The following is a 115,343-nucleotide window of genomic DNA, read 5'->3' as shown; positions in this document are numbered from 1 at the left end:
AGTGACGGATTTTCATACAGGTCGCTTCCTAATAAAATAATTATGGGTTATAATTGTAAGGGAATTGAAGCCACAAGTAAGGACTTTGTTATGGTATTTTATTATACAAATGAGGCCAAGGTGAGTTTTTCGGATATGTTTAGATCTCAGCAAAGACAGAAAACTCCGGATGTATTGAAACATTATTTTAAAACGGGAGACCGACCTTTGATGATGACAATGAGTATGAAAGACTTGAAAGATAAAGGTAAAATCACCACGATGAAGTGTGTTGTTTTAGAGAAAAATTCTCGTGAATTTCTAAAATCAGACTATAAATTCATGTAACTTATTTTTTATTTTCTTCTATTTTGTTTTCGAATTTTATGATTTGCTGAGGTGCTTTTTTGAATTTCTTTGAATACCTTTGCAAAATGTTTCAACTAGGAAAAACCATCGTCTCAGAAGACTTACTCGAAAAAGATTTTGTTTGCAATTTGACTGCTTGTAAAGGCGCTTGCTGTGTAGACGGCGACGCTGGAGCGCCATTAAGTTTGGAGGAAACTAAAATCCTCGAATCTATTTATCCAAAGGTCAAACCCTTTTTGCGTAAGCAAGGAATTGCTGCTATTGAAGCGCAAGGAACTTGGGTCAAAGGAACCGATGGCGATCTTGAAACACCATTAATCGATGATAAAGATTGCGCTTACGTAATTTTTGATGGTAAAACGGCTTTGTGCGGTATCGAACAAGCGTACAACCAAGGAATAATCGACTGGAAAAAACCGGTTTCTTGTCATCTTTATCCAGTGCGTGTAAAAGATTTTACGGAATTTGCCGCTGTTAATTATGACAAATGGGATATTTGTGATCCGGCCTGTTCTTTAGGTCAAGAGTTAGAAGTTCCGGTTTATAAATTTGTCAAAGAAGCCTTGGTTAGAAGGTTTGGTGAGGATTGGTATGCCGAGCTTGAGACAGTTGCCGAAGAGCATAAAAATAATTCAAAATAGAATAATAATTCCTTGTTCTCTATTTTTTAAAATCCTATATTTTACGGCACTTTACGCTATTTTTTAAATTTTAATAAACTGATTTGCAGTTTTTTATAGTTTGAATAAAAAATCTATTTATTTTTTCCTTTTGTTAAAAACTATGGCTTATTGTGGATAAGTTTGGCTTTTAATTTCATCAATATTTCGCAATCTTTGTAACTCTCAAAACGGAATTTATTTCGTTAAAATCTCAAAAAAACAAACTACTATAAATGGCACAACTTGAACCAATTTTACAAGAGAATAAAAATCGTTTCGTGATTTTTCCAATCAAACACCATGATATTTGGGAATTTTATAAAAGTATGGAAGCCAGTTTCTGGACTGCTGAAGAAATTGATTTGTCACAAGATTTAAATGACTGGAATAACAAACTTTCAGACGATGAGCGTTATTTTGTTAAACACATTTTGGCATTTTTTGCTGCTTCAGATGGAATTGTAAATGAAAATCTAGCTGAAAATTTTGTGAACGAAGTGCAATATGCAGAAGCAAAATTCTTTTACGGATTCCAAATCATGATGGAAAACATTCACAGCGAAACGTATTCGTTATTGATTGACACTTATGTAAAAGACGAAGCAGAGAAAGATGAATTGTTCAATGCTTTAGAAGTTTTTCCTGCAATTAAGAAAAAAGCGGATTGGGCTTTGAAGTGGATAGAATCGGATTCGTTTGCTGAAAGATTAATTGCTTTTGCAGCGGTGGAAGGAATTTTCTTTTCGGGAGCATTTTGTTCTATTTACTGGTTGAAAAAACGTGGATTAATGCCAGGATTGACATTTTCTAACGAATTGATTTCGCGTGACGAAGGGGTTCACTGTGATTTTGCGGTGCATTTACACAACCACCACTTGGTGAATAAAGTGCCAAAAGAAAGAATCAGAAGTATCATTGTAGATGCTTTGAATATTGAAAGAGAATTTATCACCGAATCACTTCCAGTGAGTTTGATAGGGATGAATGCGGTATTGATGACGCAATATTTAGAATTTGTTGCTGATAGATTATTGGTCGAATTAGGTTGCGAAAGAGAATACAATACTACAAATCCGTTTGATTTTATGGATATGATTTCACTTCAAGGAAAAACAAACTTCTTTGAAAAGAAAGTAGCCGAATATCAAAAAGCCGGTGTTATGAATACCGATGAAGATGCTCAGAAAATATCTTTTGACGCTGATTTTTAGAAAATAGTTATTGTAGTATCGGGTGTTTTAGCCCCGATGGAAGGGAATATCCTTTCTAGTCCTGAACTTGTTTCAGGATCCTGAAACAAGTTCAGGACTAGAAAGATTGGAATGACAGCGGGATTAGCTTCCCAAAAAAAAATTAACAAATACCCAAAAAAATAGGAAAGGGATTTTCTGTTTTTTAAAAACAATTGAGCTTATGTATGTAATTAAGAGAGATGGCCACAAAGAGCCGGTAATGTTCGACAAAATCACGGATAGAATTAAAAAACTATGCTATGGTTTGAATGATTTGGTTGATGCCGTGAAAGTGGCAATGCGAGTAATTGAAGGGCTTTATGATGGTGTGTCGACATCGGAATTGGATAATCTTGCTGCCGAAACTGCTGCGTCAATGACTATTGCGCATCCGGATTATGCACAGTTAGCCGCTCGTATTGCAATCTCAAATTTACATTCGAATACTAAGAAATCATTTTCGGAAACGATGAATGATATGTTCAATTATGTAAACCCAAGAAATGGTCAATACGCACCGTTACTTTCTGAGGAAGTGCATAAAGTGATAATGGATAACGCGGAATTTTTAGATTCCCATATTATATACAACAGAGATTTTAACTACGATTATTTTGGTTTTAAAACCTTGGAAAGATCGTATTTGCTTAAAATAAACGGTAAAATCGTGGAGCGTCCACAACACATGTTGATGCGTGTTTCCGTTGGAATTCACTTAGACGATTTGAAATCGGTGATTGAAACGTACGACTTAATGTCGAAAAAGTTCTTTACGCATGCAACTCCTACATTGTTCAACGCCGGAACTCCAAAACCTCAAATGTCTAGCTGTTTCCTTTTGGCAATGCAAGATGATAGTATTGACGGCATTTATGATACGTTGAAACAAACGGCTAAAATCTCGCAATCAGCTGGTGGAATTGGGCTTTCTATTCACAATGTAAGAGCTACTGGTTCTTATATTCGTGGAACAAACGGAACGTCAAACGGAATTGTTCCTATGTTAAGAGTTTTCAATGATACTGCAAGATATGTAGATCAAGGTGGAGGAAAACGTAAAGGAAGTTTTGCTATTTATATCGAAACTTGGCATGCGGATATCTTTGAATTTCTAGACTTGAAAAAGAATACAGGAAAAGAAGAAATGCGTGCCAGAGATTTGTTCTTCGCGATGTGGACGTCGGATTTATTCATGAAACGTGTGCAAGAAGACAGTTATTGGACACTGATGTGTCCTAATGAATGTCCGGGATTGTATGATGTGTATGGCGAAGAATTTGAAGCAATGTACATTGATTACGAGAAACGTGGAAAAGGTAGAAAAACCATCAAAGCGCATGAATTGTGGGAGAAAATCCTAGAATCGCAAATTGAAACTGGAACACCTTACATGTTGTACAAAGATGCAGCCAACAGAAAATCAAACCAAAAAAATCTGGGTACCATTCGTTCTTCGAATTTGTGTACGGAGATTATGGAATTCACTTCTAAAGATGAAATTGCGGTTTGTAACTTGGCTTCACTTTCGTTACCAATGTTTGTGGAAAACAAAAAATTCAATCATGAATTGTTGTATACCGTTACCAAACGAGTAACCAGAAACTTAAATAAAGTAATTGACAGGAATTATTATCCGGTAATTGAAGGAGAAAATTCCAATAAACGCCACAGACCAATTGGCCTTGGAGTGCAAGGATTAGCTGATGCTTTCATCATGTTGCGTTTGCCGTTTACGAGCGACGAAGCGAAAAAACTGAATCAGGAAATTTTTGAAACCTTATATTTTGCAGCCGTAACCGCCTCGATGGAAATGGCCAAAGAAGAAGGTCCATATTCTAGTTTTGAAGGTTCGCCAATTTCACAAGGGGAATTTCAATATAACCTTTGGGGATTGAAAGACGAGGAATTATCAGGACGTTGGGACTGGACTTCATTGAGAAAAGAAGTAATGGAACACGGAGTAAGAAACTCATTATTAGTGGCGCCAATGCCAACGGCTTCGACTTCACAAATTTTGGGTAACAACGAAGCATTCGAACCATACACTTCTAATATTTACACGAGAAGAGTACTTTCAGGTGAATTTATTGTGGTAAACAAACACTTGTTACACGATTTAGTGGAGCGTGGTTTGTGGAACGAAACCTTGAAACAAGAATTAATGCGTAATAACGGTTCAGTTCAAGCACTTAATATTCCGCAAGACTTGAAAGAATTGTACAAAACCGTTTGGGAAATGTCAATGAAAGACATTATCGATATGTCACGTCAACGTGGTTATTTTGTGGATCAATCGCAATCATTGAACTTGTTCATGCAAAATGCCAATTATTCTAAATTGACATCAATGCATTTCTACGCTTGGCAATCCGGATTGAAAACGGGAATGTATTATCTAAGAACCAAAGCTGCGGTGGATGCAATTAAATTTACATTGAACAATGATAAAAAAGCAGAGCCAATCGAAATCAAAGAGCAATCAATCGCTATTCCTGCAGTTGCAGAAGCAGTAGAAATGACAGCCGATGAATACAGAGCGATGCTTGAATTGTCTAAAAATGCTGGTCCAGACGAATGTGAAATGTGTGGGAGTTAAATAAAATAAAAAAGGCTTCAATTCGAGTTGAAGCCTTTTTTTAATAAATTATAGATAATAGAATTGAAGTTCTATTCTATAGCCAAATATGTATTTGATTTAACACTCCAAATATAAAATATTTTGGTAAAAAAAAGGACTTCTTTATTGTTAAATTTTAATATTTTCAATTATGATTCCAAAAACGGATGAAGGTTATGATTACATTTTCAGAAAATGTATCACAACAAGAAATGGTAGAAGAATTTGTAAAACTGACGGAAGTTGTTTTAAAATTCGAATTAAAAAAAGCATTTAAATTTGAAAAGCAGCTATTGTAACGATAGCTGCTTTTTTTTGGAGCTATTTCCCGCTTTTCGTTACAATCTTTTATTCGCCGAAAAGGCGAACAAAAAGGATTTTCACTGCAATCAGGGCTAAAATACCAATAGCTAACAGTTTAAATTTGTAAATAATTCACTATATTTGAGATAATTCACACTTTAAACAATCCTTTTATACTAAATGCCATGGAAAATAAAAAATTTACTATTACAGATGATTTATTAGCTTCCAAAGGCCAACGTCTCCTGAATTTCATTATTGATTTATTTATAATTTATGTTATCGAAATAAGTATTGGTACGACCATTATTCTAATTGGAGATTTAACGAAAAGTGATACAGCATCAAATTGGGTTTCCTCATTAAGCGTAGTTGAAAGTTTCTTTTTTGGACTTGTCATCTTGTTTTTTTATTATTTAATAACTGAAATGTATTTTTCCAGAACCTTCGGGAAGTATTTCACGAAAACAATGGTTGTAAAGCATGATGGTTCAAGACCCAATATGAAAAGTATAATGATTAGAACACTTTCTAGATTAATTCCTTTTGAGCCTTTTTCTTTTTTAACTGCTGAGCGAGGATGGCATGATACATTATCAGTTACGTATGTGGTGAAAAAGCATGATTTTTTAGACAAAAAGAAATTGTTTTCTGAAGAATAAATAAATAGCAAAGATAAAAATTGCAGTCATTTTAGGCTGCTTTTTTGTTTTTAAACACATCCTTTTCTTTATATTCGCTCCTTCTAAATACCAAAAATAAAATGATGAACTGGGAACAACTTTTATCACTAAAACGACAAGGCGACAAAGGCAAAAGATTACGTGTAGAACAAGATGATACCCGTTTGGGTTTTGAGGTTGATTACGACCGTATCATTTTCTCAGCCGCTTTTAGAAGTTTGCAGGATAAAACACAAGTTATTCCTTTATCAAAAACTGATTTTGTACACACCCGATTGACGCACAGTTTAGAAGTTTCGGTTGTGGGTCGTTCATTGGGGCGATTGGTGGGTAAGAAAATTATCGAGAAATATCCGCATTTGAAAGAAGTTCATGGCTATCACATGAATGATTTTGGAGCTATTGTTGCTGCGGCTTCGTTGGCGCATGATATTGGAAATCCACCTTTTGGACATTCCGGTGAAAAAGCGATTGGAGAGTATTTTTCCATTGGAAAAGGACAGCAATACAAAGACCAGCTTAGCGCAAAAGAATGGCAGGATTTAATTGATTTTGAAGGGAATGCGAACGGTTTTTCGGTATTGACGGCCAGTCGTCCTGGAATTGAAGGCGGACTTCGAATCTCGTATGCAACTTTGGGGGCTTTCATGAAGTACCCTAAAGAAAGTTTACCAAAAAAACCAACCAAAGACATTGCCGACAAAAAATATGGTTTCTTTCAAACCGATAAAGCTTTTTTTAAAGATGTAGCTTTAGATATGGGTTTGATTCCAAATAAATCAGGCGAAAACATAGGTTTCGAGAGACATCCTTTGGCATATTTAGTAGAAGCGGCGGATGATATTTGTTATACCATTATTGATTTTGAAGACGGAATCAATTTAGGATTAGTTTCTGAGGATTTTGCGTTGGAATATTTGATAAAATTGGTAAAAGACAGTATTGATACTTCAAAATACAAGACTTTGGAAACCAAAGAAGACCGTATTAGTTACTTACGCGCTTTGGCAATTGGGAGCTTAATCAATGATGCCGTAAAAGTATTTGTCGAAAATGAAGCCCTGATTCTGAACGGAAAATTTCCTTTTGCCATAATGGACAAAAGCAAATACAAAGCCCAAATGGACGATATTATCAAGATTAGTGTAGATAATATTTACCAAAGCCGTGAAGTCATTGAGAAAGAAATCGTCGGTTATCAGATTATTCAAACGTTGTTGGATAAATTCATAACGGCTTTTAATAACAAATACAACGGGAATGCGTCTAATTACGACTGTTTAATTTTGAAAATGTTGCCGGAAAAGCATCATTTAGAAAAGGAAAATCTGTACGGACGATTGCTGCACATTTGTCATTATGTATCCATGCTCACAGACGGAAATGCACTGGAATTATTTGAAACTATTAATGGGAGAAAAAAGAATTAACGTTTAAAAAATATATTCAATTCCCACACCAATTGCCTGTCTGACTTGAGTTTTTGGACCTTCGGTTACTTGTATTCCTGCAATTTCTCTTTTAGATTTGATGTCATCATCATAGATAACATGTGCTCCAATATTGGCTTTTACATATTGATTTACCACAAGTTCTACTTGCAAATCACAATCAATATCGATATTTCCAAAACGATTTACATAATCAGAATATAAGCTCAGCCGATTTTCTAAACTGATATTTTTGAAAATTTCTTTTTTGTATTTGTTGGTAATCAGAAAACCAAGTTCCATTTTTGACCTTTCACCTTCTGTGAGTTGATTTCCGTCGAGATCGTAAGTAGCTTTTGGAACACCAAAAGCACCCTGATCGGCTAGTCTTTGGTCTAAAACTAAGGTCGTTTTGAAGGTAAATGGAGAGATATAAAAAGTTCTCTTTTTTTCTTTATCGATATTTTCGGCACCTATTCCCATAAAAATATAAGCCGGAGCAAACGGTTTTGAAATTGCTTTTTCAGTATTTGGATACGCGTAACCATTGGTAAATTGCGTGTTGAAATTAAATTTAGCCGAATGAAACCAGTTTGAAAGCGTGTCTTTTCTGTAACCAAAAGTAGAGTTTAACTGGATGGCATCATCTGTTTTTCTAATATCGATTCCGTCTTGTTTGTTTAATCCGTATCTAATTATTAATTCATTAGACCAATTATAGTTACTTCGGTTATATACTCGGTGAAATTTACCTTTAAATAAACCGGAAATTGAACTTGTTCCCCCGGCAGACCAGTTGACGAATGCTACTTCGGAAATGTCAAAACCTAAACTGTTTTTTTTGCTCCAATACGATAAAGGTAAATAATGCGTTTTTGTTTGTATTTTTAGCGGAACATGCAATGATTTATCTACAGTTGTTAGTGTGGTAATAGGTTTAAGTCCGTCGGAAAGAGTGGTGGTTGTCGCTTCTTGGGAAAAGCTATTAATAGGAAATGTGAATGCAAGGAGTAATAATGTGTAGGTTAAAAATTTCATTTTGGAGTAATTGTGTTTGGGGTTGCAAAATAATTATTTTAATAACTTGAAAAAAGTATTTCAAGACTTTTAACGTCAATTTTGCAGTATTGTTGTAATTCGGCTACAGTTCCATGTTCAATGAACTCATCTGGAATACCCAAAACAGTAATTTTTGACGCATAATTGTTCTCTGAGGCAAACTCAAGAATTGCACTTCCAAATCCGCCTTTTACAGTACCGTCTTCTATTGTAATGATGGTTTTAAAGGTATTGAAAATGCTTTTTAATGCCTTTTCGTCTAATGGTTTAACAAACGAAAAATCGTAATGCGCAATAGTTTCTGGATGTTTCATTTTGGCTATAGCCAAAGAGACATTATTGCCAATAGTTCCATTGGATAGAACGGCTGCTTTCGAACCTTGTTTGATGCAAACACTTTTTCCAATATCTATTTTTTCATACTTCCCAAGATGTTGTGTTTGCCAATCTTGAATGACTCCGCGACCTCTCGGATAGCGAATGGCTATAGGGTGATCTAATCCTAATTGAGCAGTATATAAAATATTTTGCAACGCTATTTCATTTATTGGGGCATAAACAATCATGTTAGGAATGCAACGCAAATAGGCCAAATCGAAAACACCGTGATGTGTTGCGCCGTCTTCTCCGACTAAACCGGCTCTATCCAAACAAAAAATCACTTGAAGATTTTGCAAAGCCACATCGTGGATTATTTGGTCGTATGCTCTTTGTAAAAAAGTGGAATAAATGTTACAATAAACGATCATTCCTTGTGTTGCCATTCCGGCGGCTAAAGTCACGGCATGCTGTTCTGCAATTCCTACGTCAAAAGCACGTTTTGGAAAGGCATCCATCATGAATTTCAGTGAGCTTCCGGACGGCATCGCTGGTGTGATTCCTATTATTTTTTCATTTTTTTTAGCTAAATCCAATACGGTCAAGCCAAAAACATCCTGATATTTTGGAGGTAGATTTTCTTCTGATTTAATGTGAATTTCTCCTGTTAAAGCGTCAAATTTTCCGGGAGCATGGTATTTCACCTGATCGTCCTCAGCTTGTTGAAGACCTTTCCCTTTTGTGGTAATGATATGAAGAAATTTTGGTCCTTTTGTTTTTTGCAAACGTTTCAGTTCTTTGATAACGGCAAAAATATCATGGCCGTCAATAGGCCCCGAATAATCAAAATTCAAGGATTTAATCATGTTATTTTGCCTCGGATTTTTCCCTTCTTTCACTGCAGTGAGGTATTGTTTCAAAGCACCCACGCTTGGATCAATCCCGATGGCGTTATCATTAAGAATTACTAATAAATTAGCATCAGTAACTCCGGCGTGATTTAGTCCTTCAAAAGCCATTCCTGAAGCGATCGATGCGTCGCCGATTACTGCAATGTGCTGTTTGTTGAAATCACCTTTCAAATTAGAAGCAATTGCCATTCCTAGCGCTGCTGAAATAGAAGTAGAGGAGTGGCCTACGCCAAAAGCATCGTAAATACTCTCACTTCTTTTTGGGAAACCAGAAATACCACCGAGTTGACGATTGGTATGAAAATTTTCTCTTCGGCCGGTGAGTATTTTATGTCCGTAGGCTTGATGACCTACGTCCCAAATTAATAAATCATTTGGGGTATCAAAAACATAATGCAAGGCAATTGTCAATTCGATGACTCCTAAGCTTGCGCCAAGATGACCTTCTTTTACAGCCACAATATCGATAATGAAATCGCGTAATTCTTGGGCAACTTGAGGAAGTTGGGCTTCGTCAAGCAAGCGTAAATCGGTTGGGTTATTGATGTTTGAAAGTAAATTATCTGACATAAAGCAAAGGTACGATTTGAAATTGTATTTTTACAGTCGATAAAAAAAGTTGTTTCACAAAGAATTTAAATTTGCGAATTTGCGGTCCTATATTATGATAAATCCTTTCACCGACGAATATTTTATGAAAAAGGCTTTGCAGGAAGCCGAAATGGCTTTTGAAAAAGGCGAAATTCCTGTTGGCGCCCTAATTGTAATTGATAATAAGGTCATTGCCAGAAGTCATAATTTGACTGAATTACTTCATGATGTTACGGCTCACGCCGAAATGCAATCCATCACTGCAGCAGCGAATTATCTTGGCGGGAAATATTTAATAGGCTGTACACTATATGTCACACTGGAACCTTGCCAGATGTGTGCAGGCGCTTTGTACTGGAGTCAAATTTCGAAAATTGTATATGGAGCCAGCGATGAGAATCGCGGTTTTGTAAAAATGGGAACTCAATTGCATCCTAAAACTACGGTTGTGAAAGGTGTTTTGGCAAATGAAGCTTCGGAGTTGATGAAGCGATTTTTTGTCGAGAGGAGGAAGTGATACTATAAACGAATGCCTTAGCCCAGATAGTAGCGGCATCCTTTTTCTGACTTCTTTAGCCAGGAAAAGATATAGCGGATAGCTGGATTAGCTCCTAAAAACAAATAAATTATAAATTACAGATTGCCTCGAAAAATCTCACAATGACGCACAAAAAAACTCCCCAATTTCTTGAGGAGTTTGTAATTTATTCTATGACAGCATTTTCTTTTTTGTCGTAGAAATGATATTCTAAATACGTGTAAGCATCACGAGGTATAATTTTCACCCATTTTTTATGTTCAAGAAACCATTTTGAACGTAATGATGGAAAACCTTTGGTAAGGTATGCGGCCACAAAAGGGTGTACATTAAGCACAACATCTTTGTGGTTTTTTAACACTCTTTCCAGATCGAAAGCGATTTTATCAATGATTTGAATTGGCGCTTCAATTTCGCCGCTTTCATTGTTTGGATCTTCTTCTCTGGTTTTAATATTTACTTCAGGTCTTACTCTTTGTCTTGTAATTTGAACTAATCCAAATTTGCTCGGAGGTAAGATCTTGTGTTTTGCTTTATCATCGCTCATTTCTTCTTTCAAGAAATCGAACAACACTTTACGATTTTCAGGATTTGACATATCGATAAAATCGACTACGATGATTCCGCCCATATCACGAAGACGTAATTGTCTTGCGATTTCGGCAGCTGCAATCATATTGACTTCCATGGCTGTATCTTCCTGGTTGGTGGCTTTATTAGAACGGTTTCCGCTGTTTACGTCTATAACGTGTAGAGCTTCAGTGTGTTCGATAATAAGATACGCCCCTTTACTCATGGATACTGTTTTTCCAAAAGAAGTTTTGATTTGTCTCTCTATGTTGTATTTCTCAAAAATAGGTGTGTCTTTTGATTGATAAAACTTAACAATTGATTGTTTGGATGGTGCAATTTCTTGCAAATAATCCTTTGTTTGGTTGTACAACTCTTCGTCATCTATCTGAATACCGCTAAAGGTATCGTTGAATACATCTCTTAATATCGAAGAGGCTCTGTTGAGTTCTCCTAATACTTTTGACGGATGATGAGCAGTTGGTAATTTTTTACACATTGCAGTCCATCTGCTGAGCAGGTTCTGCAAATCTTTTTCTAATTCGGCTGTATTTTTGCCTTCGGCTACTGTGCGAACAATAACACCAAATCCTTTTGGTTTGATGGATTGTACTAATCGTTTCAAGCGTTCTTTTTCTTTTTTGTCTTCTATTTTTTGTGAAATAGAAACGCGGTCAGAAAACGGAACCAAAACTATAAATCTCCCGGCAAGAGAAAGCTCAGCGCTAATTCTTGGTCCTTTTGTAGATATAGGTTCTTTGACGACTTGTACTAAAACAGATTGATTGGAACTCAAAACATCAGTGATGGTACCATCTTTGTCTATTTCTTTTTCAAACTGAAAGTTTTTTAGGGAGAAATCTTTTAATTTACCTGCGCTTACAAGTTTTATGAATTTCAGTTGGGAAGCTAAATTAGGTCCTAAATCATGATAATGTAAAAAGGCATCTTTTTCGAAGCCTACATTTACAAAAGCAGCGTTAAGTCCGGCAACTGGTTTCCTGATTTTGGCAATAAAAATATCACCAACCTGGAAGTTGCTTTTTTCTTCTTCTTTGTGTAATTCAATTAGTTTTCCATCTTTTAATAAGGCAAAATCTACGGCTTCAGAACTAGATCGGATGATTAATTCTTTATTCACGCTGTACATTTTTATCTATTCGCCAAGGCGAACAAATGGATTAAACAATATTTTTACAGGTATTGAACCCGGGGAAAAGAAGATTTATAGAGAATAGATTAAAGAGTCTAGACTTTTGGAGTCTGTTATCTATTTTCTTTGCTCTTTCATCTTTTTTCAATTTCAATGAACTTTTAAAAAGAAAAAAGTAGTTTAAAACTACTTTTTCTTTTTGTGTCGGTTAGCTCTCGCTCTTTTTTTACGTTTGTGCGTTGCTACCTTATGTCTCTTTCTTTTTTTACCACTTGGCATGTCTTGTCGATTTTATGATTAATATTATTATTTTGCTTCGTTATTTGTTTTCACTCCTTCTACAAAAACTTTTGCAGGTTTGAATGCAGGAATGTTGTGTGCAGGAATTTTTATTGTGGTATTCTTAGAAATATTTCTTCCTGTTTTCTCAGCTCTAGTCTTCACTATAAAACTTCCAAAACCTCTTAAATAAACATTGTCTCCAGTTTCTAATGAATTTTTTACTTCATTCATAAAGGTCTCTACAGTTGCTTGTACATCTCCTTTTTCAAGACCTAATTTTTCTGAAATTTTTGCTACGATATCTGCTTTCGTCATTTTCTTTCCTATTTATAATGTTGTACTATTTTTTTGAGTTTGCAAATATAGGAATTTAAAAAACAATTATTCAAGCTAATTCATTAAATTTTAATCACATAAACTTTTACTTTTGCTAACAAATAATTAAAACATGATTTTTTCTAACTTGTTAATACAATGGTATTTACAAAATAAACGCGATTTACCTTGGAGAAATACCACTGATCCGTACCCTATTTGGCTCTCTGAAATCATGTTGCAACAAACGCGTGTGGCACAAGGAATGCCTTATTTTTTGTCTTTTACAACCGCTTTTCCCACTGTTTTTGATTTGGCGAAAGCCAATGAAGAACAGGTTTTGAAACTCTGGCAGGGATTAGGATATTATTCCAGAGCCCGAAACTTGCATAAAACTGCGCAGCATATAGCACAGGAATTATCGGGAATTTTCCCAGGTAATTATAATGACTTGTTGAAATTGAAAGGAGTAGGAGAATACACTGCGGCCGCTATTGCTTCTTTCTCTTATAAAGAACCTGTTCCGGTTGTTGATGGGAACGTGTTTCGGGTTTTGTCCCGTTATTTTGATGTGGATACGGATATTGCTCAGGCTTCCGCCAAAAAAGAATTTGCTGCTTTGGCTTTCGAACTGATGCCAAAGGATAATCCGGCAACCTTCAATCAAGCCATTATGGAGTTTGGTGCGTTGCAATGCGTTCCTAAAAGCCCGAATTGCGGTATTTGTGTTTTCAACGAAAGTTGCGCCGCTTTGCAAAAAAATAAAGTCAATCAGTTGCCTGTAAAGTCCAAAAAGCTAAAAGTTAGAAACCGATACTTTAATTATATGGTCGTTGCAGATGAAAATGATAACACTATAATTCAAAAACGAACGGACAAAGGAATTTGGCATAACTTATATGAATTCCCTTTGATCGAAACCGAAAAAGAAGAAGATTTTGATTGTGTTAGCGAAGCCGTTCAAGCGGAGTATTTTAAAGATAACACGGTCGTAAGTATGTTAGAATACAACGAAAAAAGTATCATTCATAAATTGTCACACCAGCATTTACACATCAAGTTTTGGAAAGTAAAAGTAAAAGGAACAATTGAAAACGGAATTGATGGGGAAACTTTGAGAACGTTTCCGTTCCCAATTGTGATTCATAATTTTATTGAAAAGGATTTATAGAGTTTCTAAAAAAATGTACCTTTGATGAAATACCATATTCTAAAATGAACGGAACATTAAATAAGGTTATGTTAATTGGTTTTCTTGGCGACGACATCAAAATGCATTATTTTGATGGTGGCAATTGTATCGGAAGATTTCAATTGGCCACAAACGAAGTGTACATCAACAAAACTACCAACGAAAAAATCACTTCTACGGAGTGGCATAATTTGGTAGTACGCAATAAAGCCGCGGAACTTTGTGAAAAATACCTTTCTAAAGGAGATAAAATTTACGTTGAAGGCCGCATTAAGTCTCGTCAATGGCAGTCAGAGGATGGAAGTACAAAACACACCACTGAGATTCAAGTGACTGAATTTACTTTTCTTTCCACAAAAAAAGACAGTGAAAACAACAAACAAATTCCTGCAGCTGATGTTCCGAAAAACACTAATTTTGACCCAGAAAATAATGTCTTGCCTATTAATGACTTGCCATTCTGATTGTTTAATTAATCTCAACTAATTTGGACCCAGAGCCCAGTTTATTTTTTTCTTACGCTATAGATGCTAATGTAGTTTTTGGTTTTGTAGGAATTGCCATTTTGCTGTTTTGTTCCGCATTAATTTCAGGAGCTGAAGTAGCCTTGTTTTCGTTGTTACAAAAAGACATCGACGAAATAGTACAGAAAAATAACTCTAAAGGGAAAATTATTTCAGGACTTTTAGCAAAACCCAAAAAATTGGTTGCAACGCTTCTGGTTGCGAATAATTTCATTAATATCTCCATAATACTTTTGTTTTCGGTAGTTGGAAAAACGATTTTTTCAGCAGTAACAATACCACTTTTAAAATTTATTCTAGAAGTACTAATCGCTGCTTTTTTAATTTTGTTATTCGGTCAGGTTTTGCCAAAAGTATACGCCAGCAGAAACAATATAAAATTTGCTAAATTGATTGTGTATCCAATTGCTTTTTTGGACAAATTGCTTTCGCCAATAAGTTTGCCTATGCGAGCAGCAACGATTTATTTCCACAATAAATTAGCGAAGCAAAAAACAAATTTCTCTGTTGACCAATTATCACAAGCCTTAGAATTAACAGCTTCGGACGAAACTTCTACTGAAGAGCAAAAAATTTTAGAAGGAATTGTAAGCTTTGGAAATACAGATACCAGACAAGTTATGAGTCCCAGAATCGATATTTTTGCTTTAGAAATAGACGAAACTTTTTCCGTTATTTGTCCTAAAATTATAGAAAAAGGGTATTCCAGAATTCCGGTATATCGGGACAATATAGATCAGATAGAAGGCGTTTTGTATGTTAAAGATTTGTTGCCACATATTAATACAAATGAATTTGACTGGAAATCGTTGTTGCGAGAGCCTTTCTTTGTTCCTGAAAATAAAAAATTAGATAATCTTTTAAAAGATTTTCAAAGCATGAAAAGTCATTTGGCTATCGTTGTTGATGAATATGGCGGAACATCAGGATTAGTTTCACTTGAAGACGTCATTGAAGAAATTGTTGGCGATATTAGCGATGAATTTGACGATGAACATATTAATTTTTCTCAAATTGATGAAAAAAATTACCTTTTTGAAGGGAAAATAAACCTCAAGGATTTTTATAGGATAATTGATGTCGACGAAGAATTATTTGAAATAAAAAAAGGAGAAGCTGAAACATTGGCTGGTTTTATTCTTGAGATTTTGGGAAATTTTCCAAAAAAAAATCAGAAAATATCATTCGAAAATTGTTTGTTTACAGTAGAAGCAGTAGATCAAAAACGGGTGAAGCAAATAAAAGTAACGATTGAATAAGTAAAAATGTTAAAAAAAATAATCGCTTTTTCGGCAATAATTGCAGTCTCATTGTTGGTTTTTAGTTGTAAAGATGATGTCTTGCCAAAACCTTCCAGCTATTTGCGATTGGATTATCCAGAAGCAAAATATGTAAATTTCGAAAACGAATGTCCTTTTGCGTTCGAAATGAATTCAGAGGCCGTTATCAAAAAAGAGACGGATTGTGGGTTTACGATAACATACCCTAAAATGAAAGCAACTATTTTTTTGACCTATAAACCAGTCACCAAAAATATTAATGAACTGTTGCGTGATGCTCAAAAACTGACTTTTGAGCATGTTATAAAAGCAGATGATATTCTAGAACAACCGTATTTGAATCCCGATAAAAAAGTCTATGGAATGTTTTATCAGGTAGAAGGAAATGCCGCTACAAATTCGCAGTTTTATGCCACGGACAGTACCAGACATTTTGTAACTGGCTCTGTTTATTTTTATGCAAAACCTAATTATGATTCTATTATGCCAGCAGCAAGTTATGTCAAAAATGACATGCAGCGACTAATGGAGACCTTAAAGTGGAAATAACAAGGATAAAGATTTACCAAAATATTGCTTAACAATAAATAATCTTTAACAACATATAAGACATTTAAGTGCAAATAAGCCCGTGAATACTAAATTCCGAGCTTTCTAAAAGGACCTTCAATGACTTATATGTTAAAAAAAAGCATCCCCAGTAAGAGAATGCTTTGCAGTAAAAAATGTGAAAGTCAATTTACGACTTCATCTTCAAAACTTTATACGTTTTACCATCGGCAGCAGCTTCGACAACTGTTGTCAGTTTTTCTGGTGTTTGAACTGTTTTGTCAAAAGTTACTGTGGCTAATTTTGTATCAAAATCTACCGTTGCTTTTTGGACACCATCTAGTGCGGTCAAATCTTCTTGAATAGTTTTGGCGCAGCCTACAGCGCATGTCATTCCTTCTACAGAGAAACTCGCTGTTTGAAGATTAGCAGCAGCAATTTCTTTTTTAACTTTTGGAGCTTCTGTAATTGCAGTTTCTTTTGCAGCCATCTCTGTTTCTTTTTCCTTACAGCCTACAAATAAAACACTGGTAAGTACTATCGTTACGATTGATTTTTTGATATTCATTATGAAGTATATTTTAAAGATTAAAAGCGTTTTTGTATTTCGCAAAATTAATTAAAAAAAGAAGGACTAATTCATAAAATAATTACAATTTTGGGGCAAAATTATTTTTATGGAATCAAAGCAATTAAAATGGGTATACTTAATGGTTCTTGCCTTGGTTTGGGGAAGTTCATTTATACTGATAAAAAAAGGATTAATCGGTTTAACAGCTTTACAATTGGGATCGTTGCGAATTATTTTTGCAGCTGTTTTTTTATTGTTGATCGGGTTCAAAAGTTTGTCTAAAATTCCGGTACATAAATGGAAATACATTGCCTTAACTTCTATGTTTGGGACATTTATTCCGGCTTATTTGTTTGCGATTGCCCAAACCGAAATTGATAGTTCTGTTAGTTCTATTTTGAATTCGCTTACTCCTTTGAATACATTAATTCTGGGTGCATTAGTTTTTGGATTGCAGTTTAAAAGAAATCAGATTTTTGGGATTCTAATTGGTTTAATAGGAAGCGCTTTGTTGATTTTGAATGGTGCTATTCATCATCCGGAACAAAATTATTATTATGCTATTTTGGTTTTAATAGCTTCTATATGTTATGCAATAAATGTAAATTTAATCAAAAAATATTTGCATGATTTGAGTCCATTGAGCATTACTACCGGGAATTTTATGGTGTTGTTTTTTCCGGCATCCCTAATCTTATTTTTCTCTGGATTTTTCGAAGTGGTGCACGATGTTAAGGTGCAGGAAGCGGTTTTATTTATAATGGTTCTTGGGGTTGTAGGAACCGGAATTGCGAATATTCTATTTTTTAAATTGATCCAAATGTCTTCACCTGTTTTTGCTACTTCGGTAACGTATTTGATTCCCGTTGTTGCTTTTTGCTGGGGGTTATTAGACAATGAAATGTTGACGCCGGTTCAGTTTTTTGGCGCTTTTATTGTTTTAATTGGCGTGTATTTATCAGCTAAGAAATAGGTTCAATAATAGTATTAAACGATGAAGGCTGCCTAAAAAGACAGCCTTTGATTATTTATTCAAGATTTGATTATAGAAAATCAGCATCCGAAACACCTTCGTTGATTTTTACATCAGACATTTTTATGTCCAATTCAAAACCTACATTTTGGATGATATTAAAAGGAACTTTAACTCCTTTTACTTCTTTGTAATCTGCATAATTTGTAGTTTGTGTGATGCTTTGACCACCTTGTTCTACCACTTTAGATTCTGCTAATTTTAAACCAGAAACTACATCATAATATAGAGTAGTTTTACCGTTCTTAACGGCATAAGCGTCTTTTCCATTAATTGACTCGATAGTTTCTAGTGTTAAACCTTGTTTTTTAGAAAGAGATAATTCTTCAAAAGGTGTTGCAGCTGCTCTCATGTCTGTTAGCATCGTTCCTTCGATGTTCTGACGTTGCCCTTGCTGCATTACATAAGCTCCTTTTTCATTTACTACTTGTTTCATTAAGCTCATAGTTCCCATGGCTAATTCAACCATAAGCTTTCCTTTGGCATCAATTTTAGAAGTAAAATTTAATGGAGAAGGTGCTTGTGGAATTGTTGTAGTTCCGGTCATTGCGATTGTTTTTACTTCTAATGCTGCTTTTTCGCCGCCAATAGCTTTGATGTAATTGTCAATAACGCTTTTTGCAGTAACTCCAGCTGGAACCGATTTTTTGAATTCTGGTTTAGTTGTTGGGTTTCCGTATTTATCAAAGTATAATACCGGGAATTTTAATTTTTCTAAACTAGGAGCTACATCAGCTGCTTTTCCTACAATTATAATTCTGCTATTGTCAGCCAAGAAATATTTGTTCGCAACTCTCAAAATATCATCTGCTGTTACAGCACTGATGTTTTTAATGTAGTTTTCGTAGAAGTCAGCTGGTAAACTTTGTGTTTGAATTCTCAAAGCATATCCTGCTACCGTTTGTGGTTTTTCAATTTGCATTACAAATCGTCCAATGTATCCTGCTTTTACGCTGGCTAACATTTCATCAGTCACTTTCTCTGTTCTGATTTTTTTGAATTCTTTAAAAATCTCAACAACTGTACTGTCTGTTACAGCATTACGAACTTGTGTAGAAGCATTAAAAGTAGAAACGCGTTTGTCTCCGTAAATGCTAGTTCTAGCACCATACGTCCATCCATGAGCTTCTCTTAAGTTCATATTAATATAACTGTTAAAGTCACCTCCAAGGATTTGATTCGCAACCAAAACTGCGAAGTAATCAGGATCAGTCATTTTAAGATTTGACATATTCACAACTGCAACTTCTGATTGAACTGCATTTGGCATGTCAATAAAGTTGATTTGTGTAGCGGGAACATCTTTTGGATCGCTGAAAGAAATAGAAGGAGCGCTTGCTTTTTTCCATGAACCAAATAATTTCTCTACCATTTTCTTTGTTTCGCTGAATTTCACATCACCCACAATAATTAGGTAAGCATTACTTGGAACAAAATAAGTATTGTAATTCGCTTTTACATCAGCAAGAGTTACGTTTTTCAAAGTAGCTTCGCTTACATATTCTCCAGCAGGATGGTTTTTTCCATAAGTCAAAACATCTACAACTCTTGCTGCTACTGCTGAAACGCTTTTTTCATTGGCTTTTAAGCCTTCAATAAGTTTTGTTTTCTCTTTGTCAAATTCCTCTTGTGTGAAGTTTGGGTTTAATGCGCCGTCAGCCATTAATTCTAAAACTCTTCCAGAATATTTAGATAATGCACTTGCTGATGCACCGTTCGAACTAAAATTGATGTTGGCACCTAAAAAATCCACTTCTTCATTGAAAGCTGCTTTCGAAATTTTTGTGGTACCGCTTCCAATTAAAGTACTGGTCATGTCAGCTACTCCTTTTTTGTCGCCTTCAGCATACGGATCATTGTCTAAAGTAAGGCTGAATGCGACTCTTGGTAATTTATGGTTTTCAACGACCATAACTTTCAAGCCATTTTTTAATTCAAAGGTTACCGGTTTTCCAATTTTTATCGTTGGAGCGACTCCGGGTTTTGGCTGAGGGATGATTTGTCCTTGCATGATTACTGTTAAGAACAAGCTTGATAAAATTAATATTGATTTTTTCATAATGATATATCTTAGTTTTGAGCTTTGTCTTTAGATGGAACATAATCCAAAACTAATCTTTGATTTGGATTTAAATATTTCTTGGCAATATCTCTGATTTCCTCACGAGTGATAGAATGGTAGATTTCGATTTCGGTGTTGATTAAGTTTACATCACCGTATAACAAATGATAAGAAGCCAAGTTGTCAGCAATACCGTCAATAGTTGAGTTGCTGTTTACATATTGGTTTTCGAATTTGTTTTGTAATTTTTGTAAATCTTTTTCAGAAATCAATTCTGTTTGTAGTTTTACGATCTCCAAGTCAATTTCGGCAAGAATATTCTCAGCAGTGTTTGGAGCTTGTGGCAAACCGTAAATGATGTAGCTTCCGTAATCTTCTTGGTTGTTGCTAAAAGCACCAATCTGTAAAGCCATTTTTTTGTCATCTACTATTTTCTTGTATAATCTTGAGCTTTTTCCATCACTTAAAATAGAAGAAATCATATCCAAAACTCTTGCGTCTCTGGTTTTCATAGACGGAGTTCTGTACGCTGCTACGATTGCAGGGATTTGGATATTAGCATCTTCAAATTTAGCTTTTATGGTTTGAGTAATTGGCTCTTCAACAAATGTCTCTCTTTTGATAGCAGCACCTTTTTTGATAGGGCCAAAATATTTTTGGATCCATTCTTTAGCTTGTTCATTTTTGAAATCACCAGCAACAATTAAAACAGCATTGTTAGGAATGTAAAATTTCTTATTGAAAGCTTGGAACTCTTCTAATGTAGCGGCATCTAAATGGCTCATAGAACCAATAGTTGCCCAACGGTACGGGTGTTTTGTGAAAATATTCTTTTTTACTTCCGCTAAAAAGTTCCCATAAGGCTGATTGTCAACACGAAGTCTTTTTTCTTCCTTTACCACTTCGTTTTGAGTATCAACACCAATTTGATTGATTACCGGGTGTAACATTCTTTCTGCTTCCATCCATAAACCTAATTCTAAGTTGTTAGAAGGGAAAACTTCATAATAATAGGTTCTGTCATCAGTAGTGTTGGCATTATTTACACCACCGTTTCCAGTTACAATCTTAAACCACTCACCGCGTTTGATATTTTCGGTTCCTTCAAATAATAAATGTTCAAAAAAGTGAGCAAAACCAGTTCTCTCTGGATTTTCGTCCTTGGCGCCCACATGGTACATCACAGATGTAATAACGGTAGGAGCAGATGGGTCGTTGTGCAAAATCACATGCAAGCCATTGTCTAATTTGTATTCCTCAAAAGCTACTTTTTGCGCAGAAGCGACTCCTCCTAGCATAAACAAAGCACCTAAAGCCATTAATGAATTTTTCATAAGGTTAATAATTTTGTTAATATGTATTGTTAGTAGTGTTTTTATATTTTTGTTACATCAAAACTACTTCGGTGTGGGAAATTTAACACTAGTTCATCATGCTTTTTGGTAGAGTTGGTTCAAAAGCCTAACAAATAAGGAATTCGGGCGTAAAAAATATTTTTTTTCTTCAACAAATTGCGAGGTAAATATTTAATTGTATATTTGCAACCTTAAAAATTATTAAAACAATTCAGTATGTATGCAATCGTAGAGATAGCAGGGCAACAATTCAAAGTAAGCAAAGACTTAAAGGTTTATGTTAACCGTTTGACTAATGAAGAAGGTTCAAAAGTTTCTTTTGACAAAGTTCTTTTATTAGATGATAACGGAACTATCACTTTAGGCGCCCCAGCTATAGAAGGTGCTTCAGTAGAAGCTAAAGTGTTACAACACTTAAAAGGAGATAAAGTTATCGTTTTCAAAAAGAAAAGAAGAAAAGGATACAAAAAGAGAAACGGTCACAGACAATATCTTACTCAAATTGTAATTGAAGGTATTACTGGTGTTGGTGCTAAAAAAGCGGCTCCTAAAAAAGCAGCAGCTGAAGCAACTACAGAAGAAGTTGAAGCTCCTAAGAAAAAGGTAGCTAAAGCTAAAAAAGAAGATACTCAAGAATAATAACAAAATAAAACTAATACGTCATGGCTCACAAGAAAGGTGTCGGTAGTTCTAAGAATGGTAGAGAATCAGAATCAAAACGTTTAGGCGTTAAGATATTTGGTGGTCAAGCTGCTATTGCTGGGAACATCATCGTAAGACAAAGAGGTTCAAAACATAATCCAGGTGCAAATGTTTACATAAGTAAAGATCACACACTACACGCAAGAGTAGATGGAGTTGTTTTCTTCCAAAAGAAAAGAGATAACAAATCTTATGTTTCTATACTTCCATTTGAAGTTGAAGCATAATTGATTTTCTCAATTATTATAAAAACCCGTTTCGATAAAAATCGAGACGGGTTTTTTGTTTCCTCACTCATCCCGAAGTCTCCGGACTCTCCGAAGGAGAGGGAGACGAAAAGGAGAAATTGATGGGTTTTATTTTTAGATTAAAAAAGCTCCTAAACTTTTGAAGTCTCGGAGCTTTGATGTTGCATATTTATAAGATGCTTGCGAAGTCAGAAGACTTCGAACAGCTACGCTTTAATATTTTTTTTGATTCATACTTAATTCGGTCTGCTCCCAGCTTAAATTTTTTATTTCGGAAGAAGAACAGGTTTCTAATTCATTCAGAACTTTACAAATAGCTTTATATCTCAAAGAATAAATAAAATTGTCCGGGTCTTTTATCGAAATTCTACTAAGTTCAGCATTACACCTTTTTATTAATTCAATTTCAGATCTTATTTGATCATATTCATAAATACTACATATTACTTCTAAGCATCTTTGAATGTTACTAGACTGGCTTAAATCTGCGCCCTTTATTGATTGGTAAAATGTATTATTTGCTTTTTTGTGCTGATCGAGTAAAATTATATTTGTCTTGTTAATAAATTTTAATTTATTATATTTATATAATTCAGTTTTAATAATATCAAACCCTTTATCATATCTTGCTTGCATAGTCCCATACACATTTTGCATATATGAATAATCCGGTTGATAAGGCTCGTATGAATTATTATTGAATTTATAATCATATTCAAAAAATATTAATAATACACTAACCCTTTCACTCGATAGAAAAGATGCACTTTGCGCTTTTATGCTATTCATTGTTAAACTTAGAATAATTATTAGAATTAAATTTATTTTAATGTATTTCATAATTTAGGGTTTGTTTTTATTACTATTAGCAATTGTAAATCACATTTAACAAATTATTGATTACCATGATATCATGTATTTCTTTGTTGGATAACCATGCAGATGTTGTTTTAAATTTTCAATGATTTCAACTTTAAACCCTCTGGTAATCAAATACAATGGATAATCATAAAGATTTATTTCTGCCAGTCCTCCATCTTGATTCAAATATATTCTATAATATAATTTTTCAATTTCATTCAAAGTTAAGCTTTTATTAATCCCCGTTAGGGAGTAAACAAAATCTATGCTTATTAAGTTTTTCCCTTCTTCAGCTGCTTCAATTATTTTCTGATTTAAACTTTTATATGATTCTTGATATGGAAATCTAAATTCGCTAAGATCAATAGACTGCTTTGATTTTTTACATATCTCTTGTATTTGCACTAAGTTAATGTCAAACATATTTTAAATTTTTCTAGTTGATACAAATTTATATATGACTACTCTGATTTGCAATCCGGGGCAGCAAATTTTTGTTCTTCTGCTAATTTACACTAAATAATCACAAATATATCCTCTTAATTTTTAATTACTTTACGGAAAACCGTAAAGTAATTTTATTTTTAAACAAATGTAATTCAACAGATTTGACAGGTTTTTAAAATCTGTCAAATCTAAAATGGTTAAATACCAAAAAAAACCTCACATTTCTGCAAGGGTTTTAAATCTGAAATTATAAATCGCTAATCAGCAATCTAAAATCTAATATCTGTAATATTCTGGTTTGAATGAACCTTCAACAGGAACTCCAAGATAATCAAACTTGGTCAAATCCGGCTGAGTAGTTACATCCTCTAATTAGACGGATTGAATGAAAATCCCACACTAAAAAACAATCGCACTTTGTCAATATTGTTTATCCATGAAGTGTCAAAATGAATAGGCCCTAAAATCGATTGATAGGAAATTGCGGCTCCTCCTGACATCAACAAACTGGTTTCTTTATTGTCGTCCCAATTTCCCTTTGTATTAGAGACGTCAGCTATGTATTCGTTAAAGTTTCCAAAGCCAACGGATGCAATATTGAAATGCGGAGTCAGATAAAATTTACCTAACGGATTTAATTGTACGCCCAATTTAACAGACATAAATTGAGTAACGCTCAGCTCGTCCTCATGTAGTCCCGGGAATGCAAAACGACTACTGCCAGAACTTGGAATAAAGCCTCCAAGGAAATATTTTGCAGCATAGCCATAATTAGAAAAAGAGCCGTCATTACCCGTTGGCTTGTCTTGAAATATAAAATTAGCATCAAATCCTATTATACCAGTAATCTTCTTTTTTAATTGTAATCTTTTTTCAAATGCGAATCCTACTTTAGTGAAGCTATTTGTTGACCCCGAAAAATCGGTTGAATCCGTCTCTGTAAAAGATATGTTAATGTCATTGCGCAGTGATCGATTTATATTTGCTTTTAAGATTGTTCCATTTGTCGCAAAAAAAACTTTATCCATCCCGTTGCGTGAATAATGTGCGCTTACTTCTAAATTGCCAAAATTATAGTTATTTAGAGATAATACATTATCATTTATACCGGGATCATTTTTAGGTTTGACAACGGTGTAACTATAGTTTAATCCAAATCCAAGATAACTGTTCAGTGAATTCAAATTTCGATTTACTTCATTATTGAATTCGAAACCATTGTACCGCATATTATCTACCGATTTTCCATCTATGAAGATTTCCTGCTGTAAGAATGCACCATACAGTTCCGTTCCCCACCACCAGTCTTTCTTTTTTCCGAAATTTTTCTGAAAATCTATTCTTACTTTTGGTTGTTCTGCAATATCTGCAGTAGCAATAAGACGGGAAGATTCAGCCAGAACGTTCCTTGCATTATAGTTAAGAATTAATCCAACTCCTCTATAAGTGTCGTAATGCACGGATGCATTAACTTGGTTTTTAGAAAATTCTAATCCGTTTATCACCAATCCTAATTTATCTTTGTCGTGAACGAAATAACTGTAGGTAATCTGGTTAAAAAGATTTGTTCCCATAGCACCATTTATACATGCGGTTAAATCTTTAGTATTATACTTTGTATGTGTTTTTATATTTGTCCGAGCAATAACGAGAGGAAGATTTTCCTTGCTGATATTTTTATAAACGATAGTGTCGATGACAAATTCGCTTGAAACAGCTGGCAATTCATGGGTTCGTTGTTTGAATCCTTTTAATTTTTCTGCCAATGCCGCTAACGTATTTAGATTAAGATTGGTTGCAATTTGACCATCTTTGTAAATTTCGTTGCTTTTTGCAAAATCAGATGTAGAAAATCTCAAGTTAGGCAAGTGATCTACTAGAATGTCACATAGTTTGCGATTTTCTGGGTCTTTGATATTACTGGGAAACATACTCGTTTGCATTAGCACAGACACGAAGTTATCTAATTTATCTATCGGTTCCATTCCCCCGCCTACGTCACTACCAATTATGATGTCGGCGCCCATTTTTTTTGCAATATCAGTTGGAAAATTATTCATTACACCTCCATCAACCAACAGCGTTTTTTCGTAAGGCATGGTTTTAAAAACCGCGGGTAATGACATACTCGATCTCATGGCAAACGCTAAATTCCCTTTACTAAGAATTACTTCCCTACCATATACAACATCTGTAGCCATTGCTCTAAATGGAATGGCTAGTTTATCAAAGTCAGTTACATTATAAACAGGAAAAGTCAGTTCTGTAAGAAATTCTCTTAAATATTGATCATTTAATAAAGAACTTACGCTTGTCGGCTTACCGTCCTTAATTCCTATTCCAACCAAATATCTCTCAAACTCACTTTTTTCTTCCACGCTGACACTTTTCAAAGACATACTTCTTCCTAAGAGTTTGTCCCAATCGATGTTTTTGGCTATTTTTTGAATACTGTCACCAGAGTACCCCATAGCATACATTCCTCCTATAACGCTTCCCATACTGTTTCCTACGATAAGGTCAGGCACAATATGCAAGGAATCTAAAGCTTGTAAAAGCGGTATATGTGCTATCCCTTTGGCACCACCACCACTTAATACCAAAACCACTTTAGGTTTTTTTTCCTGGGCGAAAACAATTTGAGTAAGCGATAATGAAATTATTAAGACGAATAGATAAGCTGTTTTTCCCAAAAGTAGTAGAATTTAATATTTAGAAACAGGAGCAGTATTTTGCTTCTTGAAAAATGTTAATTGATATGCAAACATAGTATATTTTTTCACAGTTCATGTGGTTGATCAAGGCACATTTCGTAAGAAATACTTATATAGCACTGTCTTTCAGATTAAAAAACAAAAAACCCTTGCTCCCGAAACTTCGGGACTGCAAGGGTTCTAAATCTGAAATCATAAATCGCTGATCAGCAATCTAAAATCTAGTATCTGTAATATTCTGGTTTGAATGGACCTTCAACTGGAACACCAATATAATCAGCTTGGTCTACACGTAAAGTCTCTAATTCAACACCTAATTTAGCTAAGTGTAACATTGCTACTTTCTCATCTAAGTGTTTTGGTAACATGTATACGTCATTGTTGTATGCCGCGCTGTTTTTCCACAATTCGATTTGAGCAAGAGTTTGGTTTGTAAATGAGTTACTCATTACAAAACTTGGGTGACCTGTAGCACAACCAAGGTTTACTAAACGACCTTCAGCCAAAACGATAATATCATTTCCAGCAATTGTATATTTGTCAACTTGTGGTTTGATTTCGATTTTTGATGCACCGTGGTTTATATTCAACCAAGCCATATCAATTTCGTTATCAAAATGCCCGATGTTACAAACGATAGTTTTGTCTTTCATTTTTTCGAAATGAGAACCTAAAACGATATCTTTATTTCCAGTAGTAGTAATGATAATATCAGCTGTTGCGATAACTGTATCTAATTTTTTTACTTCAAAACCGTCCATTGCAGCTTGTAAAGCACAAATTGGGTCAATTTCAGTAACCGTAACAATAGAGCCAGCACCTCTAAAAGAAGCTGCAGTTCCTTTACCTACATCACCGTAACCACAAACGATTACTCTTTTTGCAGCAAGCATAATATCAGTTGCACGACGAACCGCATCAACTGCTGATTCTTTACAACCGTATTTGTTGTCAAATTTAGATTTAGTAACCGAGTCATTAACATTTATAGCTGGCATTGGTAATGTTCCTGCTTTTACTCTTTCATATAATCTGTGAACTCCAGTTGTAGTTTCTTCAGATAATCCTTTGATTCCTGCAACTAATTCAGGGTAACGGTCAATAACCATATTGGTCAAATCTCCACCATCATCAAGAATCATGTTCAATGGTTTTCTGTCTTCACCAAAGAATAATGTTTGCTCGATACACCAGTCAAAATCTTCTTCGTTTAAACCTTTCCAAGCATAAACCTGAATTCCGGCAGCAGCAATCGCAGCAGCAGCTTGATCTTGAGTAGAAAAAATGTTACAAGAAGACCAAGTAACTTCAGCACCAAGAGCGATTAAAGTTTCAATCAAAACCGCAGTTTGGATTGTCATGTGCAAACATCCTGCAATACGAGCGCCAGCAAGTGGTTGTTCATTTTTATATTCCGCACGAAGCGCCATTAAACCTGGCATTTCAGCTTCAGCTAATTCAATTTCTTTTCTTCCCCAAGCCGCTAGAGAAATGTCTTTTACTTTGAAAGCCACAAAAGGCATAGTTGTAGTACTCATTTATAGTATATTTGTAATTGTAAATTTTTTGCAAATTTACGTAATAACTTTAGAATTTAACTGTTTTCTAAAAGAATTATGAATTGTTTAATTCGCTAATCTTTTGAACATTAACTAAATAATTTCTTGAAGCTGAACTTGTTTCAGTTTCAGGAGCTATTTCCCGTTATTCGCTATATCTTTTTACACGCAAAAAAGCGTGAAAAAAGGATGCCGCTACTACCGGGGCTAAAAATCAAGATCATAACACGATGCCACTTTTTAAAACGATACATATTAATTCTAGAACTCAAATTCTCGTTTGGAAAGTAACCGAATCCTATGCGGAATTATTAGAACAAATGGTCTTAAACGATAGTAATCGCATTCGCCTTGACGGAATGAAATCGGAGATGCACCAACGCGCTTTTCTTAGCGTGCGCAAATTATTGCAACAAGCCGGTTACACTGATTTTGATTTGTATTATGATGTTTTTGGAAAACCACATTTAAACCATGGAAAATTCATTTCCATAACGCATTCTCATGAGTTTTCCGCCATTATTATCAGTGACGAAACCGTAGGAATCGACATCGAATTGCAACGAGACAAAATCACTCGAATTGCCGATAAATTCTGTGATTCGGAATTTCAGTTTTTGGATTTGGATAGTGACGAATACATTCGAAAACTGACCGTTATTTGGGGTATTAAAGAAGCTGTTTTCAAAATTAGAAATGAAAAAGGAATCAGTTTCAAAAACCATATAAGTGTCTGCGATTTTGAATTAGAAAGTAAACAAACTATCGCTGAACTTCATTTTGATAATTTAGTAAAAAATTTCAAGATTCATTTTGAAGAAATAGAAGGATTTACCTTAGTTTATGCCTTCGAAAATTAAAACAAACCGCAAATTTGCGAATTAGCGGTAAAACTTATGAAGAACAACCTATACAGCCAAATAATAAAAGCCAAAACTAATAACAAAAAATTATTGGCTATCCTTCTTGATCCTGATAAAATTGATTTGAACACTGTGGCGGGACTAATTTCAAAAATAGATCAATCGCCGGCAACGCATATTTTCATAGGCGGAAGCCAGGTTACAACAAATATTCAAGACGAATTGATTATACAAATCAAGCAAAATTGTGATTTACCCATTTTTCTTTTCCCCGGAAACCCATCCCAGATTTCAGATAAAGCCGATGCGATTTTGTTTTTGTCATTAATCTCTGGTCGAAATCCGGATTTTCTGATTGAACATCAGGTAAAAGCAGCTCCTATTTTAAAGAAAACTCAACTCGAAGTCATTTCTACAGGATATATTTTGATTGAAAGCGGAACTGAAACCGCAGTAGAGAGAGTGAGTAAGACCAAACCTTTAAATAGAAATAATCTTGATTTAGCATTGGCTACGGCACAAGCAGGTGAAATGTTAGGCAATAAGTTGATTTATCTTGAAGCGGGAAGTGGTGCTAAACAAGCTGTGCCGCTGGAAATGATTGCATTAGTTGCTCAAAATATTGAAATTCCGTTACTTGTTGGTGGCGGAATTGTAGATTTGCAGGGAATTCAAAACGCTTATGATTCCGGAGCCGATTTAGTAATTATAGGAACCGCTTTTGAAAATGATAATAACTTTTTTAACGCATAATTAAATGATTGATTATTTTTTTTCGCAGTACAGCGAATACCCAACATTAGATATTATATTGGAAATTGTTGCTGTCATTTTCGGATTATTGAGCGTTTGGTACGCTAAAAAAGATAATATTTTGGTTTTTCCAACCGGATTAGTAAGTACTTCCATATTTGTGTATTTGCTTTGGAAATGGACTTTATGGGGCGATATGATGATCAACGGCTATTATTTTGTGATGAGTATTTATGGCTGGTACCATTGGACTCGGAAAAAAGGAGATACTGAAGAATTCCCAATTTCAAAAATTTCGAGTTCTGAAAAACGAATTGCGATAATTCTTTTTATATTTACCGTCGCCTTTGTGTTTTCGGTATATCATTATTTCGGAAAATTCACCACTTGGTATGCATATGTAGATACATTTATTACAGGAATTTTCTTTGTAGGAATGTGGCTCATGGCCAAAAGAAAAGTAGAGAATTGGATATTTTGGATTGTTGGAGATGTAATTTCCATTCCATTGTATTTTGCAAAAGGCTATACTTTTACCAGTTTTCAATATATAGTATTTACAGTAGTTGCCATTTTTGGCTATTTAGAATGGAAGAAAATCTCAGACAGCTCTCCAACGGAGCCACAAAAATAATAAAAATAGCTTTATTTGGTCCTGAAAGCACTGGCAAAACTACATTGGCCAGACAGCTTGCGGAATACTATAAAACCGAATGGGTTCCAGAATTTGCACGCGATTATCTTCAGGAAAAATGGGATTCCAGCCAGCAAATATGTACTGTTGATGACATGCTGCCGATTGCTTATGGTCAAACTAAATTAGAAAACGAGAGAACACTGATTGCCAATAAATATCTTTTTTGTGATACTAATTTAATGGTGACCAAGGTTTTTTCTGAAGTGTATTATAACTATTGTGACCCTTTGTTACATGAAGCGGCTTGCGAACATGAATATGATTTGTTTTTTCTGACTGATATTGATGTGCCTTGGGAAAGAGATGATTTAAGAGACAAAGCGGACGGAAGAGAATCTGTTTTTGCGGTTTTTAAGCAATCTTTAATCGATAATAATAAGCCATTTATAACACTTTCTGGAGACAAGGATTTGCGGCTTAAAAAAGCAGTTGCAATTATTGAAGATTTGACTTTGGCCAGAGAATTAGGGTTTTCGTCAAGTGATTTTATATATATTCAGGAATATGGGATCCCAATTGCAACTATTCAAAAGCAACTGGATTTTTTTAAAAATGGAATTCCAAAAGCAGATTTAGTCAGTCCGGCAACGTTGTCAAATGGTATTTTGAAATTATCTGAGAAAGATTTTCAAGAGAAAGCCAGTTATTTTGATGCGAATAAATCAGGTCTCAAATTAAACAAATTTGTTCCAGCATCTGGAGCGGCGAGTAGAATGTTTAAGTTTTTAACAGAATTTCTCAATGAATTTGATGTTGAAAACGAATCAATTAATGCTTATATTAATCGAAAAAAAGCGAGTAAACTGTCCATTTTTATTGTGGGAATGGAGAAGTTTCCTTTTTTTGAAGCAATAGATAAGCAATTGAAAGCTGAATTTGCCGATTTTGATACTTTGGACCGAAGTTTTAAAAATTACTATTTCATAAAATTAATGCTTTCATCGGATTATTTTGATTTTGCAAATCAACCCAAAGGGATTCTTCCTTTTCACAAATATAAAACCCATATTGTAACTCCAGTTGAAGAACATTTGCGGGAATGTGCGCATTATTCAAGTGCTAATAATGGCTCTGATTTACATTTTACGGTTTCAGAATCGCATCAAAAATATTTTGAAGATATTGTTGATTCAGTTAAATCTAAAATTGAAAAGGAATCAGTTGTAGAAATAAATGTGAGCTATTCGTATCAAAACAAAACCACTGACACGCTTGCAGTCACTATGAAAAACAAGCCGTTCCGGGATGAAGATGGACAATTAGTTTTCAGGCCAGGAGGTCATGGCGCTTTGATTGAGAATTTGAATAATTTGGAAGCTGATATTGTTTTTATAAAAAATATTGATAACGTCATCCAAAACAATGTAGAGAAAATTTCTTTGTACAAAAGAGGATTGGCTGGAATTTTGTTGGAAATTCAACAACAGGTTTTTAGTTATTTAAACGCTTTGGATGCTGCATCGATTGAACCCGAGTTGATAGATGAAATCATTCTTTTTTTAAAGGACAAATTAAATATAATAATGAATGATGGCTTTCATTCCGAAAATTTGGAAAGTAAAGTCACAGAGGTAAGAGCTATTTTAAACAGACCAATACGTGTTTGTGGAATGGTGAAAAATGAAGGTGAACCTGGCGGAGGTCCATTTTGGGTACGCAATGATCAAGGTGCGGTTTCCTTACAAATTGTAGAAAGTTCCCAAGTTGATTTAAATAATGACAATCAAAAAATAATTCTGAATGCTGCCACCCATTTTAATCCAGTTGATTTAGTTTGTAGCATTAAAAATTATAAAAAAGAGAAATTTGATCTGACTCAGTTTGTTGATTACAACAGTGGTTTTATTGTAGAGAAAAATGTAGCAGGCAAAAGTATCAAAGGATATGAGTTACCTGGTTTATGGAACGGCGCTATGGCAAATTGGCTGACTGTGTTTGTTCAGGTGCCGTTGATTACTTTTAATCCGGTAAAAACAGTGAATGATTTATTGAAACCTGCACACCAGTCATGAAAATTTAACTGCAATGGAAATTGAAAAAATCATATCCGAATTAAGTTTTAAAGCCGTCCGTAGCAGTGGATCCGGTGGTCAGAACGTAAATAAAGTTTCCTCGAAAGTGGTATTGAGTTTTGATTTGAAAAATTCTCAGGCTTTAACTGAAGAAGAGAAACTTTTGGTTGAAACCAAATTATCTTCCAGATTGACTACTGATGCTATTTTAATTTTGAACTGTGATGAAGACCGCAGTCAATTTAGAAATAAAGAAATTGTAATTAAACGATTTTTGGAACTGATAAAAAATGCATTATTTGTTCCAAAAGAAAGAAAGCCCACCAGAATCCCTAAATCAGTAATTAGAAAGCGAATAAAGGATAAAAAGACTGTTTCCGAAATTAAAAAAACACGCAGAAAACCTGATTTTTAAAATTTATTCCAATTCATAATTTATAATTCACAATTTATAATTAGTTTTGCGCTGTCTCAAAGGGGTGCTCTAAATAACGAGCTGAGATTATACCCAACGAACCTGAACAGGTAATGCTGTTAAGGGAAAAAATGACAAAGAAATAGCGTGCACACTACTTTATTTGTCATAGGAAACAATCATTTTTTAATTTAACAAAAAGAATAATTCCCCCTTTTATTCGTAATCTTTTTACGGATGAATACTATTATTATTAGTCGCAAAGTTGCAAAGTCGCAAAGTTGCAAAGTTTTAAAATACAAGGCTCTAATTACTTGTACTTCTATTTTCTTTTCTCTAGTCTCCTTTTCTCAAGTCAAAGACACTACGTCTGTAAACCAACTTGATGAAGTCTTGGTTTCTGCAGTACGTGTTACCACAAAAACACCGGTAAGTTTCAGTAATTTAGGTAAAAAGGAAATCAAATTCCGAAATTTGGGGCAGGACATTCCAATTCTGATGAATTATTTACCGTCAGTTGTTACGACTTCTGATGCCGGAAATGGTGTGGGATATACCGGAATTCGAGTTCGTGGTAGCGATGCAACGCGAGTGAACGTTACCATCAACGGAATTCCGTATAATGATTCCGAAAGTCATGGAACGTTCTGGGTGAATATGCCGGATTTTGCTTCTTCAGTGGAGAGTTTGCAATTACAACGCGGTGTAGGAACTTCTACTAATGGAGCAGGTGCTTTTGGTGCCAGTTTAAATATGTTAACTGATAATTTTGCCAAAGATAGCTCGGGTGAAATTTCCAACTCTTTGGGAAGTTTTAATACCAGAAAACACACCGTAAAATTCAGTACGGGTTTGATGAACGATCATTTTGAAATTGCGGGACGGTTATCAGCGATCAAGTCGGACGGATTTATAGATCGCGGAGCCTCTGATTTGAAATCGTATTTTCTTCAGGGAACGTATGTGGGCAAAACTACTTTGATAAAAGCATTGGTTTTTGGTGGGACCGAAAAAACGTACCAGTCTTGGAACGGAATAGATGGTGAAACCTTAAAAAATGACCGAACGTTTAATTCAGCAGGTGCTTTCACAGACGAACAAGGAAATGCTCGTTTCTATGACAATGAAACCGATAATTATCAACAAGATCACTCACAATTGCTTTGGAATGAAAAAATATCCGACAACTGGAGTACGAATTTTGCGTTGCATTACACAAAAGGCAAAGGATTTTATGAAAACTATAAAGAAGACGCTGATTTTGCCGATTACGGATTACAGTCTGTTGGCGCTATTACAACAACTGATTTAGTGCGTCAAAAATGGTTAGAAAATGATTTCTATGGAACTACATTTTCTGCCAATTATAAAGATGAAAAACTAGATGTGATTTTTGGTGGTGGTTGGAACAAGTACGAAGGCGACCATTTTGGAAAAGTTATTTGGGCACGAAATGCTTCTCAGAGTGAGTTGGGAGATCGCTACTATGATGATTATGCCAATAAAACGGATGGGAATGTTTTTGCCAAAGCCAATTACCAAATCACGGAAAAGCTAAGTTTATTTGGAGATTTGCAATATCGATCAGTGAATTACAAAGCAAACGGCGTTCAGCCAACACTTGTGGATGATACTTTTAATTTCTTTAACCCTAAAACAGGATTAACCTTTACGATCAATTCTGGAAATTCCGTGTATTTATCGTATGCCAGAGCCAATCGCGAACCGAATAGGAGTGATTATGAAGGTGGGAATGTAAAGTCAGAGAAACTAAATGACTTTGAATTGGGTTGGAGATATCTTGCGGAAAAAGTACAATTCAATACGAATGTGTATTATATGGCCTATAAAGACCAATTGATTTTAACGGGAGGTTTAGATGATGTGGGCGCTCCAATACGTTCCAACAGTGAGAAAAGTTACCGTTTAGGACTGGAAGTTGATGCTACAATAGCATTGACAGATCAATTGATTATTCGTCCTAATTTTACGTTGAGTGCTAATAAAAATACTGATTTAGCGGTAGAAGGTCAGAATTACGGAACTACAGATATTGCGTATTCACCATCAATTATTGCGGGAAATATTTTAGTATACACCCCTATTGAAAATCTTCATATTTCATGGTTACAGAAATTCGTTGGGGAACAATACATGAACAACATCGAATTACCGGCAGCAAAATTGGCTGATTATTTTGTCAATGATTTAAATGTTGTCTACACTTTTAAACCTAAAACCATCTTCAAAGAAATTGTATTGACCGGTTTAATGAATAATTTTTTAGATAAGAAATACGTTTCTAACGGTTACATGTATGATATTTACCCATACTATTACCCACAAGCAGGAATTAATTTCTTGGTAGGAATGACGTTGAAGTTTTAAAGAATTGAATTGTTTATTATTGGATGAAATCCTGATGGTTCGCTGTCAGGATTTTTTGATTTAATTATAAACCCGAAGCACATTTCCATTAACTTGAACTCGGTATTGTTTCAAAGGATATTGCGCACCGCCTTGGGCTTGACCAGTAAACAAACTGTATTCTTTACTGTCACAAGCGCAAACTATATTGATTCCTTTTAGAGTCATATTAGAACAAGAGTTCAAAGCTTGGTTAGGACAGGCTGCATCAAAAGCATTATAGTTATCCGGTGCCGTACAAAACACATAAATCCCCTTTGCTCCTATTCCAGAAATATAAACTGCATTACTAACGAATTTTAGATTAGAATATGCAGGTAAATTCATATTGACATCTACTGAGAAAGTATAATTTGGAATAAATGGATTAGAGTTGTTTAAACCAGAATCACTACACGATAAAAAGAAAGGAATAATAAGAAAAAGAAGTGCGTATTTTTTCATTTTAAAATAGTGTCAAAGTATTAGCGAAACAAATTTAATTTATTTAACTTTGAATTATATATGATTAACATATATTTATAGACGAAAAAAAATAATAGTATCTTTGTGGAAAGAAATCCCGTCCTGATGGGATTTTTTCTATTTATATAAATGAGGAATTTATGAGTACAGTATCGTATTACACAGCAGAAGGGTTAAAAAAATTAAGAGAAGAATTGGATTATTTAAAGAGCGTAATGCGCCCTAAAGCATCTGCGGATATTGCTGAAGCAAGAGATAAAGGCGATCTTTCAGAGAATGCCGAATATGATGCGGCTAAGGAAGCGCAAGGAATGCTTGAAATGCGTATTGCTAAGCTCGAAGAAGTACATTCGAATGCTAGATTAATTGATGAATCTCATTTAGATCTTTCTAAAGTATTAGTTTTATCAAATGTAAAAATCAAGAACCAAACCAATGGTATGGAGATGACTTATACGTTAGTTGCGGAAAGTGAAGCCGATTTAAAAACCGGAAAAATCTCTGTGACTTCACCAATTGGAAAAGGTTTACTAGGAAAATCAGTGGGTGAATTTGCTGAAATCACTGTTCCGAATGGTGTTTTGAAATTCGAAATTTTGGAAATTTCACGAGACTAATTAGTTAAAGGTTTAAACTATTAATCGATTCAAGATGTCAAGTATTTTTACCAAAATCATAAACGGAGAAATTCCGTGCTACAAAATCGCTGAAGATGAAAACTTCTTGGCTTTTTTGGATGTAAATCCAAATGCAAAAGGACACACACTTTGTATTCCAAAACAAGAAATCAATAAGATTTTTGAGATGGAAGATGATTTGTATCTGGGGTTAATGCAGTTCTCTAAAAAAATTGCGGTGGCTTTAGAGAAAACAGTTCCGTGCAAACGTATTGGGATGGCAGTTGTAGGACTTGAAGTTCCTCATGCGCACGTTCATTTGATTCCGTTGAATGAAATGGATGAAATGCGTTTTCAAAATAAAGTAACATTGTCCAAAGACGAATTTGAAGCTTTGGCGGCAAGCATAAAAACCAATTTATAGTATTTTTTAAAATAAAATAATTTGGTATGGTTTTCGTTTAAAAGGGAATAGCTGTAAAGCTGTTCCCTTTTCTACTTTATGAAGCCTATATTATATATTATGAAAAACATTTCTTTTTTGTTTTTTTTCTTTTTCTCCATGCTTAGTTTTGGACAAGCAAATACCGGATATGCTGTGGCTGATGCTAAAATGGCCGCAATTCCTGAAAATGCAACAACTTCTACACAAGCAATTGCAAACTACATCAACGCTAATTTCAAAACAGAAACAGATAAAATCAGGGCAGTTTTTTATTGGACGGCATCAAATATCACTTACGATATTCCCGGAATGAATGCCGTAAATTTTAATGAAACAGTTCAGCAGAAAATTGTAAAGACGTTGAAGACTAAAAAAGGCGTCTGTATTCATTATGCTTCCGTTTTTAATGATCTCTCCCAAAAAGTTGGAATTCAATCCTACATCATTGAAGGATATACCAAGCAAAACGGAAAAGTAAGTAACTTGGCTCACGCTTGGGTCGCTGCAAAAGTTGATAGGAAGTGGTATGTATTTGATCCAACTTGGGGTTCTGGATATGTAAAAAATGGGAGGTTTTCTAAAAAGTTAAACAGTTATTATTTTAAGACAGATCCTTCTACAATAATTGCTTCGCACATTCCATTTGATTATTTATGGCAATTTTCTAATTATCCTATTACCAATAATGAGTTTTATGAAGGTAAAACCCAAATCAATAAAACCAAGAAATACTTTGATTTTGAGAAAGAAATTGCAAAACATAATAGTTTGTCCGAGGCGGAAAAATTAGCCGCAGCTGCAGAACGTATAGAAAAAAATGGAATAAAGAACGCCATGATTTTGGAGCGTTACGAAGGCAAGAAAAAGCAATTAGCGTATTTGCAATACAATTCAAATATTGAAAAATTGAATGAGATTGTGAATGAAATGAATGAGGCGGTTGTATTGTTGAATGATTTTATTCATTATCGGAATAATACTTTTAAACCTGCCTTGCCAGATATTGAAATCAGTGATATGATTGATGCGCCAAGAGCAAAACTGGCTAAGTGTCAAGATGCAATTTACAAAGTTGGTTCTGTTGGGAATGAAAATGCTGCTAATGTAGCTTCGATAAAAAAATCAATAAGTAAAGCTTTGGCGCAAGCCGAAGAACATGCGAGATTTGTAGATAATTATTTGAGTAATTCAAAAATAGTCAGAAAAACGATGTTTTATAAAGTGTCACAGTTTAGAGTTCGTTAAACTAAATTGTTTTTTTTTAAACTCACTTGCATCGTCGTTCCTTTTCCAATTTCAGAATGTAAGACTTTGATGGTTCCTTTGTGGTATTCTTCAACGATTCTTTTAGTCAACGAAAGTCCTAATCCCCAACCTCGTTTTTTGGTGGTAAAACCAGGTTCAAAAATACTTTTGAATTGATTTTTCTGAATTCCACCGCCGGTATCTGAAACGTTTATTTTTACATAATCTCCTTCTTGCTCAATTTCCAGTGCTAATTTTCCTTTGCCTTTCATCGCATCGATTGCATTTTTGACGAGATTTTCAATAGTCCAACTGTGTAAAGCAGGATTCAGAGAAACCATAATTGGCGATTTTGGAGCTTTGAACGAAAACTCAATTTGTTTGGAAAATCGGGATTGCAAATAGTCGTAAGACTGAAGCGTTTCTGAGACAATATCTTTGTTTTCTAATTTGGGTTCCGATCCTATTTTCGAGAAACGATCGGTAATGGTTTGCAATCGCTCAATGTCTTTTTCAATTTCGAGAGTCGTGCTTTTATCCACATTTTCAGATTTCAATAGTTCAACCCAGCCAATCAATGAAGAAAGCGGTGTTCCTATTTGGTGTGCAGTTTCCTTAGCCATTCCGGCCCAAAGTTTGTTTTGCGTTGCCATTTTGGTACTTCGGTAAAAATTGTACACTAATCCGCCAAAAAGCACAATAATCAGCACTAAAGCAACTGGATAATATTTTAATTTATTCAGTAAAGCGGAGTTTCCATAATAAAGTTTCTGAAATTTTCCTGGGACATATTCAATAACAATGGGCTCATTTTCGCTTTTTAAATCATGCAAAAAAGCGACTGCCTTTTTATTGTTTTTCACGATAACTTCATCAATGTTCACGGTGTTTATGATGCTGTCATTCTCTGTAAGTATAATAGGAATCGAAGTATTATCACTGAAAATTTGCAGGGGAAGTTCAACATCGGTGTTTTCACCGGCGTTAATCAGTGTTTTTTGAGCTTGCGCCCAAAGATTCATTTTTAATCGTTCTTCATTTTTGAAGATTTGAAAAAAAGTGTAGGTGTTCCAAAGAATCAGTGAAATTATTAAAAAAGAGGCGAAAATTATGATCCAACGGGTTGTATTTCTTCTTTCAGAAAACTGCATAAATAAAAATTTGAATGATAAATATAACGAAATAAATCCTGTTGTATTTTAGTTTTAAACAAAGAATTTTTAATCAAAGAAATGATCGCTTTATTTTATTCTAGTGTTATGCGTAGCTATTTTTTTTCTTTTTCCGAAATTCTTTGTCAAGTAAATAAATAGAACTTAGTGCTATAGTTATTGCTATAGTTAATATTACAATTAGGTTTGTCGTTCCTCCATATAATTCAGTCAATGAGTACTCGCTGCTTATTGATTTAGTTAAATTCACATTTCTTGAACTAAAATATTGGCCAATAAAGGCTAGGGAATTATTAGTCATGTGTATTATAATGGGCAGAGTTATTTTTTTTGTTTTAAAATAAACCCAACCTGATAAAATTCCACCAATAGAAGCCCCTATAAACTGCCAAGGATTCAAATGAACTAGACCAAAAAGCAAACTTGAAATAATTATTGACTTTAGTGGAGAGTAGCTTTTTAAAAGTCCATTTAGAATAATTCCTCTAAATATCAATTCTTCAAGAATAGGAGCAGCAATAACTATGGTAATAAATGAATACACACCCGTGCTACTTCCATCGTCGAGAAATATCTTTTGTATAAAGTCTGGTATTGGGATTTGGCTAATAATAGGAAATTTTATTCCTATTAGAATTGCAGCTGTCGCAAAGCAAAGCAGTAAAACAATCTTTATCGAACCAATTCCAAAATCATAATTACTTGTCTCTTGTCTATTTATCCTTTTACGATGAATGATAAGAAATGTAATCCCCATTGTCAGAACATAATAAATTAAGGAGGTGAGTTCTTTTCCTAAAGTTGTTTCAAATATCATTTTTATAGGGATGAATAATATTGAAAATAATATTATTGTTCCTACCACTCTCCAACTTTCTCGAATATTGGGATAACTTTCTTCATTACTTATTTCTGCCATTTTTTGTTGTTTTATTTTTTTATGTTCTGTACCTAACAATTATTTATTCCTTATAGAAAACTCCGTTCCAAAATCTCAAATAAAATTTCGAAACGATGCCCATTAAATTAGTGTGCATAAATATAAATAAATAAATGCTTTACTATTTTAGTTTTTACCAAAGAATTTTCTCTCAAAGAAATCGCATTCTAATTTTATTCTAAATCTTTTGTCTTACTTCTTAAACTTAATTCATTTGTCTACTTTTGTATCTTCAGCAAAAATTAAAAAATATGATTACGATTGATCCTAAAAGTATTGAAACGGCGAAATTACAAGGGTATTTGCAAAGTTCCGTTGGGCCAAGACCCATTGCTTTTGCCAGTACCATGGATGCGGAAGGGAATCCTAATGTATCACCTTTTAGTTTCTTTAATGTGTTCAGTGCAAATCCTCCCATTTTGATATTTTCTCCGGCGAGACGCGTTCGTGACAATTCGATAAAACACACATTAATCAATGCTGAAGCTACTAGGGAAGTGGTAATCAATGTCGTAAATTATGATATGGTACAACAGATTTCTCTGGCCAGTACGGAGTATGCTGATGGAGTGGATGAGTTTTTAAAATCAGGCTTGACTGCAATTGCTTCAGAAGTTGTAAAACCGTTTCGAGTAAAAGAATCGCCTGTACAGTTTGAATGCAAAGTGACTCAGATTATTCCATTGGGAACAGAAGGAGGAGCTGGAAATTTAGTGCTTTGCGAAGTTTTGCGAATACATATTGACGAATCTGTTTTAGACGAAAATGGAGCAATTGACCAATATAAAATTGACTTAGTTTCCAGATTAGGCGGCAATTGGTATTCGAGGTCAAACCAAGGGCTTTTTGAAGTGCCAAAACCGTTATCTACCTTAGGGATTGGAGTGGATGCGATTCCGAATTTTATAAAAGAAAGTTCGGTTTTTGATGGAAATGATTTAGGAATGTTAGGGAATGTAGAAGCCTTGCCTACAACAGAAGAAGTTAGTATATTTGTACAGCAAAATTTTGCGGTAAAAGGAGTTTTAAGTTCCGATGATGCTGATAAAGTGCATCTTGAAGCCAAAAAATATTTGAATGCCAATGACGTTTCTTCCGCATGGAAAGTACTTTTGGCAGAGAAAAAAAGATAGAACAAAACAATTAAAACAGAGAAGATGGAAGTTACAGGAAAAATTAAAATGATTGATCAAACTAAAGAAGTTGGATCTGGAGGTTTCAAAAAAAGAGATGTAGTTGTTACAACTGATGAGCAGTATCCACAACATATTCTAGTTCAGTTTGTTCAAGATAAATGTGACTTATTGAACAGTTTTCAAGTAGGTGAGCCAGTAAAAATTGATATTAATCTTAGAGGTAGAGAATGGACAAATCCTCAAGGGGAAACAGTTTATTTCAATACTATTCAAGGATGGAGAATTGGAAAGTTGCAAGGCGAAGCTCCTTCTGCCGCGCAAATGCCACCTATGCCTGCTGCTGAAGCTTTTGCACCAGCAACAAACTTAAACGAAGAAGAAGCAGATGATTTGCCATTCTAAGACATAAATAGTTAAAAATTAGAAGTCAGAAGTTTGAGTTTTGCTTGAATTTCTGACTTTTTCTTTTTTTGAAATTGCCGTTTATTTTGAAATTGAAAAATGTATTATTTATCTACAGCTTTATTTTTTCCTCCTGTTGACCAAGCCAATCACGATGGAATTTTAGCCATTTGCGGTGATTTATCTCCGGAACGATTGCAGCTTGCTTATAAAAGCGGCATCTTTCCATGGTTTGAAGATGGCGAACCTATTATGTGGTGGTCACCAAACCCAAGAATGGTTTTGTTTCTGGATGAATTGATAATTTCCAAAAGCATGCGCAACATTCTGAATCGGAATAGTTTCAAGGTTACTTTCAATCAGAATTTTAGAGACGTAATTTCTAATTGTCAAAACATAGAACGTGACGGTCAAAATGGAACTTGGATTACGAATGACATGATTGAAGCCTATTGTAAAATGCACGAATTAGGAATCGCTAAATCAGTTGAGGTTTGGCAAGATGAGGTTTTGGTTGGTGGTTTATATGGAATTGATTTAGGTCATGTCTTTTGTGGTGAAAGTATGTTTTCTAAAGTTTCGAACGCTTCCAAAGTGGCTTTTATAGCTTTGGTTCATCAATTAAAAGTAGAAAATTACAAACTGCTGGATTGCCAAGTTTATAATCCCCATCTTGAAACTTTGGGTTGTCGTGAAATAGAAAGAGCTGATTTTATGAAAATTCTGAAAAGTAAATAATCTTCAGATTCCGAATTTTACAATTCTATCTTAGTGGAAATTAATTTTTCTTCCAACAATTGGCTACGTGATCATCAACCATTCCGGTGGCTTGCATGTGTGCATAAATCACGGTGGAACCCACAAATTTGAATCCGCGTTTTTTTAAATCTTTACTTATCTCATCAGAAAGTGGAGTAGTTGCAGGAACTTCGTTTAAGGATTGTCGGTTGTTTTGAATGGGTTTACCATTTGTAAATTTCCAAATATATTTTGAAAAACTTCCAAATTCTTCTTGTATTTTCATAAAGGCAACGGCATTAGAAACGGCTGCGCGAACCTTTAATTGATTGCGGATTATTCCAGCGTCTTGAAGTAATTCCTGAATTTTATCTTCGGTATAAAGGGCCACTTTTTTATAGTCAAAATCATCAAAAGCTACTTTGAAGTTTTCTCTCTTTTTAAGGATTGTAATCCAACTTAATCCTGCTTGGAAAGTTTCTAAGATTAAGAATTCAAATAATTTTTGGTCCTCATAAACAGGAACTCCCCATTCTTCATCATGGTATTTTTCGTAAATATCATTTCCAACGCACCATTTACATCTTATTTTTTCTTCCATGTTTTATTCTTTTTCAGAGGCTAAATAATTCTTGATAATATGATGACCCAAATAAATTAATGGAGTCAAGAGAATGGCAATTCCGAGTTTAAAAGTATAACCTGTCAATGCAGATGTGATAAAAGTATCAAAGTTAATTTTACCGGGTAACCAAAAAGCAATTCCAAGGACAATAAAAGAATCAAACAATTGCGAAATAATTGTTGATCCCGTAGCTCTGAGCCAAATTTTGTTGTTTCCTGTACGGTTTTTAAAAAACCAAAAAACCGTTACATCTATCAATTGAGAAACCAAGAACGCAATGATACTTCCTACTATGATCCACATGCTTTGTCCAAAAACGGCAAAAAACTGCTCATCGTTGACCGGACTGATTCCTTTTGCGGCGGGAATGTTGATCGCAAAAAGTAAAATAAGGAAGGAATAGGCGATTAAACCGGCTGTGATTAGGGAAAGTTTTTTCACTCCTTTTTCTCCAAAATATTCATTGATTAAATCAGTTGTCAGGAAAACAATAGGCCAAGGCAAAATACCGATGCTCATTACAAAGGGACCTATTTGTATCAATTTTCCACCGATTAGTTCTGCGGTAACAGCATTGGTAATGAATATTCCGGCTAGAATTACAAAGACAAGTTCTTTTTTGGTTTTAAACATAAAAAATAATTAGTATTCAAATTTAGGGTTTTATTTTTAAAAGAAAAATCCCATCTCATTTTTTCAAATAAGATGGGATTTTATATAAATTCGGGTTGTGAAATTTACTAATGTGATTTCGTTCCTCGCAATAAATTATCCTAAAGTAACTCTTTTGAAACCTGTAATCTCAACGTTGAAACCTTTAACATAATCACCTACTTTTTTACTATCATCTTTGATGAAGTTTTGATCTAACAAGGCTTTCTCTTGATCTAAAGTAGTATTGTCAGAGATGAAACGTTGAACTTTTCCAGGGATAATTTTATCCCAAATTTGCTCTGGTTTACCTTCAGCTTTTAATTCAGCTTTAGCATCCTCTTCAGCTTGTTTTAAAACTTCTTCAGTTAATTGAGAGAAAGAAATGTATTTAGGAACATTTTTCAATGTTTTTCCTAAACGTTTTGCTTCTTCATTTTCTTTTTCGATGATAGCAATACGAGCAGCAAGTTCAGAATCAACGAAAGATGGGTCAAAATCTTTGTAAGATAATGTATCAGCTCCCATAGAAGCCACTTGCATAGAGATATCTTTAGTTATAACGTCACCATTAGCAATTGGTGCAGATATTGCAGTTAAAGCAGCAATTTTGTTAACGTGAACATAAGATCCAACGAAAGCACCTTCTAAAATTTCAAAACCACCGATTTCGATTTTTTCACCGATAACACCAGTTTGCTCGATCAATTTTTCAGCAACAGTCATTCCGTTGAAATCTGAAGCTAAAAATTCTTCTTTAGAAGAGAAGTTAATCGCTTTTTCAACTAACTCTTTAGCTAAAGTTACGAAAGATTCGTTTTTACCTACGAAATCTGTCTCACAGTTTAAAGTGATGATAGCTCCTTTAGTTTTGTCTGCATTAATAAAAGATACAGCAGCTCCTTCAGAAGATTCACGGTCAGAACGGTTAGCAGCTACTTTTTGTCCTTTTTCTCTAAGGTTTTGAATAGCTTTGTCAAAATCTCCATCAGCTTCAACTAAAGCCTTTTTACAGTCCATCATTCCGGCACCTGTAGTTTGTCTTAATTTATTTACGTCTGCAGCAGTAATTGTTGCCATAATTTTTTTATTTAAAGATTAAAAGATTGAAAAATTTAAGGATCTTATTATTAATTCTGCAATCAATAATTTTAATCTTTAAACCCTTCAATCTTTAAATTTATTTTATTTATTCTTCAGTTGCAGTTGGCGCAGCAGTTTCTACAGCAGGTGTAGCTTCTACAGCTTCAGCAGCAGGAGCAGCAACAACTTCAGCAGTAGCTTCACCTTCTTTGTCAGAACCTCTATCAGAAAGTCCTTCAACAATTGCAGCAGTAACTAAAGTTAAAATTTTATCAATTGATTTAGAAGCATCATCGTTAGATGGGATTACGAATTCAACCTCTCTTGGGTCAGAATTAGTATCCACCATAGCGAAAACTGGAATGTTTAATTTTTGTGCTTCTTTTATTGCGATATGTTCCGCTTTGATATCAACTACGAACAATGCAGCTGGTAGTCTTGACATGTCAGCAATTGAACCTAAGTTTTTCTCTAATTTAGCACGAAGACGATCAACTTGTAAACGCTCTTTTTTAGAAAGAGTCATGAAAGTACCATCTTTCTTCATTTTATCAATAGTAGCCATTTTTTTAACAGCTTTACGGATAGTTACAAAGTTAGTTAGCATTCCACCAGGCCATCTTTCAGTGATGTAAGGCATGTTTGCAGCTTTTGCTTTTTCAGCAACGATATCTTTTGCTTGTTTTTTGGTAGCAACGAATAATATTTTTCTACCTGATGCAGCGATTTTTTTCAAAGCGTCATTTGCTTCTTCAATTTTTGCTGCAGTTTTATATAGATTGATAATGTGAATACCATTACGCTCCATATAAATGTAAGGAGCCATGTTTGGATCCCATTTTCTAGTCATGTGTCCGAAATGAACACCTGCTTCTAGTAAGTCTTTTACTTCTACTTTGTTTGCCATTTTGTTCTAGTTTACGTTCTGTTGATTAGCAATGGATAAATGGCGATTTCTCGGCTTTATACATTTAGATGCTAAACTATTTCCTACCTCGGTAGGAGAGCAACAACAACTGTTTTTTTTAAATTTTTATGCTGAATTTATTTCAGCATCTTTTTCGTTTAAGCTGATAATAAAACCAGTCCATGAACGTGAGAATCTGAATTAAATCCAGATTGAATATTAACGTTTAGAGAATTGGAATCTCTTACGAGCTTTCTTCTGACCGAATTTCTTACGTTCAACCATTCTTGGATCTCTTGTTAATAAACCTTGTGGTTTCAATATTCCTCTGTTTTCAGCATTTACTTCACACATAACGCGTGCTAATGCCATTCTTACAGCTTCTGCTTGACCAGTTGAACCACCTCCGTAAACATTCACTTTTACGTCAAAGTTGCTTACATTTTCTGTCATAGACATCGGTTGTAATACTTTGTACTGTAAAGTTGCAGTTGGGAAATAAGTTTCGAATGGTTTTTTGTTCACAACGATTACTCCTGTTCCTTCCGAAACATAAACACGTGCAACAGCCGTTTTTCTTCTACCAATTTTGTGAATTACTCCCATTACTTAAGATCGTTAAGGTTAACTGTTTTAGGTTTTTGAGCTCCTTGTTTGTGCTCTGATCCTACAACAACATTTAAATTTCTAAAAAGTTCAGCACCTAATTTATTTTTAGGTAACATTCCTTTAATAGCTTTCTCTACTAATAATGCAGGGTTTTTTGCTTGCAATACTTTAGCAGTTAAAGTTCTTTGACCACCTGGATAACCTGTGTGACGAATATAAGTCTTTTCGTCCATTTTGTTACCTGTAAGGTTGATCTTTTCTGAGTTGATAACGATTACGTTATCACCGCAGTCCACGTGTGGTGTGTAACTTGGCTTGTACTTACCTCTCAAAATCATAGCGACTTTTGAAGCAAGACGACCTAAGTTGTGACCATCAGCATCTACAACAATCCACTCTTTTGTAACTGTGGCTTTGCTTGCTGATTGTGTCTTGTAGCTTAATGCGTCCATAATATATTTTTAATTAAACATTCCATCCCCAATAAAGGGGTTGCAAAAGTACAATTAATTATTTTAAATACAAATACCTTAAATGAATATTTTTTTCTCGTTTTTGCTCTGATAATCAAATGTATATTTAAAATTATATTCTAAGATTGAATTTGTGTTTCTCACTTCTGCCTGAGTTGAATCCAATGTGCTGTCATTTTGATTTAATTTTATTGTATATTTCTAATTTACAGCAGTAAATTTTACATTTTATTGGCTATTTTTGTCATTTAAGTGGGTAATATTCTAATTATTCATATCTTGTTACTTTTTTTATTATTAAAATTACTTCAAATATCTCCATATGAAAGCTAAAGCAACTTTAAAACAAATCGCTAAAGAACTGAATGTTTCTGTTTCTACAGTTTCTAAAGCGTTGAACGATAGTCCGGAGATTAGTGAGCAGACAAAGGTTAAAATTAAAGAGTATGCAAAGCTTAAAAACTACAAGCCTAATGTAATTGGTCTTAACCTTAAAAATAGAAAAACCAAAACGATTGGCGTTATTATTCCAAATATTCTGAATTCCTTTTTTGCAAAAGTATTTAGTGGTATTGAGAAAATCGCTGATGAAAAAGGATACAATGTTATTATGTGTATCTCTAACGAATCAGCAGAAAAAGAAGCTCATACGCTGGAAATGTTAAGCAATGGAACCATTGATGGATTTATTGTTTCCGTTTCTGAAGAAGCGCAAAAAAATCAGGATTATGAGCATTTTTCAGCAATCATTAATGATGGAACTCCCATTGTTATGTTTGATCGAATTGCAGACGGCGTTGATTGTGATAAAGTAATTGTAGATGATTTTGACTCCGCTTTAAATTCGACCCAACATTTAATTGATTTGGGATGCAAGAATATCGCTTTATTGTCGTCTATTGATAATTTGAGTGTAGGGAAATTAAGAGCCGAAGGATATTTGAAAGCTTTAGAAAATAATAATATTTCGGTAAATAATGATATCATTTTAAGAACGGATTCAGAAGATGATTTAAAAGATAAAATCGAGAAAGTTTTTGAAAACAAAATAGACGGAATTTTTGCTTTAGAAGAAAATGACTCTGTTGCGGCTTTGCGTATCGCACTCAAAAAAGGATTTAAAGTTCCGGAAGACATTTCAATTATAGGTTTTGCTGACGGAATTCTTGCTTCCCGCAGATTGTCTCCTAGTTTAACTACGGTAAGTCAGCATGGAATAGAAATAGGAGAAGTGGCGGCTAAATTACTCATTGATAGATTAGAATCTAAAGAGGAACATGTTCCTTATGAAACGGTTGTAATAAAGACAAAATTGAAAGAAAGAGAGTCGACAAGAAAATTGTAGCAACTCATTTAATAGAATAACAAAAAAAAATCTCTAATCGTTTTTGAATGATTAGAGATTTTTTTTGAGTAAAAATTAATTTTAATGCGCTTCCAGCCAATCTTTTCCAGCACCTAAATCAACATCTAAAGGAACATCTAACTTGAAAGCATGTTCCATTTCGTGTTTAATCATTGGTTTTATTTTTTCGAGTTCATCATTATGTACGTCAAACACAAGCTCATCGTGAACCTGTAACAACATTTTACTTTTCCAGTTTTCAGACGTGAGTTTTTCATGAATGTTAATCATTGCAATTTTGATGATATCGGCAGCACTTCCTTGTATTGGCGCGTTTACCGCATTTCGTTCTGCACCACCACGAACAATGGCGTTTTGCGAATTAATATCTTTCAAATAACGACGACGCCCAAGAATTGTTTGCACATAACCGTTCTCTCTGGCAAAATCTATTTGTTCCTGAATATAAGATTTTAATCTTGGATAGGTTTGATAATACGCCTCAATCAAATCAGCGCTCTCTTTGCGGGATAAGTTAGTTTGATTGCTTAATCCAAAAGCCGAAACCCCATATATAATTCCGAAATTTACCGTTTTGGCATGACTTCGTTGCTCGCGAGTCACTTCTTCAAGCGGAACATTAAAGACTTTTGAAGCGGTAGATTTGTGAATGTCTTCATGATTTTGGAATGCCTTAATCATGTTTTCTTCTCCGCTTAATGCAGCAATTACACGCAACTCTATTTGAGAATAATCCGCAGAAACCAAAGTATAGTTTTCATCTCGGGCAACGAATGCTTTTCTAATCTGTCTTCCACGTTCGGTACGAATCGGAATGTTTTGTAGGTTGGGATTATTCGAACTTAAACGACCTGTTGCAGCTACGGTTTGCATATAATCGGTATGAATTCGGTTTGTGATTTTGTCTACTTGGTTTGGTAAAGCCTCGACATAAGTATTTTGTAATTTCACTAATTGTCTCCAGTCCAGAATGTCTTTTACAATTGGGTTTTCGGCGGCTAAATAACTTAAGATTTCCTCTCCAGTTGCATATTGACCGGTTTTGGTTTTCTTTTGTTTCACTCCTCCAATTTTTAATTTGTCGAATAAAACGTCACCCAATTGTTTCGGTGAAGCCAGGTTGAATTTCTCGCCGGCAGTTTCAAATATATTTGCTTCTAATATTTTGATATCATCGCCTAATGTTTCCGACAGTGATTTTAAGAAATCTACATCAACACGAATTCCTTCTTTTTCCATATCAGCCAGAACTTTTACTAATGGAATTTCGATTTCCTCAAAAAGTTTCTTAGTTCCAGTTTTATCTAATTCTAAAGTGAATATTTCCTTGAGTTGCAAGGTAACATCGGCATCTTCAACGGCATATTCTTTTATTTCTTCTAATTCAACATCACGCATTGATTTTTGGTTTTTTCCTTTTTTACCAATTAACGTTTCAATGGATTGAGGCGAATATTTTAAATATGTTTCCGATAAAATATCCATATTATGACGCATATCCGGATTGATCAGATAATGGGCAATCATCGTATCGAATAATTTTCCTTTCACGGTAACATTGTAATTTGAAAGAATCTTTAAATCATATTTTAAATTCTGACCAATTTTCTCAATGTTTTCATTTTCGAAAAAAGGAATGAATTTTTCGATTAAAGTCTGTGCTTCCTGTTGATTTTCTGGAAACGGAACATAGAATCCTTTTCCTTTTTCGAAAGAAAACGAAATTCCCACCAACTCAGCATGCAAAGCATCAAGTCCGGTTGTTTCTGTATCAAAACACACCGATGATTGTTTTTGTAAATTTTGCAACAGCAATTTCATTCCTAAATCCCCTTGAATTATCTGGTATGAATGAGCTGTATTTTCTAAATTATTATAAAATTGATGACGTGTCTCATCAGATGAATCGTCTTGAATTGCACTTCCAAAAAGATCGAACTGTTCTTCGTTTTTTGGTTGTGGTTTTTTATATAGTTTAGTTTCGTCAACCGGACTGCTGTTGGTGTTTGAACTTCCGCCTTTTTTGAATATAGCGTCAAATTGTTCCGCCATTCTACGGAACTCTAATTCATTGAATAGTGCATCTGTTTTTTCGACATCTGGAGTTGATAATTCATAATCGGTTTCATCAAAAATCACAGGACAATCCAGCAAAATGGTTGCTAAAGTTTTAGATAATAATCCTTTTTCCTTATTCGCTTCAATGTTCTCTTTCATTTTTCCTTTCAGCTTGTCGGTGTTGGCTAAAAGGTTTTCCATAGTTCCAAATTCTTTCAACAGTTTCTTGGCCGTTACTTCTCCTACGCCGGGAAGTCCTGGAATATTATCCGCTGTATCGCCCATCATTCCAAGGAAATCAATTACTTGGTCTGGTCGTTCGATTTCAAATTTTGCCAAAACCTCTGGAATTCCCCAAATTTCGATTCCATTTCCCATTCTGGCGGGTTTATACATGAAAATATTTTCAGAAACCAGTTGTGCAAAATCCTTATCCGGCGTAACCATAAAGACTTTATAGTTTTGTTTTTCCGCTTGTTTTGCAATAGTCCCAATTAAATCATCAGCTTCATAGCCTTTTACTTCTATGATAGGAATATGCATGGCCTTTAGTAAATCTTGGATATAAGGAATAGCAATTTTGATCGCTTCGGGAGTGGCGTCGCGATGCGCTTTATACTCAGGAAATATGTCGTTTCTCAGTTGGCTTCCACCATTGTCAAAAGCAACGGCCAAATGATCAGGTTTTTCTCTTTTGATTACATCCATTAATGAGTTCATGAAACCCATAATGGCCGATGTGTCCATTCCTTTTGAGTTGATTCTTGGATTTTTTATGAAGGCATAATAACCACGAAAGATTAAAGCGTAAGCATCTAGTAGGAAAAGGCGTTTTTGTTGTGACATGAATTGAGATTTTGTAAAGTTTTCAAAAGTACAAAACTTGTCAGATAAAGGAGTGTAGGATTGTATAATTTCTTCGAAAAGGGCCTTTGTTTTCCATTTTAAAAAAATAATATTTAAGATTGATTTCTTAATGCCTTGGTTGTCTTATCGTACTTGTGCTCTCTTTTTTTTAAGACAAGAAAATAATTACAAATAGTATATAGCTTAATTTTATTACGACTAAAATTGTAAGATTATAAATATATTAAATTTAAAAACATGTATTTAATCGATTAAATTAGTATTTAATCGATAGCACATCTAATTTTGACCATCAGTTTAAAGGTTGATTTATCGTTCAAGTGTTTAATTATTTAATTTGTGTGTTATGAAAAAACATTACTTTGCTAAAAAGGTATTACAAGCCTGTTTGTTATTTTTGATAACGATGACAACAAATATGTCTGCCCAAGTTGGTATTGGGACCATAACTCCACATGCAAGTTCTGTTTTAGAGTTGTCCTCTACAACACAAGGGATGTTGACGCCCAGAATGACAACGGCTCAACGTGTAGCAATTGCGTCTCCAGCTGATGGATTAATGGTTTATGATACAGATTTAAAATCTTTTTATCATTACAATTCCTCGGTTACTTCATGGAATGTGATTAATAGCGGAACTACCGGCAGACTAAAATTTAAACGTATAAGATCTACAGATGTTTTGGCGACAGTTTTGGCTGCGGAGAAGGCTGCGGGAAGTAATTCAAAATATGTTTTAGATGTTAACACCTATTATGAAATAAATGGAACCATAACTTTTGATTTGCCCATTGATTTGAATAATGCTTATGTTTCAGGTCAGGACGCAAATGAAGATAAGTTAGTAAGAACATCGGGTAATCTGTTTGATGGCGCAACAGGAGGGAGTATAAGAAATGTTACCATACAGGTTACAGGAGGAGGAAAAGTTTTTAACTTTAGCGGAGCATCAACCGAAAATTTAATTATTAGAGATGCCATAATTGCTGGGTCATCTAATGTAGGAACAATAACAGGTTTTGGATTAGTTTTTGTCAGCATAGTTCAATATGTTGGTAATACTGCGGGAATTGTTTATGATTCTATCAGTAAATTATTGATTAGTAACGCAGCATGGTTTAGTAATAATTCTGGTACTTATGAAAAATTGCAAGGTACATTTGGATTAGTGCAAAAACAAGGAGGTTTTAGTGAGGTTACAGGAACAAGTATTGGCTTTGATGTATCTTCTAATCCAACAATATCTGGAGATGCAGTAATGGAGACTGTTGTTTTTACTGGAACAGTGTCTACAGGAAAATATGTAAATGGATACACTTCTGGAAGTTATACAGGCTATAATTTTAATAACAGTTGGAGTGTTCGCTGTGCAGGATTACCTAATGAAACTGATGCTAATGCTGTAGGTGAGTTTTCAGTAGATTATGCGGTAGGCTCTGGTGCTTCTACAGGTTTTTCCGGATCAAATCCAACATCTATTGTAAAGGTTTCTGGTGTTTCATCCTCATCAAATTTATTCAGATTTTCTACCGGAGGAGTTAACAATAAACTGATATATTTAGGCAAAAAGAAAAGGTTTTTTCAAGTTACAGGTTCTATTTCTTTTCAAGTTCCAGCAATAGGTACCTATATAATTTATATTTCTAAAAATGGAGCAGCTATTACACAGTATAAGATTTATGGACGAGGCGCAGCTGCAAATGATATTGTAGTATTACCATTAAATGCATTAGTAGAATTATCAAATTCTGATTATATTGAGGTTTTTGCACAGCGATATACATCAACAAATTCCAGTGATAGTATTATTACTCCTAATATGACTTTAGTTGTAAAATAACATCAATCTAAAATTTATCAAAAACCGCATTATTTAGTTATTAAAATAATGCGGTTTTTATTTATGGGTTATATTTTCAAAGTTCGTGTGCTTTCTTAGGCTTTAATCAACCGTTAAATTTTAACTAATAAAAAAACACTTTGGTTAATTCTTTTGTTATTTTGTCTAAAATTTGATTAAAATGATCTTTCGTATCGTATTCTTGTGTCTCTTACTTCTTATTATTGAGCTTTATACTTTTCAGTTATTAAAAACCTTGATAAAATCAAAGCCAATTTTGTTTTCTATTCAGCTCATCAGCATCATAGTCTTAGTATATATTGTTTATTCGATAATGCAATTTGACCGAAGCGTTGGTCAAACCCAACACATGATGGTAATCATGGGTTTACTGCTTATTGTTTACGTTCCAAAATTAATTTTGACCCTTGTCCTGATGGGCGAAGACATTTTTAGATTGGGTGCTGGAACAGTAAATTATTTTATTGATTATGACAAAAGCACGGATTTCCTTAATTCCAGGAGAAAATTTATCAGCCAGATAGGATTAGGATTAGCGGCAGTTCCTTTTTTATCTTTAATTTATGGTGTGACCGTTGGGAAATACAATTACAAAGTAATCAAACAACGTATTTTTTTTCCAGATTTACCGGAAGCTTTTGATGGTTTTACTATCACTCAAATATCAGATGTTCACAGTGGCAGTTTTGATAATCCCGAAAAAATTAATTACGCGATTGATTTAGTGAATGAGCAAAACTCAGATTTGATTTTGTTTACCGGCGATATTGTAAATACGGATGCCAAGGAAATGCATCCTTGGATAGAAACGTTCAATAGAATTAAAAAGCACGAATATGGAAAATATTCTGTTTTGGGGAATCACGATTATGGCGAATATGTAACCTGGCCATCAGAAGCTGCAAAAGAGGATAATTTCAAAGCTATAAAAAGTTTATACGGAGAAATTGGGTTTAATTTATTGTTGAATGAACATACATTTATCGAAAAAGGAGATGCGAAAATAGCATTAGTTGGTGTCGAAAACTGGGGGCATAACTTCAAACAAGCTGGAGATTTGAATAAAGCAGCCGGACCTCTAAAGAAAGAAGATTTCAAGATTTTGATGAGTCATGATCCATCGCACTGGGAACATGTGGTGCAGCATGATGAGAAACATTATCACCTAACACTTTCGGGGCACACACATGGAATGCAATTTGGAATCGAAATTCCGGGTTATTTCAAATGGAGTTTGGCTCAATATGTTTACAAACAATGGGCTGGATTATATGAAAACTTGGGTAGGTACGTATATGTCAATAGAGGATTTGGTTTTCATGCTTATCCGGGCAGAGTAGGTATTATGCCGGAAATAACAGTCATTGAACTAAAAAAAGGTGTTAATGTGGCATAATTCGTTTAAAATGCTACATTTGTAAAATAAATATCTCTTTTTAGTGAATTTTAAAAATTAAATTTTTGGTTTTATGTCAAAATTTGGAGAACTTATAAATACTAAAGTACCTGTGCTAATTGATTTTTACACAGAATGGAACGAATCTTCCGTTTCAATGCATCCTGTTATCAGAGATGTGGCTGCTGCTCTTGGCGATAAAGCAAAGGTGATAAAAATTGATGTAGACAAAAATCAAGAATTAGCTGAAGCCTTGCGAATTAAAGGTTTGCCTACATTGATGATTTACAAACAAGGTCAAATGATCTGGAGACAATCTGGAGAATTAGATGCCAACACACTTATTGGAATCGTTCAGGAACAATTGTAAAATTGTTTTTTGGAGTTACAAAACGTCACAATTAATTTTTTTTTCTTTTAAAAAAGCCAGTGTTTTTGGCAGCACGTATTCAAGATTTTTGAATGCTTTTACGCTGTCGTGAAAAACAATGATACTTCCCGGTTTTACATTTGACAACACATTATCTAAACATTGTTTTCTAGATATTGTGGTATCAAAATCAGCGCTTAGCACGTCCCACATAATTATTTTATAACCCAATTTTTGTATCGCTTTAGATTGAGCAGTTTTTATTTTGCCGTAAGGCGGACGAAATAGTTTAGATTTTAGATTTAGATTTATGTTTTTGCTAATCGCTTCTTCGCATCTTGCTACGTTTTCAATATAATCTTCAGTAGAAGTGTTCCAGCCATTTAGATGATTATAAGTGTGATTTCCTATGGAATGCCCTTCGCTGATTACTTTTTTGAATATTTTCGGATGCTTAGTAATATTTTCTCCAATACTAAAAAAAGTAGCTTTAAACCCGTGTTTTTTTAGTTCTGCCAAGACCCATTCAGTCACTTCAGGAATAGGACCGTCATCAAAAGTAAGATAGACCGTATTCCCAGCATTGGAGACATCCCAAGTGAAATTTGAGAATATTTTTTTTATAAACCAATTCGTTTTAATCCAGTAGAATTTCATTTTTTAGTTTTAAAAGTAAAAAAAAATAGCGACATTTTTCAACGTCGCTACCTTTTCTAATTGCTATTCAAGATTACTCTTTTTCTCGTCCAAAACGTTCAAACATCTTAATGTATGTGTTGAAAGTGATTTTATGTTTATTATAAAAATCAGCATCTGCATTTTCTTTCATGACTTGTAAAAGGCTTCTGTAGCGCTCAATATCAGTAATGATAGGAATTGCAATGCTGCTTTGCTCTGATGATTTAAGATTGCCATAATAGTTGAGGTTTTCTTGATATTTATTTACCAATTTATTTATTAATTGTTGCGCTTTTACTTTGTCACCAATTTTATAATAACCGTCAGCAAAAGGTTCTACTAATGAATAATAACCAAAATATTCCAAAGGCATTTTTGTCATCGCTAAATCGATAATGTTTTTTGCCTTGTCTTTCTTGCCTTCAACAATCAATTGATTCATTAATCTGGAAAGATTCGTTCGGTACGTTATGCTATTTCTTCTGGTTTCAGGATCATGATATATTGTAGTGCTTTCGCTGTTTCCCCAATCCCATTTCATTACTTTAGCGTACATTTTATCAGAGTCTATTTGTCCCATTTCCAATAGACCTCCATCTTTAGGGATAATAGTTCTAACAGGTACTAATTTATAAACCATTCCTTCCAGTTGAAGGTATTCTTTCATCCAGATATAATCTTCATTATCAAATGCGCCTCCACTGAAATAAATAGGTCGTTTCCAGTTATTATTGGCAACAATATCCAACATCATTAATCTGTTTTTGTACAATGCATTTCCTTTGATTTCCAAATCAATGTAAGGAACTATAGAATCATTGTATTTAGCCGAAACAACTTTGTTTTGAATAATGGTATTTCTGTCAACAGGAATTCTGATTTTATTCGTAGGATAAAAATGAATGGTTTGACCATTTTGCATTTCAACCGTTGATTTTGGATTTTTAATAAAATCAATAAAATCTTTTATTTCCCAACGGGTTTCAACTTTTGGAATGTGAGCCACATAATCCAATTTATCGCCCACATATTCATCATGAATAAACGAAATAGGTAATGGGTCAGATTCGTATGTTTTCGTTTTCATTTGGTCGATATACCAATCCGTCATGAATAAACTAGTATTCACGATTTTGATATCCGTTCGTACTTTTTCAATTTCTTGGGCGTACCAAAGCGGGAAAGTATCGTTATCACCAATGGTAAATAAAATAGCATTAGGATCACAAGAAGTAAGATATGCTTTAGCCATTGCTACAGCAGTATATTTCCCTGAGCGATCGTGATCGTCCCAGTTTTGAGCTGCCATAAGAACCGGAGCTGCCAGTAAACTAGCTGCAATGATTATTGGTCCGGCAATTTTTGGAGCAAGATATTTTTGTACGCTTTCATATAATGCATAAACTCCAAAACCAATCCAGATAGCGAATACATAAAAAGAGCCGACTAAGGCATAATCTCTTTCTCTAGGTTCGAAAGGTCTTTCGTTTAAATATATTTTCAATGCTATTCCCGTAAAAAGGAATAAAGCGAGTAATACGTAGAAACTTTTTAAATCCTTATTGGCATGATACATTAAACCAATTAAACCAAGAATAAATGGTAAAAAGAAATATACATTTCGACCTTTATTATTAGCCACATCAGAAGGTAGGTTGTCTTGACTTCCTAAATGCAGTTCGTCTATAAAGGATATTCCGCTGAGCCAGTTTCCGTCCAGATAATCGTATCTCCCTTGAACGTCATTTTGACGGCCAACAAAATTCCACATTAAATACCTCCAGTACATATAACCAAATTGGTATTCAACCATAAAACCTAGATTGTCAGCAGTTGAAGGTTTTTCGACCAATAAATAATCACCATAACTTTTTAGAAACTTTACGTAACCTTCATTGTCAATTTGATTTTGAGCATAAGCTTGTCTGAACTCATTTATGATTTTTTCAGTTTCATTTTTCAGTTGTGCAATTGCTTTATTGTAATCTTCCTCGCTTAGCTGACTCGGGTCAATTCCGTACTTCGCAAGATCGTCTTCGTAAGGGTAATTAGGATTTAACCTAAACTCTGGCGGATTCGTGAAATTCATATAATTTTCAATATGATCGCCACTCCACATTCTTGGTAAAATAGTTTTGTGATTGTCATCCGTATTTTGCTCCGCATTTTTGAAATTATTTACAATAACATATTTACCTGTTTTGTAATCTCTTTCGTAATTAGGTGCTTTGTCCAGATAAGGATTATCTTCATCAAGGCCTGAAAAAGCTTCTGTGTATTGAGGTCCATAAAACAATGGATTTACACCGTATTGTTCTCTGTTGTAGTAGGCTAAAACTTCACGCGCATCAGAAGGTTTATTTTCATTAATTACGGTATTGGCGTTAGCACGTATAGGCAGCATGGTCCAAGTAGAAAATCCGATTAGGATAAAAAGAACACATAAAATTAAAGTGTTGTAAGTCGCCAAGCCTTTGTTATTGGTGTATTTTAAGCCAAAATAAAACAAAGCTGCCAGCAAAACAGTAACAAATATAGTTCCGGAGTCAAACGGTAATCCTAAGCTATTCACCATAAATACTTCGGTTTTACCAAAGAATCCCATAGTCATAGGAAGGAGTAATTTGAATATAAAAAGTAAAATAGCGATTACGATTACATTCGCAAGCAGAAAGCTTTTGATGGTAACAGTTTTGTAGTTTTTGAAAAAGTACAAGAAACCAATTGCAGGAATGGTTAACAAAGCCATGAAGTGAACTCCAAACGAAAGACCAACAACAAGCGAAATAATTAATAACCATTTGTTTCCTCTTGGTTTATTCATGTCCTGTTCCCAGCGTAATCCCAGCCAAAATAATAAAGCAATAAACAAGGAGGCCATAGCGTAAACTTCGGCTTCAACTGCATTATACCAAAAACTATCAGAGAAAGTATATGCTAAAGCACCTACAAATGAACTTCCTAATATTACAATCTCATTATTTTTATTGGGTTCTGAAAATCGGGAAACTAATTTTTTCAAGACCATTGATGATGACCAAAAAAGGAAAAGTATAGTAAATGCACTTGAAAATACAGACATCATATTCACCATCAAGGCAATTTTTGTTTCATCTGCCGCAAACATGGCGAAAAAAGCACCAATCATTTGGTATAATGGAGCTCCCGGCGGATGACCAACTTCTAATTTTGCTGCTGTGGCAATATATTCTCCACAATCCCAGAAACTCATAGTAGGCTCAACAGTCAAAGTGTAGGTTAATAATGCGATTCCAAATGTAAGCCAACCAATAATTGTATTCCATTTATTAAAATTGAATGCTGCTTTATCCATGTACTAAAATTTAATTTAATTGTAAGTTACAAAGAAAATGTTTTTTTTGTTTAAACTTAATAGCATTAACAATATTTTCTGGAAAAGTAATACAATTCAATAACGTTCTGACTATGAATCTTTTTCGTTTGTTTTTGAAATTAAATTCAATTTTAGAGAAAATTTTTTTGATAAAATTGATAAAAAAGTTTGTGCAAACTAAAAAATAGTATAAATTTGCACTCGCTAAGCAAGAATATTAGTTTAGTAATTGTGCTGGTCTATGGTGTAATGGTAACACAACTGTTTTTGGTGCAGTCTTTCAAGGTTCGAGTCCTTGTAGACCAACGTAAAACCCCTCAATTTGAGGGGTTTTTTTATGCCTATAATTAAAAAAAGGTTTTGTTGACTTAGTGTTGTTTGAGTTTGCAAGTGAATATAATTATTGCGATTGCTTTTTAATAAAGTCAAATTCAGGAATTCATTAAATTTTGAACGTGATAACAGGTTTTGTGGTGTGATTCACTAAGTCTTCGCTGATGCTTCCGTTAAAGAAATGAGCTAATCCAGTTCTGCCATGGGTGCAAAGTCCAATTAAATCAGCGTCAATTGTTTTTGAGAAATTGGTGATGCCGTTTTCGATATTGGTATCATTAAAAATATGTAAGGAGTAGTTTTTAATATCATAGTTTTCAATAAAATCCTTCATTGTTTTTTCGGCATTAAGCGTAGTCTTGAAACTATTTGGAGTGCAAATCATGACTAAAAATAGATTTGCATCAAAAATCTCAACGAATTCCACCATTTTTTTAAACGGTTTTCTAATTTCTTTTGAAAAATCAGATGCGAAGACAATATTCTTGAAATTTAATTCGCCAACATCTTTTTTTATTACTAAAACTGGTATGTCAGAGAGGCGCACCACTTTTTCGGTATTTGAGCCTATAAGAACTTCTTCGATGCCTGAAGTTCCATGCGATCCCATGATTATTAAATCAATTTTGTTCTTTTTGTTAAAGGATAAAATCCCGTTAAAAGCTCTTTCGAATTGAACCGAAGCATTTACGGAAATTCCATTCAGATAGGGCTGTTCTTTGATTTTTTGGAGCTTTTCATTCGCTTTTTTAATGAATAACATTACTTCGGGGATACTGCCTCCGCTGGTCATTGCATCATTCATCTGGTTGGGCAGTTCTAATAAATGGAGCAAGAATATTTCGCATTTATTTTTTTTTGCAATTATGGCTGCTGCTTTTAGAGCATTTTCAGCATGTTCGGAAAAATCGGTTGGAACTAAAATGCGTTTCATAATTAGAAAGTGTTAAATTATGGTAAGAACTGTTGTTTTAATGCACTAATAAAGATAAGAAATATTTTAACAGCAACTGAATATTTTAAATTATAAAAAAAAAGACTATCTTTGCACGGTTATTTATTAAAATCTAGATAATGAGGGGACTAAATGTCCCCTCTTTTTATAAAAAATATGACATTTAAAGAAAAAGTAAATACGTTGTTGGTAGAATGCCTTTTAGAAAAGCCATCAATTTTTTTGATAGACCTAGTTATCACTGATGCTTTCAAGGTTATTGTAACTTTAGACGGGGATAATGGTGTAGCGCTTCAAGATTGTATTGATGTAAGCCGATTTATAGATAATGAGTTGGATCGTGAGGAGCAAGATTATTCTCTTGAAGTAGCGTCAGTAGGAGTTGGTTCGGCATTGAAATTAGTAAGACAATACAAGAAAAATATAGGAAGAACATTGATTGTGAAGACTGGGGCAGAAATAATTGAAGCAGAATTAGTGGATGCTAATGATGATTTTGTAATTTTGTCTTGGAAAGCAAGAGAGCCTAAAAAGATAGGAAAAGGGAAAGAAACAGTTCAAAAGGAACTTAAACTACCTTACGCAGATATAAAAGAAGCAATTGTTACAGTAACATTTTAATTAAAGAATTCGCATGGAAAATTTAGCATTAATCGATTCATTCTCAGAGTTTAAAGATGATAAACTTATTGATCGTGTAACGCTTATGGCAATTTTGGAAGATGTATTTAGAAATGCATTGAAAAAAAAATACGGTTCAGATGATAATTTCGATATCATTATAAATCCTGATAAGGGAGATATGGAGATATGGCAAAGAAGAGTGATCGTTGCGGATGAAGATTTAGATTTTGATCATCTTGAAATTACGTTGACCGAAGCTAGAAAAATAGAGCCTGATTTTGAAATTGGTGAAGAAGTTTCCGAAGAAGTAAAATTAATTGATTTAGGAAGAAGAGCAATTTTAGCTTTACGTCAGAATTTGATTTCTAAAATTCATGAACATGATAATACGAATCTTTACAAACAATTTAAAGATTTAATAGGTGATATCTATACTGCTGAAGTGCACCATGTGCGTCCAAGAGTGGTGATTTTGGTTGATGATGAAGGAAATGAAATCATCTTGCCTAAAGAAAAACAAATACCTTCTGACTTTTTCCGTAAAGGAGATAACGTTAGAGGAATTATAGAAAGCGTTGAATTAAAAGGAAATAAGCCTCAAATCATTATGTCTAGAACTTCTGAGAAGTTTTTAGAGAAATTATTTGAACAAGAAATTCCTGAAGTTTTTGACGGTTTAATCATGGTTAAAAAAGTGGTGAGAATTCCAGGTGAAAAAGCAAAAGTAGCTGTAGATTCTTATGACGACAGAATTGATCCTGTAGGAGCTTGTGTAGGTATGAAAGGGTCTCGTATTCATGGAATTGTTCGTGAATTAGGAAACGAAAATATTGATGTTATCAATTATACAAGTAACATACAGTTGTTTATCACAAGAGCTTTAAGTCCTGCAAAAGTGTCTTCTATTAAAATCAATGAAGAGACTAAAAGAGCAGATATTTTTATGAAAGTTGAGGAAGTTTCAAAAGCAATTGGCCGTGGTGGGCACAACATTAAATTAGCGGGTTTATTGACAGGCTATGAATTAGATGTACAACGTGAAGGTGAGATTCCTGGATCTACTGCTGATGAGGATGATGTTGAATTAACTGAGTTTTCAGATGAAATTGAAGACTGGGTTATCGAAGAGTTTGCAAAAATTGGTTTGGATACAGCAAAAAGTATCTTGAAACAAGATGTAGAAGATTTAGTAAGAAGAACAGACCTAGAAGAGGAAACGATTCTAGATGTAATGAGAATATTGAAAGAAGAATTTGACAGTTAGTCAATACGTCTTCAACGATAAACATGCCACTTTACAATTAATTCTTGCTCGGTAGGTATCGAGTTGGGAGTAAAGTGAGGAATAACAAAAAAGGTAATAATAAAAAGGTTTTATGTCTGAAGAGAGAATTATTAGAATAAACAAAGTTTTAAGGGAATTGAATATTTCTTTAGAAAGAGCTGTGGATTATCTAAAAGATAAGGGGATTGCTATTGAAGCAAATCCAAACGCAAAAATTTCTGATGATATATACAATGTCTTGTGCGGTCAGTTTGCAGGTGACAAAGGGAATAAAGAAGCTTCGAAAGAAGTAGGAGAAGAGAAAAGAAAAGAAAAAGAGGCATTGCGTTTAGAACGAGAGAAAGAAATCGAAGATAAACGTAAAATAGAGGAAGAGCGTCTTAAGCAGCAAGAAGTTATAAAAGCGAGAGCGGTTATAGCAGGACCTGTTCAAGTGGGTAAGATTGATCTTAATCCAAAAAAACCTTCCATTGTTCCTCCTGTGAAAGCTGTTGAAAAAGTGGAGCCTCCAGTTGCTAAAGTACCTGAAGTAAAAGCGGTTCAAAAAGAAGTTTCAACAGAAAAACCGTCACCAGAAAAACCTTTAGAAGAAAAAGTTGTTTCAGACAAGAAAGAGGTAAAACCTGTTGTTGGGATAAAAGAGGTTAAAGCAGAGGCTCCGAAAGAAGTTCCTGCTGAACCAAAAGTAGTTGAAAAAGTAGAAGTTGTTAAAGCTGATGAAGCGCCTGTTGATGAAACCATCACGACGCAATATCAAAAACTTTCGGGAACTACTTTGACAGGTCAAATAATTGATTTGTCTCAATTCAACAAACCGAAAAAGAAAAAAGAAGAACCAAAAATCACTCCGAACAAACCGGGTGCTCCAGGTTCAGCTGCAGCCAATGCAAATAAAAACAAGCGTAAAAGGATTGCTCCTAAACCGGGCGCTCCTAGACCGCCTGCAACACCTGGAGTTCCTGGTGCGCCAAATCCTAACAAGATTACACCTAATGTAGGTGGCGGAGGTTTCAACGCTAACAGAAGTTCAAGACCTGGATTCGTAAAAGGAAATAGACCTGCAATTGTAGCAAAAGTTGAGCCTACAGAAGAGGAAGTTAAAAATCAAATTAGAGAGACTTTAGAGAAACTACAAGGTAAAGGTGGTAAATCTAAAGCGGCTAAATATAGAAGAGATAAAAGAGATACGCACCGTCAGAAATCTGATGATGAGCAAAGAGCTATTGACGAAGGAAGTAAGACTATTAAGGTTACTGAATTTGTAACAGTTGGTGAAATTGCAATCATGATGGATGTGCCAATTACTAAAGTTATTGGTACGTGTATGTCACTTGGAATCATGGTTACCATGAACCAACGTCTCGATGCGGAAACGTTGACTATCGTTGCTGATGAATTTGGTTATGAAGTTGAATTTATTACTGTTGACATCGAAGAAGCAATTCAGGTTGTTGAAGACAGAGAAGAAGATTTAGTTTTTAGAGCGCCAATTGTAACCGTAATGGGTCACGTCGATCACGGTAAAACATCTTTACTGGATTACATACGTAAAGAAAACGTAATCGCAGGAGAGTCTGGAGGAATTACACAGCATATTGGTGCCTACGGAGTAACTTTGGATAACGGACAAAAAATTGCATTCTTAGATACGCCGGGTCACGAAGCGTTTACTGCGATGCGTGCGCGTGGTGCTCAAGTTACTGATATTGCTATTATTGTGATTGCTGCTGATGATGACATCATGCCGCAAACCAAAGAAGCAATCAGCCATGCGCAAGCAGCTGGAGTTCCTATCATATTTGCTATCAATAAAATTGATAAGCCAAATGCTAATCCTGAAAAAGTAAAAGAAAGATTAGCGGGTATGAATTTACTTGTTGAAGATTGGGGTGGAAAAATTCAATCACATGATATTTCTGCGAAAGTAGGAACAGGAGTGAAAGAATTATTAGAAAAAGTATTGTTAGAAGCGGAGCTTTTAGATTTGAAAGCTAATCCAAATAAAGCGGCTTCTGGAACTGTTGTTGAGGCTTTCCTTGACAAAGGAAAAGGATATGTTTCTACTATATTAGTTCAAAACGGAACGTTGAAAATTGGAGATTATATGTTGGCTGGTAAGCATCATGGTAAAATTAAAGCCATGCATGATGAAAGAGGGAACATTGTAACTGTTGCGGGTCCTTCGACTCCGGTTTCAGTTCTTGGTCTTGACGGAGCAGCAACTGCGGGTGATAAATTCAACATTTTCGAAGACGAAAAAGAAGCGAAACAAATTGCTTCTAAACGTTCTCAATTGATGCGTGAACAATCCGTACGTACACAACGTCATATTACATTGGATGAAATTGGACGTAGAATTGCATTGGGTCAATTTAAAGAATTGAACATTATCCTTAAGGGAGATGTTGATGGATCTGTTGAAGCATTGTCTGATTCGTTCTCTAAATTATCTACTGAAGAAATTCAAATTAATATTATCCACAAAGGTGTTGGAGCAATTACTGAAACTGACGTAATGTTGGCTTCTGCTTCTGATGCAATTATCATTGGATTTAATGTTCGTCCTGCTGGAAATGCAAGACAATTAGCAGACAAAGAGGAAATCGATATCCGTTACTACTCTATCATTTATGCCGCTATCGACGACTTGAAAGATGCAATGGAAGGAATGTTAGCTCCGGAAATGAAAGAAGAAATTCTGGGTACTGCTGAGATCAGAGAGATATTCAAAATCTCTAAAGTAGGTTCAATCGCAGGTTGTATGGTAATGGATGGTAAAATTGTCAGAAATGCTAAAATGAGAATTATTAGAGATGGTGTGGTTGTCTTTACAGGGGAATTGTTAGCGTTAAAACGTTTCAAAGATGATGTGAAAGAAGTAGCTAAAGGATACGATTGTGGTATTCAAGTGAAAGGATACAATGACATTGAAGAAAGAGATGTTATCGAATCGTACCATGAGGTAGCAATCAAAAAGAAATTGAAATAGAATTCAATATTTTATAAAAAAAATCCCGATTTTCTCGGGATTTTTTTATTTTTATAGGGTATCAAAAATTAAATTTATGAATAAATTATTTGGATTATTTTTTGTTGTTGTTAGCACGGTTGCCTTTTCTCAAAATAAAAACGAATTCCATAAAGTGTCTTTAAAAGATAAAAAAGATAAAGCGCTTAGTTTTAATTTTTATGTTGAAAATATTTATGATGGAAGACAGTTTAAAGAGAATATCGGAACCGTTCAAAAAGGAGGTTTCAATAGAAAAGTATTGGCTAATTTTGAAAAACCTTTACCGGTTGAATTTTTTTATTATCTCGCAGTTATTTGTCCGTCTGAGGAAAGTAAATCTAAGATTTCTATCCGAGTAAATGATTTGTACGTTTCAGAACTTACGCGTGCAATGTCCGAAACAGGGTATGCAACTGTATCAATTGATGTAATAGAAACCAAAGATACTACTGCGTATATAGTGGGGTCTTATATCGCTTCGACAGAAAGTAATGGTATGGATGTTACAGGTTCACACGATGAACGATTGAAGAAAGTTTTACAGGAATGTTTGACAAATTATATGAAAACAAGTGAGGAAGATAAAACTGCTATTTTGTATGATGATAATTTTAATATTAAAAGTAAAACCATAACAGATGTTCCTTCTAAAGGTGTTTATTTAAATTATGCTGACGTTTTAAATGGAAAACCAATATCTATAGCTGATTTTGAAATTACAAATAAAAAAGACAGGTTTTATTTACTTAACAAACTGAGCCGTTCAGAAGAGCTAAATTATTATGGATTTAGTGATGGCAAAGATTTTTATATTAATGTATCAAAATATGCGAGTTCAAGATATTACGCCAAGACGGAAATTATTAGTGGTAAGTATTATGTTGAGAATGTAATTTATAATTCAAATAATGCCATCGCTATGGGTGCGATGTTTGGGTTGATTGGCGTTGCAATTGCTGCTTCAGCAAGTGATGGGTCAATTCCGATGCTTATTGATAGTTATACGGGGCAACCATCATTTTTATCGAATAGTGAGATGAAAGTATTGTTATCGTCTCATCCGGAACTTTTAAAAGAATTTAAGGATGGTAATAAAAGCAGTTTAGCTAAAAAAGTCATTCTGAAAAAATATTACCAATTAACTTTAGGGCAATAAAAATGGATATCCTTTAAGTGTTTGTATGGAATGATACGATTAGTTATGTGAAGTGTAGTATTAAAGATTTAAAACAAAAAAAAGCAACTCTAATCGAGTTGCTTTTTTTGCTTATTTGTTATTCGTTAATATTTTGAATACTATAATTTAAATAAAGATAAATTTTAGTTATTTGGTTTAATTAAATGAACATTAGTGTAGCTTTTTTTGATAGCTATCAAATTGCGTTCTGCTTCAATTCGTGTTTTGAAATTTCCTACCCAAACTTTATAATTTGGTGTGAAAAATATAATTGTACCATCTAACTCACTAAATTCTTGTCTGAATTGATTGAGTGTGTTTTTGGCTTTGTCGCTTTCGCCGCTAAAAATTTGAATTTTATATCGGTCATTTACAGCATTGGAAACATTTGTTTTTCTCTTTTCGTTTAGTAATTGTTCAAATTTGTAGTCCTGATTTACAGTAATTTTCCCTTCTTGTGCAGTTGCGTTGAACGTGCAAATTAATAATGTTATAGAGTTGAAAAAGGCTTTTCGAGTGGCTAAAATTCTCATAATGTGATTGTTTTTATGCAAAAGTAATATTTAATGATTGATACCAAATAGCAAATGTTATTTAGAATTGATATAAATTGAAATTAAGACTATTTTAAGGTTTTGAGAATAGTTCTTAAGTCGTATTTTTGTCCAAGTTTTAAAATAAAGGATCAGTTTTTATAATGCAATTAGAAAAAACTGTGCCAATTTTTAGTAGATAATCATTATACTATATGAAAAAGGTGGGTAACCATAATTCGATCTCAAGGAAATTATTTTTTAGCATAGCTTTAATGCTATCGTTTTCCTTTACTTCATTTGCTCAAGAAGCTACTCCTGCAGCGACAGATGTTGCTCCGGATGCTTCAGCTACTTCACAAAGTGCAGACCCGGTTAAGGGTAAAGAGCTATTTAATGCAAACTGTGCAGCATGTCACAAGCTTGATGCGAAAGCAACAGGTCCAGCTCTTAGAGGTGTTGGTGCCAAATATGATGCTTCATGGCTTCATAAGTGGGTTCGTAACAGTTCGGATTTAATTAAATCTGGAGATGCTCAAGCAGTGAAAGTTTTTGAAGAAAACAATAAGGCAGTGATGTCAGCTTTTCCTCAATTGTCTGATGCTGATATTGATAATATCATTGCTTATACTTCAGAGCCTAAGGCTGAAGCTCCTGCGCCACCAGTTGGTGGTACTGAAGCGGTTCCTGGAACTGGTGGTTCTGACGGTGGTGTTTCAAATAATATCATATTAGGTGCTTTAGCGCTTGTAATGCTGATTTTAGTGGTGATGTTGTTTTTGGTAAACCAAGTTTTATCTAAGGTTGCGAAAGCAAATGGTATTGAAACGGCTCCGAAAACTCCAACGACTCCTATTTGGAAAGCATTTGCTAGAAATCAATTTTTAGTTTTAGTGACTGTAGTGTTTTTACTTTTGGCTAGTGCTTATTTTGTTTATGGATTTTTGATGCAAGTGGGTGTTGATCAAGATTACGCTCCGATACAGCCAATTCATTATTCTCACAGAATACATGCTGGTGACAATGAAATCAACTGTAAATACTGTCACTCTGCTGCTAGGGTAAGTAAAAACGGTGGAATTCCTTCGTTGAATGTTTGTATGAACTGTCATAAAAATATAGCTGAAGTTGCGGAAACTACTGCTACGCCAGAATACAGCAAAGCATTTTATGATGAGCAAATCCAAAAATTGTATACTGCGGTGGGTTGGGATAAAACTACACAAACTTATACTGGAAAAACTCAGCCTGTAAAATGGGTTCGTATTCATAACTTACCTGATTTTGTTTACTTCAATCACTCGCAACACGTAACTGTTGCTGGAATCGAATGTCAAACATGTCACGGACCGGTTCAAGAGTATGAGATTCAAAAACAATTTGCTCCATTGACAATGGGTTGGTGTATAGATTGCCACAGAAAAACAGATGTTAAAATGGAAGGCAATGAGTACTATACTAAAATTCATGATGAACTTTCTAAGAAATACGGTGTAGACAAATTGACTGCAGCGCAAATGGGAGGTTTAGAATGTGGTAAATGCCATTATTAATCAAATTATTAAGATTTTAATATTTATATATGTCATCAAACAAAAAATACTGGAAAAGTGTTGAGGAACTAGACAAAAATAGTTCTATTGTTGAGGCGCTTAGAAATAACGAATTTGTTGAAGAAATTCCTACTGATGAATTTTTAGGAAATAATGACGCTTTGTCATCTTCGTCAACATCACGTCGTGATTTTTTAAAGTACGTTGGTTTTAGTACTGCGGCAGCTACGCTTGCAGCTTGCGAAGGTCCTGTGAACAAATCAATACCTTACGTACTTCAGCCGGAGCAAATCATTCCTGGAGTTGCGGATTATTATGCAACTTCTGTTTTTGACGGTTTTGATTTTGCTAATCTTTTGGTAAAAACTCGTGAAGGGCGTCCTATTAAAATAGATAATAATACTATTGCTGGAGCTAAGTTTAGTGCTAATGCAAGAATTCATGCGTCTATTCTATCTTTATATGATAGTATGCGTTTGAAAGAGCCTAAAATTGAAGGTAAAAATTCAACTTGGTCTGCTATAGATTCTAAGATTAAATCAAGTATAGCTGATGCTGCTGCAAAAGGTGGTCAAGTTGTACTTTTGACAAATACATTAGCCAGTCCGTCAACTGAGAAGTTGATTGCTGAGTTTATTGGTAAAAATCCAAATGCTAAACATGTTGTTTATGATGCTGTATCTGAATCTGAAGCATTAGATGCTTTTGAAACAGTTTATGGAGAAAGAGCTTTGGTTGATTATGATTTTTCTAAAGCTTCACTTATAGTTTCTGTTGGAGCTGATTTCCTTGGAGATTGGCAAGGTGGTAGTTATGATTCAGGTTACGCAAAAGGAAGAATTCCTAAGGCAGGAAAGATGTCCCGTCACTTTCAGTTGGAAGCAAACATGACTTTGTCAGGTGCTTCTGCTGATAAGCGTTTGCCTATGTCTACTGCCAATCAAAAACAAGCATTAGTACACATATATAATATCGTTACTGGTTCTTCTGTTGCTGTAAGTTTAGAAGATAAATTCAAAGCAGAAGTTACAAAAGCAGCTCAACAATTGAAAGCTGCGGGTTCAAAGGGAGTATTAGTTTCTGGTATTCAAGATAAAAATGCTCAATTGTTAGTTTTGGCTATCAACCATGCATTGGTAAGTGAAGCTTTCACTACTTCTGGAGCAAGACAGATTAGAAAAGGCTCTAATGCAAAAGTTGCTCAATTGGTTAATGATATGAAAGCGGGAAGCGTTCATACATTAATAATGAGTGGTGTAAATCCAGTTTATACTTTATCTGATAGTACTTCTTTTGTTGAAGGACTTAAAAAGGTAAAAACATCAGTGGCGTTTTCTTTAAAAGATGATGAGACTGCGTTATTGAGTACTGTTGCTGCAGCTGTTCCACATTATTTAGAATCATGGAATGATGTAAGTATCACAAAAGGTACTTATGGAATTACTCAGCCTACAATTCGTCCTCTTTTTAATACGAGACAATTTCAAGATGTATTGTTGTCTTTAAATGGATCAACAGGTACCTTCTACGATTATATCAAAGCGACTTCATCAACAATAATAGCTGGTTCTTCATGGAACAAAGTATTGCATGATGGTGTTTATGTTGGAGCGATTCCTGCTGCCACTGGTGGTTCTGCTGATTTTAGTGCAGCTGCCAATGCTTTAGCACAATCAAAAGTTGCTCAAGGACTAGAACTTGTTTTATACACTAAAACAGGGATGGGAGACGGACAACAAGCAAATAACCCTTGGTTACAAGAGTTTCCGGATCCAATTACAAGAGTTTCTTGGGATAATTATGTTACTGTTTCGAATGCAGATGCTAAGAAATACGAGCTTTTTAATGAAATCGTTGCAAATGGTGGTTTAAACGGAAGTTATGCTACTATTACTACTGCTGATGGACTTAAATTAGAAAATATTCCTGTAATTGTTCAGCCAGGTCAAGCTGTGGGAACTATTGGTTTAGCATTAGGCTACGGTCGTAAAGCGGCTTTGAAAGAAGAAATGATGGTAGGTTTAAACGCTTACTCTTTATATAAAGGTTTTAATAATGTACAGTCTGTAACATTGGCGAAAGCTGGAGGAGAACATGAGTTTGCTTGTGTTCAAGGTCAGAAAACATTAATGGGAAGAGGTGATATCATAAAAGAAACTTCTTTAGAAATTTTCAATACAAAAGATGCTCACGTTTGGAATGAACAACCAATGGTTTCATTGGATCATAAAGAAGTTGAAGCAACTAAAGTAGATTTATGGGATTCATTTGACCGTTCGACGGGTCACCATTTTAATCTTTCGATTGATTTGAATGCTTGTACCGGTTGTGGTGCTTGTGTGATAGCGTGTCACGCTGAAAATAACGTTCCTGTTGTTGGAAAATCAGAGGTAAGAAGGAGTCGTGACATGCACTGGTTGCGTATTGATAGATATTATTCTTCTGAAAGTACTTTTGAAGGTGATAATGAAAGAAAAGAAAATATAGCTGGTTTATCAAGTTCATTATCTACATTTAATGAAATGGAAAAAGCGGGTGATAACCCACAAGTATCTTTTCAACCTGTAATGTGTCAACATTGTAATCATGCACCTTGTGAAACGGTTTGTCCAGTTGCTGCAACTTCACACTCTCGTCAAGGTCAGAACCATATGGCTTATAACAGATGTGTTGGAACGCGTTACTGCGCTAACAACTGTCCGTATAAAGTACGTCGTTTTAACTGGTTCTTGTACAACAAAAACAGCGAATTTGATTATCATATGAATGACGATTTAGGACGTATGGTATTGAATCCAGACGTAAATGTTCGTTCTCGTGGAGTTATGGAAAAATGTTCAATGTGTATTCAAATGACACAAGCGACAATTTTGAAAGCAAAAAGAGAAGGAAGAGCAATCGTTGATGGTGAATTCCAAACTGCATGTTCAAACGCTTGTTCTACTGGAGCAATGAAATTTGGTGATGTAAACGATTCAGAAGCGGAAATAACTAAATTAGCTGCTGACGAAAGAATGTATCATTTATTGGAGCATGTTGGAACAAAACCTAATGTGATTTACCACGTTAAAGTTAGAAATACCTAGTACAAAAAATAATTAATTAAGAATCAATATAAAGGATTATGTCGTCTCACTACGAAGCAACCATTAGAAAACCCTTAGTTATAGGTGATAAATCTTATCACGATGTAACTGTAGATGTAGCTGCGCCTGTTGAAGGTAAAGCAAACAAACATTGGTGGATTGTATTTTCAATCGCATTAATAGCCTTCCTTTGGGGACTTGGCTGTATAATTTACACCGTATCTACAGGTATTGGAACATGGGGATTAAATAAAACTGTAGGATGGGCTTGGGATATCACGAACTTTGTTTGGTGGGTTGGTATTGGTCACGCAGGAACACTTATTTCGGCAGTATTATTACTTTTCCGTCAGCGTTGGAGAATGGCAATTAACCGTTCTGCAGAAGCAATGACAATTTTTTCGGTTATTCAAGCAGGTTTATTTCCAATCATCCACATGGGACGTCCATGGTTAGCGTATTGGGTTTTACCAATTCCGAATCAATTTGGTTCTCTTTGGGTAAACTTTAACTCGCCATTACTTTGGGACGTATTTGCAATTTCAACGTATCTTTCAGTTTCATTAGTATTTTGGTGGACTGGTTTATTACCTGATTTTGCGATGTTACGTGATAGAGCTATTACTCCTTTCAACAAAAGAGTTTATTCTATATTAAGTTTTGGATGGAGCGGTAGAGCAAAAGACTGGCAACGTTTTGAAGAAGTATCTTTAGTACTTGCAGGTTTAGCTACTCCACTTGTACTTTCGGTGCATACTATTGTATCGATGGACTTTGCTACCTCTGTTATTCCAGGATGGCATACTACAATTTTCCCTCCATACTTTGTTGCTGGAGCGGTTTTCTCAGGATTTGCAATGGTAAATACTTTGCTTATCATTATGAGAAAAGTATCTAATCTAGAAGCTTACATTACGATTCAACACATTGAGTTGATGAATATCGTTATCATGATTACAGGTTCTATTGTCGGGGTTGCCTACATAACAGAATTATTTGTTGCGTGGTATTCTGGTGTAGAATACGAACAATATGCTTTCTTAAACAGAGCTACTGGACCTTACTGGTGGGCATATTGGTCAATGATGACTTGTAATGTTTTTTCTCCACAATTCATGTGGTTCAAAAAATTAAGAACAAGTATCATGTTCTCATTTATAATTTCGATAGTTGTTAATATTGGAATGTGGTTTGAGAGATTCGTAATTATCGTAACTTCGTTACATAGAGATTATTTACCATCTTCTTGGACAATGTTTTCACCTACATTTGTTGATATTGGAATTTTCATAGGAACAATAGGTTTCTTCTTTGTATTGTTCTTATTATATTCAAGAACATTCCCTGTAATTGCACAAGCAGAGGTAAAAACAATTTTGAAAGGAACTGGAGATAATTACAAAAGAGAAAGAGAAGCAAATAAAGATTCACATCATGAGTAATAAAGTAATATACGCCATTTATAATGACGATGATATATTGATGGATGCGGTTAAAAAGACCAGAGCAGCTCATCATCATATTGAAGAAGTTTTTACTCCATTCCCGGTTCACGGTTTGGATAAAGCTATGGGTATCGCGCCTACAAGATTAGCAATTTGTGCTTTTCTTTATGGATGTGTTGGTATCTCTGTAGCTACGGCTATGATGAATTATATTATGATTCAAGATTGGCCACAAGATATTGGTGGAAAGCCAAGTTTCAGTTATATTGAAAACATGCCAGCTTTTGTTCCAATTATGTTTGAACTTACAGTATTTTTTGCAGCTCACTTAATGGTTATTACTTTTTATATGAGAAGTAAATTATGGCCTTTCAAAGAAGCAGAGAATCCAGATGTAAGAACTACAGATGACCATTTTTTAATGGAAGTTGCTGTAAATGATAACGAAGAAGAATTGATTTCTTTTTTCCAAAGCACCGGAGCTGTAGAAGTTAAAGTAATAGATAAGCATTAATTATAGATATGAAAAGCGTATATAAAATAACACTTTTATTTGGTATAACTATTTTAGTTTCATCATGCCATAATAATGCGGCACCAAACTATCAATATTTTCCAAATATGTACGAATCAGTAGGGTATGAAACCTATTCTGAATCGAATGCATTTAAAGATGGTAAAGAAGGTCAACTTCCAGCTGAAGGAACTGTGAATAGAGGTTTTGAACCTTTTGAATATGAAAATTCTACTGCCGGATATGAGTTAGCAAAAGCGAATCTTAAATCGCCTTTAGATTCTTTAAGTAGAAATCCTGAAAAAGGTAAAGAACTTTTTGAGATTTATTGTATCAGTTGCCATGGTGCTTCTGGAAACGGTAAAGGTAAACTGGTAGAGAGAGAAAAATTCTTGGGTGTTCCTAGTTATAAAGATAGAGTGATCACTGAAGGAAGTATTTTTCACGTAATAACGTATGGTTTGAATTCAATGGGTTCACATGCAAACCAATTGAGTGCCCAAGAACGTTGGTTAGTTACTGACTATGTTCTGAAACTAAAAAGCGAATTATAATTGTTGAACAAACTGATCGTAATAGATATGTATACATTTTCAAGTAAATTAAAAACTCTTTCTTTCGTCTTAATGGCCGTAGGTGTATTAGGAATTGGATATGGTTTTTTAACTGCACCAAAAGATATTCAAGACGTTGAAAAACTTCTTGCAGCCGAAAGTCATGGTGGGCATGGCGAAGCAAAACATGAAGCGTCAACCGCAGCTGAACCGTCGCATGAATCGGATGCTGCTCACAACTTAGCTACTGAAGAGAAAAAAATAGAGGAATCTACAACTGTAGTTAATCCAACTGGTGACTCATTGAAAGTTGATACAGCTAAAGTTGTTGAAGAAGTTCAAGTTGAACCAGTAGTAAAAAAAGAAGGTCACGAGGTTAGTGAAGAAGCTGAACATAAGGAACATTTAAATCATGTTTTACACCAATTACAAAACAAACCTTGGTCTGCTTTGTACGTTGCTTGTATTTTCTTTATGCTTGTTTCGTTAGGAGTTTTAGTTTTTTATGCAATTCAACAAGTAGCTCAAGCGGGATGGTCGCCTGTTTTATTTAGAGTAATGCAAGGTATAACGGCTTATCTACCTGTAGGTTCAGTTATCTTTTTTGTGATTTTAATTTTGTGTGGATTACATTTGAATCACCTTTTTATATGGTTAGATCCTGAAGTTGTTGCCAATGACAAATTAATTGCAAACAAGGCGGGTTATTTAAATTTCCCTTTTTGGATTGTTAGAGCTGCTATATTTTTAACAGGTTGGAGTTTATATCAGTATTTTTCTAGAAAAAACTGTTTGGCTCAAGATGAAGCTAACGATGATCTTAATTACAAAAAGAACTTTAAGCTTTCAGCAATGTTCCTTGTGTTTTTTATTGTATCTGAATCTATAATGTCTTGGGACTGGATAATGTCTATTGATCCACACTGGTTTAGTACGTTGTTTGGTTGGTACGTTTTTGCTAGCTTCTTTGTTAGTGCAATAACAACTATTGCTTTAGTTACTTTATACTTAAAATCTAGAGGGTTTTTAGAATATGTTAATACAAGTCATATTCATGATTTAGCGAAATTCATGTTCGGTTTTAGTGTTTTTTGGACTTACTTATGGTTCTCACAATATATGCTGATTTGGTATGCTAATATTCCAGAAGAGGTTACTTATTATATTACAAGAATTGAGTTGTATAACCTTCCATTCTTTGGTGCTGTAGTGATGAATTTTGTTTTCCCTTTATTAATATTAATAAATACTGATTTCAAAAGAATTACTTGGGTTTTAGTTATGGCAGGAGTTGTAATACTTGCTGGACATTATATTGATTTCTTTAATATGATTATGCCAGGAACTGTTGGTGACAGGTGGTTTATTGGAATTTCAGAAATAGCTTCTGTTCTTTTCTTCCTTGGATTATTTATTTATGTTGTTTTCACAGCAATGACTAAAGTTCCTTTATTGGCAAAAAGAAATCCTTTCATAGAAGAAAGTAAACATTTTCATTATTAATATTTAAAGAAAAAAACAGATGACAAGTTTGTTGGTAATTATAGTTTTAGTTTTATTAGCTGTTGCTTTATGGCAATTGACTAAAATATTCGACCTGACGCAAGTTGGTTCTAATACAGATAGTTCTGAAATCGCTACAGATAACGACAATAACGTTCAGGGTTATTTGATGTTTGGTTTTCTAGCTTTCATTTACATTTTTTCAATTTACGGATTGTTTAAATGGGGACCTCTTGTTCTTCACACACCAGCTTCTGCACATGGAGGTGAAGTTGATAATTTAATGAATATTACTTGGGTTCTTATTTTTATTGTTCAAGCTATAACTCAAGTTTTGTTGCACTATTTTGCCTTTAAATACAGAGGTAAAAAGGATCAAAAAGCGCTTTACTTTGCTGATAATAATAAGTTAGAAGCTATTTGGAGTGTTATACCAGCAGTAGTTTTAGCAGGTTTAATTTTATACGGGCTTTACGCTTGGACTAACATCATGTTTGTTGATGAAGATGAAGATACAGTAGTAATTGAATTGTATGCGCAACAGTTTAACTGGAAAGCCAGATATTCAGGTGAAGATAATGTTCTTGGTAAAGCGAATGTAAGATACATTGAAGGTGCTAATGCCGTTGGTGTTGATTTAGCAGATCCTTATGCACAAGATGATATTGTTGTAACTGAATTACACATTCCAAAAGGGAAAAAGATTCTTTTCAAAATGCGTTCTCAGGATGTTTTACATTCAGCTTATATGCCACATTTTAGAGCTCAAATGAACTGTGTTCCTGGTATGGTTACTCAATTTGCTTTTGAGCCAATTTACACTACAGCTGAATATAGAGAATTACCATTTATGGTTGAGAAAGTAGCAAATATCAATGCTCTTAGAGCTAAGAAAAGTGCTGCATTAGTTGCTAAAGGTGAAACAGCTTTGGATCCTTACACTTTTGATTACTTATTGCTTTGTAACAAAATTTGTGGTGCTTCTCATTATAACATGCAAATGAAAATTATTGTAGATACTCCTGAGGACTACAAGGCTTGGTTAAAAGATAAGGCTACTGTTGTAAATGAAGTAAAAGCTGCTTTGGCTGAACCAGCTGCTGCTGATGGAGCTTCAGGTTCAGACTCTATTAAAGGTAAAGATACTGTAGGAGTTGCTGTAATGGCAATGAAATAATTAATAAGAAAATTTAAAGTAAACATATATGTCAGCAGAAGGTCACGATCACGCAATAGATCACGAACACGAACATCATCATAAAGAAACTTTTATTACTAAATATATCTTTAGTATTGATCATAAAATGATTGCCAAACAATACCTTATCACTGGTATTTTTATGGGGATTATTGGAGTAGGAATGTCTATGCTTTTTAGAATGCAATTAGCATGGCCAGAAGAGTCTTTTAAAATTTTTAATATTTTATTAGGTGATAAATTTGCTCCAAACGGAGTTATGGCAAATGATATTTACCTGGCTTTAGTTACGATACACGGAACCATAATGGTATTCTTTGTTCTAACGGCCGCTCTGAGTGGTACTTTTAGTAACTTATTGATTCCGCTTCAGATTGGTGCTCGAGATATGGCTTCCGGTTTTATGAATATGATTTCATATTGGTTGTTTTTCTTGTCAAGTATCATTATGATTGGTTCTCTTTTTGTAGAAGCTGGACCGGCATCTTCAGGTTGGACAATTTATCCTCCGTTAAGTGCTTTACCACAAGCTATTCCTGGTTCTGGAATGGGAATGACTTTATGGTTGGTTTCTATGGCTATTTTTATCGCATCTTCTTTAATGGGATCTTTAAACTATGTAGTTACAGTAATTAATTTAAGAACAAAAGGAATGTCCATGACAAGATTGCCTCTTACAATTTGGGCTTTCTTTGTAACAGCTATTATTGGTATTGTTTCGTTTCCAGTTCTTTTATCTGCTGCGTTATTACTTATTTTTGATAGAAGTTTTGGAACTTCATTCTTCTTGTCTGATATTTATATTGCTGGAGAGGTTTTACATTACCAAGGTGGTTCGCCAGTATTGTTCGAACACTTATTTTGGTTTTTAGGACACCCTGAGGTTTATATCGTTTTATTACCTGCTTTGGGTATTACTTCCGAAGTTATCGCAACAAATTCACGTAAACCGATTTTTGGTTACAGAGCGATGATTATGTCAATTTTGGCTATTGCTTTCTTATCAACAATTGTTTGGGGTCACCATATGTTTATCTCGGGTATGAATCCATTTTTAGGATCCGTATTTACTTTTACAACGTTATTGATTGCTATCCCTTCTGCTGTGAAGGCGTTTAATTATATCACAACACTTTGGAAAGGTAATTTGCAGTTGAATCCAGCTATGTTGTTTTCAATTGGTTTAGTTTCTACATTTATTACTGGTGGTTTGACAGGAATTATTCTTGGTGATAGTACACTTGACATCAATGTTCATGATACTTACTTCGTTGTAGCTCACTTTCACTTAGTAATGGGTATTTCTGCTCTTTACGGAATGTTTGCGGGTATTTATCATTGGTTCCCAAGAATGTTTGGAAGAATGTTGAACAAGAATCTAGGATATGTTCACTTTTGGGTAACTGCAATCTGTGCTTATGGAGTTTTCTTTCCAATGCACTTTATAGGATTAGCAGGTTTGCCAAGACGTTATTATACAAACACAAATTTCCCATTATTTGATGATTTACAAAATGTAAACGTTTTGATAACAACATTTGCATTAATTGGTGGAGCTTTTCAATTGGTTTTCTTATACAACTTTTTCGTTAGTATTTTCTACGGTAAAAAATCTGTTATGAATCCTTGGAAATCGAATACACTAGAATGGACAGCACCAGTTGAACATATTCACGGTAACTGGCCAGGTGAAATTCCTCACGTATATCGTTGGCCTTATGACTACAGTAATCCAGCACATGATGTGGATTTTGTACCTCAAAACGTTCCAATGAAAGAAGGTGAAGTAGTTTTACACCACTAAAATATAATTTAAGCCTCTGCGAAAGTAGAGGCTTTTTTTGTGCTTTTTATTTTGGCTTATCAAAATGATATTCTTTCACTTGGCGTCGTTTTCAATTTTTATTTCATTTTAAATTTAAAAATTATATTTCGAGATTGCTTTGCTATCTTTGTTACATGAATGAAAATTTAGACCCAACATCAAACGGTTACAATTCGGAAGAACTAGATCTTGAAAAAAAATTAAGACCACTTTCCTTTGATGATTTTGCTGGACAAGATCAGATATTGGAAAACTTGAAAGTCTTTGTTCAAGCTGCTAATCAACGTAATGAAGCACTTGATCACACACTTTTTCATGGTCCTCCCGGTTTAGGAAAAACTACTTTGGCTAATATTCTTGCTAATGAACTTCAAGTCGGAATCAAGATAACCTCTGGTCCTGTATTGGATAAACCTGGAGATTTAGCTGGTTTATTGACTAATCTGGAGGAAAGAGATGTTTTGTTTATTGATGAAATTCATCGTTTGAGTCCAATAGTTGAAGAATATTTGTATTCTGCCATGGAGGATTTCAAAATTGATATCATGATTGAATCAGGACCCAATGCTAGAACCGTTCAAATTAATTTGAATCCGTTCACCTTAATCGGAGCCACTACGCGTTCTGGGTTGTTGACCGCTCCTATGAGAGCTCGTTTCGGAATATCTTCCCGTTTACAATATTACACGACAGAGTTGTTAACTACAATCGTTGAAAGAAGTGCTGCAATCTTTAAAATGCCAATTTCCATGGAAGCAGCCATAGAAATTGCAGGAAGAAGTCGTGGAACACCTCGTATTGCTAACGCATTGTTACGTCGGGTACGTGATTTTGCGCAAATAAAAGGAAATGGTACAATTGACATTGAGATTGCCCGTTATGCCTTAAAAGCGCTTAATGTTGACGCTCATGGTTTGGATGAAATGGACAATAAAATCTTAATCACAATCATAGATAAGTTCAAAGGTGGACCAGTAGGATTGACTACTTTGGCGACAGCCGTATCTGAAAGTAGCGAGACAATTGAGGAAGTCTATGAACCGTTTTTGATTCAAGAAGGATTTATCATGAGAACTCCGCGAGGTCGTGAAGTTACCGATAAAGCTTACAAGCATTTGGGCAAATTAAATACAAACATTCAAGGCGGTTTATTCTAATTTTTAGGAGCTATTTCCTGCTATCCGCTGTATTCCCCATTAACAAAAACTACGGCTAAAAGCCTTGTTTTTTTAAATCGGGAGATGCAGCTTCTATCAGGGCTAACATATTAAGTTTATTAATATCAATTTCTCAATTATCAATCTTAAGGCTACATACACTGAATTTATCAAAACCGAAGCAAAACGTCTCGGCTTCATGTCTTGTGGAATATCCAAAGCTGGTTTCTTGGAAGAAGAAGCGCCACGTTTAGAAAACTGGTTAAAGAACAACAGAAATGGCCAAATGTCCTACATGGAAAATCATTTTGACAAGCGTTTAAATCCAACTTTACTAGTTGATGATGCAAAAAGTGTTGTTTCGCTTTTGCTAAATTATTATCCTGCAGAACTGCAAAACCCGGATTCTTATAAAATTTCAAAATATGCGTACGGGCAGGATTATCATTTTGTAATCAAGGAAAAACTTAAAGAATTTTTATTCTCTATTCAGTCAACAATCGGAGAAGTTTCTGGTCGTGCCTTTGTAGATTCCGCACCTGTACTCGATAAAGCGTGGGCTTCTAAAAGTGGTTTGGGTTGGATAGGCAAAAACAGTAATTTATTGACACAGAAAGTAGGTTCTTTTTACTTTATAACCGAACTCATTATCGACTTAGATTTAGACTACGATAATCCCACAACGGATCATTGTGGAACTTGTACTGCCTGCATTAATGCTTGTCCTACTGAGGCAATTGTTGCGCCTTACGTTGTTGACGGTAGCAAATGCATTTCCTATTTCACGATTGAATTAAAAGAAAATATTCCTCACGAAATGAAAGGGAAATTTGATGATTGGGCTTTTGGATGCGATGTATGTCAAGATGTTTGTCCTTGGAATAAGTTCTCAAAACCGCATAGCGAACCTTTATTTAATCCAAATCCAGAATTACTTGCCATGTCTAAAAAGGACTGGATAGAAATAACCGAAGAAACATTTAAAGCAGTTTTTAAAAATTCGCCACTCAAAAGAGCGAAGTTTCAAGGAATAAAAAGAAACATTAATTTTCTTGAATAAGTATTTAAATTCTAATTTTTCAATCGAATCGAAGATTCTCGGATGATGATTTGAGTATTTAATTCAACTGTTTTATGGGTGAAAGGAATGCCTTCTTTGTGACAATTCATTTCTTCCAGTAGTAAGTTGAAAGATGCAATTCCCATTTCGTGACTTGGCTGATCAACGGTACTTAATTTTGGAGTCAGCACTTGTGACATAAACCAATTACTAAAACCAATTATTGCTACTTGCTCCGGAACATTAATTTTGTTTTCATTGAAATAAGCCAAAACACCTACAGCAACTAAATCTGTTATTGCAAATATCCCGTCTACATCAGCGTGTTCCTCAATAATTTGTTTGGCAAATGCTTTTCCTTCTTCAAAAGTCACATTTTCGCAAGTATAAACTAATTTTGCGTCAAACGGAATGTTGTTTTTCTCCAGCGCTTTTTTATAACCAATGTAACGATCTATTGAATTTTGGGGATTTAACGGTCCACGAATATGAACTATTTTTTTGCACCCATTATCAATTAAATGCTGAACGGCATTGAAAGCTGCTTTTTGGTCGTCAATGATTACTTTGGAACATTTTGAAAGCTTGGCAATTTTGTCAAACATCACAAAAGGAATCTTCCGATTCATGATTTCCTTGATGTGGTCATCATTATTAGATTCATTAGATAACGACATTATGATGCCGTCCACTCTTTTGTTTATTAATAATTCCACTTGCTTTTTTTCTAAAGCCAGCGTCTCATTTGACTGTAATATGATTACCAAGTATCCATTTTTTTCGGCCTGATCAATAATAGCATTTACTACATTTGAGAAAAAGTGGTGGACTACTTCAGGAATTATTAAGCCTATAGTTTTTGATTCTTTGGTTCTTAAATTTACGGCAAAACTGTTTGGTGTATAATGTAAATGTTGCGCAAGTTCAATTACTGACTTTTTAGTTTTCTCACTAACATCAGGATAATTTTTAAGCGCTTTCGAAACAGTAGTTATTGAAATCCCCAATTTTGTTGCAATTTCCTTAAGCGTGATATCTTTCATGAATCGAATTTCTACGGATTTAATTTTAAGAAAATATTTTAGAAATAATGATATTTTACGTTTGTCGTTATTTAGTTTATGTCTTTAAAAAGCGACTTAACATTAAAATATTCCTTACCAAGATATTAATTTTTATCTGATATATTTGTTTTTTATCAAAATAAACAAATTAATATCGATTCGTTAAATTAAGTAAAGGTGTGCACGTATTATGTTGAAAGATTCAAATTTTTTATGTTGATTCTCGTTCAATTATGCTTGTTTCCAGTTCAATGGATTGGAAAACTACTGGCAAGTTGTTCTTTTTTAGATTGATTTCATCAAAAAGAATAGAGGCTGACCTTCTTCCAATTTCAAAACCAGGTTGGTCAATCGTAGATAGTTTTGGAGATATTACGCTTGACATAAACCAATTACTGAAACCTAAAACTGCAATTCGTTCTGGTATTGAAACCCCAATTTCATTAAAGTATTTAATGATTCCGATGGCAACTAAATCGGTAACGGCGAAAATAGCATCAATTTCTGGATGTTCATCCATCACTCTTTTAGCATTTTCGTAACCGTCTTGAAAATCTGCATTGTTTTCACATACAAAAACTAGAGAAGAATCGTATGTTAGATTGTTATCTTCAAGTGCTTTTTTGTAGCCTAAAAATCGGTCAATAGAATTTTGGGGCATGTAAGAACCTCTAAAATGGGCTATTTTTTTGTATCCCTTTTTTATAAGATAGCAAACGGCATCATAAGCCGCTTTTTTGTCATTAATAGTTACTTTAGAACAATTGACAAGTTTAGCAATTTTATCAAAAAGTACTAATGGAGTTTTATGGGAAATGATTGATTTCAAGTGATCAAAATCACCGGTTTCATTAGATAATGACATTAAAATACCATCTACTCTTTTGTTTAAAAGTAAATCGATTTGTTTTTTTTCAAACTCTAATTTTTCATTGGATTGTAAAATAATAACTAAATAATCTCTTTTTTCTGCTTCTTCAAGAATTCCTTTAATTACGTATGAAAAAAAATCATGAACTAGAGTGGGAATTATCAAACCTATGGTTTTTGATTCTTTGGTTCTCAGATTTACCGCAAAACTATTTGGTGTATAATGAAGTTTTTGAGCGAGTTCAATTACCGCATTTTTTGTTTTTTCACTAACATCAGAGTACCCTTTCAAAGCTTTTGAAGCGGTAGTTATCGATATTCCTAATTGTGCGGCTATCTCTTTGAGAGTGGTGTTATTCATGATTCAATTCTCTGGTAGTGAAAGCAAAAAACTGCTTCTCGAAAACGAATTTACAATTTATTTATTGCAAATCAATTTTCAGGAAACAGTTTAGTTGACTTTTGTGAATTTTAAAACAGATTGCTGAGTCCTTTGCAAATTCACTGGCAAATAAAGAATTTTTTGTGTCTTTTATATCTGCAGAATCTCTGTAAAACCTTCAAATTTCTTTTAAGGATTCATAAAATCATTAATTTCTTTATTGGAAATTTTTGGATTTGCTCCTTCGTTTTTTGCTACAATCGCCCCTAAAGCACAAGCGAAATCAATGGCTTCTTGCGGATTTTCAACATATAATAGTTTAGAAAGTAAACCGGCTAAAAAGGAATCCCCAGATCCTACTGTGTCTACAACATCAATTTTATAACCGCTATTGTAGTACATTTTTTCATTGTAATACAAAACTGCACCATGACTTCCTTTGGTAACACAAATATGTTTTGTATTTGTCTTTTCTGCGATAAAAAGTATGTTTTGTTCCAATGAATGATAAGGAGAGTTCAGGAAAGCACTTACTTCATATAATTCGTCATCATTGAATTTTATAAAATCAGACTGCATCATCAAATTGAGGAGTATTTCTTTAGTATAAAATGGAGCGCGTAAATTAACATCGAAAACAGCGTATTTTGCATAGTTTATTATTTCTAAAAGTGATGCATGCGAAACGGAATCTCTACATACAAGGGTACCAAAAACAAGTGCATCCGCTTTTTTGACCTTGATTTCGTCTTCAGGAATACAAACAATTTTATCCCAGGCAACCGGATAATTAATGGTGTATGAAGCAGAACCTTTTTCGTTTAATTGAACAACAACTTGTCCGGTTGATAAGTTTTCGTCTATTTGAATCGTATCGGTAGCCACTCCGTTTTTTTTAATGAAAGCAAGTAGTTCTCTTCCGATTTCATCATTTCCAACACGACTTATTATTTGGGCATTGATGCCAAGTGAAGCCAAGCGCAGTGCCACGTTCAATGGTGCTCCTCCAATTTTTTTATGTGTTGGGAAAACGTCAAACAAAACTTCTCCGAAACAGATTATATTTTTAGTCATGGTTATTCTTTTTTTGATAGACTTTCAGATAGTTCTTCTAATGTTCTTCCTTTAGTTTCCGGCATTTTTGTAAATACCCAAAGCAATTGGAAAACCATCATTATGCAAAAGATGGCAAAAACGGTTGTTGTTCCAATTTCTTTAAACAAAAACGGAATAAAAGAGGGAATTAACGCTGCTAAAATCCAGTGGACAGAAGTTCCAAAAGAAGTTCCGGCGGCTCTAAGTTTATTCGGGAATAATTCAGAGATGAATACCCAAATCACGGCTCCTTGTCCTATCGCATGTGAGGCTATAAACAAGAAGAAAAACAACGGGACAGCCATTCCTTTCCACTCAAAATAAAAGGCAGTTGTTACTAATCCCAAAGAAATTATGTATCCTACAGAACCCAAATACATCAATGTTTTTCTTCCGTATTTATCGATTAGCGAGATTCCAATCATAGTAAAAATCAAATTAATCACTCCAATTCCGATGCTACTTAAAAAAGAAGCTGATTTTTCTAATCCTGCCAATTCAAAAATTCGTGGTGCGTAATATAGAAAAGCATTAATCCCGGAGAGCTGATTGAAAAAAGCAATAAAAAAAGCCAATAGTAATGGTTTTCTGTATTTTGCCATGAAAATTGATTCATTTTTCCCTTCATGAGTAGTTTCTTTTTCGATAGCGGCAATTTCAGCTTCAACTTCGGCATCACTATTAATTTGTTTCAAAATAGAGACTGCTTTTGCTCTGTCTTTTTTGTATTCCAAAATCCAACGTGGACTTTCCGGGATTCCAAATACTAGAATTGTGTATATAAAGGATGGAAAAGCCTGTATTCCTAACATCCAACGCCAAGCATTTTCTCCAATATCCTGTAAATAATAGTTAGAGGTAAAGGCGATTAAAATTCCAAAAACAATATTGAATTGGTATAAAGCAACCAGTTTTCCGCGGTCTTTTGCAGGAGCAATTTCAGAAACGTAGGTTGGAGCCGCAATAGTGGATGCTCCAATACCAATTCCGCCAAGAAATCTGAAAATAGAAAAGAAAATAGGATCATTTGCAAATGCAGTTCCAATGGAAGAAACAAAAAATAACAATCCAATGATTATTAAAGTCTTTTTCCGACCTAATATATTCGTTGGAAAAGCACCAAAAATAGCGCCAATAACCGTTCCCCATAATGCGGATGACATTACTACTAATCCATGGAACAAATCAGAAGAACCCCATAATTGCTGCAATTGTTTATCAGCTCCCGAAATTACTACAGTGTCAAATCCAAATAAAAATCCTGCAAATGCAACGACAATGGACCAATAAAGTATTTTTTTGTTATTCATTATTTTGTTTTTTGGTTGATTATTTTGGTTGTTATAAAAGAATTTTTCTACCAGATTCCTTTTATTTTAGAAATGGTAAGGTTTTTAATTTCTTGATTCCTATCCGATTGAATGCTGAGTTTGGTGTACGGTTTGTTAGGGAAAATTTGTTCCGTAAAATTGTATACCCCACCATTCAGAAAAATTTCAATTGAGGACCAATCTACTATAATTTGATAATCGATTGTTTCGCTAGTAATGTTCGGAATTTCGGTGTTGTGAATTTTTTCTCCAAAACTTTTTTCGAAATTTACTATTCCGGAATGTCTTCGGTCTACAGTAAAAGTCTTTAGTTTCGCATCGTAATTGATAACCAGAGAATCCTTTACTTCATTGGAAAAAACCAATTTTAAATTTTCATTTTTAGCATTCAATTGTACTGCTGACTGATTCAAATATTGATAATCAAATGTCGTTTTATGATTCGCTTTTAGGATGATTTCATCTTTGGTAAAGGCTGTAGTTCCTTGTTTTTTGAACTGTTCTACAGGAGTGTTTTTCAGTACATAATCACCATTTATTTTTGCAAGCGATAGTTCTCGTGGAAGTGTCATCGCGCTTCTCCATTTTTTTGTAGGCGTGTCTCTGGCGTAGGACCAATTACTCATCCAGCCTATGAATATTCGCTTATTGTCAGGAGTATTATTGTATGTGACACCTGCGTAATTATCAGCGCCATTGTCAATCCATTTGATGTCTTTTTGGGAGGTTTTAAAAATTTTACCATCATAATCACCTACGAAATATTGTGTTCCGGAACCTCCATTTGGAGCGCCAGGATTGATGCTGATAAGTAAAACCCATTTTTCTTCATTGGAACCGGCAACTTTTAATTTAAAAATATCAGGACATTCCCAAACACCGCCGTGCGCTCCTATATTTTTACCGAATTCACTTTCGAATTTCCAATTAATTAAATTTTCTGAAGTGTAAAATTGCGCATGATCGCCTGCGACTAATACCATATTCCAAAGATTGGTTTCGGTATTCCAGAATACTTTAGGATCTCTAAAATCTTTTATACCGGAATTTTTAACAATTGGATTTCCATCATATTTCATCCAAGTTTCGCCTTCATCCAGACTATATGCCATTCCTTGCGTTTGATAGTTTGTTCTTCCCGCTTTTTCACCTTCCATGTTGTGATAGGTAAAAATGGCAATCATTGGCGGGTTTTCTTTTGTTCCAAGACCAGAAGTGTTTTCTAAATCTACAACGGCACTTCCTGAAAATATCATTCCTAATTTATCAGGAAACAAAGCGATTTTTTTATGTTTCCAATGGATTAGATCCGTACTTGTTGCATGTCCCCAATGCATCGGTCCCCAAACAATGTCTTCAGGATAATATTGGTAAAACAAATGATAAATTCCTTTGTAGAAAACCATTCCGTTGGGGTCATTCATCCATTTTTTTTCTGGAGAAAAATGAAATTGTGCTCTATAAGGTTCTTTGTATTGCACCGTGGAATCAGTTTTTATACTTTCGGAAGAAGCTATGGAAATAACTTCATTTTCCGCTTCTTTTTTACAGGAAAACAAGAATATAGAGGCTCCGAATAGTAAATAAAAGGGGAGTGTTTTATTTGTGAACTTCATTAAAATAAGGTTTAATTATTATATTATTTACATAAAAATAGAATTATATTCTTTAATTAAACATAATTGTGTTATCGAAAACGTTTTTGATAAGTCGAAAACGTTTTCGTTTTGTATTCGACCCAGTATCTGAAATTATTCAATATTTTAACGAAAAAAATATATATGTTTGAAAATATTATTAAAAAATTAAACTATGATTTCAACAGTTAAAAGTTTGTTTTTCATGCTCTTATTAAGTCCTGTCGCTTTTAGCCAAAGCAAATCAGATGAGTGGCATTTATTCGCAAATTCAAGAGAAAATTATTTTGGGGTTGCTATGGCCAACGGTCAAATAGGAATTGTTACAGACGATACGCCTTTAAAAACGAAAGAAATTATTCTGAATGGTGTTTATGACGGAAGTCCCGAAAATGGAATCAGCAGAATAGTTCGTGGAATAGAATTTCTGAATCTGCATTTGGATATCAATAATCAAGAAATTAAATCAGACAATATCGATAATTGGAGTCAGGTTATTTCGATGAAAGAGGGAACAAGTACCACGTCTTTTTCATTTAAAGATTTGGCCACGATTAATTACACGATTTTAGCCAATAGAGCTATTCCTTTTTCAGCTATGGCAATTGTCGAAATCACTCCTATTAAGGATATAGAAATTACGGCTAACAATTATATGGTTGTTCCTGACGAATTGAAAGATGCCAAAAGTCAGTTTAGGATTTTGAAAGACAATCAATATTTAATGCCAGTTTTTGGAACAACCGCCAAAACGCTTACGGGTAAATATACTGTTGCGGCTTCAACCACTTTTCTTTTTGATGGTGAAAGTGAAACTTTAAAACAATCGGGTAAGGAAGTTGGGTTTACCAAAAAACTTTTGAAAGGAAAAAAATATCGTTTTGCAATAGCAGGAGGAATTTGTACTTCAAAAGATGTTACAGATCCTTTGAATGAATCTGAAAGACAACCCATTTATGCGTTACAGGAAGGAATTGATAAATTATTGAACCGACACAAACAAGCTTGGGCTGAGTTATGGAATACGGGCGACATACAAATTGAAGGTGATCTAGATGCACAGCAACGGGTTCGTTTTGCATTGTACAATTTATATTCGTATATCCGTCCTGAAACCAGACAAAGTATTGCTCCAATGGGTTTGTCATCGCAAGGATATAACGGACATATTTTTTGGGATACAGAACTTTGGATGTATCCAACACTTTTGGCATTGCAACCGGATATGGCAAAATCTTGTTTAGATTACCGTTCAGACCGTTTGCAAAAAGCAAAACAAAAAGCGTTTATTTATGGGTATAAAGGAGCAATGTATCCTTGGGAATCTGATGATACTGGGGAAGAAGCAACACCAACTTGGGCACTGACCGGTATTTTCGAACAGCATATCACTGCGGATGTTTCGATCGCTTTTTGGAATTATTACGCCTACACTCAAGATAAATCTTGGTTAAGAAAAGAATGGGCAGTTCTAAAAGAAACAGCTGATTTTTGGGTAAGTCGTGTTGTAAAAAATCAGGATGGAAGTTTTTCAATTTTAAATGTTGTTGGTGCCGACGAATATGCACAGCACGTAGACGATAATGCTTTTACAAATGCATCCGCTATTGAGTCTTTAAAAAATACCATTAAAGCAGCAACTATTTTGGGTGAACCAATAAATCCAAAATGGGCAGCCGTTTCGGAAAAATTGGCAATACATACTGAAAAAGGAATTACACAAAATTATAAAGGGTATCAAGGGCAAATGATCAAACAAGCTGATGTGAACTTGTTAGCATATCCTTTACACGTAATCACAGACAAAGAACAAATAAAAAGAGATTTAGAATATTACGCTGAAAAAATTGATAAAAAGGATGGACCGGCAATGGCTTCCGGAGTTTTATCAGTTTTGTATGCACGTTTAGGCGACAAAGAAAAAGCGTATAGTTATTTTGTAAAATCCTATTTGCCAAACAGTCGACCACCTTTTGGAGTGTTTTCGGAATCTGCGAATAGTAATAATCCATATTTTGCTACAGGAGCTGGAGCGATGCTTCAAGCGGTTATTTACGGTTTTGGCGGAGTAGAACAAACGGACTTGGGATTGAAATACAATAAAGGACTGTTGCCAAAACAATGGAAATCACTTAAGATTATAGGTCTTGGAGTCGATAATAAAACGATAGTAATAAAGTAATACTTCAGTAAGTTTTTTAAGCCACGAATAGCAGTTGCATTTCTTTTTTATAGGATTGTAATTCGTATTCGTGGCTTTTTTATGTCCAATGAGATTATTTATTTTAAATTTTTTTTTTAAAATGCACACTAAACAACTGTTGAAAGGATAAGTGTAAATACCTGTTTTAAAATTTAAATAAAAGCGAATAGGCGAAAGTATTAATTTTTTTTAAGATATTTCTTCCAAATTTTTAATTTTAAAAGTGTTAAATTTTCATAACAATACGTTTTATAAATGTGATATTTTTAGCAGTCAAAACACATCGAAATAAATGAATATGATATTTTTAGATTGATAATATTCGTTTTTTAATGGAACCCAATCTAAATTATTGATTTATTCTAAAAAACTTCATTATGATGAATAATTCGCAATCTTATTTTGTAAAAAGCTTTTTTATTAACAAAAATGCAATTGATTTTTACCAAAAAAGCCATTAAAGTACAATAATGTCTTTTTTATTGCCTTTTTTTTATGTTTAATATAATTTTAGTATTAATTTTTTAAAGGATTAATTTTAAAATCGAAAACGTTTTCGACACAACGAAAACGTTATAGTTTGTTAATATCTTAATATTATCATAAATTTATATTTATGTTTGATGTTAATATTTAAACAAACCATTTAAACAAATTATTAACCAACTTATTTATTACGTATGAAAAATAGTCTAATTAAAGGCTTGATGGTGTTTCTAACGGTACTTTGTACAAGTTTGACGTATTCACAAGATGTGTCCGGTACAGTATCTGATAGCAGCGGTCCGCTTCCAGGGGCTTCTGTCTTAGTGAAAGGAACAACAAATGGAGCGCAAACTGATTTCGATGGAAAATTTACTATCAAGAATGTTGGCTCAAATGCAGTTTTAGTTTTTAGTTACATTGGTCTCAAAACTGAAGAATTAAATGTAGCAGGTAAAAGCACAGTTAATGTAGTATTAAAAGAAGACTCAGCTGAATTAAAAGAAGTTGTAGTTATAGGCTACGGTTCAGTTAGAAAGAAAGATGCAACTGGTGCAGTTGATCAAATTAGTGCAAAAGATTTTGACAATGTCTCTTCTCCTTCACCTGCTCAATTATTAAGAGGTAAGGTTGCCGGAGTACAAGTTACACAATCCAGCGGAGAGCCAGGTGCTGGAGTTGCAATTAGAGTTCGTGGTAACTCTTCTATCCGTTCAGGTAACAGTCCATTGATTGTTATTGATGGTGTACCTTTGGATGGAGGAAATGTTTCTGGTGGTGGGGATGATCTTTTAGGAACTTCTTCCTCTAAGAATCCATTAAACTTTGTGAATCAAAATGATATAGAAAGTATCAGTGTATTGAAAGATGCTTCCTCTACTGCAATATATGGTTCTCGTGGGTCTAATGGAGTAATCGTTATAACAACTAAAAAAGGAAAATCGAATGTACCACAATTAAGTTATAGCTCATCTGTACAATTTAGCAAAATGTCTGGTAAACTGGATGTTATGGATGCAAATCAATTTGTTGCTGCTGGTGGTATAGATAAGGGATCTAGAACTTATGATTGGGAAGATGCTGTTTTGAGAAATGGTTTTTCAACGAATCATGATCTGTCTTTTGCTAAAACTACTGAAAACTCGAATACTAGAATTTCCTTAGGTGCTTCAAGTACGGATGGTATCGTAAAAAATACAGGATTAGACAAATATAATGCTACTGTCTACAATTCAAATGACTACTTCAATGGTGCATTAAAAATAGAGCAAAGAGTTATTTATGCTTCTTTGAAAGATGAGGCTACTTTATTATCAAATAATGCTGGAGCTGTTGGGAATCTTATGGGAGCAGCTTTATACTGGAATCCAACTCTTCCTATATATGCTCCGGACGGATCTTACACTTTTGTAGGAAATGATTATTTGAATCCTGTTCAATTGCTAGATGCATACAAAGATTACACAAACACTAACAAATTATTAGCTAGTATTAATACTACTTGGAAAATCAATAGTAAATTGAAATACCAATTTTTGTTTGGTGTAGAGAGTTCAAATTCAAGCAGAAAAAGTCAGTTATTGCCAACGATTCAAATCACGAATGTTGCTCAAGCAACAGATCCTCTTACTTCAGTTACTAAATTTGGTCAGGCAAGTATTTCTAACTTGAATAAATTCAACAGAACTTTTGAGCATACCTTGAATTATAATAATGATTTTAGCGATAATTTTAATTTAGATGCCTTAGTGGGTTATTCATATTACGATTACACTGTTGATGGAAGTACTGCTATCGGTAAAGGATATAGTCCTTTGCAAACTAATTTAATTGACAATATCGAAGGTGGTATAAGAAGTGAGTTTAGAGTTAATTCATTTAGAAATAGAGTAGAATTGCAGTCCTATTTTGGTAGAGTAAATGCTACTTTGTACAAAAAATTAATTGTAACGGCTACTTTGCGTTCTGATGGTTCTACTAAATTAGGAAAGAATAATAAATACGACTATTTCCCTTCCGCAGGTATTGCATACAAATTTATTGAAGATAAAGAAGGATTGTTGAATAGTCTTAAACTTAGAGGTAGTTATGGTATCACAGGAAACCAGGAATTTGCACCTAACTCAGCAATTGCAAGAGTTTCATATGCATTAGATGGAAGTCAAGGTGAGCAAATTAACGCAAATGAAAATTTAAGATGGGAAACCACTAAATCCTATAGTGTAGGAGCAGATTTCGAGTTGTTTAACAACAAATTGACTGGTTCTGTAGATTATTTTCAAAGAGATACAAAAGATTTAATCTTTCCAGTTCCAGCGGCCTCTTCTCAGCCGGGTCCGCCAGCGCCACGTTTTGTAAACTTAGCGGGTAACTTAATCAATAAAGGGGTTGAAGTTTCTTTAAACTACAACGTAATAAATACGGAGGATTTGACATGGGATATTTCAGGGAATGCTTCATTCTTATCAAACGAGGTGAAAAACTTTCCTGGATTCATTGCTACAGGAGCGTTAAATGGTCAAGGTTTGTCTGGAGCTTACGCTCAGGTAGTTACAACTAATTACCCTGCATATACTTATTATCTTTATGAGTGGAGAGGGTATGATGCTGATGGGATGTCTATTTATGCAGATGCAGCCGGTAACGATACGGGTTTAGGTACAGCTGCAAAAAAATTATTAGACAAGCAACCTTTACCTAAAATCAATGTTGGTTTTACTACTTCTTTAGCTTACAAAGGCTTTGATACTAGTGCTTCTTTCTATGGTGCATTTGGTCATTACATCTATAATAACACAACCAATGCTAATTTCGCTAAAAGTGCATTTAGTGGTGATCCAGGTAAAAACATAACGCTGGAAGTAGCTACATCGCCTCAATCGACGGCTGATGTTTCCGCACCATCTACTAGGTATTTAGAAAAAGGTGATTTCTTCAGAATGGGGAATTTAACTTTGGGATATACTTTTAAAGGAGATGTAATAGAGAGGTTTAAAATGAAATCAGCTCGTTTTTATGTAAATGCCTCTAATTTATTTATTATCACCAGCTATTCAGGTTCTGATCCTGAGGTTGATACAGATAAATCATTAAACGGAGTACCTTCGGCAGGTATGGAATACTTATCATATCCAAGAGAAAAAAGCATCGCTGTTGGTCTTAATGTATCATTTTAATTAAAAGAACAATGAAAAGAATAAATATTATAAAAAGCATCTTTTTTGTAGGGACTATAGCTTTAGGCGTAGGTTGTACTAATTTAGATGAAGAAGTATTAGATGGTTATGTTAATAGTGCAGAAGAAGGTGGTGCTATTAATACTGCTGCTATATTGCAGTCATCTTATGAAGGATTACGAGGTTTTGAAACTCAAGGGCAAATGTTTGCTTTGGATGAAATGTCAACTGATGCTTTAGTGGGGCCAACTCGTGGTGGTGACTGGGATGATAATGCTACTTGGAGACAAATTCACGTGCATACGTGGGCACCAGATCATAATGAGGTTAGAAATGCATGGAATGCTTTGTTATCAAATGCATACAATTGTAGTTTAGTAGTAGAAAACGGTACGGGTTCTGAAGTAACACAGGCGCGTTTTTTAAGAGCTTTTTACTATTATAACGTAATTGATTTATTTGGGCAAGTTCCTTACAGAGAAGCAGGTTCTAAGTTGACAGATGATCCAAAAGTATGGACTAGAACTGAGGCTACTGATTTTGTAATTAGTGAACTAGAGGCTGTTGTCTCTCAATTACCTGCAAGAACTGCAAATGATGCAAGTATTGCAAACAAAGATGCAGCACATTTTTTATTAGCTAAATTGTATTTGAATAAAGGAGTGTTTACTGCCTCTGCGGCGGCAGGTCCATATACTTTTGCTGCTGCTGATATGACTAAGGTTGTTGAACATGTGAATGCTATTAGCAGTAGTTTAGCTACTGATTACTGGGATAACTTTAAACCTGCAAATAATACTTCACCAGAAATCTTGTTTTCGGCTAAGAACGTAAGAGGTGGAGCAGGTGGAGGAATTCAATACCATTGGAGAATGTCAATGCACTACAACCAAACTCCTGATGGATGGAATGGTTTCTCTACTGTTGCAGAGTACTACAACAAGTTTAATCCAAATGACAGACGTATCAAAAATGCTGATCCGGCAATCATCACTGCTTTCGGTAATCCTGTTGGATTACAAGTTGGCCAAATGTACAAACCTGGAGGAACAGTTGCTTTGAATGACAGAAGAGGGAATCCATTATTTTTTACTCCGGCAGTAACTTTAATTACAAGCGGAGCTACTTTGGAGACAGCTGGTATCAGAATGCAAAAATACATTCCAGATGCGGCTAATGTGAATACCCCGGATAATGATTATGTATTCATGAGATATTCGGATGCTTTGTTAATGAAGGCAGAAGCAATCTTAAGAGGAGGTACAGGAAGTGTTGGAACTATTATGACTGACATCGCTGCTAGATCAGGTCAAGCAGCATCAGCAGCAACTTTAGACGGAGTATATTTAGAGAGAGGAAAAGAATTATGGTTAGAAGGATGGAGAAGAAATGATATGATTCGTTTTGGTAAATTCTTGGAAGCAAGAGAATTGAAGCCTTATGTTTCAGATGCTAAATATATTTTGTTCCCAATTCCAGCGGATGCATTATTTAATGCGAATTTGACACAAAACCCTGGTTATTAAAGATTTGTTTACTATTAATTGTTTTTTGAGTTAGTTATAAAGAGGGTATTTATTACCCTCTTTATTTTATATCTATTTTATTCTTTTTTTATATCAATATTATATAAATTAGGCAATTCTAAACAAGCAATTACCTAACTAAAATGCCTCAATATAATATGTCAAATCGTTTTGTCTTATTACCCCTAATTATTCTGTTTTTTTCCAATTGTTCCAAAGAAAATTCAGAGAATAAAGACGCTTTGTTTTCCAAATTAGATGCTTCCCAAACTGGAATTGATTTTATCAATGAAGTGAAAAATGGTGCGGATATGAATATATTCAAGTACCGAAATTTTTACAATGGTGGTGGTGTAGCTATTGGAGACATTAATAATGATGGTCTTTCGGATGTTTATTTTACTTCTAATCTCGGAACCAACAAACTCTACTTAAATAAAGGGAATTTTAAATTTGAGGATATTTCTAAAAAAGCAGGTGTTCAAGGAACTAAAACTTGGTCAACTGGCGTAGTAATGGTTGATTTAAATGCGGATGGTTTACTCGATATTTATGTTTGTAATGCAGGAAATAGTTTGGGCGACCAACAAAAAAATGAGCTTTTCATCAATAACGGCAATAATACTTTTACTGAAAAAGCAGCTGAATATAATCTGGCCGATACAGGAATTACAACTCACGCAGCTTTCTTTGATTATGATAAAGATGGAGATTTAGATGTCTATATTCTGAACAACAGTTTTATTCCGGTAAGCAGTCTTAATTATTCCAATAAAAGAGATTTAAGAGATAAAGATTGGGATGTAGCCGAAATTCTGAAAGGTGGAGGAGATAAACTTTTGCGTAATGATAATGGAAAATTTGTAGATGTAAGTGAAAAATCAGGTATTTATGGAAGTCTGATAGGCTTTGGTCTTGGAGTTACCGTGGGAGATGTAAACGGGGATTTATATCCAGATATTTACATTTCGAATGATTTTTATGAAAGAGATTATTTATACATAAATAATAAAAACGGAACCTTTACCGAACAAATTCAGGGATGGACATCACACATCAGCCAATCTTCAATGGGAGCTGATATGGCAGATGTGAACAATGACGGGAAAGCCGATATTTTTGTAACAGATATGTTACCGGAACCGGACGAACGCTTAAAAACGACTACAAATTTTGAAAACTATGATTTATTTACAAGAAAAGTAAATCTGGATTTTTATACACAATATATGCAGAATACGCTGCAAATAAATAATGGCAATAATCAATTTCTTGAAATAGCGAATCATGCCGGCGTTGCTAAAACTGACTGGAGTTGGGGTGCTTTATTATTTGATATGGACAATGATGGTTACAAAGATATCTATGTTTGTAACGGAATTTTTAACGATTTAACCAATCAGGATTTTGTTGATTTTTTTGCCAATGAATTTATGCAGAAAATGGTTGTTACTGGTAAAAAAGAAGAAATACAAACCATTATCAGTAAAATGCCAAGTACACCAATACCTAATTACGCCTTCAAGAATAATAAAAATCTGACCTTTAGTAATGAGGCCATAAAGTGGGGATTAGATACTCCAAGTTTTTCTAATGGAGCAGCTTATGGCGATTTAGATAATGACGGCGATTTAGATTTGATTGTCAATAATGTCAACATGGAATCGTTTATCTATCGCAATAACTCGCAAAAAAACAAAAACAATCATTATATAAAAGTAAAGTTGAAAGGCGAAGGGCAAAATAAGTTTGCTGTTGGAAGTGTTGTCGAATTATTCTCGGGTAAAGAAATTTTGAGACAAGAATTAATTCCTTCCAGAGGTTTTCAATCATCAATTGATTATGTGATGACTTTTGGAATTGGAACCAAAAAAATTGATTCATTACAAGTAATTTGGCCAAATGGTAAATTTCAAACGATTAAGAAAATAGCCAATAATAGCACTTTAAATTTGGATATTACCAATGCTAAAGTAGATTACGTTCCAAAAATTGTCAAGTCAAAACCATTATTTACTGAAAAGAAAAATCAATTTTTAGCACACAAAGAAAATAATTATGTCGATTTTGATCATGAAGGTTTAATTTCTAAAATGCTTTCTCAAGAAGGGCCGTCATTAGCAGTTGCTGATATTAACGGTGATGGGAATGAGGATGTTTTTATTGGCGGAGCCAAAGGGCAAGCCGGTAAAATATATTTAAATAAAGGGAATGGTAATTATTCAGTTACTGATCAGAAGGATTTAGATGCAGATGCTATTTTTGAAGATACTGCGGCCAGTTTTTTTGATGCTGATAATGATGGAGACATCGATTTATTGGTGGGTTCTGGTGGAAATGAAAAAGCGGATCAGGCGAATTATAAAAACCGTCTGTATTTGAATAACGGAAAAGGAGTTTTTGTGAAAAGCAAAACCAATATGCCAACAACCAAAAACAACGTCTCGGTAATAGCACCAAATGATTTCGATAATGATGGTGATATTGATGTGTTTATAGGAAGCCGAAGCGTTCCGGGTGTTTATGGAATTGATCCTAAACATTTGTTATTGGAAAATGACGGCAAAGGAAATTTTACTAACGTAACGGATAAAAAAGCATTCAAAATTAACTCGGTTGGAATGATAACCGATGCAATTTGGGAAGATATTGATAATGATTCCAAAAAAGATTTAATTTTAGTTGGGGATTGGACAGCTCCAATGATTTTCAAAAATAATGGACGCCGATTAGTAGAATTTAAATCGAATCTTTCGGGTTATCTAGGTTTTTGGAATGCTGTAAGTTGTGTTGACTTGAACAATGACGGCAAAAAAGATTTGATTCTGGGAAATAAAGGGACAAATACGAACTACAAAGCAACGAGTGCAAATCCAATGAAATTGTTTACCAATGATTTTGATAATAATGGAACTATTGAACAAATCGCAACCCGTTCTATTGAAGGCAAAGATTTACCCATAAATCTAAAACAAGAATTAGCCAAGCAAATCCCTTCAATTAAGAAGAAAAATTTGAGTTATGCGGATTATTCTAAGAAAACATTTCAGGAATTATTTGCTAAAGAAGTAGTCGATAATTCAATCCAGAAGACAGTAAATATTCAAGAAAGTGTTATTGCAATCAACAAAGGAAATGGCAAGTTTGAGGTAAAAGCACTTCCAAAAGAAGTTCAGTTTTCATGTGTGAATACCATTACTACAATGGATGTTAATAATGATGGAATTTTGGATTTAATATTGGGCGGAAATCAATACGAATTCAAACCACAATTCTCCCGACTGGATGCTAATTACGGCAGTGTACTTTTAGGAAGTAAAAACGGAACTTTTTCCTGGTTGCCTTACAATCAATCCGGTTTCTTCATAAAAGGGGAAGTAAAACAGGTGAAAATAGTAAAAGATAAAAACAAAACAGTTTCAATTATAGCTGTTGTAAATGATAATACTCCAAAAATATTTAGACGTAATGAATAATTTTTTCAGAATAGGACTGGCTTCATTGCTGTTTATGGGTTGTTCCAAAAAGGAAGGACAATTGTTTGAAAAATTGTCTTCTGACGAAAGCAATATCACTTTCAATAACGAATTAGTTGAGTCCAAAAATATCTCTATTTTAGATTATCTCTATTATTATAATGGCGGAGGAGTAGCTCTTGGTGACATCAATAATGATGGTTTGGTAGATATTTATTTTACTTCAAATCAGGGAAAAAATAAATTGTACTTAAATAAAGGAAAAAATAAATTTGAGGATATTTCAGCAAAAGCTGGAGTTGAAAGTCAAAGTGATTGGAACGCGGGAACCGTTATGGCTGATGTAAATGGAGATGGATATCTTGATATTTATGTTTGTGCGGTAGTTGGGATTAATGGTTTTGAAGGTCAAAATGAGTTGTTTATCAATAATAAAGACAACACGTTTACTGAAAGCGCGGCTGAATACGGATTGGATTTAGATAATTACAGCTCTTCGGCAGCATTTTTTGATTATGATTTAGATGGAGATTTAGACATGTATTTATTGAATCACGCCGTACATTCTGAATCATCTTTTGGAAATGCAGCTGTTCGAAATAAAAGAAGCTACGAATGTGGCGATAAATTATTCCGAAATGATAATGGAAAATTTGTAGATGTTAGTGAACAGGCAGGAATTTTTGGCGGTGCTAATGGCTATGGTTTGGGATTAGCAGTTTCTGATTTTAATTTAGATGGTTATCCGGATATTTATGTGGGGAATGATTTTCATGAAGATGATTATTACTATTTAAATAATGGTGACGGAACTTTTACTGAAAGTTTGAAACAGTATTTTGGTCACACCAGTCGTTTTTCAATGGGGGTTGATGTTGCAGATGTAAATCATGACGGTTTTCCCGATATTTTAAGTTTAGATATGTTGCCCGAAGATGAGAAAGTTTTGAAATCGTCTTTAGGGGATGATAATGTACAAATGTTGAAAATGAGAACCGAAAAACTAGGCTATCATTATCAATACTCCAGAAATACGTTGCAGTTAAATCAAGCAGGTGGCGGTTTCACTGAAACGGCTTTGTTGAGCGGTGTTGCGGCAACTGATTGGAGTTGGAGTACTTTATTTGGGGATTATGATCAAGATGGAGAGCAGGATATTTTTGTAAGTAACGGAATTCCAAAGCGTCCTAACGATTTAGATTACGTGAAATACTATTCAAACGATCAAATAAAAAGCAAAATCAGCACGACGAAGTTATTGGATAAAGAAGCGTTGAAGCGAATGCCAAAGGGAAATGTGACCAATTATGTTTTTCAAGGTGCAGCTGATTTGCAGTTTAAAAACCGTTCAAGTGATTGGATAGAAAACGACTCTATAATTTCAAATGGTAGTGGTTATGCGGATATTGACAATGATGGAGATCTAGATGTAATTACCAATAATACCAACGCAATTGCATCCGTTTATATCAATAAAACGGATACCAAATCAAACTATTTAAAATTAAAACTGCGATTTACAGGAAAAAACACGTTTGGGATAGGAGCCAAAGTAATTTCGTATTCCAAAGGAAAAAAACAATTTAAGGAACTGCAAACCACTAGAGGATTTCAGTCATCATCAGAACCAATAATTCATTTTGGTTATGGAAAAACAACTAAAATAGATTCGTTAGTGGTGATTTGGCCAGATAAAACGTATCAAACAATAAAGAATGTTAAAACGTGTCAAACACTTACCATAAAAGCCAATCAGAACAGAAAAGCTTTTGATTATAAAAAATTGCATCCAAGTGTTTTGCCAATTTTCAAAAAAGTAGAAGCTGGTTTGGGAATTGACTTTGTGCATCAGGAAAACGATTTTATAGATATTTTATCACAAAAACTGATTCCATACCAACGTTCTGATCGTGGCTCTGCAACTACAGTTGGGGATTTGAATGGCGATGGTAAAGAAGATATTTTCTTTGGTGGTTCCAAAGGTAAAAAAGCAGCGATTTATTTTCAAAATGCTACCGGGTTTTCTAAAAAAGGATTTTCTGTAATCGAAAAAGACTCTATTTTTGAAGATGCTTCCGTTGCCATAGGCGATTTTAATAATGATAAAACGAACGACATTTATGTTGCTTCCGGTGGAGGTGAAAACGCATCTAATTTGCAAGACCGTTTGTATTTAAATAAAGACAATCAGTTTCTAAATACAGTTTTGCCTAAGCTGACTCAAAATGCATCAGTTGTAAAGGCTTTTGATTATGATAAAGACGGAGATTTAGATATTTTTGTGGGCAATAATTCAATCAATAATAGATTTGGAAGCATGCCGGATTGTTATTTGTTGAACAACAATAAAGGAGTATTTACTATTGTTCAAAATAAAACTTTTGAGAAAATAGGAATGGTTACCGATGCTGTTTTCACTGATTTCAACAAAGATGGAAAAACAGATTTAATTGTTGTTGGTGAATGGATGAAACCTACTTTTTTCGCTAATAAAAACGGTAAATTCACTGATGTAACAGCAACCGTTTTTCCAGAAAAAAGCAATGGATTATGGCAGTCAGTACTTTCGTTTGACATTGATCAGGATGGTGACGAAGATTATTTGGTAGGAAACTGGGGAATGAATTCTAAATTTAAAGCTTCACAGGATTTTCCGATGAAAATGTATTATGATGATTTTGATGCTAACGGATCTTTTGAAACTATCGTGGCAATTGAAAAAAATGCAAAATATTACACAACATTAGGGCTGGACGAATTAGCGGAACAATTCAGCGGAATGCTAAAAAAGAAATTCAATAGTTATAAATCGTTCGCAGGAAAAACACTTGAAGAAGTTTTTGATCCAAAAATGCTGGAGAAAGGAAAGTTATTCGAAGTTCATAATTTGAAATCTGGTTACTTAAGAAACGATAAAGGGAAATTTACTTTTGTTCCTTTTTCGAATAAAATGCAAGTGGCTCCAATCACTAGTTTTCTGAAATCTAATTTTGATTCAGATGCTAAAGAGGAAGTTTTTGTAGCCGGAAATTACTTTGGGGTTTCACCATATCACAGTAGATTTGATGGTTTTTCAGGTGCTTTAATCAAAAATGAGAAAACCATATTTTTAGGTAATCAAATAGGAATCAACTTGACTCAAAAGGCAGTTAGACATTTGGATATAATCAATTTCAATGGAAAGAAATATATGTTGATTACCATCAATAATAAAAAAGCTGAATTGTATGAACTGCCTTCAGCTAAGAAATAATTTAATGATAAAAAAAATAATTAAACCCAATAACATGAACTCTAAAATTTATCTTTTAGGACTTGTGATGCTTTTTTTAACTTCATGTAAAAAAGACACTCCTATTAAAGTAACAACAGATGATTTCTGTGCGGCAGTTGATACTGTAACAGGAATTATGGTCCATGATATATTTTCGCCTCCGGTTGCCAGCAGAATTTATGTTTATCCTAATGTTGCCGCTTATGAGATTATGGCTCAAAACAACACTAAATATGAAAGTTTACAAGGGCAGTTAAAAGGGTTAGATTCTATTCCTAAACTAGATCCTAAAAGTGGCGTAAATAAAAATTTAGCAGCAATTATTGCCCATATTGAAGTGAGTAAACAACTCATTTTTTCTGAAGTAGCATTAGAAAAATATCGAGATAGTTTATATAAAAAATGGGGTTCTGAAAATCAAAAAGAATTTGATGTGTCTAAAGAATATGCCTTGAAAGTGGTAGACAGAATCAAAATGTGGATGGGTAAAGATAATTATAAAGAAACGCGAACTTCTTCTAAATTTTCAGTTTATGCAGATCAACCGGGCAGATGGCAGCCAACTCCGCCATCTTACATGGATGGTGTGGAACCACATTGGGGCGAAATAAGAACTTTAGTTATGGATTCGGCTTCACAATTCAGGCCTATTCCAGCTTATCCGTTTTCCACGGATAAAAACTCTGCTTTTTACAAAGAGGCCAAAGAAACATATGATGTAGGAAATTTGATTTCTGAAAAATTAATAGAAGTAGAGAAAAATCCAGGCAAACCAATTCCTGAAGAATCGGCTATTGCTTCCTTTTGGGATTGTAATCCCTATGCTACAGTCATACAAGGACACATGATGTTTGCAAAGAAGAAAAATACACCTGATGCGCATTGGATTAACATTACTAAAATTGCTTTAAAAAAATCGAAATCAGATTTTGAAACTACTGTTTTTGCGTATACTATAACATCAATTGGAATTTTTGAAAGTTTCATTAGTTGCTGGGAAGAAAAATATAGAAGTAATGTTGTGCGTCCTGAAACGTATATAAATCAAAACATAGATGAAAACTGGAGACCACAATTACAAACGCCTCCTTTTCCGGAATATGTAAGTGGACATTCTGTTGTTTCTTCGTGTTCGGCAATTATTCTAACCTCTATTTTTGGAGATAATTTTAGTTATATCGATGACTCAGAAGTTTCTTTTGGGTTGCCTAAAAGACCTTTTAAATCATTTAAACAAGCAGCTGCAGAGGCTTCAATAAGCAGGCTTTACGGAGGAATTCATTATAGAGCCGCTATTGAGAATGGTGTTGCGCAAGGCAATAATATCGGAGATTACATCAATAACACATTAAAGATGATTAAAAAATAATGACAGTCAGTAAAAAAATTATAATAGCTTGTAGTGCTTTTTTATCCTTGTTTTTAATTTGGTATTTATTCATAAAGAAGACTGATTACAGTATTTCGTTCAAAGTAAATGCAGCTACAGGAACTGTTTTTCAAGGAATTCAGGAGTGGTCAAATGCTCAGGGTTTAAAGGATTCTGAAAAGTATGTGATTTTAGAAAAAAGAAATTTTGACTTTATTAAACAAGAAATGACCAAAAAAGAGGTTAAAATGCACTACACTTGGGACATTACTTCTATCAATGATTCGGTTACAAAAGTGAATGTTGGTATCAAGGATTTGAATCATAGTTGGTATAATAAACTGACAGCGCCATTTTTTAATACTGAATTCAAGCAAGAACAAATCAAAAAAATAACTGATTTTAAGAAAGGTTTGAGCGAACACTTGAAAAATTTTAAAGTCAGAATTGATGGAGAAGGTGTGTCAGAAGAAACATTTGTGGCTTATATTAATTTGAAAAGTGTTTTACAGGAAAAAGCACGATATATGATTGCTAATGACGCTCTTATTACTGGTTTTCTCTTTGAAAATCAAATAAAAATAATAGGAAGACCCTACTTAGAAATTGTAAAATGGGATCTTGATAAAGAGACAATAGATTTTAATTATTGTTTTCCAGTTGAAAAACCTACAAACAATATTGTAAATGATGTTGTTAAATTCAAAACCCTGCCTGTTGTTAAAGGATTAAAAGCTACTTATTACGGCAATTTCAGAACTTCGGACAGAGCTTGGTTTTCGTTGTTTGATTATGCAAAAAAGAACAATCTTAAATTGGAAAATAAAGTACTGGAACATTTCCTGTCAAATCCTTTCAATGGGGGAGAAGAGCTGCAATGGGAAACTAAAATAATTATTCCATTTGCTTCTAAATAAAGAGCAGATTATTTAGGTAATTTAAATTTATCGAAAACGTTTTCGGGTCTTCCGAAAACGTTTTTGTTTTTATTCTGTTTTTAATTGGCAATATTAAAATTAAATTTAGAAAAAATTAACAAATTAACCACCTAGAATGAATTTAAAAGTAAAATTGAGCTTTTGGCAGATAATCAATATGAATGTTGGTTTTTTTGGAATACAGTACAGTTTTGGTTTACAACAAAGTGCCGTAAATCCTATTTATGATTTTTTACATGCAAGTCCAGATCAAATTCCTATACTAAATCTTGCGGGACCTTTAACCGGCTTATTGATTCAACCTATTATTGGTGCGATGAGTGATAAAACTTGGCATCCAAGATGGGGAAGACGCAAACCCTACTTTTTTATTGGAGCCATAATTTGTAGTATCGCTTTATTTCTATTCCCATTTAGCAGTTCTTTATGGATGGCCGCTGGTTTACTTTGGATTTTAGATATTGGAAACAATACTGCAATGGAACCGTATCGCGCTTTTATTGCGGATACATTAGACGAAGAGCAGCAACCAACAGGTTTTCAGGCACAGAGTTTCTTTACTGGTTTCGGGCAGTTTCTCGCTTATATTTCCCTTTTTCTGTTTCCAATTGTTTTTGTTGGTTATACTGGGTCGTTACCCACATGGATTTACGCTTCCTTCTTTTTAGGTGCAATCCTTTCGATCTCTTCTATATGGTGGAGTATGAGCAAAACGAAAGAAATCCCGCCAACAGCAGAAGAAATTGCCATTTTAAAAGCAGAACCCTTAAAGATTTTTTCGCCCTTTATTGATATTTACCAGGCCGTTTTAGAAATGCCTACAGTGATGTGGCAACTGTTTCTAGTATATCTTTTTCAGTGGTATGCCATGATGTGCTATTGGCAAAACAATTCAAAAAGTATTGCCTTATCCGTTTGGAATGTAACCCCAAAGAACGTGATGGGGTATGAAAAAGCAGTTGAATGGAACGGATTAATTGGTGCTTTTGGATTTATAGTTACATTTTCAATTGCTTTTTATTTGGCAAAATTAGCCAAGAAGCATGGTGCTAAAATGATTCATTTTGTGTGCTTGTTATTTGGAGCCGTTTCTTTTTTGTGGTTTCCAATAGTCCAAAACCAATACGTATTTTTTGCTGTGATTATTGGATACGGAATTGCTTGGGCAAGCATGATGGGAATTCCGTATTTGATGGTTGTTGCTGTTGTTCCAAAAGAGCGTTATGGAGTTTACATGGGTATTATAAATATGATGATTGTTATTCCGATGATAATTCAAAACCTATCGTTTGGTTACATTTTAAAAAACTTTTTAGATAATGATCCTCGTCAAGCAATTACTTTTGCAGGTGTTCTGTTGCTAATGAGTGCTTTTTGTACCCTTTTAATTAAAACTAAAAAAGCTTCAATAGAATAATATGAACAGTGATTTAAATTATACAAAAGCAATTGAGTTGCTTGAGAAAGTATCTTCTTCAGAAGGATTTTTAGCTAGTGCCCAAAACATTTCTAACTATAAAAGAGTCTGGGCTCGGGATGGTGTGATTTGTGGATTGGCGGCTTTGGCTTCGGGAGATGAAAAACTAATCGAAACATTCCGCAAGACATTAGAAACATTAGCTAGTAATCAACATAAAAACGGGACTATTCCATCGAATGTAATGACACATGGAGATAAAGTTGAGGTTAGTTATGGCGGATTGGCAGGAAGAGTAGATGCGGTGACTTGGTTTGTAATCGGGATTTGTCAATATGCGTATTGTACAAAAGACATCACCTTTGTGGCAAAATACGATACTGAAATTGAAAAGTGTTTTGCGCTTTTGGAGGCTTGGGAGTTTAACAACAAAGGGCTTTTATATGTTCCATTATCAGGAAATTGGGCGGATGAATACATCACTGATGGTTACGTTTTGTATGATCAATTACTCCGAATTTGGGCTTTGAAAAGTTACAACCATTTTGCACATGACGATTTAATTACTGCCAAAATTGTTGCAATAACAAAGCAACTTGAAATTAATTTCACGCCAAATTCAGTTGGAGAGAAATACCACGAAAGAGCGTACAATGAATTGAATTTTCAAGAATACATGCCGTGTTCTTTTTCGCCAGCGGGTTATAAAACACAGTTTGATGCTTTTGCAAATTCGTTGGCTTTGTATTTAAATATTGGTTCCGAAAGTTTTCAAAATACAATTTTAGAATATTCAATTGCGCTTAAAAACGAAATGAAATTACAGTTGCTGCCGGCTTTTTGGCCACCAATAAAAGAAACTGATTTAGACTGGAATTTGCTGAAAAACAATTGCAAATACGAGTTTAGGAATTATCCGAATGAGTTTCATAACGGTGGAAGTTGGTCAATGGTCAATGGATTTTATGGATTGGCTTTGCTTTCGAAAGGAAAAAACAAGGAAGCAAAGGAGCTCTTAATAGCTATAAATGAAGTGAACGCCATTGAAAATTTCAGTTTCTACGAAAATTTCAATAGTGAAACCAAAGCCCCAAATGGTGTTCCTTTTTGTGCTTGGAGCGGTGCTGCAACGGTGCTATTGCACCAAAGTTTACATACAAATTTTAAATTTTTAGTTTAATTGGAAAAGACAATAGACATACTATGTGCAGGCGAAGTTTTGATTGATTTTATTGGTCATGAAATGAATACGTCTATAAATAGAACCAAAGATTACCATCGTTTTTTGGGAGGTTCACCAACAAATGTTGCTGTAAATGCGACGCGTATGGGACTTAAATCAGTATTAGTAGCCACCTGTGGAGAAGATGGATTAGGCGAATATATTGTTCGAAAGTTAAAATCGAATCATGTAATTACATCTCATATTAGAAAATCAGACACTCATCCGACTTCCGTAATATTTGTTTCAAAATCGACTAGTACGCCTGATTTTATTCCGTATAGAGAAGCAGATTGTCAGATTGAGCAAAGTCAAATACCGAATGATTTACTGGAAAGTGCCAAAATTTTCCATACGACTTGTTTTGCTTTAAGCAAAAATCCAGCTCGGACAACTATTGTGGAAAGTGCCAAACGAGCGAAATCATTAGGATTGCAAACGAGTATTGATATTAATTTTTCGGAAAGAATTTGGCCTGATCGGGAAGAGGCGAAACAGGTTTTGAAGGATTATTTATCAACAAATCCCTTGGTGAAATTAAGCGAGGATGATTGTTACCGCCTTTTCGCGGAAGCAAAAACAGAAGATTTTATTTTTGACTATTTTCATGATTTAGGCGCTTCAACTATTTGTTTGACAAAAGGGAAAGATGGCGTAGTGTTGTCCAATATTGACTCTGGAATGTTTCATCAAAAAGCCTTGCCGGTAGAAGATATTAAAGATACAACAGGAGCAGGAGACGCTTTTTGGACGGGTTTTTTATATGCTCAATTGTTGAATAAAAACTTTGAAGAAACGATAACTATTGCACAGAAACTGGCAGTTTTAAAACTTCAGAATGTAGGCAGATTGCCAGAAGGAATAGATATTCAGGAATATTTAAATACCGATTTATAATTTAAATTTAAGTAATAATTCAACTCAAATAATAGGTAAAAGATGAAAAAAAGTACGGTTAAAATTGCAATGTATCTCAATTACTTTGTATTTGCGATTCTGCTGAACAGCGTAGGAATTGTGATATTAAAGGCACAAAAAAATTACGGTGTGGATGAATTGCAAGCAAGCGTTTTAGAGGCTTTCAAGGATTTACCCATCGCCATAGTTTCCTTTTTAATCGCTTCTTTTTTACCAAGAATAGGATACAAGAGAGCCATGCTTATTGGTTTAGCTCTGGTTTCTGTAGCTTGTATTAGTATGTATTTTGGGAATTCTTTTGGAACGGCAAAATTACTTTTTGCTACCGTTGGTGTTTCTTTTGCATTGATAAAAGTATCCGTGTATTCCCTTATTGGAACCATAACAGAGAATCAGCAGGAACACAATAGTTTGATGAGTAGTATTGAAGGTGTGTTTATGATAGGAATTGCATTAGCGTATTTCTTGTTCCCGGCTTTTAATTCTGATGCGAATCCAGATGCTTGGTTGAACGTATATTGGTTACTGGCTGCGATTTCTTTAGTCTCTTTTGGTTTTTTATTTTTTACCAAATTCGAAAATCAAACCGAAATTCCGGGTGTTGATTTAGTAGATGACTTTAAACAAATGTTCAAATTATTTGCAAAACTATTAACCATAGTTTTTGTAATCAGTGCATTCTTGTTTGTAATGATTGAGCAGGGAATCATGTCTTGGCTGCCAACTTTTAATAGTAAAGTGTTACATCTTCCGGAGAATATAAGCATTATGATGGCAAGTATTTTGGCTATTTCATTAGCTGTAGGAAGACTTGTAGCAGGTGTAATTACTAAAAGAGTCAATTGGATTTGGGTACTTAGTTTTTGTATCGTAGCAGCGATGCTTATTGTGATTTTTGTACTTCCTAAAACGGTTGGATTAGATGTCAAAGAAATCAATTCGCTTAGTGATATTCCTTTGATAGGATTTGCTTTTCCATTAGTAGGACTTTTTATTGCGCCGATTTATCCACTTTTAAATTCAGTGGTTTTAAGTGCTTTGCCTAAAAAACTGCATAGTTCAATGACTGGTTTAATTGTTGTTTTCTCTGCACTTGGCGGAACTTTAGGTTCCAGGGTTATTGGTTATTTATTTAAAAACGAAGGACCGGAAAATGCTTTTTATTATACTTTATTTCCAATGTCATTACTGCTTGTTTCTTTCTTTATTCTAAAAAAACTAACTGCCAAACAATGAAATTTGTACTCAACATAGATAAAGTATTCCAGGAACTATTGCTTCAAGAGGATACTGACAAGGATAAAAAAATTACGAAAGACGACAATGGACCTAAAAAATTTGTTTTGGTTGATGAAACTACGAAACAAGAAGAAGTGATTGTTGGGACGTATCATTTGTCCAATTTATTACAGGAATTAGCCCAGCTTAAGGAAACGAATTCAGCATTGGGTGAAGTGGATTTGAGTCGCATTCAAGAGAATCCAGTTCAGCGAATTTCAAGAAAAATTAGGGATGATTATTGGGGAGAACTAACTAGAACCATTGACAAAAAAGGATTGACACAAATTATTGAAGACGAAAAAACGTCTAGTGATGTAGCAACGCTTTATGTTGCTGCCAAAGACAAACAAGGAGTTACTTATTTTCAGGCATTAGAAAAAGAATTGCCAAATTTTAAAGTTGAAATTCTTCCGGAAAATTATTCAGTGGAATATGTGGAAACTTTAAATGAAAAACCAGGAATTCTGGCTTTGGCTTTGGAACAAAAAATATACAGTCTGCAAGGCGTTCCTTTTGTAGTTCCTGGTGGAAGATTTAACGAAATGTATGGTTGGGACAGTTATTTTATTGGCGTTGGGTTGCTGATTGATGGTCAAATTGGTAAAGCAATCGCGATTGCTGAAAATTTTAAATACCAAATTATTCATTACGGAAAAATTCTGAATGCGAATAGAAGTTATTACTTGACACGAACCCAACCACCGTTATATTCTTCTTTGATTGTCGAAATTGCAAAAAAGAAAACACCAAGTTTAGAGTGGTTAAGAAGCCATCTGGAAACGGTTATTTTGGAATACAACACGGTTTGGATGGTTCAAGGAAACCGATTGACACCAACTGGTTTAAACCGATACAAAGCGGACGGAATTGGAATGCCATTTGAAGTGGAGCCCGGACATTTCGATGATGTTTTAGAACCGTATGCTAAAAAATATAATTTACCTATTCGAGAATTCGAAAAGCAATATTTACAGCGAACTCTTGTGGATGCGGAACTGGATGAGTATTTCGTTCATGACAGAAGCATGAGAGAAAGCGGGCACGACACCACTAACAGATTGATTAATACGTGTGCCAATTTGAATTCAGTGGATGTGAACAGTTTTCTTTATAAGTATGAAAAAGACGTTGCCTATCTAATTAAAACCTATTTCGGGAACGCTTTTCAAGTTGGTGATATCATTTATACTTCGGAGGAATGGGAACAAAAAGCGCTTTTCCGTAAAGATAAAATGAATGAACTGTGCTGGAACGAGGACGCAAGTATGTATTTCGATTATGATTTTGTGAACCATAAGCAGTTTTCGTTTGAAGCTGCAACAACATTTTTTCCTTTGTGGGCTGGGCTGTGTGATGAACATCAGGCCAAAAAATTAGTTGAAATAGCCTTGCCGCAATTTGTAAAAACTGGTGGTATAACCGGAAGTACTAAGGCGAGTATCGCAAATGTTCCAGAAGAAGCGCCGCAACGACAATGGGATTATCCTTTTGGTTGGGCGCCACACCAAATGTTGCTTTGGGAAGGATTGATTAACTATAATTATTTAGATAAAGCACAAGAAATGGTGTACCGATGGTTGTGGTTAATTACCAGAAATGCGGTGGATTATAATGGTACGATTCCGGAAAAATTTGATTTAGAAATCAGTTCCCATAAAGTTTTTGCCGAATATGGAAATGTAGGAACTGAATTTGATTACATCGCAAAGGAAGGTTTTGGTTGGGTGAATGCGTCCTATCAATATGGATTACAAATTTTGAACGAAGAATTAAAAGAGAAATTAGGAACGTTAGTTTCTCCCGATGATATATTTTAGAGGTTAAAAAAATGTTTTTTGTTGTTTGAATGCATATTTTTTTTAACTTTATAATTCACTAAATGAGTCCATTATGACAGTTAATCAAATTTTAAGCACTAAAGGAAAGGAAGTTTATTCCATACTTTCCACTAACACTGTATACGAAGCATTGACAGTGATGAGCGAAAAAAACATCGGGGCAATTCTTATCATTGAAGATACTGTTCTTAAAGGGGTTTTGTCTGAAAGAGATTATGCTCGAAAAATTGTTTTGAAAGCAAAATCTTCAAAGAAAGCCTTTGTTCATGAAATCATGGAGAACGATGTAGTTACAGTAAGTCCATCAGATAATTTAGAATATTGCATGGAATTGATGAGTACCAAAAGAGTTCGTCACCTTCCTGTTTTAGAAAATAATATTGTAATTGGAATCATCTCAATAAGTGATGTCGTAAAAGCCATAATCGAGATGCAAAAAGATACTATTCAACATTTAAATTCTTATATAACCCAATAAAAAGAATCAAAATAATGATACTTACAGAAAGCTGCAGTTATTGCGGCTTTTTTTTTGGAATCCAATTATGCTTGTTTTTATACAAAAGAATGGGGGAAAAGTCCTCTTTTTTTAAATCTAGACCCCTATCTTTGTAAGCTAGAATAAAATCTAAAAACAATGGAAAAGAATAGCAAAAGAAGAGAAGCATTATTATACCACGCAAAGCCAACTCCTGGTAAAATTCAAGTAGTTCCCACTAAGAAATATGCAACACAAAGAGATTTGTCTTTGGCGTATTCTCCTGGTGTAGCTGAGCCGTGTTTAGAAATTGCAAAAGACGTAAACAACGTTTATAAATATACCGCTAAAGGAAATTTAGTTGCTGTAATCACTAATGGAACTGCAGTTTTAGGATTGGGTGATATAGGTCCGGAAGCATCAAAACCAGTAATGGAAGGTAAAGGATTATTGTTTAAAATTTTTGCTGATATTGATGTGTTTGACATCGAAATTGGAACTAAAGATATTGAAGAATTCATCCAGACAGTTAAAAATATAGCACCAACTTTTGGCGGTATAAACTTGGAGGATATTAAAGCACCGGAATCTTTTGAAATTGAAAGAAGATTAGTCGAAGAGTTAAATATTCCTGTGATGCACGATGATCAGCATGGAACAGCTATCATATCATCTGCAGCATTGTTGAATGCTTTAGAATTAGCGGATAAAAAAGCAGAAGATGTAAAAATGGTCGTTTCGGGAGCAGGTTCTGCTGCTTTGGCTTGTGCCGATTTATATGTTTTGTTAGGAGTGAAAATTGAAAATATTTTCATGTTCAATAGCAAAGGATTATTAACAAAAGACAATCCGAAATTATCAGAATTACAGTTAAAGTATGCAAAAGATATACCTTCTATGAATTTAGAAGAAGCATTAGTTGGTGCGGATATCTTTTTAGGTCTTTCCACCGGAGGAATTATGTCTCCACAAATGCTGCTTGGAATGGCTGATAATCCTATCGTTTTTGCAATGGCAAATCCTGATCCGGAAATTGATTATAATTTGGCAATTGCAACTCGTAAAGATGTAATTATGGCAACAGGACGTTCTGATTTTCCTAATCAGGTGAATAACGTTCTTGGATTTCCTTATATTTTTAGAGGAGCATTAGATGTTCGTGCTACCAAAATTAACGAAGCCATGAAAATGGCCGCAGTTAAAGCTTTGGCTTTATTGACTAAAGAGTCAGTTCCAGAACAAGTGAATGTTGCTTATGGAGCTACAAAATTAAATTTTGGAAGAGAGTACATTATCCCAAAACCATTTGATCCAAGATTAATAACGATTGTTGCGCCTGCTGTGGCCAAAGCGGCAATGGATTCTGGAGTAGCATTAAATCCGATTACTGATTGGAAAAAATACGAAGAAGAATTATTAGACCGCTTAGGGAATGATAATAAAATGGTTCGTCTGATTGCAAACAGAGCAAAAATGGATCCAAAAAGAATAGTTTTTGCTGAAGCAGATCATTTAGATGTTCTTAAAGCAGCTCAAATTGTATGGGAAGAAGGTATCGGTTTTCCAATTTTATTAGGGAACAAAGAAATTATTTTAGAATTAAAAGAGGAAATTGGTTTTGATGCCGATGTTCAAATTATAGATCCTAAAATTGACGAGGAAGAAGCCAGAAGAAATAAGTTTGCCAATACATACTGGTCATCAAGACAAAGACGTGGTATTTCGTTTTTGGATGCTCAGAAATTAATGCGTGAAAGAAACTATTTTGCAGCAATGATGGTCAATGAGGGAGAAGCAGATGCATTGGTAACAGGGCATTCCAGAAGTTATCCTTCAGTGGTTAAACCAATGTTACAGCTTATTGACAAAGCGCCGGGAGCTTCTATTGTAGCTACTACTAATATGATGATGACGGCTCGTGGGCCAATGTTTTTATCGGATACCGCTATAAATATTAATCCATCCGCTGACGATTTAGCTAAAATTGCAATCATGACGGCTAAAACGGCCAAAATGTTTGGGGTAGAACCGGTTATAGCAATGATCTCATTTTCTAATTTTGGATCTTCAACAAGCGAAAGCGCAAACAAAGTAAGAGAAGCAGTTTCTTATTTGCATAAAAATCATCCTGATATGATTATTGATGGAGAAATCCAAGCGGATTTCGCCTTGAATCCAGAAATGTTGAAAGCTAAGTTCCCTTTTTCTAAACTAGCCGGTAAAAAAGTAAACACGTTGATTTTTCCAAATCTGGAATCAGCGAATATTACCTATAAACTGTTGAAAGAATTAAATAAGGTGGATTCTATAGGACCTATCATGTTAGGAATGGGAAAACCAGTTCACATATTTCAATTAGGTGCCAGCGTTGAGGAAATGGTCAATATGGCGGCAATTGCTGTGATTGATGCTCAAGAAAAAGAAATGAAAAAAGTAAAACAAGTTTAATAGTCTGTAGACGAGAAGCATAGTTAAAATTTTAAATTTAATTTAACCGTATGCTAATTTTGTTATATTTGGAAATATATTAAGACTTCATGATAGCACATTTACAAGGTAAACTAGTAGAAAAATCACCAACACAAATAATTATTGATTGTGGAGGCGTTGGCTACCATGTTAATATTTCTTTACATACGTATTCTTTACTTCCAAGTACAGATTTCATAAAAGTGTATACGCATCTTCAGATAAAGGAGGATGCGCATACACTTTTTGGTTTTATGGAAAAGTCAGAAAGAGAGATTTTCAGACTCTTATTGTCCGTTTCTGGAATAGGAGCTAGTATAGCTCGGACGATGCTTTCTTCATTAGATCCAAAACAAATTACCAATGCCATAGCATCTGCGGATGTAGTTACAATTCAGTCCATTAAAGGTATAGGAAGTAAAACAGCACAAAGAGTAATACTGGATTTGAAAGAAAAAGTATTAAAATTGTATGATTTAGACGAAGTTTCTATGTCGCAAAGCAATACAAATCGAGATGAAGCGTTATCAGCTTTGGAAGTTTTAGGATTTGTACGAAAAACTTCTGAAAAAATTATAGAAAAAATTGTTAAAGAAGATCCGGATGCTTCTGTGGAAACAATTATCAAAAAAGCTTTAAAAAACCTTTAAAAGGTATTCAAGAAACACGAGTTGTATGCATAAAATTTGTATTTTTTTGCTTGTTTTATTTTGTGGTTTTGTGTCGCAGGCCCAAGTGAAACAGGAGGCTCAGGATACCGTTAAAACTGGATTTTCTATAGGAAAACTTCAACTAAAAAACCCTCAGAGTATTCTTTCTGCTTACACGTATGATCCCGTTACTGATCGGTACGTTTATACTAATTCCGTCGATGGATTTTCGATTAATTATCCTATTATTTTAACGCCAAAAGAATACGAAAGTCTTGTTTTGAAAGAATCTATGCGTGATTATTTTAAGCAAAAAGTAGACGCAATTGACGGTAAAAAAGAAGGAAGCGAACTCGCGAAAAGAGATTTGTTGCCTAGATATTACATAAAATCAGGACTGTTTGAATCCATTTTCGGTAGTAATACAATTGATGTGAAGCCTACCGGTTCTATTGAAATGGATTTGGGAATGCGGTACACGAAACAAGATAATCCATCTTTTTCGCCAAGAAACCGATCTAATCTTTCTTTCGATTTTGATCAAAGAATTAGCATGAGTTTGATGGGGAAAGTGGGAACGCGACTCAATGTGAATGCCAATTATGATACACAGTCTACATTTGCTTTTCAAAATTTAATCAAATTAGATTACGCTCCTACTGAGGATGATATCATTCAAAAAATAGAAGTGGGTAATGTAAGCATGCCGTTGAACAGTTCTTTGATTCGGGGTGCGCAGAGTTTATTTGGTGTGAAAACCCAACTGCAATTTGGAAAAACAACAATTACAGGAGTTTTTTCGGAACAAAAATCCCAAACTAAAAGTCTGATTGCGCAGGGCGGAGGAACAATTGAGGATTTCGAAATGTTTGCTTTGGATTATGATAGTGACCGACACTTCTTCTTATCTCAATATTTCAGAAATCGCTACGATAAATCACTCGCAAATTATCCATTTATTGATAGTAGAGTCCAAATTTCCAGAATCGAAATCTGGGTTACAAACAAGCAAAACCGAGTAACTACAACCAATAATAACCTAAGAAATATTATTGCGATTCAGGATTTGGGAGAAGGCCAATTATCCGGTATTCCTGATAATGAAGTGGTTGTTTTAGAACCTTCAACAGGGATTTTCAACAATCCTTTCGATTCTCCTACTGACAACTCCAATAATGATTATGATCCCGCTCAAATACTTATGGGAACAGGTTTGCTGAACGCTAATATTCGGGAAATAGTGACTTCAAATTCCGGTTTTAATACAACGGTAAGCGAAGGTCAGGATTATTCGAAACTGGAAAATGCCAGAAAACTGAATCCAAATGAATATACGTTCAATCCGCAATTAGGATATATTTCATTGCAACAACGATTGGCAAATGATGAGGTTTTAGCAGTTGCGTACCAATATACGATTGGTGATCAAGTGTACCAAGTTGGAGAATTTGGTAACGATGGCGTAGATGCAACTGTGGTTACAGGAAACAGTCCGTCCAATCAAGCCATTATTTCGCAAAGTTTGGTATTAAAAATGCTGAAAAGCAATTTGACCAATGTTAAAAATCCGGTTTGGAACCTGATGATGAAAAACATCTATCAGATTCAAGGTGGTTATCAATTGAAACAAGAAGATTTTAGATTCAATATACTTTACACAGATCCTTCGCCATTAAATTATATTACGGAAGTTCCGGGA

91 protein-coding genes and 1 tRNA gene (2 of these 92 cut by a window edge) are annotated in these 115,343 nt (G+C 34.3%); 62 read left to right on the top strand and 30 right to left on the bottom strand.

Annotation, left to right across the window (positions count from 1 at the left end):
• The 7 genes from DR980_RS04645 to dgt form a co-directional block, all read left to right on the top strand.
• Positions 1 to 327 carry the 3' portion of a hypothetical protein gene (locus DR980_RS04645; protein WP_146779216.1) on the top strand. 492 nt of this gene lie to the left of the window's left edge, so the window shows 327 of its 819 coding nt (coding positions 493-819); its start codon lies off the left edge, out of view; its stop codon occupies positions 325 to 327.
• 86 nt (positions 328 to 413) lie between these two features.
• Positions 414 to 989 (top strand): DUF3109 family protein, encoded by a 576-nt coding sequence (locus tag DR980_RS04640; protein ID WP_113634085.1) that lies wholly within the window; start codon positions 414 to 416, stop codon positions 987 to 989.
• Positions 990 to 1,243: 254 nt separating this feature from the next.
• Positions 1,244 to 2,221, top strand: a complete 978-nt coding sequence (locus tag DR980_RS04635; protein WP_091166051.1) for a ribonucleotide-diphosphate reductase subunit beta — start codon at positions 1,244 to 1,246, stop codon at positions 2,219 to 2,221.
• A gap of 202 nt (positions 2,222 to 2,423) precedes the next feature.
• Positions 2,424 to 4,838, top strand: coding sequence for a ribonucleoside-diphosphate reductase subunit alpha (locus DR980_RS04625; RefSeq protein WP_113634083.1), 2,415 nt, complete (start codon positions 2,424 to 2,426; stop codon positions 4,836 to 4,838).
• A 197-nt stretch (positions 4,839 to 5,035) separates the two neighbouring features.
• Positions 5,036 to 5,158, top strand: a complete 123-nt coding sequence (locus DR980_RS16605) for a hypothetical protein (protein ID WP_262510247.1) — start codon at positions 5,036 to 5,038, stop codon at positions 5,156 to 5,158.
• A gap of 189 nt (positions 5,159 to 5,347) precedes the next feature.
• Complete coding sequence (locus DR980_RS04620) at positions 5,348 to 5,824, top strand: RDD family protein (protein WP_113634082.1); 477 nt, start codon at positions 5,348 to 5,350, stop codon at positions 5,822 to 5,824.
• Between the two features lie 104 nt (positions 5,825 to 5,928).
• Positions 5,929 to 7,275, top strand: coding sequence for a dGTP triphosphohydrolase (gene dgt, locus DR980_RS04615; protein ID WP_113634221.1), 1,347 nt, complete (start codon positions 5,929 to 5,931; stop codon positions 7,273 to 7,275).
• 3 nt (positions 7,276 to 7,278) lie between these two features.
• Here the strand turns inward: dgt and DR980_RS04610 are convergent, their stop codons facing one another.
• Both DR980_RS04610 and DR980_RS04605 read right to left on the bottom strand, forming a co-directional pair.
• Positions 7,279 to 8,313 carry a DUF3078 domain-containing protein gene (locus DR980_RS04610; RefSeq protein WP_113634081.1) on the bottom strand — a complete coding sequence of 345 codons (1,035 nt, stop codon included), beginning with the start codon at positions 8,311 to 8,313 and terminating at the stop codon, positions 7,279 to 7,281.
• A gap of 38 nt (positions 8,314 to 8,351) precedes the next feature.
• A complete protein-coding gene (locus tag DR980_RS04605; RefSeq protein WP_113634080.1) occupies positions 8,352 to 10,133 on the bottom strand; it encodes a 1-deoxy-D-xylulose-5-phosphate synthase in 1,782 nt (593 codons plus the stop codon).
• Between the two features lie 94 nt (positions 10,134 to 10,227).
• Here DR980_RS04605 and DR980_RS04600 point away from each other — a divergent pair, with 94 nt between their 5' ends.
• Positions 10,228 to 10,671 (top strand): nucleoside deaminase, encoded by a 444-nt coding sequence (locus tag DR980_RS04600; RefSeq protein WP_113634079.1) that lies wholly within the window; start codon positions 10,228 to 10,230, stop codon positions 10,669 to 10,671.
• 187 nt (positions 10,672 to 10,858) lie between these two features.
• Here DR980_RS04600 and DR980_RS04595 read toward each other — a convergent pair whose 3' ends face one another.
• Complete coding sequence (locus DR980_RS04595; RefSeq protein WP_113634220.1) at positions 10,859 to 12,403, bottom strand: Rne/Rng family ribonuclease; 1,545 nt, start codon at positions 12,401 to 12,403, stop codon at positions 10,859 to 10,861.
• A gap of 318 nt (positions 12,404 to 12,721) precedes the next feature.
• The gene (locus tag DR980_RS04590) at positions 12,722 to 13,012 is read right to left on the bottom strand and encodes an HU family DNA-binding protein (protein WP_066080765.1); all 291 of its coding nucleotides are present in this window, start codon (positions 13,010 to 13,012) and stop codon (positions 12,722 to 12,724) included.
• A gap of 133 nt (positions 13,013 to 13,145) precedes the next feature.
• Here DR980_RS04590 and mutY point away from each other — a divergent pair, with 133 nt between their 5' ends.
• Genes mutY through gldD form a run of 4 tightly spaced genes read left to right on the top strand, consistent with a single transcriptional unit; the run spans position 13,146 to position 16,557 of the window.
• A complete protein-coding gene (gene mutY, locus DR980_RS04585) occupies positions 13,146 to 14,183 on the top strand; it encodes an A/G-specific adenine glycosylase (protein WP_113634078.1) in 1,038 nt (345 codons plus the stop codon).
• A gap of 44 nt (positions 14,184 to 14,227) precedes the next feature.
• Complete coding sequence (locus tag DR980_RS04580; protein WP_113634077.1) at positions 14,228 to 14,668, top strand: single-stranded DNA-binding protein; 441 nt, start codon at positions 14,228 to 14,230, stop codon at positions 14,666 to 14,668.
• Between the two features lie 23 nt (positions 14,669 to 14,691).
• Positions 14,692 to 15,987 (top strand): gliding motility-associated protein GldE, encoded by a 1,296-nt coding sequence (locus tag DR980_RS04575; protein WP_113634076.1) that lies wholly within the window; start codon positions 14,692 to 14,694, stop codon positions 15,985 to 15,987.
• Between the two features lie 6 nt (positions 15,988 to 15,993).
• The gene (gene gldD / locus DR980_RS04570) at positions 15,994 to 16,557 is read left to right on the top strand and encodes a gliding motility lipoprotein GldD (RefSeq protein WP_113634075.1); all 564 of its coding nucleotides are present in this window, start codon (positions 15,994 to 15,996) and stop codon (positions 16,555 to 16,557) included.
• Positions 16,558 to 16,747: 190 nt separating this feature from the next.
• Here gldD and DR980_RS04565 read toward each other — a convergent pair whose 3' ends face one another.
• On the bottom strand, positions 16,748 to 17,125 hold the full coding sequence (locus DR980_RS04565; protein WP_113634074.1) for a heavy-metal-associated domain-containing protein: 378 nt from the start codon (positions 17,123 to 17,125) through the stop codon (positions 16,748 to 16,750).
• 109 nt (positions 17,126 to 17,234) lie between these two features.
• Here DR980_RS04565 and DR980_RS04560 point away from each other — a divergent pair, with 109 nt between their 5' ends.
• On the top strand, positions 17,235 to 18,101 hold the full coding sequence (locus DR980_RS04560; protein WP_113634073.1) for a DMT family transporter: 867 nt from the start codon (positions 17,235 to 17,237) through the stop codon (positions 18,099 to 18,101).
• Between the two features lie 70 nt (positions 18,102 to 18,171).
• Here DR980_RS04560 and DR980_RS04555 read toward each other — a convergent pair whose 3' ends face one another.
• Together DR980_RS04555 and DR980_RS04550 are read right to left on the bottom strand one after the other, a co-directional pair.
• A complete protein-coding gene (locus DR980_RS04555) occupies positions 18,172 to 20,220 on the bottom strand; it encodes an insulinase family protein (protein ID WP_244199257.1) in 2,049 nt (682 codons plus the stop codon).
• A gap of 11 nt (positions 20,221 to 20,231) precedes the next feature.
• The gene (locus DR980_RS04550; protein ID WP_113634071.1) at positions 20,232 to 21,557 is read right to left on the bottom strand and encodes a M16 family metallopeptidase; all 1,326 of its coding nucleotides are present in this window, start codon (positions 21,555 to 21,557) and stop codon (positions 20,232 to 20,234) included.
• 237 nt (positions 21,558 to 21,794) lie between these two features.
• On the opposite strand from DR980_RS04550, the gene rplU reads away from it, so the two are divergent.
• Positions 21,795 to 22,217: a 50S ribosomal protein L21 gene (gene rplU, locus DR980_RS04545; RefSeq protein ID WP_091259317.1), complete on the top strand. Its 423-nt coding sequence runs from the start codon at positions 21,795 to 21,797 to the stop codon at positions 22,215 to 22,217.
• Positions 22,218 to 22,240: 23 nt separating this feature from the next.
• Positions 22,241 to 22,507: a 50S ribosomal protein L27 gene (gene rpmA / locus DR980_RS04540; RefSeq protein WP_086453627.1), complete on the top strand. Its 267-nt coding sequence runs from the start codon at positions 22,241 to 22,243 to the stop codon at positions 22,505 to 22,507.
• A gap of 234 nt (positions 22,508 to 22,741) precedes the next feature.
• On the opposite strand, the gene DR980_RS04535 is transcribed toward rpmA, so the two are convergent.
• The 4 genes from DR980_RS04535 to ahcY form a co-directional block, all read right to left on the bottom strand.
• A complete protein-coding gene (locus DR980_RS04535) occupies positions 22,742 to 23,368 on the bottom strand; it encodes a hypothetical protein (protein ID WP_113634070.1) in 627 nt (208 codons plus the stop codon).
• 60 nt (positions 23,369 to 23,428) lie between these two features.
• Complete coding sequence (locus DR980_RS04530) at positions 23,429 to 23,812, bottom strand: hypothetical protein (RefSeq protein WP_113634069.1); 384 nt, start codon at positions 23,810 to 23,812, stop codon at positions 23,429 to 23,431.
• Between the two features lie 392 nt (positions 23,813 to 24,204).
• Complete coding sequence (locus DR980_RS04525; RefSeq protein WP_113634068.1) at positions 24,205 to 26,529, bottom strand: patatin-like phospholipase family protein; 2,325 nt, start codon at positions 26,527 to 26,529, stop codon at positions 24,205 to 24,207.
• A 242-nt stretch (positions 26,530 to 26,771) separates the two neighbouring features.
• Entirely contained in the window at positions 26,772 to 28,088 is a 1,317-nt protein-coding gene (gene ahcY, locus DR980_RS04520; RefSeq protein WP_113634067.1) for an adenosylhomocysteinase, read from the bottom strand.
• A gap of 251 nt (positions 28,089 to 28,339) precedes the next feature.
• Between ahcY and DR980_RS04515 the strand changes: the two genes are divergently transcribed.
• The 6 genes from DR980_RS04515 (at position 28,340) to DR980_RS04490 (ending at position 35,237) form a co-directional block, all read left to right on the top strand.
• The gene (locus DR980_RS04515) at positions 28,340 to 28,969 is read left to right on the top strand and encodes a 4'-phosphopantetheinyl transferase family protein (RefSeq protein ID WP_113634066.1); all 630 of its coding nucleotides are present in this window, start codon (positions 28,340 to 28,342) and stop codon (positions 28,967 to 28,969) included.
• A 36-nt stretch (positions 28,970 to 29,005) separates the two neighbouring features.
• Positions 29,006 to 29,725 (top strand): geranylgeranylglyceryl/heptaprenylglyceryl phosphate synthase, encoded by a 720-nt coding sequence (locus DR980_RS04510; protein WP_113634065.1) that lies wholly within the window; start codon positions 29,006 to 29,008, stop codon positions 29,723 to 29,725.
• Between the two features lie 4 nt (positions 29,726 to 29,729).
• Positions 29,730 to 30,359, top strand: coding sequence for a nicotinamide riboside transporter PnuC (gene pnuC / locus DR980_RS04505; protein WP_113634064.1), 630 nt, complete (start codon positions 29,730 to 29,732; stop codon positions 30,357 to 30,359).
• Positions 30,314 to 32,434: a DUF4301 family protein gene (locus DR980_RS04500; protein ID WP_113634063.1), complete on the top strand. Its 2,121-nt coding sequence runs from the start codon at positions 30,314 to 30,316 to the stop codon at positions 32,432 to 32,434. The genes pnuC and DR980_RS04500 overlap by 46 nt, the downstream gene beginning before the upstream one ends.
• 13 nt (positions 32,435 to 32,447) lie before the next feature.
• The gene (gene arfB, locus DR980_RS04495; protein ID WP_113634062.1) at positions 32,448 to 32,849 is read left to right on the top strand and encodes an alternative ribosome rescue aminoacyl-tRNA hydrolase ArfB; all 402 of its coding nucleotides are present in this window, start codon (positions 32,448 to 32,450) and stop codon (positions 32,847 to 32,849) included.
• Between the two features lie 237 nt (positions 32,850 to 33,086).
• Positions 33,087 to 35,237, top strand: a complete 2,151-nt coding sequence (locus DR980_RS04490) for a TonB-dependent receptor (protein WP_113634061.1) — start codon at positions 33,087 to 33,089, stop codon at positions 35,235 to 35,237.
• Positions 35,238 to 35,297: 60 nt separating this feature from the next.
• On the opposite strand, the gene DR980_RS04485 is transcribed toward DR980_RS04490, so the two are convergent.
• Positions 35,298 to 35,720 (bottom strand): Rieske (2Fe-2S) protein, encoded by a 423-nt coding sequence (locus DR980_RS04485; protein ID WP_113634060.1) that lies wholly within the window; start codon positions 35,718 to 35,720, stop codon positions 35,298 to 35,300.
• 161 nt (positions 35,721 to 35,881) lie between these two features.
• On the opposite strand from DR980_RS04485, the gene greA reads away from it, so the two are divergent.
• The 3 genes from greA (at position 35,882) to DR980_RS04470 (ending at position 38,048) form a co-directional block, all read left to right on the top strand.
• Positions 35,882 to 36,358 carry a transcription elongation factor GreA gene (greA, locus tag DR980_RS04480; RefSeq protein WP_113634059.1) on the top strand — a complete coding sequence of 159 codons (477 nt, stop codon included), beginning with the start codon at positions 35,882 to 35,884 and terminating at the stop codon, positions 36,356 to 36,358.
• Positions 36,359 to 36,392: 34 nt separating this feature from the next.
• A complete protein-coding gene (locus DR980_RS04475) occupies positions 36,393 to 36,782 on the top strand; it encodes an HIT family protein (protein WP_113634058.1) in 390 nt (129 codons plus the stop codon).
• Positions 36,783 to 36,881: 99 nt separating this feature from the next.
• The gene (locus DR980_RS04470; protein WP_167400537.1) at positions 36,882 to 38,048 is read left to right on the top strand and encodes a transglutaminase domain-containing protein; all 1,167 of its coding nucleotides are present in this window, start codon (positions 36,882 to 36,884) and stop codon (positions 38,046 to 38,048) included.
• On the opposite strand, the gene DR980_RS04465 is transcribed toward DR980_RS04470, so the two are convergent.
• Positions 38,045 to 39,199 carry a sensor histidine kinase gene (locus DR980_RS04465; protein WP_113634056.1) on the bottom strand — a complete coding sequence of 385 codons (1,155 nt, stop codon included), beginning with the start codon at positions 39,197 to 39,199 and terminating at the stop codon, positions 38,045 to 38,047. The genes DR980_RS04470 and DR980_RS04465 overlap by 4 nt on opposite strands.
• Positions 39,200 to 39,305: 106 nt before the next feature.
• Positions 39,306 to 40,139 (bottom strand): CPBP family intramembrane glutamic endopeptidase, encoded by an 834-nt coding sequence (locus DR980_RS04460; RefSeq protein ID WP_146779214.1) that lies wholly within the window; start codon positions 40,137 to 40,139, stop codon positions 39,306 to 39,308.
• A gap of 272 nt (positions 40,140 to 40,411) precedes the next feature.
• On the opposite strand from DR980_RS04460, the gene DR980_RS04455 reads away from it, so the two are divergent.
• The 3 genes from DR980_RS04455 (at position 40,412) to aat (ending at position 42,436) form a co-directional block, all read left to right on the top strand.
• Complete coding sequence (locus DR980_RS04455; protein ID WP_113634054.1) at positions 40,412 to 41,293, top strand: flavin reductase family protein; 882 nt, start codon at positions 40,412 to 40,414, stop codon at positions 41,291 to 41,293.
• A gap of 24 nt (positions 41,294 to 41,317) precedes the next feature.
• Positions 41,318 to 41,698 carry a DUF3127 domain-containing protein gene (locus DR980_RS04450; RefSeq protein ID WP_113634053.1) on the top strand — a complete coding sequence of 127 codons (381 nt, stop codon included), beginning with the start codon at positions 41,318 to 41,320 and terminating at the stop codon, positions 41,696 to 41,698.
• 99 nt (positions 41,699 to 41,797) lie between these two features.
• The gene (gene aat, locus DR980_RS04445; RefSeq protein WP_113634052.1) at positions 41,798 to 42,436 is read left to right on the top strand and encodes a leucyl/phenylalanyl-tRNA--protein transferase; all 639 of its coding nucleotides are present in this window, start codon (positions 41,798 to 41,800) and stop codon (positions 42,434 to 42,436) included.
• 40 nt (positions 42,437 to 42,476) lie between these two features.
• Here aat and DR980_RS04440 read toward each other — a convergent pair whose 3' ends face one another.
• The 6 genes from DR980_RS04440 to rplM form a co-directional block, all read right to left on the bottom strand.
• The gene (locus DR980_RS04440) at positions 42,477 to 43,037 is read right to left on the bottom strand and encodes a DNA-3-methyladenine glycosylase I (protein WP_113634051.1); all 561 of its coding nucleotides are present in this window, start codon (positions 43,035 to 43,037) and stop codon (positions 42,477 to 42,479) included.
• A gap of 3 nt (positions 43,038 to 43,040) precedes the next feature.
• Positions 43,041 to 43,694, bottom strand: a complete 654-nt coding sequence (locus DR980_RS04435) for a queuosine precursor transporter (protein WP_113634050.1) — start codon at positions 43,692 to 43,694, stop codon at positions 43,041 to 43,043.
• Positions 43,695 to 43,829: 135 nt separating this feature from the next.
• A complete protein-coding gene (gene tsf / locus DR980_RS04430) occupies positions 43,830 to 44,792 on the bottom strand; it encodes a translation elongation factor Ts (protein ID WP_113634049.1) in 963 nt (320 codons plus the stop codon).
• Between the two features lie 109 nt (positions 44,793 to 44,901).
• Complete coding sequence (gene rpsB / locus DR980_RS04425; RefSeq protein WP_113634048.1) at positions 44,902 to 45,702, bottom strand: 30S ribosomal protein S2; 801 nt, start codon at positions 45,700 to 45,702, stop codon at positions 44,902 to 44,904.
• Positions 45,703 to 45,921: 219 nt separating this feature from the next.
• The gene (gene rpsI, locus DR980_RS04420; RefSeq protein WP_113634047.1) at positions 45,922 to 46,308 is read right to left on the bottom strand and encodes a 30S ribosomal protein S9; all 387 of its coding nucleotides are present in this window, start codon (positions 46,306 to 46,308) and stop codon (positions 45,922 to 45,924) included.
• Entirely contained in the window at positions 46,308 to 46,763 is a 456-nt protein-coding gene (gene rplM / locus DR980_RS04415; protein WP_073204674.1) for a 50S ribosomal protein L13, read from the bottom strand. Before rplM ends, rpsI begins: the two co-directional genes overlap by 1 nt.
• Positions 46,764 to 47,106: 343 nt before the next feature.
• Between rplM and DR980_RS04410 the strand changes: the two genes are divergently transcribed.
• Positions 47,107 to 48,129, top strand: coding sequence for a LacI family DNA-binding transcriptional regulator (locus DR980_RS04410; protein ID WP_113634046.1), 1,023 nt, complete (start codon positions 47,107 to 47,109; stop codon positions 48,127 to 48,129).
• Positions 48,130 to 48,210: 81 nt separating this feature from the next.
• On the opposite strand, the gene polA is transcribed toward DR980_RS04410, so the two are convergent.
• Positions 48,211 to 51,054 (bottom strand): DNA polymerase I, encoded by a 2,844-nt coding sequence (polA, locus tag DR980_RS04405; RefSeq protein WP_113634045.1) that lies wholly within the window; start codon positions 51,052 to 51,054, stop codon positions 48,211 to 48,213.
• A 367-nt stretch (positions 51,055 to 51,421) separates the two neighbouring features.
• Between polA and DR980_RS04400 the strand changes: the two genes are divergently transcribed.
• The 3 genes from DR980_RS04400 (at position 51,422) to DR980_RS04390 (ending at position 54,702) form a co-directional block, all read left to right on the top strand.
• Positions 51,422 to 52,915, top strand: coding sequence for a hypothetical protein (locus DR980_RS04400; protein WP_244199256.1), 1,494 nt, complete (start codon positions 51,422 to 51,424; stop codon positions 52,913 to 52,915).
• Positions 52,916 to 53,096: 181 nt separating this feature from the next.
• Complete coding sequence (locus tag DR980_RS04395; protein ID WP_113634044.1) at positions 53,097 to 54,332, top strand: metallophosphoesterase; 1,236 nt, start codon at positions 53,097 to 53,099, stop codon at positions 54,330 to 54,332.
• Positions 54,333 to 54,405: 73 nt separating this feature from the next.
• Positions 54,406 to 54,702 carry a thioredoxin family protein gene (locus DR980_RS04390; protein ID WP_113634043.1) on the top strand — a complete coding sequence of 99 codons (297 nt, stop codon included), beginning with the start codon at positions 54,406 to 54,408 and terminating at the stop codon, positions 54,700 to 54,702.
• 15 nt (positions 54,703 to 54,717) lie between these two features.
• Here DR980_RS04390 and DR980_RS04385 read toward each other — a convergent pair whose 3' ends face one another.
• Entirely contained in the window at positions 54,718 to 55,359 is a 642-nt protein-coding gene (locus DR980_RS04385; protein ID WP_113634042.1) for a polysaccharide deacetylase family protein, read from the bottom strand.
• 73 nt (positions 55,360 to 55,432) lie between these two features.
• Complete coding sequence (locus DR980_RS04380) at positions 55,433 to 58,714, bottom strand: glycosyltransferase family 117 protein (protein ID WP_113634041.1); 3,282 nt, start codon at positions 58,712 to 58,714, stop codon at positions 55,433 to 55,435.
• Positions 58,715 to 58,970: 256 nt separating this feature from the next.
• Here DR980_RS04380 and DR980_RS04375 point away from each other — a divergent pair.
• Positions 58,971 to 59,041, top strand: a tRNA-Gln gene (locus DR980_RS04375).
• A gap of 136 nt (positions 59,042 to 59,177) precedes the next feature.
• On the opposite strand, the gene DR980_RS04370 is transcribed toward DR980_RS04375, so the two are convergent.
• Complete coding sequence (locus tag DR980_RS04370; protein ID WP_113634040.1) at positions 59,178 to 60,002, bottom strand: universal stress protein; 825 nt, start codon at positions 60,000 to 60,002, stop codon at positions 59,178 to 59,180.
• A gap of 177 nt (positions 60,003 to 60,179) precedes the next feature.
• Here DR980_RS04370 and rimP point away from each other — a divergent pair, with 177 nt between their 5' ends.
• The 4 genes from rimP (at position 60,180) to DR980_RS04350 (ending at position 66,098) form a co-directional block, all read left to right on the top strand.
• The gene (gene rimP / locus DR980_RS04365) at positions 60,180 to 60,644 is read left to right on the top strand and encodes a ribosome assembly cofactor RimP (protein WP_113634218.1); all 465 of its coding nucleotides are present in this window, start codon (positions 60,180 to 60,182) and stop codon (positions 60,642 to 60,644) included.
• A gap of 13 nt (positions 60,645 to 60,657) precedes the next feature.
• The gene (nusA, locus tag DR980_RS04360; RefSeq protein WP_113634039.1) at positions 60,658 to 61,911 is read left to right on the top strand and encodes a transcription termination factor NusA; all 1,254 of its coding nucleotides are present in this window, start codon (positions 60,658 to 60,660) and stop codon (positions 61,909 to 61,911) included.
• Between the two features lie 112 nt (positions 61,912 to 62,023).
• The gene (gene infB / locus DR980_RS04355) at positions 62,024 to 64,921 is read left to right on the top strand and encodes a translation initiation factor IF-2 (RefSeq protein WP_113634038.1); all 2,898 of its coding nucleotides are present in this window, start codon (positions 62,024 to 62,026) and stop codon (positions 64,919 to 64,921) included.
• A 76-nt stretch (positions 64,922 to 64,997) separates the two neighbouring features.
• The gene (locus DR980_RS04350; protein ID WP_113634037.1) at positions 64,998 to 66,098 is read left to right on the top strand and encodes a DUF6563 family protein; all 1,101 of its coding nucleotides are present in this window, start codon (positions 64,998 to 65,000) and stop codon (positions 66,096 to 66,098) included.
• A gap of 164 nt (positions 66,099 to 66,262) precedes the next feature.
• On the opposite strand, the gene DR980_RS04345 is transcribed toward DR980_RS04350, so the two are convergent.
• Complete coding sequence (locus DR980_RS04345; protein ID WP_113634036.1) at positions 66,263 to 66,652, bottom strand: SPOR domain-containing protein; 390 nt, start codon at positions 66,650 to 66,652, stop codon at positions 66,263 to 66,265.
• Between the two features lie 215 nt (positions 66,653 to 66,867).
• On the opposite strand from DR980_RS04345, the gene DR980_RS04340 reads away from it, so the two are divergent.
• The 10 genes from DR980_RS04340 (at position 66,868) to queG (ending at position 80,547) form a co-directional block, all read left to right on the top strand.
• Entirely contained in the window at positions 66,868 to 68,205 is a 1,338-nt protein-coding gene (locus DR980_RS04340; protein ID WP_113634035.1) for a c-type cytochrome, read from the top strand.
• Between the two features lie 29 nt (positions 68,206 to 68,234).
• Positions 68,235 to 71,291, top strand: coding sequence for a TAT-variant-translocated molybdopterin oxidoreductase (locus DR980_RS04335; protein ID WP_113634034.1), 3,057 nt, complete (start codon positions 68,235 to 68,237; stop codon positions 71,289 to 71,291).
• Between the two features lie 38 nt (positions 71,292 to 71,329).
• Positions 71,330 to 72,733 carry an NrfD/PsrC family molybdoenzyme membrane anchor subunit gene (gene nrfD / locus DR980_RS04330; protein ID WP_099714288.1) on the top strand — a complete coding sequence of 468 codons (1,404 nt, stop codon included), beginning with the start codon at positions 71,330 to 71,332 and terminating at the stop codon, positions 72,731 to 72,733.
• Positions 72,726 to 73,250, top strand: coding sequence for a DUF3341 domain-containing protein (locus DR980_RS04325; RefSeq protein ID WP_091165797.1), 525 nt, complete (start codon positions 72,726 to 72,728; stop codon positions 73,248 to 73,250). The genes nrfD and DR980_RS04325 overlap by 8 nt, the downstream gene beginning before the upstream one ends.
• Before the next feature lie 8 nt (positions 73,251 to 73,258).
• Positions 73,259 to 73,804 (top strand): c-type cytochrome, encoded by a 546-nt coding sequence (locus DR980_RS04320; RefSeq protein ID WP_113634033.1) that lies wholly within the window; start codon positions 73,259 to 73,261, stop codon positions 73,802 to 73,804.
• A gap of 27 nt (positions 73,805 to 73,831) precedes the next feature.
• Positions 73,832 to 75,307 (top strand): cation-translocating P-type ATPase, encoded by a 1,476-nt coding sequence (locus DR980_RS04315; RefSeq protein WP_113634032.1) that lies wholly within the window; start codon positions 73,832 to 73,834, stop codon positions 75,305 to 75,307.
• 19 nt (positions 75,308 to 75,326) lie between these two features.
• The gene (locus tag DR980_RS04310; RefSeq protein ID WP_113634031.1) at positions 75,327 to 76,484 is read left to right on the top strand and encodes a cytochrome c oxidase subunit II; all 1,158 of its coding nucleotides are present in this window, start codon (positions 75,327 to 75,329) and stop codon (positions 76,482 to 76,484) included.
• A gap of 28 nt (positions 76,485 to 76,512) precedes the next feature.
• Entirely contained in the window at positions 76,513 to 78,309 is a 1,797-nt protein-coding gene (locus DR980_RS04305; RefSeq protein WP_113634030.1) for a cytochrome c oxidase subunit I, read from the top strand.
• Positions 78,310 to 78,464: 155 nt separating this feature from the next.
• The gene (gene ruvB, locus DR980_RS04300; protein ID WP_113634029.1) at positions 78,465 to 79,487 is read left to right on the top strand and encodes a Holliday junction branch migration DNA helicase RuvB; all 1,023 of its coding nucleotides are present in this window, start codon (positions 78,465 to 78,467) and stop codon (positions 79,485 to 79,487) included.
• 136 nt (positions 79,488 to 79,623) lie between these two features.
• The gene (gene queG, locus DR980_RS04295; RefSeq protein ID WP_113634028.1) at positions 79,624 to 80,547 is read left to right on the top strand and encodes a tRNA epoxyqueuosine(34) reductase QueG; all 924 of its coding nucleotides are present in this window, start codon (positions 79,624 to 79,626) and stop codon (positions 80,545 to 80,547) included.
• A gap of 11 nt (positions 80,548 to 80,558) precedes the next feature.
• Here the strand turns inward: queG and DR980_RS04290 are convergent, their stop codons facing one another.
• The 5 genes from DR980_RS04290 to DR980_RS04270 form a co-directional block, all read right to left on the bottom strand.
• The gene (locus tag DR980_RS04290) at positions 80,559 to 81,590 is read right to left on the bottom strand and encodes a LacI family DNA-binding transcriptional regulator (RefSeq protein WP_113634027.1); all 1,032 of its coding nucleotides are present in this window, start codon (positions 81,588 to 81,590) and stop codon (positions 80,559 to 80,561) included.
• Between the two features lie 232 nt (positions 81,591 to 81,822).
• Entirely contained in the window at positions 81,823 to 82,842 is a 1,020-nt protein-coding gene (locus DR980_RS04285; RefSeq protein WP_113634026.1) for a LacI family DNA-binding transcriptional regulator, read from the bottom strand.
• Between the two features lie 210 nt (positions 82,843 to 83,052).
• The gene (locus DR980_RS04280; protein ID WP_113634025.1) at positions 83,053 to 83,937 is read right to left on the bottom strand and encodes a carbohydrate kinase family protein; all 885 of its coding nucleotides are present in this window, start codon (positions 83,935 to 83,937) and stop codon (positions 83,053 to 83,055) included.
• 2 nt (positions 83,938 to 83,939) lie between these two features.
• A complete protein-coding gene (locus DR980_RS04275; RefSeq protein WP_113634024.1) occupies positions 83,940 to 85,268 on the bottom strand; it encodes a sugar porter family MFS transporter in 1,329 nt (442 codons plus the stop codon).
• Between the two features lie 47 nt (positions 85,269 to 85,315).
• A complete protein-coding gene (locus DR980_RS04270) occupies positions 85,316 to 86,905 on the bottom strand; it encodes a glycoside hydrolase family 32 protein (protein WP_113634023.1) in 1,590 nt (529 codons plus the stop codon).
• Between the two features lie 196 nt (positions 86,906 to 87,101).
• On the opposite strand from DR980_RS04270, the gene DR980_RS04265 reads away from it, so the two are divergent.
• The 16 genes from DR980_RS04265 to sov form a co-directional block, all read left to right on the top strand.
• Positions 87,102 to 89,108, top strand: coding sequence for a glycosyl hydrolase family 95 catalytic domain-containing protein (locus DR980_RS04265; RefSeq protein WP_244199255.1), 2,007 nt, complete (start codon positions 87,102 to 87,104; stop codon positions 89,106 to 89,108).
• Between the two features lie 701 nt (positions 89,109 to 89,809).
• Positions 89,810 to 92,788 carry a SusC/RagA family TonB-linked outer membrane protein gene (locus DR980_RS04260; protein WP_244199254.1) on the top strand — a complete coding sequence of 993 codons (2,979 nt, stop codon included), beginning with the start codon at positions 89,810 to 89,812 and terminating at the stop codon, positions 92,786 to 92,788.
• A gap of 11 nt (positions 92,789 to 92,799) precedes the next feature.
• Positions 92,800 to 94,314 carry a RagB/SusD family nutrient uptake outer membrane protein gene (locus DR980_RS04255; RefSeq protein ID WP_113634022.1) on the top strand — a complete coding sequence of 505 codons (1,515 nt, stop codon included), beginning with the start codon at positions 92,800 to 92,802 and terminating at the stop codon, positions 94,312 to 94,314.
• 143 nt (positions 94,315 to 94,457) lie between these two features.
• Positions 94,458 to 97,790 (top strand): VCBS repeat-containing protein, encoded by a 3,333-nt coding sequence (locus DR980_RS04250; protein WP_244199253.1) that lies wholly within the window; start codon positions 94,458 to 94,460, stop codon positions 97,788 to 97,790.
• The gene (locus DR980_RS04245; RefSeq protein WP_113634215.1) at positions 97,783 to 101,043 is read left to right on the top strand and encodes a VCBS repeat-containing protein; all 3,261 of its coding nucleotides are present in this window, start codon (positions 97,783 to 97,785) and stop codon (positions 101,041 to 101,043) included. Before DR980_RS04250 ends, DR980_RS04245 begins: the two co-directional genes overlap by 8 nt.
• A 34-nt stretch (positions 101,044 to 101,077) precedes the next feature.
• Positions 101,078 to 102,433 carry a vanadium-dependent haloperoxidase gene (locus DR980_RS04240; RefSeq protein WP_113634214.1) on the top strand — a complete coding sequence of 452 codons (1,356 nt, stop codon included), beginning with the start codon at positions 101,078 to 101,080 and terminating at the stop codon, positions 102,431 to 102,433.
• Entirely contained in the window at positions 102,433 to 103,350 is a 918-nt protein-coding gene (locus DR980_RS04235; RefSeq protein ID WP_113634020.1) for a hypothetical protein, read from the top strand. The genes DR980_RS04240 and DR980_RS04235 overlap by 1 nt, the downstream gene beginning before the upstream one ends.
• Before the next feature lie 136 nt (positions 103,351 to 103,486).
• On the top strand, positions 103,487 to 104,788 hold the full coding sequence (locus DR980_RS04230; RefSeq protein WP_113634019.1) for an MFS transporter: 1,302 nt from the start codon (positions 103,487 to 103,489) through the stop codon (positions 104,786 to 104,788).
• Position 104,789: 1 nt separating this feature from the next.
• Positions 104,790 to 105,968, top strand: a complete 1,179-nt coding sequence (locus DR980_RS04225) for a glycoside hydrolase 100 family protein (RefSeq protein ID WP_113634018.1) — start codon at positions 104,790 to 104,792, stop codon at positions 105,966 to 105,968.
• Positions 105,969 to 106,907, top strand: a complete 939-nt coding sequence (locus DR980_RS04220) for a carbohydrate kinase family protein (RefSeq protein WP_113634017.1) — start codon at positions 105,969 to 105,971, stop codon at positions 106,905 to 106,907.
• 42 nt (positions 106,908 to 106,949) lie between these two features.
• On the top strand, positions 106,950 to 108,164 hold the full coding sequence (locus DR980_RS04215) for an MFS transporter (protein WP_113634016.1): 1,215 nt from the start codon (positions 106,950 to 106,952) through the stop codon (positions 108,162 to 108,164).
• Entirely contained in the window at positions 108,161 to 110,026 is a 1,866-nt protein-coding gene (locus tag DR980_RS04210; protein WP_113634015.1) for a trehalase family glycosidase, read from the top strand. The genes DR980_RS04215 and DR980_RS04210 overlap by 4 nt, the downstream gene beginning before the upstream one ends.
• A 73-nt stretch (positions 110,027 to 110,099) precedes the next feature.
• Positions 110,100 to 110,525 carry a CBS domain-containing protein gene (locus DR980_RS04205; protein WP_113634014.1) on the top strand — a complete coding sequence of 142 codons (426 nt, stop codon included), beginning with the start codon at positions 110,100 to 110,102 and terminating at the stop codon, positions 110,523 to 110,525.
• A gap of 159 nt (positions 110,526 to 110,684) precedes the next feature.
• A complete protein-coding gene (locus DR980_RS04200; RefSeq protein ID WP_113634013.1) occupies positions 110,685 to 112,973 on the top strand; it encodes an NADP-dependent malic enzyme in 2,289 nt (762 codons plus the stop codon).
• 89 nt (positions 112,974 to 113,062) lie between these two features.
• Positions 113,063 to 113,644: a Holliday junction branch migration protein RuvA gene (ruvA, locus tag DR980_RS04195; protein WP_113634012.1), complete on the top strand. Its 582-nt coding sequence runs from the start codon at positions 113,063 to 113,065 to the stop codon at positions 113,642 to 113,644.
• A gap of 25 nt (positions 113,645 to 113,669) precedes the next feature.
• Positions 113,670 to 115,343, top strand: partial view of a T9SS outer membrane translocon Sov/SprA gene (gene sov, locus DR980_RS04190; protein WP_113634011.1) — the start only. 5,472 nt of this gene lie beyond the right edge of the window; 1,674 of the gene's 7,146 nt are visible here — the first part of the coding sequence; the start codon lies at positions 113,670 to 113,672; the stop codon falls past the right edge of the window.

Origin of the sequence: Flavobacterium psychrolimnae (assembly GCF_003312425.1) — a bacterium.
Lineage (GTDB): Bacteria > Bacteroidota > Bacteroidia > Flavobacteriales > Flavobacteriaceae > Flavobacterium > Flavobacterium psychrolimnae.
This window is presented reverse-complemented; position numbering and strand designations above follow the sequence as displayed.

What these genes read in the sequence shown, in the direction of transcription:
- DR980_RS04345 (WP_113634036.1), bottom strand. Translation starts at nt 66,652, where the DNA reads ATGAGAATTTTAGCCACTCGAAAAGCCTTTTTCAACTCTATAACATTA.
- DR980_RS04315 (WP_113634032.1), top strand. Translation starts at nt 73,832, where the DNA reads ATGTATACATTTTCAAGTAAATTAAAAACTCTTTCTTTCGTCTTAATG.
- gldD (WP_113634075.1), top strand. Translation starts at nt 15,994, where the DNA reads ATGTTAAAAAAAATAATCGCTTTTTCGGCAATAATTGCAGTCTCATTG.
- DR980_RS04410 (WP_113634046.1), top strand. Translation starts at nt 47,107, where the DNA reads ATGAAAGCTAAAGCAACTTTAAAACAAATCGCTAAAGAACTGAATGTT.
- DR980_RS04640 (WP_113634085.1), top strand. Translation starts at nt 414, where the DNA reads ATGTTTCAACTAGGAAAAACCATCGTCTCAGAAGACTTACTCGAAAAA.
- nrfD (WP_099714288.1), top strand. Translation starts at nt 71,330, where the DNA reads ATGTCGTCTCACTACGAAGCAACCATTAGAAAACCCTTAGTTATAGGT.
- DR980_RS04460 (WP_146779214.1), bottom strand. Translation starts at nt 40,139, where the DNA reads ATGGCAGAAATAAGTAATGAAGAAAGTTATCCCAATATTCGAGAAAGT.
- DR980_RS04610 (WP_113634081.1), bottom strand. Translation starts at nt 8,313, where the DNA reads ATGAAATTTTTAACCTACACATTATTACTCCTTGCATTCACATTTCCT.
- DR980_RS04230 (WP_113634019.1), top strand. Translation starts at nt 103,487, where the DNA reads ATGAATTTAAAAGTAAAATTGAGCTTTTGGCAGATAATCAATATGAAT.
- DR980_RS04560 (WP_113634073.1), top strand. Translation starts at nt 17,235, where the DNA reads ATGGAATCAAAGCAATTAAAATGGGTATACTTAATGGTTCTTGCCTTG.
- DR980_RS04380 (WP_113634041.1), bottom strand. Translation starts at nt 58,714, where the DNA reads ATGGATAAAGCAGCATTCAATTTTAATAAATGGAATACAATTATTGGT.
- DR980_RS04310 (WP_113634031.1), top strand. Translation starts at nt 75,327, where the DNA reads ATGACAAGTTTGTTGGTAATTATAGTTTTAGTTTTATTAGCTGTTGCT.
- DR980_RS04395 (WP_113634044.1), top strand. Translation starts at nt 53,097, where the DNA reads ATGATCTTTCGTATCGTATTCTTGTGTCTCTTACTTCTTATTATTGAG.
- DR980_RS04200 (WP_113634013.1), top strand. Translation starts at nt 110,685, where the DNA reads ATGGAAAAGAATAGCAAAAGAAGAGAAGCATTATTATACCACGCAAAG.
- DR980_RS04205 (WP_113634014.1), top strand. Translation starts at nt 110,100, where the DNA reads ATGACAGTTAATCAAATTTTAAGCACTAAAGGAAAGGAAGTTTATTCC.
- DR980_RS04255 (WP_113634022.1), top strand. Translation starts at nt 92,800, where the DNA reads ATGAAAAGAATAAATATTATAAAAAGCATCTTTTTTGTAGGGACTATA.
- ruvA (WP_113634012.1), top strand. Translation starts at nt 113,063, where the DNA reads ATGATAGCACATTTACAAGGTAAACTAGTAGAAAAATCACCAACACAA.
- mutY (WP_113634078.1), top strand. Translation starts at nt 13,146, where the DNA reads ATGATTTTTTCTAACTTGTTAATACAATGGTATTTACAAAATAAACGC.
- greA (WP_113634059.1), top strand. Translation starts at nt 35,882, where the DNA reads ATGAGTACAGTATCGTATTACACAGCAGAAGGGTTAAAAAAATTAAGA.
- DR980_RS04625 (WP_113634083.1), top strand. Translation starts at nt 2,424, where the DNA reads ATGTATGTAATTAAGAGAGATGGCCACAAAGAGCCGGTAATGTTCGAC.
- ahcY (WP_113634067.1), bottom strand. Translation starts at nt 28,088, where the DNA reads ATGAGTACTACAACTATGCCTTTTGTGGCTTTCAAAGTAAAAGACATT.
- DR980_RS04320 (WP_113634033.1), top strand. Translation starts at nt 73,259, where the DNA reads ATGAAAAGCGTATATAAAATAACACTTTTATTTGGTATAACTATTTTA.
- DR980_RS04210 (WP_113634015.1), top strand. Translation starts at nt 108,161, where the DNA reads ATGAAATTTGTACTCAACATAGATAAAGTATTCCAGGAACTATTGCTT.
- polA (WP_113634045.1), bottom strand. Translation starts at nt 51,054, where the DNA reads ATGTCACAACAAAAACGCCTTTTCCTACTAGATGCTTACGCTTTAATC.
- DR980_RS04235 (WP_113634020.1), top strand. Translation starts at nt 102,433, where the DNA reads ATGACAGTCAGTAAAAAAATTATAATAGCTTGTAGTGCTTTTTTATCC.
- DR980_RS04225 (WP_113634018.1), top strand. Translation starts at nt 104,790, where the DNA reads ATGAACAGTGATTTAAATTATACAAAAGCAATTGAGTTGCTTGAGAAA.
- tsf (WP_113634049.1), bottom strand. Translation starts at nt 44,792, where the DNA reads ATGGCAACAATTACTGCTGCAGACGTAAATAAATTAAGACAAACTACA.
- arfB (WP_113634062.1), top strand. Translation starts at nt 32,448, where the DNA reads ATGGAAATTGAAAAAATCATATCCGAATTAAGTTTTAAAGCCGTCCGT.
- DR980_RS04565 (WP_113634074.1), bottom strand. Translation starts at nt 17,125, where the DNA reads ATGAATATCAAAAAATCAATCGTAACGATAGTACTTACCAGTGTTTTA.
- DR980_RS04440 (WP_113634051.1), bottom strand. Translation starts at nt 43,037, where the DNA reads ATGGAAGAAAAAATAAGATGTAAATGGTGCGTTGGAAATGATATTTAC.
- DR980_RS04270 (WP_113634023.1), bottom strand. Translation starts at nt 86,905, where the DNA reads ATGAAGTTCACAAATAAAACACTCCCCTTTTATTTACTATTCGGAGCC.
- DR980_RS04305 (WP_113634030.1), top strand. Translation starts at nt 76,513, where the DNA reads ATGTCAGCAGAAGGTCACGATCACGCAATAGATCACGAACACGAACAT.
- DR980_RS04245 (WP_113634215.1), top strand. Translation starts at nt 97,783, where the DNA reads ATGAATAATTTTTTCAGAATAGGACTGGCTTCATTGCTGTTTATGGGT.
- ruvB (WP_113634029.1), top strand. Translation starts at nt 78,465, where the DNA reads ATGAATGAAAATTTAGACCCAACATCAAACGGTTACAATTCGGAAGAA.
- DR980_RS04335 (WP_113634034.1), top strand. Translation starts at nt 68,235, where the DNA reads ATGTCATCAAACAAAAAATACTGGAAAAGTGTTGAGGAACTAGACAAA.
- DR980_RS04390 (WP_113634043.1), top strand. Translation starts at nt 54,406, where the DNA reads ATGTCAAAATTTGGAGAACTTATAAATACTAAAGTACCTGTGCTAATT.
- DR980_RS04490 (WP_113634061.1), top strand. Translation starts at nt 33,087, where the DNA reads ATGAATACTATTATTATTAGTCGCAAAGTTGCAAAGTCGCAAAGTTGC.
- rpmA (WP_086453627.1), top strand. Translation starts at nt 22,241, where the DNA reads ATGGCTCACAAGAAAGGTGTCGGTAGTTCTAAGAATGGTAGAGAATCA.
- DR980_RS04260 (WP_244199254.1), top strand. Translation starts at nt 89,810, where the DNA reads ATGAAAAATAGTCTAATTAAAGGCTTGATGGTGTTTCTAACGGTACTT.
- infB (WP_113634038.1), top strand. Translation starts at nt 62,024, where the DNA reads ATGTCTGAAGAGAGAATTATTAGAATAAACAAAGTTTTAAGGGAATTG.
- DR980_RS04250 (WP_244199253.1), top strand. Translation starts at nt 94,458, where the DNA reads ATGCCTCAATATAATATGTCAAATCGTTTTGTCTTATTACCCCTAATT.
- DR980_RS04450 (WP_113634053.1), top strand. Translation starts at nt 41,318, where the DNA reads ATGGAAGTTACAGGAAAAATTAAAATGATTGATCAAACTAAAGAAGTT.
- pnuC (WP_113634064.1), top strand. Translation starts at nt 29,730, where the DNA reads ATGATTGATTATTTTTTTTCGCAGTACAGCGAATACCCAACATTAGAT.
- DR980_RS04580 (WP_113634077.1), top strand. Translation starts at nt 14,228, where the DNA reads ATGAACGGAACATTAAATAAGGTTATGTTAATTGGTTTTCTTGGCGAC.
- rplU (WP_091259317.1), top strand. Translation starts at nt 21,795, where the DNA reads ATGTATGCAATCGTAGAGATAGCAGGGCAACAATTCAAAGTAAGCAAA.
- DR980_RS04370 (WP_113634040.1), bottom strand. Translation starts at nt 60,002, where the DNA reads ATGAAACGCATTTTAGTTCCAACCGATTTTTCCGAACATGCTGAAAAT.
- rimP (WP_113634218.1), top strand. Translation starts at nt 60,180, where the DNA reads ATGACATTTAAAGAAAAAGTAAATACGTTGTTGGTAGAATGCCTTTTA.
- DR980_RS04350 (WP_113634037.1), top strand. Translation starts at nt 64,998, where the DNA reads ATGAATAAATTATTTGGATTATTTTTTGTTGTTGTTAGCACGGTTGCC.
- DR980_RS04265 (WP_244199255.1), top strand. Translation starts at nt 87,102, where the DNA reads ATGATTTCAACAGTTAAAAGTTTGTTTTTCATGCTCTTATTAAGTCCT.
- DR980_RS04550 (WP_113634071.1), bottom strand. Translation starts at nt 21,557, where the DNA reads ATGAAAAATTCATTAATGGCTTTAGGTGCTTTGTTTATGCTAGGAGGA.
- aat (WP_113634052.1), top strand. Translation starts at nt 41,798, where the DNA reads ATGTATTATTTATCTACAGCTTTATTTTTTCCTCCTGTTGACCAAGCC.
- DR980_RS04500 (WP_113634063.1), top strand. Translation starts at nt 30,314, where the DNA reads ATGGAAGAAAATCTCAGACAGCTCTCCAACGGAGCCACAAAAATAATA.
- DR980_RS04280 (WP_113634025.1), bottom strand. Translation starts at nt 83,937, where the DNA reads ATGACTAAAAATATAATCTGTTTCGGAGAAGTTTTGTTTGACGTTTTC.
- DR980_RS04605 (WP_113634080.1), bottom strand. Translation starts at nt 10,133, where the DNA reads ATGTCAGATAATTTACTTTCAAACATCAATAACCCAACCGATTTACGC.
- DR980_RS04240 (WP_113634214.1), top strand. Translation starts at nt 101,078, where the DNA reads ATGAACTCTAAAATTTATCTTTTAGGACTTGTGATGCTTTTTTTAACT.
- DR980_RS04340 (WP_113634035.1), top strand. Translation starts at nt 66,868, where the DNA reads ATGAAAAAGGTGGGTAACCATAATTCGATCTCAAGGAAATTATTTTTT.
- DR980_RS04400 (WP_244199256.1), top strand. Translation starts at nt 51,422, where the DNA reads ATGAAAAAACATTACTTTGCTAAAAAGGTATTACAAGCCTGTTTGTTA.
- DR980_RS04515 (WP_113634066.1), top strand. Translation starts at nt 28,340, where the DNA reads ATGCCACTTTTTAAAACGATACATATTAATTCTAGAACTCAAATTCTC.
- DR980_RS04535 (WP_113634070.1), bottom strand. Translation starts at nt 23,368, where the DNA reads ATGAAATACATTAAAATAAATTTAATTCTAATAATTATTCTAAGTTTA.
- DR980_RS04620 (WP_113634082.1), top strand. Translation starts at nt 5,348, where the DNA reads ATGGAAAATAAAAAATTTACTATTACAGATGATTTATTAGCTTCCAAA.
- DR980_RS04635 (WP_091166051.1), top strand. Translation starts at nt 1,244, where the DNA reads ATGGCACAACTTGAACCAATTTTACAAGAGAATAAAAATCGTTTCGTG.
- DR980_RS04215 (WP_113634016.1), top strand. Translation starts at nt 106,950, where the DNA reads ATGAAAAAAAGTACGGTTAAAATTGCAATGTATCTCAATTACTTTGTA.
- rplM (WP_073204674.1), bottom strand. Translation starts at nt 46,763, where the DNA reads ATGGACGCATTAAGCTACAAGACACAATCAGCAAGCAAAGCCACAGTT.
- DR980_RS04475 (WP_113634058.1), top strand. Translation starts at nt 36,393, where the DNA reads ATGTCAAGTATTTTTACCAAAATCATAAACGGAGAAATTCCGTGCTAC.
- DR980_RS16605 (WP_262510247.1), top strand. Translation starts at nt 5,036, where the DNA reads ATGATTACATTTTCAGAAAATGTATCACAACAAGAAATGGTAGAAGAA.
- DR980_RS04285 (WP_113634026.1), bottom strand. Translation starts at nt 82,842, where the DNA reads ATGAATAACACCACTCTCAAAGAGATAGCCGCACAATTAGGAATATCG.
- DR980_RS04600 (WP_113634079.1), top strand. Translation starts at nt 10,228, where the DNA reads ATGATAAATCCTTTCACCGACGAATATTTTATGAAAAAGGCTTTGCAG.
- rpsI (WP_113634047.1), bottom strand. Translation starts at nt 46,308, where the DNA reads ATGGGAGTAATTCACAAAATTGGTAGAAGAAAAACGGCTGTTGCACGT.
- DR980_RS04435 (WP_113634050.1), bottom strand. Translation starts at nt 43,694, where the DNA reads ATGTTTAAAACCAAAAAAGAACTTGTCTTTGTAATTCTAGCCGGAATA.
- DR980_RS04530 (WP_113634069.1), bottom strand. Translation starts at nt 23,812, where the DNA reads ATGTTTGACATTAACTTAGTGCAAATACAAGAGATATGTAAAAAATCA.
- nusA (WP_113634039.1), top strand. Translation starts at nt 60,658, where the DNA reads ATGGAAAATTTAGCATTAATCGATTCATTCTCAGAGTTTAAAGATGAT.
- DR980_RS04455 (WP_113634054.1), top strand. Translation starts at nt 40,412, where the DNA reads ATGATTACGATTGATCCTAAAAGTATTGAAACGGCGAAATTACAAGGG.
- DR980_RS04275 (WP_113634024.1), bottom strand. Translation starts at nt 85,268, where the DNA reads ATGAATAACAAAAAAATACTTTATTGGTCCATTGTCGTTGCATTTGCA.
- DR980_RS04485 (WP_113634060.1), bottom strand. Translation starts at nt 35,720, where the DNA reads ATGAAAAAATACGCACTTCTTTTTCTTATTATTCCTTTCTTTTTATCG.
- dgt (WP_113634221.1), top strand. Translation starts at nt 5,929, where the DNA reads ATGAACTGGGAACAACTTTTATCACTAAAACGACAAGGCGACAAAGGC.
- DR980_RS04385 (WP_113634042.1), bottom strand. Translation starts at nt 55,359, where the DNA reads ATGAAATTCTACTGGATTAAAACGAATTGGTTTATAAAAAAAATATTC.
- DR980_RS04325 (WP_091165797.1), top strand. Translation starts at nt 72,726, where the DNA reads ATGAGTAATAAAGTAATATACGCCATTTATAATGACGATGATATATTG.
- DR980_RS04555 (WP_244199257.1), bottom strand. Translation starts at nt 20,220, where the DNA reads ATGAAAAAATCAATATTAATTTTATCAAGCTTGTTCTTAACAGTAATC.
- DR980_RS04470 (WP_167400537.1), top strand. Translation starts at nt 36,882, where the DNA reads ATGAAAAACATTTCTTTTTTGTTTTTTTTCTTTTTCTCCATGCTTAGT.
- rpsB (WP_113634048.1), bottom strand. Translation starts at nt 45,702, where the DNA reads ATGGCAAACAAAGTAGAAGTAAAAGACTTACTAGAAGCAGGTGTTCAT.
- DR980_RS04465 (WP_113634056.1), bottom strand. Translation starts at nt 39,199, where the DNA reads ATGCAGTTTTCTGAAAGAAGAAATACAACCCGTTGGATCATAATTTTC.
- DR980_RS04510 (WP_113634065.1), top strand. Translation starts at nt 29,006, where the DNA reads ATGAAGAACAACCTATACAGCCAAATAATAAAAGCCAAAACTAATAAC.
- DR980_RS04590 (WP_066080765.1), bottom strand. Translation starts at nt 13,012, where the DNA reads ATGACGAAAGCAGATATCGTAGCAAAAATTTCAGAAAAATTAGGTCTT.
- DR980_RS04290 (WP_113634027.1), bottom strand. Translation starts at nt 81,590, where the DNA reads ATGAAAGATATCACGCTTAAGGAAATTGCAACAAAATTGGGGATTTCA.